This window comes from Streptomyces sp. NPDC031474, from assembly GCF_055581185.1.
In genome coordinates this window covers 1-115,343 of record NZ_JBVIJX010000018.1, presented here as the reverse complement: position 1 = coordinate 115,343, position 115,343 = coordinate 1, and the positions used below count along the sequence as shown (strand labels likewise).

At 70.4% G+C, this 115,343-nt stretch carries 70 protein-coding genes and 7 pseudogenes (1 of these 77 running past the window's edge); 24 read left to right on the top strand and 53 right to left on the bottom strand.

What is annotated here, in order from left to right; translation table 11 throughout:
- From ACZ5SK_RS34315 to ACZ5SK_RS34295, 5 genes are all read right to left on the bottom strand, one after another.
- Nucleotides 1-458, bottom strand: partial view of an NAD(P)H-dependent flavin oxidoreductase gene (locus ACZ5SK_RS34315; protein ID WP_334582369.1) — the 5' end (the start) only. The gene continues 652 nt to the left of window position 1, outside the view; only the first 458 of its 1,110 coding nucleotides appear in the window; it begins with the start codon at nucleotides 456-458; its stop codon lies off the left edge, out of view.
- A gap of 54 nt (nucleotides 459-512) precedes the next feature.
- Complete coding sequence (locus tag ACZ5SK_RS34310) at nucleotides 513-2,117, bottom strand: phytoene desaturase family protein (protein WP_334582370.1); 1,605 nt, start codon at nucleotides 2,115-2,117, stop codon at nucleotides 513-515.
- 72 nt (nucleotides 2,118-2,189) lie between these two features.
- Entirely contained in the window at nucleotides 2,190-2,891 is a 702-nt protein-coding gene (locus ACZ5SK_RS34305) for a class I SAM-dependent methyltransferase (RefSeq protein ID WP_334582371.1), read from the bottom strand.
- An 84-nt stretch (nucleotides 2,892-2,975) separates the two neighbouring features.
- Entirely contained in the window at nucleotides 2,976-5,207 is a 2,232-nt protein-coding gene (locus ACZ5SK_RS34300) for a serine/threonine-protein kinase (RefSeq protein ID WP_334582372.1), read from the bottom strand.
- A gap of 58 nt (nucleotides 5,208-5,265) precedes the next feature.
- A complete protein-coding gene (locus ACZ5SK_RS34295; RefSeq protein ID WP_334582373.1) occupies nucleotides 5,266-6,123 on the bottom strand; it encodes an oxygenase MpaB family protein in 858 nt (285 codons plus the stop codon).
- A 157-nt stretch (nucleotides 6,124-6,280) separates the two neighbouring features.
- Between ACZ5SK_RS34295 and ACZ5SK_RS34290 the strand changes: the two genes are divergently transcribed.
- The 4 genes from ACZ5SK_RS34290 (at nucleotide 6,281) to ACZ5SK_RS34275 (ending at nucleotide 9,622) form a co-directional block, all read left to right on the top strand.
- Entirely contained in the window at nucleotides 6,281-7,417 is a 1,137-nt protein-coding gene (locus ACZ5SK_RS34290; RefSeq protein ID WP_334582374.1) for a molybdopterin-dependent oxidoreductase, read from the top strand.
- A complete protein-coding gene (locus ACZ5SK_RS34285) occupies nucleotides 7,414-7,824 on the top strand; it encodes a hypothetical protein (RefSeq protein ID WP_334582375.1) in 411 nt (136 codons plus the stop codon). The genes ACZ5SK_RS34290 and ACZ5SK_RS34285 overlap by 4 nt, the downstream gene beginning before the upstream one ends.
- A 96-nt stretch (nucleotides 7,825-7,920) precedes the next feature.
- Entirely contained in the window at nucleotides 7,921-8,517 is a 597-nt protein-coding gene (locus ACZ5SK_RS34280) for a hypothetical protein (RefSeq protein ID WP_361706974.1), read from the top strand.
- 52 nt (nucleotides 8,518-8,569) lie between these two features.
- On the top strand, nucleotides 8,570-9,622 hold the full coding sequence (locus ACZ5SK_RS34275) for an NAD-dependent epimerase/dehydratase family protein (protein WP_334582377.1): 1,053 nt from the start codon (nucleotides 8,570-8,572) through the stop codon (nucleotides 9,620-9,622).
- Nucleotides 9,623-9,633: 11 nt separating this feature from the next.
- Here the strand turns inward: ACZ5SK_RS34275 and ACZ5SK_RS34270 are convergent, their stop codons facing one another.
- Both ACZ5SK_RS34270 and ACZ5SK_RS34265 read right to left on the bottom strand, forming a co-directional pair.
- Complete coding sequence (locus ACZ5SK_RS34270; protein ID WP_334582378.1) at nucleotides 9,634-10,746, bottom strand: sensor histidine kinase; 1,113 nt, start codon at nucleotides 10,744-10,746, stop codon at nucleotides 9,634-9,636.
- On the bottom strand, nucleotides 10,736-11,470 hold the full coding sequence (locus ACZ5SK_RS34265; RefSeq protein WP_334582379.1) for a response regulator transcription factor: 735 nt from the start codon (nucleotides 11,468-11,470) through the stop codon (nucleotides 10,736-10,738). Before ACZ5SK_RS34265 ends, ACZ5SK_RS34270 begins: the two co-directional genes overlap by 11 nt.
- A 117-nt stretch (nucleotides 11,471-11,587) precedes the next feature.
- Here ACZ5SK_RS34265 and ACZ5SK_RS34260 point away from each other — a divergent pair, with 117 nt between their 5' ends.
- Genes ACZ5SK_RS34260 through ACZ5SK_RS34245 form a run of 4 tightly spaced genes read left to right on the top strand, consistent with a single transcriptional unit; the run spans nucleotide 11,588 to nucleotide 15,262 of the window.
- Nucleotides 11,588-12,307, top strand: a complete 720-nt coding sequence (locus tag ACZ5SK_RS34260; protein ID WP_334583781.1) for a glycosyltransferase family 2 protein — start codon at nucleotides 11,588-11,590, stop codon at nucleotides 12,305-12,307.
- Nucleotides 12,304-12,951, top strand: a complete 648-nt coding sequence (locus tag ACZ5SK_RS34255; RefSeq protein WP_334582380.1) for a TIGR04282 family arsenosugar biosynthesis glycosyltransferase — start codon at nucleotides 12,304-12,306, stop codon at nucleotides 12,949-12,951. The genes ACZ5SK_RS34260 and ACZ5SK_RS34255 overlap by 4 nt, the downstream gene beginning before the upstream one ends.
- Nucleotides 12,948-13,805, top strand: coding sequence for a class I SAM-dependent methyltransferase (locus tag ACZ5SK_RS34250; protein WP_334582381.1), 858 nt, complete (start codon nucleotides 12,948-12,950; stop codon nucleotides 13,803-13,805). The genes ACZ5SK_RS34255 and ACZ5SK_RS34250 overlap by 4 nt, the downstream gene beginning before the upstream one ends.
- Nucleotides 13,802-15,262 (top strand): glycosyltransferase family 87 protein, encoded by a 1,461-nt coding sequence (locus ACZ5SK_RS34245; protein ID WP_334582382.1) that lies wholly within the window; start codon nucleotides 13,802-13,804, stop codon nucleotides 15,260-15,262. Before ACZ5SK_RS34250 ends, ACZ5SK_RS34245 begins: the two co-directional genes overlap by 4 nt.
- 90 nt (nucleotides 15,263-15,352) lie before the next feature.
- On the opposite strand, the gene ACZ5SK_RS34240 is transcribed toward ACZ5SK_RS34245, so the two are convergent.
- Nucleotides 15,353-16,366, bottom strand: a complete 1,014-nt coding sequence (locus ACZ5SK_RS34240; protein ID WP_334582383.1) for a LacI family DNA-binding transcriptional regulator — start codon at nucleotides 16,364-16,366, stop codon at nucleotides 15,353-15,355.
- Between the two features lie 327 nt (nucleotides 16,367-16,693).
- Between ACZ5SK_RS34240 and ACZ5SK_RS34235 the strand changes: the two genes are divergently transcribed.
- From ACZ5SK_RS34235 to ACZ5SK_RS34225, 3 genes are all read left to right on the top strand, one after another.
- On the top strand, nucleotides 16,694-17,659 hold the full coding sequence (locus tag ACZ5SK_RS34235) for a glycoside hydrolase family 6 protein (RefSeq protein WP_334582384.1): 966 nt from the start codon (nucleotides 16,694-16,696) through the stop codon (nucleotides 17,657-17,659).
- A gap of 480 nt (nucleotides 17,660-18,139) precedes the next feature.
- Entirely contained in the window at nucleotides 18,140-19,024 is an 885-nt protein-coding gene (locus ACZ5SK_RS34230; protein WP_361706985.1) for a leishmanolysin-related zinc metalloendopeptidase, read from the top strand.
- A 53-nt stretch (nucleotides 19,025-19,077) separates the two neighbouring features.
- Nucleotides 19,078-19,359 carry a hypothetical protein gene (locus ACZ5SK_RS34225; protein WP_334582386.1) on the top strand — a complete coding sequence of 94 codons (282 nt, stop codon included), beginning with the start codon at nucleotides 19,078-19,080 and terminating at the stop codon, nucleotides 19,357-19,359.
- A gap of 96 nt (nucleotides 19,360-19,455) precedes the next feature.
- Here the strand turns inward: ACZ5SK_RS34225 and ACZ5SK_RS34220 are convergent, their stop codons facing one another.
- The gene (locus ACZ5SK_RS34220; protein WP_468158267.1) at nucleotides 19,456-20,739 is read right to left on the bottom strand and encodes a CE1 family esterase; all 1,284 of its coding nucleotides are present in this window, start codon (nucleotides 20,737-20,739) and stop codon (nucleotides 19,456-19,458) included.
- Nucleotides 20,740-20,869: 130 nt separating this feature from the next.
- Complete coding sequence (locus ACZ5SK_RS34215; RefSeq protein ID WP_468576874.1) at nucleotides 20,870-22,555, bottom strand: glycoside hydrolase family 27 protein; 1,686 nt, start codon at nucleotides 22,553-22,555, stop codon at nucleotides 20,870-20,872.
- Nucleotides 22,556-22,928: 373 nt separating this feature from the next.
- Between ACZ5SK_RS34215 and ACZ5SK_RS34210 the strand changes: the two genes are divergently transcribed.
- Together ACZ5SK_RS34210 and ACZ5SK_RS34205 are read left to right on the top strand one after the other, a co-directional pair.
- Entirely contained in the window at nucleotides 22,929-24,539 is a 1,611-nt protein-coding gene (locus ACZ5SK_RS34210; protein ID WP_468576873.1) for a glycoside hydrolase family 43 protein, read from the top strand.
- A 59-nt stretch (nucleotides 24,540-24,598) separates the two neighbouring features.
- The gene (locus ACZ5SK_RS34205) at nucleotides 24,599-26,620 is read left to right on the top strand and encodes a glycoside hydrolase (protein WP_361706995.1); all 2,022 of its coding nucleotides are present in this window, start codon (nucleotides 24,599-24,601) and stop codon (nucleotides 26,618-26,620) included.
- A 52-nt stretch (nucleotides 26,621-26,672) separates the two neighbouring features.
- Here ACZ5SK_RS34205 and ACZ5SK_RS34200 read toward each other — a convergent pair.
- The 3 genes and pseudogenes from ACZ5SK_RS34200 to ACZ5SK_RS34190 form a co-directional block, all read right to left on the bottom strand.
- Nucleotides 26,673-27,175 (bottom strand): annotated as a pseudogene (locus tag ACZ5SK_RS34200) (MmyB family transcriptional regulator); the annotation flags it as partial.
- Between the two features lie 114 nt (nucleotides 27,176-27,289).
- On the bottom strand, nucleotides 27,290-27,724 hold the full coding sequence (locus ACZ5SK_RS34195; protein WP_468576871.1) for an SDR family NAD(P)-dependent oxidoreductase: 435 nt from the start codon (nucleotides 27,722-27,724) through the stop codon (nucleotides 27,290-27,292).
- 31 nt (nucleotides 27,725-27,755) lie between these two features.
- Nucleotides 27,756-28,340: a helix-turn-helix domain-containing protein gene (locus tag ACZ5SK_RS34190; RefSeq protein WP_334582392.1), complete on the bottom strand. Its 585-nt coding sequence runs from the start codon at nucleotides 28,338-28,340 to the stop codon at nucleotides 27,756-27,758.
- Nucleotides 28,341-28,456: 116 nt separating this feature from the next.
- Between ACZ5SK_RS34190 and ACZ5SK_RS34185 the strand changes: the two genes are divergently transcribed.
- From ACZ5SK_RS34185 to ACZ5SK_RS34175, 3 genes are read left to right on the top strand one after another with little or no spacing between them, the layout of a single operon-like run.
- Complete coding sequence (locus ACZ5SK_RS34185; RefSeq protein ID WP_334582393.1) at nucleotides 28,457-29,293, top strand: DMT family transporter; 837 nt, start codon at nucleotides 28,457-28,459, stop codon at nucleotides 29,291-29,293.
- Between the two features lie 40 nt (nucleotides 29,294-29,333).
- A complete protein-coding gene (locus ACZ5SK_RS34180; RefSeq protein ID WP_334582394.1) occupies nucleotides 29,334-29,981 on the top strand; it encodes an FMN-binding negative transcriptional regulator in 648 nt (215 codons plus the stop codon).
- 28 nt (nucleotides 29,982-30,009) lie between these two features.
- The gene (locus ACZ5SK_RS34175; RefSeq protein WP_334582395.1) at nucleotides 30,010-30,717 is read left to right on the top strand and encodes a B3/B4 domain-containing protein; all 708 of its coding nucleotides are present in this window, start codon (nucleotides 30,010-30,012) and stop codon (nucleotides 30,715-30,717) included.
- Between the two features lie 228 nt (nucleotides 30,718-30,945).
- On the opposite strand, the pseudogene ACZ5SK_RS34170 reads toward ACZ5SK_RS34175, so the two are convergent.
- From ACZ5SK_RS34170 to ACZ5SK_RS34125, 10 genes and pseudogenes are all read right to left on the bottom strand, one after another.
- A pseudogene (locus ACZ5SK_RS34170) lies at nucleotides 30,946-31,149 on the bottom strand (IS701 family transposase); the annotation flags it as partial.
- 130 nt (nucleotides 31,150-31,279) lie between these two features.
- Nucleotides 31,280-32,311, bottom strand: a complete 1,032-nt coding sequence (locus ACZ5SK_RS34165) for an FAD-dependent oxidoreductase (RefSeq protein ID WP_334582397.1) — start codon at nucleotides 32,309-32,311, stop codon at nucleotides 31,280-31,282.
- Between the two features lie 181 nt (nucleotides 32,312-32,492).
- A pseudogene (locus ACZ5SK_RS34160) lies at nucleotides 32,493-32,890 on the bottom strand (alpha/beta fold hydrolase); the annotation flags it as partial.
- A gap of 737 nt (nucleotides 32,891-33,627) precedes the next feature.
- Nucleotides 33,628-34,686, bottom strand: a complete 1,059-nt coding sequence (locus ACZ5SK_RS34155) for an LLM class flavin-dependent oxidoreductase (protein WP_334582398.1) — start codon at nucleotides 34,684-34,686, stop codon at nucleotides 33,628-33,630.
- Nucleotides 34,686-35,210, bottom strand: a complete 525-nt coding sequence (locus tag ACZ5SK_RS34150) for an SRPBCC family protein (protein WP_334582399.1) — start codon at nucleotides 35,208-35,210, stop codon at nucleotides 34,686-34,688. Before ACZ5SK_RS34150 ends, ACZ5SK_RS34155 begins: the two co-directional genes overlap by 1 nt.
- Before the next feature lie 115 nt (nucleotides 35,211-35,325).
- Nucleotides 35,326-35,775 carry a winged helix-turn-helix transcriptional regulator gene (locus tag ACZ5SK_RS34145; RefSeq protein WP_457495039.1) on the bottom strand — a complete coding sequence of 150 codons (450 nt, stop codon included), beginning with the start codon at nucleotides 35,773-35,775 and terminating at the stop codon, nucleotides 35,326-35,328.
- A gap of 833 nt (nucleotides 35,776-36,608) precedes the next feature.
- A pseudogene (locus ACZ5SK_RS34140) lies at nucleotides 36,609-37,076 on the bottom strand (SDR family oxidoreductase); the annotation flags it as partial.
- 477 nt (nucleotides 37,077-37,553) lie between these two features.
- A complete protein-coding gene (locus ACZ5SK_RS34135; protein WP_334582400.1) occupies nucleotides 37,554-38,123 on the bottom strand; it encodes a TetR/AcrR family transcriptional regulator in 570 nt (189 codons plus the stop codon).
- A gap of 44 nt (nucleotides 38,124-38,167) precedes the next feature.
- A pseudogene (locus tag ACZ5SK_RS34130) lies at nucleotides 38,168-38,419 on the bottom strand (hypothetical protein); the annotation flags it as partial.
- 18 nt (nucleotides 38,420-38,437) lie between these two features.
- Nucleotides 38,438-38,941: a TetR/AcrR family transcriptional regulator gene (locus ACZ5SK_RS34125; protein WP_468576867.1), complete on the bottom strand. Its 504-nt coding sequence runs from the start codon at nucleotides 38,939-38,941 to the stop codon at nucleotides 38,438-38,440.
- Between ACZ5SK_RS34125 and ACZ5SK_RS34120 the strand changes: the two genes are divergently transcribed.
- On the top strand, nucleotides 38,915-40,600 hold the full coding sequence (locus tag ACZ5SK_RS34120; protein ID WP_334582402.1) for an MMPL family transporter: 1,686 nt from the start codon (nucleotides 38,915-38,917) through the stop codon (nucleotides 40,598-40,600). The two genes, ACZ5SK_RS34125 and ACZ5SK_RS34120, sit on opposite strands and share 27 nt — an antisense overlap.
- 31 nt (nucleotides 40,601-40,631) lie before the next feature.
- Here ACZ5SK_RS34120 and ACZ5SK_RS34115 read toward each other — a convergent pair whose 3' ends face one another.
- The 3 genes from ACZ5SK_RS34115 to ACZ5SK_RS34105 all read right to left on the bottom strand — a co-directional run bounded on the left by ACZ5SK_RS34115 (nucleotide 40,632) and on the right by ACZ5SK_RS34105 (nucleotide 43,212).
- Nucleotides 40,632-41,021 carry a hypothetical protein gene (locus ACZ5SK_RS34115; protein WP_334582403.1) on the bottom strand — a complete coding sequence of 130 codons (390 nt, stop codon included), beginning with the start codon at nucleotides 41,019-41,021 and terminating at the stop codon, nucleotides 40,632-40,634.
- A gap of 173 nt (nucleotides 41,022-41,194) precedes the next feature.
- Complete coding sequence (locus tag ACZ5SK_RS34110; RefSeq protein ID WP_334582404.1) at nucleotides 41,195-42,493, bottom strand: DUF3533 domain-containing protein; 1,299 nt, start codon at nucleotides 42,491-42,493, stop codon at nucleotides 41,195-41,197.
- A gap of 347 nt (nucleotides 42,494-42,840) precedes the next feature.
- Nucleotides 42,841-43,212, bottom strand: a complete 372-nt coding sequence (locus ACZ5SK_RS34105; protein ID WP_468576865.1) for a hypothetical protein — start codon at nucleotides 43,210-43,212, stop codon at nucleotides 42,841-42,843.
- 485 nt (nucleotides 43,213-43,697) lie between these two features.
- Here ACZ5SK_RS34105 and ACZ5SK_RS34100 point away from each other — a divergent pair, with 485 nt between their 5' ends.
- The 4 genes from ACZ5SK_RS34100 to ACZ5SK_RS34085 all read left to right on the top strand — a co-directional run bounded on the left by ACZ5SK_RS34100 (nucleotide 43,698) and on the right by ACZ5SK_RS34085 (nucleotide 47,686).
- On the top strand, nucleotides 43,698-45,341 hold the full coding sequence (locus tag ACZ5SK_RS34100) for an AMP-binding protein (protein ID WP_334582405.1): 1,644 nt from the start codon (nucleotides 43,698-43,700) through the stop codon (nucleotides 45,339-45,341).
- Nucleotides 45,338-46,126, top strand: coding sequence for an enoyl-CoA hydratase/isomerase family protein (locus tag ACZ5SK_RS34095; protein WP_334582406.1), 789 nt, complete (start codon nucleotides 45,338-45,340; stop codon nucleotides 46,124-46,126). The genes ACZ5SK_RS34100 and ACZ5SK_RS34095 overlap by 4 nt, the downstream gene beginning before the upstream one ends.
- Nucleotides 46,123-46,881 carry an SDR family oxidoreductase gene (locus ACZ5SK_RS34090; protein WP_361707015.1) on the top strand — a complete coding sequence of 253 codons (759 nt, stop codon included), beginning with the start codon at nucleotides 46,123-46,125 and terminating at the stop codon, nucleotides 46,879-46,881. Before ACZ5SK_RS34095 ends, ACZ5SK_RS34090 begins: the two co-directional genes overlap by 4 nt.
- A 235-nt stretch (nucleotides 46,882-47,116) precedes the next feature.
- Nucleotides 47,117-47,686: a TetR/AcrR family transcriptional regulator gene (locus tag ACZ5SK_RS34085; protein WP_334582408.1), complete on the top strand. Its 570-nt coding sequence runs from the start codon at nucleotides 47,117-47,119 to the stop codon at nucleotides 47,684-47,686.
- A 270-nt stretch (nucleotides 47,687-47,956) separates the two neighbouring features.
- Here the strand turns inward: ACZ5SK_RS34085 and ACZ5SK_RS34080 are convergent, their stop codons facing one another.
- From ACZ5SK_RS34080 to ACZ5SK_RS34055, 6 genes and pseudogenes are all read right to left on the bottom strand, one after another.
- Nucleotides 47,957-48,280, bottom strand: coding sequence for a DUF6083 domain-containing protein (locus tag ACZ5SK_RS34080; RefSeq protein WP_361707018.1), 324 nt, complete (start codon nucleotides 48,278-48,280; stop codon nucleotides 47,957-47,959).
- A 179-nt stretch (nucleotides 48,281-48,459) separates the two neighbouring features.
- On the bottom strand, nucleotides 48,460-48,666 hold the full coding sequence (locus ACZ5SK_RS34075) for a hypothetical protein (protein ID WP_334582410.1): 207 nt from the start codon (nucleotides 48,664-48,666) through the stop codon (nucleotides 48,460-48,462).
- Nucleotides 48,667-48,851: 185 nt separating this feature from the next.
- Nucleotides 48,852-51,167, bottom strand: coding sequence for a LuxR C-terminal-related transcriptional regulator (locus tag ACZ5SK_RS34070; protein WP_468576862.1), 2,316 nt, complete (start codon nucleotides 51,165-51,167; stop codon nucleotides 48,852-48,854).
- Nucleotides 51,168-51,178: 11 nt separating this feature from the next.
- Nucleotides 51,179-53,035, bottom strand: a complete 1,857-nt coding sequence (locus tag ACZ5SK_RS34065; RefSeq protein ID WP_468576914.1) for an LLM class flavin-dependent oxidoreductase — start codon at nucleotides 53,033-53,035, stop codon at nucleotides 51,179-51,181.
- A gap of 26 nt (nucleotides 53,036-53,061) precedes the next feature.
- Entirely contained in the window at nucleotides 53,062-53,346 is a 285-nt protein-coding gene (locus ACZ5SK_RS34060; RefSeq protein ID WP_468576912.1) for an amino acid synthesis family protein, read from the bottom strand.
- Nucleotides 53,267-53,530, bottom strand: a pseudogene (locus ACZ5SK_RS34055) (amino acid synthesis family protein); the annotation flags it as partial. The gene ACZ5SK_RS34060 and the pseudogene ACZ5SK_RS34055, both read right to left, overlap by 80 nt.
- Nucleotides 53,531-53,793: 263 nt before the next feature.
- Between ACZ5SK_RS34055 and ACZ5SK_RS34050 the strand changes: the two are divergent.
- Nucleotides 53,794-54,699 (top strand): BCCT family transporter, encoded by a 906-nt coding sequence (locus ACZ5SK_RS34050; RefSeq protein WP_468576860.1) that lies wholly within the window; start codon nucleotides 53,794-53,796, stop codon nucleotides 54,697-54,699.
- Between the two features lie 64 nt (nucleotides 54,700-54,763).
- Here ACZ5SK_RS34050 and ACZ5SK_RS34045 read toward each other — a convergent pair whose 3' ends face one another.
- The 21 genes from ACZ5SK_RS34045 to ACZ5SK_RS33945 all read right to left on the bottom strand — a co-directional run bounded on the left by ACZ5SK_RS34045 (nucleotide 54,764) and on the right by ACZ5SK_RS33945 (nucleotide 113,047).
- Nucleotides 54,764-55,963, bottom strand: a complete 1,200-nt coding sequence (locus ACZ5SK_RS34045; RefSeq protein ID WP_468576858.1) for a hypothetical protein — start codon at nucleotides 55,961-55,963, stop codon at nucleotides 54,764-54,766.
- A 20-nt stretch (nucleotides 55,964-55,983) separates the two neighbouring features.
- Entirely contained in the window at nucleotides 55,984-83,784 is a 27,801-nt protein-coding gene (locus ACZ5SK_RS34040; RefSeq protein ID WP_468576857.1) for a scabin-related ADP-ribosyltransferase, read from the bottom strand.
- A 33-nt stretch (nucleotides 83,785-83,817) separates the two neighbouring features.
- Nucleotides 83,818-84,219 (bottom strand): WXG100 family type VII secretion target, encoded by a 402-nt coding sequence (locus ACZ5SK_RS34035; protein WP_334582416.1) that lies wholly within the window; start codon nucleotides 84,217-84,219, stop codon nucleotides 83,818-83,820.
- A gap of 51 nt (nucleotides 84,220-84,270) precedes the next feature.
- Nucleotides 84,271-84,735, bottom strand: coding sequence for a YbaB/EbfC family nucleoid-associated protein (locus ACZ5SK_RS34030; RefSeq protein ID WP_361707035.1), 465 nt, complete (start codon nucleotides 84,733-84,735; stop codon nucleotides 84,271-84,273).
- A gap of 202 nt (nucleotides 84,736-84,937) precedes the next feature.
- Nucleotides 84,938-89,320 (bottom strand): WXG100 family type VII secretion target, encoded by a 4,383-nt coding sequence (locus tag ACZ5SK_RS34025; protein WP_468576855.1) that lies wholly within the window; start codon nucleotides 89,318-89,320, stop codon nucleotides 84,938-84,940.
- Between the two features lie 101 nt (nucleotides 89,321-89,421).
- The gene (locus ACZ5SK_RS34020; RefSeq protein ID WP_334582420.1) at nucleotides 89,422-89,952 is read right to left on the bottom strand and encodes a hypothetical protein; all 531 of its coding nucleotides are present in this window, start codon (nucleotides 89,950-89,952) and stop codon (nucleotides 89,422-89,424) included.
- Nucleotides 89,952-90,242, bottom strand: a complete 291-nt coding sequence (locus ACZ5SK_RS34015; RefSeq protein ID WP_334582421.1) for a WXG100 family type VII secretion target — start codon at nucleotides 90,240-90,242, stop codon at nucleotides 89,952-89,954. The genes ACZ5SK_RS34020 and ACZ5SK_RS34015 overlap by 1 nt, the downstream gene beginning before the upstream one ends.
- Nucleotides 90,243-90,276: 34 nt before the next feature.
- Nucleotides 90,277-90,612: a WXG100 family type VII secretion target gene (locus tag ACZ5SK_RS34010; protein WP_457495796.1), complete on the bottom strand. Its 336-nt coding sequence runs from the start codon at nucleotides 90,610-90,612 to the stop codon at nucleotides 90,277-90,279.
- 134 nt (nucleotides 90,613-90,746) lie between these two features.
- Nucleotides 90,747-94,073 (bottom strand): right-handed parallel beta-helix repeat-containing protein, encoded by a 3,327-nt coding sequence (locus ACZ5SK_RS34005; RefSeq protein ID WP_468576852.1) that lies wholly within the window; start codon nucleotides 94,071-94,073, stop codon nucleotides 90,747-90,749.
- Nucleotides 94,070-97,018 carry a hypothetical protein gene (locus tag ACZ5SK_RS34000; protein WP_457495794.1) on the bottom strand — a complete coding sequence of 983 codons (2,949 nt, stop codon included), beginning with the start codon at nucleotides 97,016-97,018 and terminating at the stop codon, nucleotides 94,070-94,072. Before ACZ5SK_RS34000 ends, ACZ5SK_RS34005 begins: the two co-directional genes overlap by 4 nt.
- Entirely contained in the window at nucleotides 97,015-98,361 is a 1,347-nt protein-coding gene (gene eccB, locus ACZ5SK_RS33995) for a type VII secretion protein EccB (protein WP_334582425.1), read from the bottom strand. The genes ACZ5SK_RS34000 and eccB overlap by 4 nt, the downstream gene beginning before the upstream one ends.
- 11 nt (nucleotides 98,362-98,372) lie before the next feature.
- On the bottom strand, nucleotides 98,373-99,779 hold the full coding sequence (gene eccD, locus ACZ5SK_RS33990; protein WP_334582426.1) for a type VII secretion integral membrane protein EccD: 1,407 nt from the start codon (nucleotides 99,777-99,779) through the stop codon (nucleotides 98,373-98,375).
- A 137-nt stretch (nucleotides 99,780-99,916) separates the two neighbouring features.
- Nucleotides 99,917-103,894: a type VII secretion protein EccCa gene (gene eccCa / locus ACZ5SK_RS33985; RefSeq protein WP_457495792.1), complete on the bottom strand. Its 3,978-nt coding sequence runs from the start codon at nucleotides 103,892-103,894 to the stop codon at nucleotides 99,917-99,919.
- A 43-nt stretch (nucleotides 103,895-103,937) separates the two neighbouring features.
- Nucleotides 103,938-104,564 (bottom strand): helix-turn-helix transcriptional regulator, encoded by a 627-nt coding sequence (locus ACZ5SK_RS33980; RefSeq protein ID WP_468158849.1) that lies wholly within the window; start codon nucleotides 104,562-104,564, stop codon nucleotides 103,938-103,940.
- A 343-nt stretch (nucleotides 104,565-104,907) separates the two neighbouring features.
- On the bottom strand, nucleotides 104,908-106,629 hold the full coding sequence (locus ACZ5SK_RS33975; protein ID WP_468576850.1) for a condensation domain-containing protein: 1,722 nt from the start codon (nucleotides 106,627-106,629) through the stop codon (nucleotides 104,908-104,910).
- A gap of 194 nt (nucleotides 106,630-106,823) precedes the next feature.
- Entirely contained in the window at nucleotides 106,824-107,393 is a 570-nt protein-coding gene (locus ACZ5SK_RS33970) for a NodA family N-acyltransferase (RefSeq protein ID WP_334582430.1), read from the bottom strand.
- 67 nt (nucleotides 107,394-107,460) lie between these two features.
- Entirely contained in the window at nucleotides 107,461-108,351 is an 891-nt protein-coding gene (locus tag ACZ5SK_RS33965; protein WP_334582431.1) for an ABC transporter permease, read from the bottom strand.
- A gap of 26 nt (nucleotides 108,352-108,377) precedes the next feature.
- Nucleotides 108,378-109,349 carry an ATP-binding cassette domain-containing protein gene (locus ACZ5SK_RS33960; RefSeq protein WP_334582432.1) on the bottom strand — a complete coding sequence of 324 codons (972 nt, stop codon included), beginning with the start codon at nucleotides 109,347-109,349 and terminating at the stop codon, nucleotides 108,378-108,380.
- Nucleotides 109,319-110,704: a chitooligosaccharide synthase NodC gene (nodC, locus tag ACZ5SK_RS33955; protein WP_334582433.1), complete on the bottom strand. Its 1,386-nt coding sequence runs from the start codon at nucleotides 110,702-110,704 to the stop codon at nucleotides 109,319-109,321. The genes ACZ5SK_RS33960 and nodC overlap by 31 nt, the downstream gene beginning before the upstream one ends.
- On the bottom strand, nucleotides 110,701-111,786 hold the full coding sequence (gene nodB, locus ACZ5SK_RS33950) for a chitooligosaccharide deacetylase NodB (protein ID WP_334582434.1): 1,086 nt from the start codon (nucleotides 111,784-111,786) through the stop codon (nucleotides 110,701-110,703). The genes nodC and nodB overlap by 4 nt, the downstream gene beginning before the upstream one ends.
- A 43-nt stretch (nucleotides 111,787-111,829) precedes the next feature.
- A complete protein-coding gene (locus tag ACZ5SK_RS33945; RefSeq protein ID WP_334582435.1) occupies nucleotides 111,830-113,047 on the bottom strand; it encodes a beta-ketoacyl-[acyl-carrier-protein] synthase family protein in 1,218 nt (405 codons plus the stop codon).
- 539 nt (nucleotides 113,048-113,586) lie between these two features.
- On the opposite strand from ACZ5SK_RS33945, the pseudogene ACZ5SK_RS33940 reads away from it, so the two are divergent.
- Nucleotides 113,587-113,963: pseudogene (locus ACZ5SK_RS33940) on the top strand (ATP-binding protein); the annotation flags it as partial.
- 232 nt (nucleotides 113,964-114,195) lie between these two features.
- The gene (locus tag ACZ5SK_RS33935; RefSeq protein ID WP_334582436.1) at nucleotides 114,196-114,651 is read left to right on the top strand and encodes a signal peptide protein; all 456 of its coding nucleotides are present in this window, start codon (nucleotides 114,196-114,198) and stop codon (nucleotides 114,649-114,651) included.
- Nucleotides 114,652-115,343 lie beyond the last annotated feature (692 nt).

Below are 115,343 nucleotides of genomic sequence, written 5' to 3'. Positions count from 1 at the left end.
GCGACGACGTCGGGGGGCGGGGAGCCGAGGGCGTTGGCCAGCAGCCGGATCGGGTAGTCGAAGGCGACGTCGAGCTGGCTGCGGGCGACCTGCTCCATCCATCCGGTGATCCGCCACCCGGACGCCTCGCCCTCGGCCAGTTCGGGCACCCCGTACTTGGCGAGGGTGTCCCGCACGAACTGACGGTGACTGTCGGGGATCATCGCTTCGACATCGGCCTCGGTGACGCCTTCGACCTTCTTCGCGGGCATGACGACGTCGAGGCCGTACGGCCTGCCGTCGATGTGCGCCTCGATCCAGTCGAGGTCGCGTTTGAGGTCGTCGGGGGCGGTGTAGCGGACCGCGCCGAGCACGCCGAAGCCGCCCGCGCGGCTGATGGCCGCGGCGACGGCGGGGAACGGCGTGAAGCCGAAGACGGCGTGCTCGACTCCCAGTTGCTTGCTCAGCTCCGTCTGCATGGGCGCAGGATGCCGCAGACCTCCGGACGACGGAAGGCTTTTTCTGATACACCGTCAGATTCTTGTGTCCGAGGATGCCTCCAGGACGGCCATCGCCGCGTTGTGGCCCGGCACCCCGCTCACCCCTCCCCCGCGCACCGCGCCGGCCCCGCACAGCAGGACGTTCGCGTGCCGGGTCTCCACACCCCAGCGGCCGGTGCCCTCCTGGGCGTACGGCCAGGCGAGGTCGCGGTGGAAGATGTTGCCGCCGGGCAGTCCGAGGTCGCGCTCCAGGTCCAGCGGGGTCCGCGCCTCGATGCAGGGGCGGCCGTCGGCGTCGGTGGCGAGGCAGTCGGCGAGGGGTTCGGCGAGGTGGGCGTCGAGCTGGGCGAGGGTGGCCTCGAGGAGTTCCTCGCGGACGGCGTCGTTGTCGCGTGCGAAGAGCCGGGCGGGTGTGTGCAGGCCGAAGAGGGTCAGCGTCTGGTACCCCTGCTCCACGAGGTCCGGCCCGAGGATGCTCGGGTCGGTCAGGGAGTGGCAGTAGATCTCGGAGGGCGGGGCGGCGGGCAGTTCGCCGGCGGCGGCCTGGGCGTGGGCGGTGGCGAGCTGCTCGTATCCCTCGGCGATGTGGAAGGTGCCGGCGAACGCCTCACGCGGGTCGACGGCGCTGTCGCGCAGCCTGGGCAGCCGCTTGAGCAGCATGTTCACCTTGAGCTGGGCGCCCTCGGCGGGGGCGGGCGGCTCGTCCGCGGTGAGGGCCGCGAGCGCTTGCGGGGAGGCGTTCACCAGGACGTGCCGGGCGGCGGCGACGCCCTCGCCGTCGGCAGTGCGGTAGGTGACCTCCGCTGTACGGCCGTCCGTGGCGATGCGGACGGCCTCGTGGCCGGTGGCGAGGACGGCGCCCGCGTCCCGGGCGACGTCGGCGAGGGCGTCGGTCAGGGCGCCCATGCCGCCGACGGGGACGTCCCAGGCGCCCGTGCCGCCGCCGATCACGTGGTAGAGGAAGCAACGGTTCTGCTTGAGCGAGGGGTCGTGGGCGTGAGCGAAGGTGCCGATGAGGGCGTCGGTGAGGACGACGCCCCGGACCAGGTCGTCCGCGAAGCGCTCCTCGACGGTGACGCCGAGGGGCTCCTCGAAGAGGATCCGCCAGGCCTCCTCGTCGTCGACGAGCCGGCGCAGTTCGTCCCGGGTGGGCAGCGGTTCGGTGAGCGTGGGGAACACCCGCCGGGCGACGCGCCCGGTCATGTCGTAGAAACGCTCCCAGGCCGCGTACTCGCGTTCGCCGCCCGTCAGCCGCGCGAACGCCTCGCGGGTGCGTTCCTCGCCGCCGCCCACGAGCAGTCCGGTCGGCCGCCCGCCGCGCTCCACGGGGGTGTACGACGAGATCGTGCGGCTCTGGACGCCGAAGCGCAGCCCCAGATCCCGCACGATCTTCTGCGGAAGCAGGCTGACCAGGTACGAGTAGCGCGAGAGGCGGGCGTCGACGCCGGTGAACGGGCGGGTGGAGACGGCGGCGCCCCCGGTGTGGTCCAGCCGCTCCAGCACCAGCACGGAACGGCCGGCCCGGGCCAGGTAGGCGGCGGCGACCAGGCCGTTGTGGCCGCCTCCGACGATGACGGCGTCGTAGGCGCGGTGTCCCTGGACCCCGTCGTGTCCTTTGTGTCCCTCGTGTGCAGGCATGGTTCTTCGTAACACGAGCCGATCAAGGTCGGCCAGAGCTGGTCGGGCGGGGAGCCGGTCGGGCGGAGCCGGTCAGGGCCGGCGGAGGCGGACCGCGAGGAAGGTCGGCGTCCGGTGGGTCTTGTCGTACCTGCGGGAGTCGACCGCCCGCCCCTCCTCCGTGGCCCGCGGCTCCACCAGCTCCTCCAGCACGTACCCGGCGCCGAGCAGTTCCCCGAGGAACGTCTGCAGGGTCATCCGCCGGTAGCTGAGGGCGTGCCCGGTGCCGAAGGGCAGGGCGACGCGGTCCTCGGTGAAGTAGGAGCCTCCGAAGTACTGCCAGTCGCCCGTGGGATGAGTGGTGGACACGAGCAGTGTGCCGCCCGGCCGCAGGACCCGGCGGACCTCGGCGAGCAGCTGCTCCCGGGCCTCGACGTGGTGGTGGACGAGCGCCGGCACCGCGAGGTCGAAGGACTCCTCGGGCAGGAAGGCGAGCGGCTCCTCCAGGTCATGCCGGTGCAGGGGCGCCCGGTCGCCGTCGCCGAGCCGTTCCCGCGCCGCGCGCAGCAGGCTCTCGCTGCCGTCCACGCCGACGACCGTGGACGCGCCCCGCTCCAGCAGCTCGGCGGCGTAGTGGCCCGCCCCGCAGCCGAGGTCCAGCACCCGCAGCCCGCTGACGTCACCGGCGAGCCGCAGCATGGCCGGACGGTCGGTGTAGCTGTTGTAGACGTTCTTCGTGACCTGGGCGGCGAACTCCTCGCCCATGGCTCCGTGGTACGCGGTCTCGGCTCCCATACGATCATGATGGCCTCCCGTACGGTGAGCCGCGAGGGACCGCTGGCCACGGAGCCGGCCCGGGGCAAGGTCGAGCCGGCGGAGCTACGCGCCGCCGGCCGCCCGGTGGCGGCGCAGGACCGCGACTCTTCGGTAGAGCTCGACCGCCTCCTGTCCGCGGCCGAGCTGTTCCAGGCAGTGGGCCTCGTCGCTGCGGCCGGCGAGGGTGTCGGGGTGGTCGGGGCCGAGGACGCGCTCGCGGGCCGCGGCCACCCGCCGGTATTCGGCCAGGGCGTCGGCCCAGCGGCCCAGCCAGCCGAGGCCGACGGCGACCTCGCGGCGGCTGACCAGGGTGTCGGGATGGTCGGCGCCCAGGACCCGCTCGCGGATCGCGGACACGTCCCGGGACTCGGCGAGGGCCTCCTCCCAGCGGCCCAGACGGCCGAGGTTGACGCCGAGACCGTGGCGGGCCCGCAGGGTCTCGGGGTGCGCGGGGCCGTGCACGCGGGTGCGGTCGTCGACGAGGTCGCGGTAGAGCTGGAGGGCCTCCGCGCTGCGGCCGAGTCGGCCCAGGCTGATGCCGGTCTCGTAGCGGGCGGCGAGGGTGTCCGGGTGGTCGGGGCCGAGCGCCTGCGCGCGGGCCGCGGCGACCTCGCGGTAGGTCTGCAGCGCTTCCGGCCAGCGGCCCAACTGGCCCAGCGCGTAGGCCACTTCGTAGCGCGTGACGAGGGTGTCGGGGTGGGTGGGACCCAGGACACGGGCGCGGGCGGCGGCCACCTCGCCCGCCATCCGGTACGACTCCTCCAGGCGGCCGAGCCTGCTGAGGTTGAAGGCGAGGTTGTGGCGGCAGCGCAGGGTGTCGGGATGGTCGGCGCCCGCCGTGCGCACCCGGGCGGCCAGGACGGACGTGTACACCTGGTGGGCGTCGAAGTGACGGCCCAACTGGCCGAGCACGAAGGCCATTTCCTGGCGGGTGGCGAGCGTGTCGGCGTGGTCGGCGCCCAGCACCCGGATGCGGGCGGCGGCCACGTGCTGGTACTCGCGCAGTGCGTCGTCGGCGCGGCCGGTGCGGCTGAGGGTGAAGGCGACCTCGTAGCGGCTGGCGAGGGTCTCGGGGTGGTCCGGGCCGAGGAGGTGCGCGCGTTCGGCGGCGACGGCGCGGTGTGCCTCCCCGGCTTCGGCCCAGCGGCCGAGGCGGCCCAGGCTGAGGCCGGCGTTGTGCCGGCCGGCGAGCGCGGTGAGCGCCTGCGGGGACGGGGTGTCCGGCGCGGGCGGAGCGGGGACCGCGCCGAGGACCGGGCGGGGGATCCACTCGCCGGTCAGGGCCGCCCCGGCGTCCGGGGGTGTGACCCGCAGTCCGGCGCCGGTGGCCTTGTGGCCGGTGGTCATGCCCTGGGTCCAGGACGGCAGCCGGGGCTCACGGCTCGGCTCCTCGGGCGGCCGCAGTTCGGGCTGCGGGGTGACCAGGGTCGGCACATAGGCCGGTGTGGTGCGGGCCGCGGCGATGCGCCGGACGATGTCGTGGGCGTCCTGGGGGCGTTGTTCGGGCCGTTTCGCCAGCAGGTCGAGGATGATCCGGTCGAGGTGGTCGGGCAGCTCGGGTCGGTGTTCGCGCGGCGGCCGGGGCGGGGTGTCGCGGTGACCGAGCAGGATCGCCCAGGGGTCCTCCAGGTCGAAGGGCGGGGCTCCGGTGGCGATCTCGTACAGCACACAGCCCAGCGAGTAGAGGTCGCTGCGCTGGTCGACCTCCTCGCCGCCGATCTGCTCCGGTGACATGTAGTGCGGCGTGCCCATGGCGATGCCGGTGCCGGTGAGACGGGAGGTGAAGCCGATGTCGTGGCCGAGGCGGGCGATGCCGAAGTCGCAGATCTTCACGGTGCCGTCGGTGAGCCGCACGATGTTCGCGGGTTTCAGGTCGCGGTGCACGATGCCCTGGCGGTGCGTGTAGGCGAGGGCGGCGGCGACCTGGTCGGCTATCTCCACGACGTCGGGGACGGGCAGCGGCCGTCGCTCGTTGTCGTCCAGCAGCCGGCACAGGTCGCTGCCGTCCAGGAGCTCCATGACGAGGAAGAGGACGCCGTCGCAGTCGCCGAAGTCGTGGACGACCGTCACCCCGCGGTGCTGAAGCCCGGCGGCGACGCGGCCCTCGCGCCGGAACCGCTCGCGCAGGACGCGCCCGAAGGCCGGGTCGTGGTGCGGGCCGATCGGTTTGAGGCACTTCACGGCCACGTGCCGGCCGAGGGACTCGTCGCGGGCCCGCCACACCTCGCCCATGCCTCCGCGCCCGATCAGTTCGACCAGCCGGTACCGGCCCTGGATCAGCCTGCTCTCCGCCATAGTGCGCCGCCGCCCCCGTTACGTTCCGGCCCTCCCCTGGCTCGTCCAGTATGGCGGCCTATGGCTGGACTTTGAACGGTGCCGGGCGGGCCTGTGGGCCGAGCCTGGCCATGGCCCGCAGGATGTGCTTGGGCGGGAGTTGCCACCGCAGACGTGCGGGGACGCAGCGCAGCAGGGTGCCCATGGCGCGCAACTCCCGGGTGACGGTGGCGGGTTGCGGGGCCGGCCGGCCGTACAGCTGGTGGGCGTACGGCGGCAGCGAGGCGTACGCCAGGTGCGCCACGCGCCGCCACAGCAGGGCGCGCGCCGGGACGAGCAGGGGGTGCGTCGGCGGTCGCAGCAGGAAGTCGTCCACCTCGCGTGCCTCCGGTCCGGCGGCGAGTTCGGGGCGCATCTTCTCGAAGTAGGCGTCCATCTCGGCCCGGTCGGCGGGCACGGCGTCGGGGTCGAGGCCCACCAGCCGGGCGCTGACGCGGTGTTCGGCGAGGTAGCGGTCGGCGGCGGCGTCGGTGAGGGGGTAGCCGGAGCGGCGCAGGACGTGCAGGTAGGAGTCGATCTCGGCGCAGTGCACCCACAGCAGAAGTCCGCCTTCGTCGACGGCGTAGCGTTCGCCGGTGTCCGGGTCGGTCGCGGACAGCGTGCGGTGGATCCTGCGGACGCGGGCGCCGGCCCGCTCGGCGGCCTCGGTGGTGCCGTAGGTCGTGGTGCCGACGAAGGCGGCGGTGCGCATCAGCCGGCCCCAGGCGTCGCGCCGGAAGTCGGAGTTCTGCATGACTGCGCGCACGGCACGCGGGTGCAGGGCCTGGAGGTAGAGCGCGCGGATCCCGGCGACCCACATCATGGGGTCGCCGTGCAGCTGCCAGGTCACCGAGCGGGGGCCGAACAGCCCCGGGTCACCTCTCTGGACGCCCGTCATACCCCCAGTGTGACCGGTCCTGCCCGCCCGAGGGCACCCCCGAGCCGGGAGACGAACCGTTTCCCCGCCCATGGGGTGCTGGTGCCGGGCGGGACGTCCTTGTTCCGTAAGGGGTCCAGGCGTTCCGCGCGCGGCCTCCGGCAGGTGGGATGGAGCCATGAAACAGCGCTTCCTCCCGCCGGTGTTCCGGGGCAGACTGCATGACGCCCGCACGGCGACCTCCCTCGGGCGCTGGCTGGGTCTCGCGTTCGCGGTGTGCTTCGTCACCGGCCTGGTCAGTCACGTCATGCAGCATCCGCCGGGCTGGCTGGCCGACGACCTGCCGAGCCGCCCCTCGTGGGGTTACCGGTTCACGCAGGGCCTTCATGTCGCGTCGGGCATCGCCGCCGTTCCGCTGCTGGCGGCGAAGCTGTGGACGGTGTACCCCCGCCTGTTCGAGTGGCCGGTGCTGCGCTCGGTGCGGCACGCGCTGGAGCGTCTGTCGGTCGCGGTGCTGGTGGCCGGCGCCGTCTTCGAACTGTTCACCGGGCTGCTGAACACCGCGCAGTGGTATCCCTGGCCGTTCTCGTTCGTGCCGGTGCACTACGCGGTCGGCTGGCTGGTCGTCGGCGCGCTGCTGCTGCACATCGCGGTCAAGGCTCCCGAGATCCGCGCGCACTGGAGCCGGCGGTCGCCGGGGACGCTGACGCTGCCCGCCGAGGACGCCGCCGACCGCCGGTCGCTGCTGGCCGCGGTGGGCGCGGCGGTCGGAGCGGTCACCCTGACCACGGTGGGCCAGTCCTTCACCCCGCTGAAGGGCCTCGATCTGCTCGCGCCCCGCCACCCCGACCACGGCCCGCAGGGGCTCCCGGTCAACCGCACCGCCATGGCGGCCGGGGTCGCCCATCTCACCGCCGAGAGCTACCGCCTGGTGGTGTCCGGGCCTCGGCCGTACACCCTCACCCTGGACGAACTGCGCGCCCTGCCCCAGCGGGAGGTCGAGCTGCCCATCGCCTGTGTGGAGGGCTGGAGCAGGTCGGCGCGCTGGACCGGTGTGCGCGTGGCGGATCTGCTGGAGCGGGCCGGCGCCCCGCGGGACGCACGGGTGCGGGTGGTGTCCCTGCAACTGCGGGGCGGTTACCGGGTCTCGGAAATGGGTCACGAGCACGCCCGTGACCCGCTCACCCTGCTCGCCCTGCGTCTCAACGGCGAGGAGCTGACACCCGACCACGGCTACCCGGCGCGCCTGATCGCCCCGAACCGGCCCGGCGTGCTGCAGACCAAGTGGGTCGGCCGGCTGGAGGTGCCGGCATGAGGGTGAAGGCGTTGCGGGCGCTGATCGGCGCGGGCGGTCTCGTACTCATGGGGGTGGGCGGGTCGCTGCTGCTGGACGTGCGGGACCTGGCGGATGTGCTGATCTGGCTGGGCGGGGCCGTGGTCCTGCACGACGCGTTGATCGCCCCGCTGGTCCTGCTCGTCGGGCTGGTCGTGGTCCGCGGTGGTGTGCGGGGGCCGGTCCGTGGGGGGCTGCTGGTCGCGGGCGCCCTGACGGCGGTGGCCCTGCCGGTGCTGCTGCGGCCGGGGCCCCGGGCCAACTCCTCGGTGCTGCCGCTGGACTACTCGCGCAACTGGCTGCTGCTGCTCGCGGCCGTGGCGACGGTGACGGCGCTGGTCCTCGCCGTGCGGGCGCTCGGCCGCGGGCGGCGCAGGCCGCCCTCCTGACCTGAGGCGCCGGCCCGCTGACCGGGGCCGCTTACGGATGTCTTACGCCCCCGCGGCGGGGGCCCGTGGGCGCCGGGGCCTTCGTAGGGTCGCCGGATGCGAACCCTTCGTACGACGGCTCTGGTGACCGCGCCTCCGATGCTGCTCGCGGTGGCCGGTCTCGTCCACCCGCGTCGGCTGACGGCCATGACGGCCGGTCACTGGGCCGACCTGCACATCGCCCTGCTGCCGGTCTTTCCTCTCCTCGTCCTCGGTCTGCTGGTGCCGCTGTGGGGCAGACCGCGCCGCGACGCCGAAGGCGCGCTGACCGTGCTCGCCTGGGCCGGGTGCCTCTGCTACGCCGCCTACTACCTGGGGCTCGACGCCGTGGCCGGGATATCCGCCGGCACGGTGGCGGCCCACGGCACGCACGGAGTGGTCGGGCGGCTCTTCGCGGCCGGCGACGAACTGGGCCGCTTCGGGGTGTACGGGCTCGCCGTGGCCTCGCTCGCGACGTGCGCGGTGCTCGGGCGGCGGCACGGCGTGCGGGTGCTGCCGGGGGCCGTGGTCCTCCTGGGCGCGTGCTGGTCGTTCCTGGACAGCCACATCTTCTGGCCCCGGGGGGTGTTCACCATGCTCGGCTTCGCCGTGGCCTTCGCTCTGCTCACCGTGGCCACGTCACGGCCCGGGACGGAAAGGCTTACGAACCCCTGACGTCCCGCCGTGGCGCGGCCCACGGGCGCGTGTACGGCCGTACGGTCGGGGCATGTTGATCCTGGTCACCGGAGGTGCGGGCTTCATCGGCTCGCACGTCGTCACCGCCCTCACCGCCGCCGGGCACGCCGTCCGCGTCCTCGACGCCCTGCTGCCCGCCGCGCACCGCGCGGCCCCCCCGATCCCCGAAGCCGTCGACTGGCGTCATGCGGACGTCCGCGACGGGGCGGCGGTGGCCGACGCCCTCCACGGCGTCGACGCGGTCTGCCACCAGGCCGCGATGGTCGGCCTCGGCAAGGCCTTCGCCGACGCCCCCGACTACGTCGGCTGCAACGACCTCGGCAGCGCCGTGCTGCTGGCCGGCATGGCGCGGGCCGGGGTGCGCCGACTCGTGCTGGCGAGTTCGATGGTCGTCTACGGCGAGGGCCGTTACGAGTGCTCGCGGCACGCAGTGGTACGACCGGGCCCGCGCGAAGTGGCCGATCTGGAGGCGGGGCGCTTCGAGCCCCCGTGCCCGGCGTGCGGGGAGCCGCTGGCCGCCGGCCTGGTGGCCGAGGACGCGCCCGCCGATCCGCGCAATGTGTACGCGGCCACCAAAATCGCCCAGGAACACCTCGCCGCCGCATGGGCGCGGGCGACGGGCGGCCGGGTGGCGGCACTGCGCTACCACAACGTGTACGGGCCCGGGATGCCGCGCGACACCCCGTACGCGGGTGTCGCCTCGCTGTTCCGCTCCGCGCTCGCCCGCGGCGAGGCGCCGCGCGTCTTCGAGGACGGCGGCCAGCAGCGGGACTTCGTCCATGTACGGGACGTCGCCATGGCCAACCGCGCGGCACTGGACGGGGTCGACGACCTGCCGGAGGGCACCGCACGCGCGTACAACGTCGGCAGCGGCGAGCCCCACACCGTGGGCGAGATGGCCGCCGCGCTGGCCGCGGAGCACGGCGGTCCGCTGCCCGTCGTCACGGGCGAGTACCGGCTCGGCGACGTCCGGCACATCACCGCCTCCTCGCGTCGGCTGCGTGAGGAACTGGGCTGGAAGCCCGAGGTGTCCTTCGCGCAGGGCATGGCGGAGTTCGCGACCGCGGCGCTGCGCACCGGGTGACGTCCGCCCGCTCAGGCGACCAGAGGCAGACGGACCTCGAAGCGGCAGCCGCCGGGCACGTTGCGTACGGCAGCGTGCCCGCGGTGGGCCTCGACGATGCCGCGCACGATGGCCAGGCCCAGACCGGCCCCGGCCGGCGGGGTACGGGCGTCGGTGCCGCGCCAGCCGGTCTCGAAGACGCGTGGCAGGTCCTCCGGGGCGATGCCGCCGCAGCCGTCGGTCACGGCCAGCACGACGCTGTCGGCCTCCCGGCGGGCGGAGACCGCGACGGTGCCGTCGGCCGGTGTCCGGCGGATGGCGTTGACGAGCAGGTTGGCCAGGACGCGGGACATCTCCCGGCCGTCGACCTCGACCGGCACGGGCTCCACACCGTGCCCGACCAGCTGTACCCCGTGCTCCCTGGCCAGTGCGTCGACGCCCGCGATGGCGTCGCCGACGAGGTCGTAGACCGACATCCGGGTCGGCGTCAGCGCGAGGACACCGGCCTGGATGCGGGAGAGTTCGAACAGGTCGCCGACCATGCCGCTGAGCCGTCCCACCTCGGACCGTATGCGCGCGTGGTAGACGCCGGGGTCGTGCACCATGCCGTCCTCCAGTGCCTCGGCCATCGCCTGCAGTCCGGCCAGCGGGGTGCGCAGATCGTGGGAGATCCAGGCGACCAGTTCGCGGCGGGACTCCTCAAGGGCCCTCTCCCGTTCCCGGGAGGCGGCCAACTTGGCGCTGGTGGCCGCGAGTTCACGGCTGAGCTCGGCGAGTTCGGCGGTGGGCGCGAGGACCGGCGGAGTGAAACTGCCGTCGTCGCCGAGGGCGCGGGTGGCCTCGGCGAGGGCCCGGCTGCCCCTGACGACGCCCCGGCCCAGGACGAGCGCCACCACCAGCGAGACCACCGCCGCCATGGCGCACACCATGGTCACGACCCACAGGTCGTGGTCGGACAGGAACATCGCCCTGGCCACCAGCATGGTTCCGGCGAGCATCGCCGCGACGGTGACGGCGGCGACCACCGCCAGCGACAGCGCGACCGACCGGTTGCGCAGCAGGCGCAGGACGGCCATGCCGGCCAGTCCGGCGGCGACCGCGCCGACGGCCGCGTACAGCGCGATGAGCAGCAGGTCACCGGTCATGACTCGGTCCCTCCCCGGCGGCGGTGTCCGGACGCAGCGGGTCGAAACGGTAGCCGACCCCCCACACCGTGCTGATCAGGCGGGGGCGGGCCGGATCGTCCTCGACCTTCTCGCGCAGCCGCCGCACATGGACGGTCACGGTCGACAGATCGCCGAACTCCCAGCCCCACACACGCCGCATCAGATCCTCCCGGCTCACCGCCCGCCCGGGGTTGCGCAGAAAGAACTCCAGGAGGTCGAACTCGCGTAGCGTCAGGGCGAGTTCGCGATCGTCGCGGGTGGCGCGCCGGGCGGCGGGATCCATCGCGAGCGGTCCCGCCCGCAGCCAGGGCTCCACGGACGGGGTCCGGGCCGCGGTCGTCGCGCCGGCGCGGCGCAGCACCGACTCCACCCGCAGCACGAGTTCGCGGGGGCTGAAGGGCTTGGTGACGTAGTCGTCCGCGCCGACCTCCAGGCCGAGGACGCGGTCCTCCTCGTCACCCCGGGCGGTGAGCATGATCACCGGCAGTGGGCCGTCCCTTCGGATGCGCCGGCAGACCTCCAGGCCGTCCATGCCGGGCAGCATCAGGTCCAGTACGACCAGGTCGGGCGGTTGGTCGCCGGCCAGCCGGACGGCGCTGGGGCCGTCGGCGGCCACGTCGACCGCGAAGCCGGCCCGGTCCAGATATCCGGCGACGACCTCGGAGACGGTGGGGTCGTCGTCCACGACGAGTACGCGTTTCACACGACCGAGTCTCGCACCCGCTGTCAGCCGCTGACCTGCGACGCCGGTCGACGTCAGCGATCCGTAAGGTCTGGAATTCCGTTATGTCCGTTTCGAGTTCGTAGGGTGAGCAGCGTGATCGAGACTTCCCCCTCCCCTCTCGTGGACGTCGTGCTGCCTTGTCTCGACGAGGCCGACGCCCTCCCCTGGGTACTGGAGCGCATCCCTGCGGGCTGGCGTGCGATCGTCGTCGACAACGGCTCCACCGACGGCTCCCCGGACATCGCCCGCGCACTCGGCGCGACAGTCGTCCACGAGCCCCGGCGCGGCTTCGGCGCCGCCTGTCACGCCGGTCTGTCCGCCGCCACCGCCGACATCGTCTGCTTCTGCGACTGCGACGCCTCCCTCGACCCCGGGTTGCTGCCCGGGCTGGCCGGCCCCGTCCTCGACGGCGCCGCCGACCTGGTCCTGGGCCGCCGACGCGCCACGGCCTTCCGTGCCTGGCCCGCGCACGCCCGGCTCGCCAACCTGGAACTGGCCCGGCTGGTCCGCCGCCGCACCGGCCTGCGCCTGCACGACCTCGGCCCGATGCGCGCCGCCCGCCGCGAGGCACTGCTCGCCCTCGGCCTGACCGATCGGCGCTCCGGCTATCCGCTGCAGATGGTGGTCCGCGCAGCCGACGCCGGCTGGCGGGTGACCGAGACCGACGTCCCCTATCTGCCGCGCACCGGCCGCTCGAAGGTCACCGGCACCTGGCGCGGCACCTGGCACGCCGTCCGCGACATGCGCGCCGTCCTCGCCGAACAGAGCGCCACCCGTCCGGCCGCGGCCACGGCGGTCGAGGGGGTCGCGCGATGACGGCGCCCACGGGGCCGGCCACGCTGCTGGTCATCGCCAAGGAGCCGGTGCCCGGGCGGGTCAAGACCCGGCTCACCCCGCCGTACACGCCCCGCGAGGCCGCGGCGCTGGCCGAGGCGGCTCTCACCGACACTCTCCTGACCGTGCTGCGGGCTCCCGCCCGGCGCCGCGTCCTGGTCCTGGACGGATCCCCCGGCCCCTGGCTGCCGCCCGGCTTCGACCTCGTTCCCCAGGCGCCGGGCGGCCTGGCGGAGCGGATCGCCGCCGCCTTCGAGGGGTGCGACGACAGTCCGGCCTTCCTGGTGGGCATGGACACTCCGCAGCTGACCGTGGACCTCCTCGCCGAGGCCGGGCGCGGCGGCTGCGACGCCTGGTTCGGGCCGGCCTGCGACGGCGGATTCTGGGGTCTCGGGTTCGCCGATCCGGGACGGGCGGGGGCTCTGGTGCGGGGCGTGCCGATGTCCACGGACCGCACGGGCGCCGTCCAGCGCGGCCGGCTCGCCGAGGCGCGGCTCGTCATCCGTGATCTTCCGATGCTGCGGGACGTGGACACCGCCGCCGACGCCGCCGAGGTCGCCGCGTGCTGCCCGCCCGACTCCGGTTTCCGTACCGTGCTGAACTCGCTCGCGGAGACCGCCCGATGAGCCGCGCCGCGAGCGGTGGGCAGCCCGCCCTCGCCGAGCGGGCGGAGACGACCGCGCCCCCGCGGTCGCCGCACCCGGTGCTTCCGCCGGCCTGGCCACCGGCAGCGACGCGCCCCGTCGACGACCTGATCGCCGTGGAGCCCGGGACACCGTGGGCGGACGATCCCTACGCCCGCGCGCTGCGCGCCGGCCACGGCCCGCTGTTCCTGCGCCGCCTGTCGGATCCTGATCGTCCCGGGCAGGGGGAGCTCCTGTCGCTGGACGTGGAGCGCTGGTGTGCCGCCGCCGATGCCGTCGACCTGGCCGTACTGCGCCGCTGCACCGGCCCGGTCATGGACGTCGGCTGCGGCCCCGGACGGCTGGTGGCCGAGCTGGCCGCCCGGGGCATGCCGGCGCTGGGCGTGGACCTCAGCCCGGCCGCCGTGTCCCGTACCCGGCGCCGAGGCGGCACCGCTGTGCGGCGGTCCGTCTTCGCCCGCCTGCCCAGGGAGGGCCGGTGGACCACGCTGCTCCTCATGGACGGCAACATCGGCATCGGCGGTGATCCCGTCGCCCTGCTCACCCGGCTGCACCGGCTCGCCGCACCCGGCGGACGCCTGCTCGCCGAGGCCGCCCCCGACGACGTCGACGAACGCCTCACCGTCCGCGTGGAGGACGGCCACGGCCGGCACGGCCGTCCCTTTCCCTGGGCCCGCGTCGGCGTCACCGCGCTGCTGCGCGCCTCGGACGCAGCGGGCTGGATCCTCACCGGGCGGTGGACGGCCGACGGCCGCCCCTTCGTCGAACTGCACCGCCCGAAGCCGTCGTACGACGCCCCGGATCCCACTGCACCCGGAGGGCCCGCCCCCGCATGAGCGACACCACTCTCCCCCGCGGCCGGGGCCAGGAGAAACCCCAGGCTTCCTCCGTCCCGGATCCCGGCCGTCCCGTCACGCCGAAGAGCCGGCGCGCGCCCGTCGCCGTCGCCGTCACCACCGCCCTGCTCGCCGCGCTCACCGCCGTCGTGGTCGACACCCTCCGCACGGGCGACAACGAGACCGACCCCGGCCGGGTGCTGGCCGGTTACGCCGTCGCCTGGACGCTGTTCGCCGCCGCGGCGTGGACCGTGCGCAGAGTGCCGGCGCGCGCCGCGGTCGTCCTGGTCCTGGCGGGCTCGGCCGCCGTCGCCGTGGCCGCACTGGCCACCCCGCCCCGCACCAGCAACGACATGTTCCGCTACGCCTGGGACGGCCGTGTACAGGCCGCGGGCATCTCCCCGTACGCCCACCCACCGGCCGCGCCCGAGCTGAAGCACCTGCGCGACACCTGGCTGTTCCCCACCGAACGGCCCTGCGAGGGCTGGGGCCTGACGCACACCAAGGACGACCTGTGCGTCCGTATCAACCGGCCGGGCGTTCCCACCATCTACCCGCCCGTCGCCGAGGGCTGGTACCTCGCCGTTCACGTCCTCTCCCCGGCGGACAGCCGCCACAAGCCGCTCCAGGTCGCAGGCGCGGTGCTGGCGTTCGGCACCACCATCGCCCTGCTCGCCGTACTGCGCCGGCGCGGCGACCCGCAGCGGGCCCCCGCCCGGGCAGCCCTGTGGGCGTGGTGCCCCGCCGTCCCCTTCGAAGCGGTCAACGACGCGCACATCGACACCCTCGGCGTTCTGCTCACCGTCCTCGCGCTCGGCACGGCCACCGCCGGCGCCCGCCGGGGCGCGCTCCTCGGCGCCGCCGTCGCCGTGAAACTGCTGCCCGTCCTGGCGCTGCCCGGCGCCCTGGCCGGGCAGCGCGGCCCGAAGCGGATCGCGGGCGTGGTCACGGCCGTCCTCGGCGCGATCGCGCTCGCCTACCTGCCGTATGTCGCCGTATCAGGCGTCGGCGTACTCGGCTACCTGCCCGGCTACCTTCAGGAGGAAGGCTACGAATCCGGACATGTACGCCGCTTCGCCCTGCTGCGCCTGCTGCTGCCGGACACCGCCGCGGGCGTGGCCGTGACGATCCTGCTCGCGCTGACCGCCCTGTACGTGTGGTGGCGCGGTGACCCCGCCCGGCCCTGGTCCGGCGCCCTGCTGCTCACCGGCACGGCACTGCTCCTCGTCTCGCCCAGCTACCCCTGGTACTCCCTGCTCCTGGTCGCCCTGGTCGCCCTCGACGGCCGATGGGAGTGGCTGACCGTCACCATGGCCGGCACCGTGCTCTATCTCGCCGCCCGCATACTGCCCGGCTTCCCTCTCCAGGCCTGGGCCTACGGCTCCGCGGCCGTGGCGGTCGCACTCGGCGCCTGTGTGCGGGGCGCCAGGGGTGACCGGCACGTCGTCCTGAGCTGAGGCCGGTGCCCGCCTCGGCAATCCAACGGGTGGGTGGGCATCGCGCTCGGGCGCCGACAGGCTTCGCCGGCGCTCCGTGGGGCATGGCCCTCAAGCGCTCGAGCGGGTGACCAGGCGCGTGGGCAGGATCAGCGGGGTGGGGTCCTGTCCGTCGATGAGCGAGACGAGCATGCGCGCCATCTCCCGCCCAAGGGCCGCTATGGGCTGATGAACGGTGGTCAGCGGCGGATCTGCGACCTGGGCGACGGTCAGGTCGTCAAAGCCGATCACAGCGACGTCGGCTGGAACCGTCCGGCCGGCCGCACGCAGCGTGCGCAGCGCCCCCGCCCCCATGTTGTCGTTCGCGGCGAACACCCCGTCCAGGTCCGGGTGGTCGGCCAGCAGCGCGGCCATGGCAGCGGCTCCGCTGGGCTCAGTGAAGTCCCCCTCCTGCGGCGGGGACGGTTCAAGGCCGGCGGCCAGCATGGCGTCCCGATAGCCGCGGTACCGGGCGCGCCCGGCCTCGGTGTCCAAGCGCCCGCAGATCGCGGCTGTGCGAGTCCTGCCGCGCGAGATCAGGTACTCGGTCGCCTCGCGCGCTCCGCCGACGTTGTCGACGTCCACGTACCACCGGGGAGCCGGACCGACGGGGCGCCCTCCGAACACGACCGGCAGCTGCGTCTCCTCGGCCATGCCGGCCAGCGGATCGTCCTCGCGCAGCGCCATCAGCATGACGCCGTCGGCGCCCCTGGACCGGAAGAGCTCCTGCACCCGCTTGCGCCCCCGGTCGGAAGCGGCCAGGCACAGCATCAGATGCAGGTCGGCCTCCTCCAGAGCGGCCGACGCCCCCACGATCACCTGCGCGAAGAACGGATCCGCGAAGATCGAGGGATCCTCTCCCGAAATGACCAGGGCGGCCGCTCCCGTCTGACGGGTGGCCAGAGCGCGGGCAGTCGGGTTGGGCACATAGCCGAGTTGCCGCACGGCCCGTTCGACCGCCTCCCGTTTGGCACGGCTGACGTGCGGGGCGTTGTTGAGGGCGCGCGAGGCCACCGAGCGGGAGACGCCGGCGAGTTCGGCCACCTCGTCCAGTGTCGAGTGCCTACGCGGCGCATCGTCTGCCATGAGCCATGAGCCCTTCCGTGTCAGGCCGGACGCGAAGCGTCCTACCCTGGCAGCTCGGACTGGAAGCGCTTCCAGATCCAGCCCGACTGTAGAACATGTCGAGCCCGTTTCCCGCCGCGTGCAGCACGATTGACGCAATCTCACGTCGACCCTTGACACCTCTCCCAGCCCGCCACACGATACCGACCACACCCCAAAGGCCTCGGTGTCTTTGGGAGCGCTTCCAGTGGGAGCGCTCCCAAAGCTCGCCGGCCGCGCTTCCTCAGTGCATCGCATGCTCGGGACGAGGGCGTGCGACGCATCCCTGCCAGGAAAACGAGGTACCTCATGCGCCGCAGACTCCGCGCCCTCGCGACAGCGCTCTTGGCCCTGCCGCTGGCGCTCGCCGCCGCACCTTCCGCCCACGCGGCCGACCCCACCACCATGACCACCGGGTTCTACGTGGACCCCGACTCCAGCGCGAACCGGTGGGTCGCCGCCAACCCCGGCGACGGCCGGGCACCGGCGATCAACGCCAACATCGCCAAGACCCCGACGGCCCGCTGGTTCGGCTCGTGGAGCGGCGCCATCGGCACCGCCACCGGCGCGTACGCGGGGGCGGCGGACCGCTCGGACAAACTGCCCCTCCTGGTCGCCTACAACATCTACAACCGCGACTACTGCGGCGGCCACTCCGCCGGCGGGGCCGCTTCGCCGTCCGCCTACGCCAACTGGATCGCACAGTTCGCGGGCGGCATAGCCAACCGCCCGGCCGTCGTGCTCCTCGAACCGGACTCCCTCGGGGACTACGGCTGCATGACGCAGGCCCAGATCACCGAACGGCAGAGCATGCTCAGCGGGGCCCTCACCCAGTTCAACCGCCAGTCCCCCAACACCTGGGTCTACCTGGACGCCGGCAACCCCGGCTGGGCCGGCGCCGCGACCATGGCCCAGCGCCTCCACAACGCCGGCCTCCGACAGGCCCACGGTTTCTCGCTCAACATCTCCAACTACTTCACCACGGCCGAGAACACCGCCTACGGCAACGCCGTCAACAGCGAACTCAGCGCACGCTACGGCTACACCAAGCCGTTCGTCGTGGACACCAGCCGCAACGGCAACGGCTCCAACGGCCAGTGGTGCAACCCCTCCGGCCGCCGCATCGGCACCCCCAGCCGACTGGGCGGTGGCGCCGAGATGCTCTTGTGGATCAAGGTGCCAGGCGAGTCCGACGGCAACTGCGGCGTCGGAAACGGCTCTTCGGCCGGGCAGTTCCTCCCCGAGGTCGCCTACAAGATGATCTACGGCTACTGATCCGCAACAGGGTGCCGTCAACGAGCGTCGAACCAGGTGACAAGTAACCCGTCAGTGGCTTTCGGATCGAAGATCGGCCCCCTCCCCGGGACATGGAGAGGGGGCCGATGAGTGTGCGCTGATGTTCAGGCCGCTCGGACGCGGCGACACCGACCTGCTGGGGGACGTGCTCGACCGCATCGGACGGTAGCTCCAGGCGCATCTTGGGGAACCGGCCGCGCCAGGTCAGGAACTTGAACTGGACAGCGAATCCCAGCCTCGTGGCCCCGGTTTGTTCCGTAACCAGCCTGCCTCGTCCTCGAACAGGGTGAGGTGGTCCAGGACGGCCGTGGCCAGGCCGGTGGCGAGGCCGGCTGCCGCACAGCGGGGCTCCCCAGAGTTCACCCCCTGGCGCCGCAGGACGCGGTTTCGACGAGCGCCGCGACTTTCACCCGTTTAGGGTAAATACGACCCATATTCCCCTGAATCGGAGGGTTAGTTGTGGCCACAACCAACAATCACAGCCATGTGGCAGTGGCCGACAGCCGTCGAGCCGAAGCGCTCGCCGCCACGACATCGCCGTTCAAGATCGTGGTCCGCTTCCTCGGCGGGCTGAGCAGTAGCCAGGAGAAGGCATTCACCGCAGCCGCCGACCGCTGGGTGCACGTCATCGTGGGCGACCTGCCTTCTGTGGTGATCGACGGCGAGGTCATCGACGATCTCCTGATCCTTGCGCAGGGGCGCCCGATCGACGGCCCGGGCGGCATCCTGGGACAGGCGGGACCCACCCACGTCCGGCCCCCGTCGGCCGGCAGCGCCGCTTCTCTCCCCGCCAAGGGCATCATGTCCTTCGACACGGCCGACCTGGAGCAGATGGAGCAGGACGGCACGCTGAACGACGTCATCACCCACGAGATGGGCCATGTGCTGGGCATTGGCAGCGTCTGGAACGACAAAGGCCTGCTCGCGGACGCCGGCACCTCGAATCCGACCTTCCTCGGGCGCGCCGCCATGGACGAGTACCGTGCGCTGCGCGGCGAGGGCACACTGCAACCGGTACCGGTCCAGAACCTCGGCGGTCCCGGAACGGCGGATTCGCACTGGCGGGAGACCGTCTTCGGCAACGAGTTGATGTCCCCGTTCATTGCGGGCCCGGGCAACCCCATGAGCCGCATGACGGTGGCGAGCCTCGGCGACCTGGGCTACGAGGTGGACCTTGAGGCTGCCGAGCGGTACCAGTTGCCGGACCTGCACGCACTGGCCGCAGAGGGTGTGCTCGTGGCTCACGCCGCACCGATCGACGTCGGCATGATGCTGCCGGTCATTCCGGTCGCTCTGCCACCCGAGAGTCTGCAGGTCTCGGGCGCCGAGGCGCCGGTGCCGTGACGGACAGGGGCCATCGTCCCGCAGACGAGCGGAACACGCGGCCGGAGCCGGGAGTGGTCCTTCGTCCGGAGGTGTTCGTCCTCGGTGACGAGGCGTTGGTCCCTGAAAGCAACATGGTCCGGCCCGCCCCCACCCGCTTCACCCACGAGTTGGTGGTCGATGAGCCCTTCCACCTCGACGGTCCCGAGCGTGGTCGTGCCCCCGACGGTCAACTACCGGCGGGGACACGGGTGGTGGTGCTTGCGGCCGGTGACGACCACTGCCGTGTCGCCGACGCCGAGGGCCTGTGCGTCGACGTGCGGCGGACGAGCCTGCGCAAGCTGACCGACGCCTGACGTGGTCCCGCCACGGTGACTTGTCCGCGGGTGTGTCGGACGGGGTCCGGGGCCGGGCCGGTCGGGAACCGGTCCGGCCGCGGAGCCTCGTGCCGATCAGGTGACGGCGCAGGCGGTGCCGTTGAGGGCGAACGAGGTGGGCGGGGCGGTATCGCCGGTGTGGGCGGCCTGGAAGCCGATGTCGATGGAGGCGCCGGGGGCGATCGTGGCGTTGTGGGAGGCGTTCCTGGCCGTCACCCGGCCGGAGGCGGGCGAGTAGTCGGCGTTCCAGCCGGAGGTGACGGCCTGGCCGTCGGGCAGGGTGAAGGCCAGCGACCAGCCGTCGATCGAGGTGGCGCCGGTGTTGGTGATGGTGATGTTCGAGGTCAGGCCGGTGTTCCAGGCGCTGACGGTGGTGGTGACCCGGCAGGTCGACGTCCCCGGCGGCGGGTTGGAGGTCGTGAACTGTGTGAAGAACTTCCACACCTCTTGCGGCAGCCAGGTCCTGGAGCCGCTGTCACCGGGGGCCCCGTCCTGCGGAGCGGCGATGTGTCCTTCGTCGAACGCGGCCCAGGCGACCGGATGCCCGGCCGAGCAGCCCGAGTAGGTGGTGATTCGGTGCGTCAGGCTGCCCTGGGCCGGCTCCGGCGGGTTCTGGGGGGTGCAGCCGTTGTTCCTGACGAACCTGTCCCGCATCGCCCGTCCGCCGGAGATGGCGAGGACGCTGTCCCTGAGGCCGTGCACTCCGAGGTAGGCGATGGGCTGGGTGCCGCCGCTGCATCCGCTGAGCTGTCCGCCGCTCTGGACCGCGACCGCGCGGAACACCGTGGCCCGGGAACATGCGAGGGCGTACGACATGGCGGCGCCGTAGCTGAATCCCAGAGCGAAGCGCTGTGTGGTGTCGACGCACAGGTCCGCCTCGATCCGCCTGATCATGTCGTCGACGAGGGTGACGTCCTCCCCGCCGGCGTTGGCCCAGCCGTTGTTGAGGCCCTGGGGTGCGACGAAGATGGCGCTGTTGTCGGCCAGTCGCCGGAGGCCATAGTAGGCCCAGGTGCCCGTTTCCACGGTGCGGCCCGTGGCGACGTCGGTGGAGGTGCCGCCCAGCCAGTGGAGTCCGAGGACCAGCCGGTAGGGGCGGCTCCGGTCGTAGCCGTCCGGGATCCGCAGGATGAAGCTCCGGTTCTTGCCGCTGCTCTGGATCGTGTGCGTACCGCTCGTGAGGGTGGGTGTCTTGCCGCATCCGGGGCTCGCGGCCGCTGGACGGACGGATGCGGTTGCCGTGCGGGAGGCTGTGAGCGGGGTCTCGTGTCGGCCGTGGCCCAGTGCCGTGCCGCCCATGCTCAGGACGACCAGCACCGCGACCAGGGCGGGCCATAAGAGGGATCTTGTCCTTGTCATCGTGCAACTCCCCTTCTGTTGGAGCATCGCCATGTCGGGGTCGTCGGTGCGGGCGCCGAACTCCGCGGTGGTGAGCGTGATCCCGGTGCGGCTGCCCGGGTGAGCCGGCTCGTGCCGTTGGCGAGGTCCCTCACGCGCGGGGCCACTTCTGGTTGTTCTGGCCGGTGCAGGTCCACAGGATGACCGGGGTCCCGTTGGCGGTTCCTGCCTGGTCGGCGTCGAGGCACAGTCCGGCGTGGACGTTGCGGATCGAGCCGTCGGAGCCGACGGTCCACTTCTGGTTGTCCTGGCCGTTGCAGGGCCAGATGATGACCCGGGTGCCGTTGGCGGTGCCCTGGTCGGAGGCGTCCAGGCACTTGTCGCCGTAGACGCGGATCTCGCCTCCGGCCCATGTGGTCCACAGTTGGTTGGCGGCGGTGTGGCAGTCCCAGATCAGCGTCGCCGTCCCGGCCGTGGTGGAGGCGTTGTCCACGTCCAGGCAGCGGCCGGACGCGGTGCCGCGCAGGCGTGCGGTGGTGGCGGTCAGCGGGCTGCCGCCGCTCACCCGGAACACGGCGGCGCCGTGCGCGGGGACGCTCGCCGTGATCTGGCCCGAGGTGCTCGACGTGCCGCCGGTCCACAGGTCGGTGAGGGTGAACGGCCCTCCGGCGAGGCCGACCTGCGCGGCCGTGGCGGTGACGGTCGCGGTGCCCGCTCCCCGGTTGAACAGGCCCACCGCGACGGAGCCGTCGGACAGGGGCTTGGCGAACACCTCGGTGTCACCGTCGTCGCGGACCCTGCGCCCGCCCGCACCCAGCCGGTCCTGGTTCACCGCCAGCAGGCGGGGGTTGCGCAGGATCGCGCTCACGTCGGCGGACATGGTGCGGATGTCGTTGCCCGCGATGAGCGGAGCGCCCAGCAGCGCCCACAGGGCGAAGTGCGAGCGGGACTCGGTCAGTGACAGACCGGGACGGCCGACGACGAGCATGTCGGGGTCGTTCCAGTGTCCCGGGCCCGACTGAGCGGCCAGCGACGCGGTGACGTCGAGGACGTTGCCGACTCCCATCGGGTAGCTGTTGGCGTTGTTGTTCTGCCAGATGTCGAGCAGGTCCTCGCTCGTCCGCCACAGGTCGGCGACCTCGCCCCAGTCGTAGGCGGCGCCGGTGATGGCGTGGAAGCTGTTGGGGTTGATGCTGTAGACGATCGGCCGCCCGGTGGCGCGCAGGGCGTCTCGCATGAGCGTGAACCGCGCGACCTGCTCGTCACGTGTGCCGCTGGAGGAGCACCAGTCGTACTTGAGGTAGTCCACACCCCACGAGGCGAACGTGGCGGCGTCCTGGGTCTCGTGGCCCTTGCTGCCGGTGGAGCCGGGGTAGCCGCCCGTGCCCTGCGCGCACGTGCGCTCGCCCGGCGCCTGGTAGACGCCGAACTTCAGGCCCTTGCCGTGGATGTAGTCGCCGAGCGCCTTCATCCCACTGGGGAACTTGGCCGAATTCGCCCGCAGGTTGCCCGCCGCGTCACGCTGCGGGTCGAACCAGCAGTCGTCGACGACGACATACCGGTAGCCCGCGTCCTTCATGCCCGAGGACACCATCGCGTCGGCGGCCTGACGGACCTGCGCCTCGGTGATCCCACATCCGAAGCTGTTCCAGCTGTTCCAGCCCAGCGGCGGGGTGAGTGCCGGGCTGCCGGGCGCGGCCGCGGCGGTGGCGGTGGAGTGGACGGAGGCCGTGAACGACGCGGTGAGCGTCAGCGCGGCGGCCGCGAAGAGGTCGAGCAGTCGTCTGCCTGGTCGTCCGGGCACGGTGAGGTCCTTTCCGGGGTGAGGGCGCCGCATGGATGATCACCGACGGCGCCAGACAGCGGATGAAAGCCGCGCCGCGACGACCATGTCATGCCTATGACACCTCATCGATCGTTCGAAATTTCCACTCGATTTCGGATCGTCGATCTCACGGATATTAGAGAGAGTCCCGAGCGTGTCAACACATTCGTCGAGACCCCCGCGCCAGTGACCGGCAATCAACCACCATCAGCCACCCGCCAACTCCGAAACATTTCGCTCCTGCAAGCGAATCATGCGAGGCCTATTGACGGGAGCTGTCGGCCTCCTATCATCCAGAAAGCTCGATGAGTCGATTAGTGTTCGCGATTTCGAACACAGCGAGTCCGCCCCCCACCCAAGCGATCCTTCGCAGAGAGAACGACACATGGATCTGTCATGCTCTCAACAACCTCTGGGCCGTCGCCGAGCGCTGGCCGCCGCCGCCGGCCTGGTCACCGGCGCCCTCCTCCCCCAGACGCCGGCCCGCGCGGCCGGCACGACGTTCACCAACCCGGTGATCTGGCAGGACTTCGCGGACATCGACGTCATCCGGGTCGGTGGCACCTACTACGCCTCGGCCTCGACGATGCACTACTCACCGGGCGCGCCCGTCCTGCGTTCGTACGACCTGGTGAACTGGGAGATCGTCGGTCACTCGGTGCCCGTTCTCGACTTCGGCGCCAAGTACGACCTGAACGGTGCCCGTGGCTATGTCAGAGGGATCTGGGCGTCGTCGCTGGCCTACCGTCCGAGCAACAGGACGTTCTACTGGCTGGGTCAGATCGACTTCGCCCGGACGTACGTCCACACCGCCCCCGCCGTCGAGGGGCCGTGGAGCAGACTGACGACGATCAGCACGCCGTACTACGACGCGGGGCTCCTCGTCGACACCGACGACACCCTCTACGTGGCCTACGGGAACACCACCATCAATGTGGCCCAGCTCTCGCCCGACGGCCGCACCCAGGTCCGCACGCAGCAGGTGTTCACGACACCGTCGAGTGTCGGCACCCTCGAGGGCTCCCGCTTCTACAAGATCAACGGGCAGTACTACATCTTCCTGACCCGCCCCGCCAACGGGCAGTACATCCTGAAGTCGTCGGGCGGCCCCTTCGGCCCGTACACGATGCGGCAGGTGCTCCTCGACCTGCGCGGGCCGATACCCGGCGGTGGGGTCCCGCACCAGGGCGGGCTGGTGCAGACGCAGAACGGCGCCTGGTACTACCTGGCCTTCGTCGACGCGTACCCCGGCGGCCGGATGCCTGCCCTGACACCGGTCACCTGGACCTCGGACGGCTGGCCCGTCGTGCAACTGGTGAACGGCGCATGGGGCACCTCGTATCCCGTCCCCGCCGTACCCGCTCCACCGCGCCGGGTCACCCCCCTGATCGGCGTCGACACCTTCGACGGCACGACTCTCAAGCCGAGGTGGGAGTGGAACCACAACCCCGACAACACCAAGTGGTCGGTCGACAACGGACTGACCCTGCGGACCGCGACCGTCACCGACGACCTGTACTGGGCCCGCAACACCCTCACGCACCGCGTCCAGGGCCCCACCTCCACCGCCACCGTCCAGCTCGACCACTCCGCGATGCGGGACGGCGACCGGGCCGGCCTCGCGCTGCTGCGTGACTCCTCCGCCTGGATCGGCGTCAAACGGGACGGCGGCGCGACGCGGGTGGTGATGGTCAACGGGCTGACCATGGACAGCAACTGGAACACCACCGGCACCGGCACGGAGGCCGCGAGCGCGACCGTCCCCGGCGGCCGCGTCTGGCTGCGCGCGACCGCGGACATCCGCCCCGGCGCGGCACGCCCCGGCGCCTTCTCCTACAGCACCGACGGCACCGCCTTCACCCGCCTGGGACCCGCCTTCTCCATGGGCAACGACTGGCGGTTCTTCATGGGCTACCGATTCGCCCTCTTCAACCACGCCACCCAGGCACTCGGCGGCGCGGTCCGCGTCACGCGGTTCGAGCTGTCCGTGCCCTGAACCCTGAACCGATCCATCCCTCGCACCATCCACCCGCACCCGACCGCACAAGGAGAGACATGAACCCGCTGAAACGGCTCGGCCGTCGCCGAGCCTCGGTGTTATCCCTGCTGGCCGTGGCCACACTGGTCACACCCGTGGCCGCGACCGCCGCGCCCGACGCGCCCGACGCCGTCCGGGCCTCCACGCTGGGCGCGCAAGCGGCCCAGTCCGGACGGTACTTCGGAACGGCCGTGGCCGCCGGAAGGCTCAACGACGGCACCTACACCGGGATCCTGGACCGAGAGTTCAACTCGGTCACGCCCGAGAACGAGATGAAGTGGGACACGACCGAGCCGTCCCGCGGCTCGTTCAACTTCGGCCCCGGCGACCAGATCGTCAACCGCGCCACGGCCCACGGTCAGCGCATGCGCGGCCACACCCTGGTCTGGCACTCGCAACTGCCCGGCTGGGTCAACTCCATCAGGGACGCGAACACGCTGCGCAGCGTGATGAACAACCACATCACCACCGTGGCCAACCACTACAAGGGCCGCATCCACTCCTGGGACGTGGTCAACGAGGCCTTCGCCGACGGTGGCAGCGGCCAGCACCGCTCCTCGGTGTTCCAGAACCTCCTGGGCGACGGCTTCATCGAGCAGGCCTTCCGCACCGCCCGCTCGGCCGACCCTGCGGCCAAGCTCTGCTACAACGACTACAGCATCGAGGACTGGAACTCCGCGAAGACCCAGGGCGTCTACCGCATGGTCCGCGACTTCAAGGCGCGCGGCGTGCCCATCGACTGCGTCGGCTTCCAGTCCCACTTCGGCGCAGGCGGCCCTCCCGGCAGCTTCCAGACGACGCTGTCGAACTTCGCCGCCCTCGGCGTGGACGTGCAGATCACAGAGCTGGACATCGCGCAGGCGTCGGCCACCGCGTACGCGAGCACGGTGCGGGCCTGCCTGAACGTCGCGCGCTGCAACGGCATCACCGTCTGGGGCATCCGCGACAGCGACTCCTGGCGCTCCGGTGAGAACCCGCTGCTGTTCGACCGCAACGGCAACAAGAAGGCCGCCTACCGCTCGGCGCTGACCGCGATGGGCGGCACGCCCGCCGCACGCACCGCGGTCGCGCCCCGGTCCGCCGCCGCGCTGCCCTCCAGTTTCTCGTGGAGCTCCAGCGGCGCCCTGATCGCGCCGAAGCCCGACTCGACCCACAACATCGCGGGCATCAAGGACCCGACGGTCGTCTACTACAACGGCAAGTACCACGTGTTCGCGAGCACCGCGAGCGCCGCCGGGTACAACCTCGTGTACCTGAGCTTCTCCGACTGGTCGCAGGCGGGTTCGGCCACCCACCACTACCTGGACCGCACGGCCGTCGGCGCCGGGTACCGGGCCGCGCCGCAGGTCTTCTACAACACGCAGCAGCGCCTGTGGTATCTCGTCTACCAGACCGGCAACGCGTCCTACTCCACCAACCCCGACATCAACAACCCGAACGGGTGGAGCGCACCGCGCAACTTCTACTCGTCGATGCCGGACATCATCAGGCAGAACATCGGCAACGGCTTCTGGGTCGACATGTGGGTGATCTGCGACAGCGCCAACTGCTACCTGTTCTCCTCCGATGACAACGGGCACCTGTACCGCTCGCAGACGACTGTCGGCCAGTTCCCGAACGGGTTCACCAACACCGTCATCGCGGCGCAGGACAGCAAGTACAACCTGTTCGAGGCGAGCAACGTCTACAAGGTGCAGGGCGCCAACCAGTACCTGCTGATTGTCGAGGCGATCGGATCGGACGGCAGGCGGTACTTCCGCTCCTGGACGTCGGGCAGCCTCGCCGGCTCGTGGACGCCGCTCGCCGCGTCCGAGAACAACCCCTTCGCACGGGCCAACAAGGTGTCCTTCCCGTCCGGGGCATGGACCCGGGACATCAGTCACGGTGAGATGATCCGCGCCGGGTACGACCAGACGCTGACCATCCCCAACTGCCGTCTGCAGTACCTGTACCAGGGCCTGAACCCCAACGCGAGCGGCGACTACAACAGTCTGCCGTGGCGGCTCGGACTGCTCACCCAGACCAACTCGACCTGCTGACGACCTGGGCCCCGCCGCTCGTGCGGGGCCCAAGTCCTGTCATCGGCCGCTGTCAGCGAAGGGAGGAAGAGGGCGACAGGCTGTGGTCGGCGGCCCAGGAAGCGAGGAGGCGCAGCCGCTCGTGGGTGGGAGAACCGGGCGCAGCGGTCCAGACGGTGAGGTGCTGGTCGGGATCGGTGTTGGCGGAAAGGGTGTCCCGGTCCAGGACGAGTTCACCGACGACCGGATGGTTGAGGGTCTTGGTGCCCACGGTACGGGCGGCGACGCGGTGGTCGCCCCACCAGCGGGCGAACTGCTTGTCGCGCGTGGACAGTTCACCGACCAGCTCGATCAGCCGCAGGTTCTTGGGATACTTCGCCGCCTCCATGCGCAGTTGCTCCACGGCGATCAACGCCGAGCCCTTCCAGTCCGCGTACAGGCTGTGCATCGCCGCCCCTGCACGATGGCCGGGGTCGCGGTGAGATCGTCCAGCACGCGTTGCAGCTGTGGCCAATCCTTCTGCCTGCCTGGGCGCCGGGTGCGGACGGTGGTCTTGCCCGCGAGCTGGAACAGGTGACTCGTACGGGAGGTCGAAACAGGCGCCGAGTGTGATCGGGCGCGCCAGCTGTTGCGGGTCATGACGTTGATGGCGCCGGTGGGGTGTCGGGCAGTGCTGTTGGATCTTCGAGGTCATTCGGGGCGCTTCGTGAGTCTGGTGCTGAGGTCCCAGAGCTTCTGCTGGATGCTCGGATCGTAGGCATCCGCGTGTGCCTTTGCGGCACGGGTGCCGTCTTCGAGGGAGTCGATGCTGTAACCGACCGAATCCAAGACCATCTTGGTCGGCATGAAGGTGGCCGGGTGCAGGCTGTTGACCATGACCCGGTGCGGGTCGAGTTGTCGGGCGAGCACAAAACCCGTGGCGATCATCGCCAGTTTCGACTGGCCGTAGGCGCGCATGCCCGAGTAGCCGTGTTCGAGGGTGGGGGCGTCGAAGTTGATCGGGGCCTGGCCGATCGAAGCGACGTTGACGATACGGGCGGGGGCGCCGCGGTTGAGCAGCGGCAGCAGGCGCCGGGTCAGGGCGAACGGTGCGAGACGGTTGACCGCGAAGCGGAACTCGCGCATGCCAAACGCACACCTGCTGCGGGGACAGAGATCAGGGTGCGGCGACAGGGCCGGGCGGCAGATGAACCGTCATGATCAGGTGGCAGGTCTCGGTATCGGAACCGCGGTAGGTGTGCGCGGTGTCGCCGTCGAAGCTCGCGGTCTGCCCGGCTTCCAGGGTGTACTCGGTTCCGTCGACGACCAGGACCATTCGGCCGGCCGTGACGCTGACCGTCTCCACGACCCCGGCCTGGTGGGGATGGCTCGGGTACTCCTCGCCCGGCTCCAGCCGCCAGCGCCAGACCTCGACCGGGGCCGGGCCCGAGGTCGTCAGCATGAGCCGCGCCTCGCTGCCCAGCTCGCCCGTCCACAGCGGGGCCACGTCGGCGGCGGCCACGACCCGGACCCGCCCCTCGTGCGCCCCCTGCATCAGCGCGGACACCGAGATACCGAGGGTGTCGGCCAGCCGCACCAGGGTGGCCAGGTTGGGGTTGCCCTGCGCCTTCTCCAGCGCCACCAGGGCGCCCTTGCTCACCTGGGCCCGTCGGCCGAGTTCCTCCAGGGACAGGCCCGCGCGTACCCGCGCCGCCCGGACGTTGTGCGCGACCGTCCGAAGCGCCGTCACTGTCTCGGCCACCTGTTCACCGTCCTCATCAATGGACCAGCTCGATGCACCGCACGGTCGTTTGATTGACATCCGCCGGTCGTTCCGTTGTACCGTAGAGCCGTTCCATTGATAGTAAGGGATGTACCGTGATCGCTCTGCTGCTGGCTCTGGGCAGCTCGCTCGCCTACGGATGCGCCGACTTCCTCGGCGGCATGGGTGCCCGCAAGGCCCATGTGCTGCGCACCGTGATGGTTGCGGCGCCGGCCAGTCTCGCGGTCGAGCTGCTGCTGTGGCCACTGCTCGGCGCCTCGTTCAGCGCATCGGCCCTCGGCTGGGGCGCCGCGTCCGGAATTGCCTCGGCCGCCGCGTTCGCCCTGCTCTACCGCACGCTGGCGATCGGCCCGATGAACGTGCTCTCGCCCGTCACCGCGCTGGTCTCCGCCGTACTGCCCGTCGGCGTCGGCCTGCTGCAGGGCGAAGACCTGACTGCCGTCCGGCTGGTGGGTCTCCCGCTCGCGCTGGTCGCGGTGATGCTGGTCAGCGCCGGACACGGCGCGGGCTCGGCGCGCCCGTCCCGTATGGCGCTGCTGCTGGCCTTCGGCGCGGGTGCCGCCATCGCACTTCAGCTGATCTTCCTGCACCAGGCGCCCACCGACAGCGGACTGGCCCCGCTGATCGTCGGCCGCGCGGTTTCCTCCGGCCTCACCCTGGCCGCGGCCGGGCTGCTGCACCGCAGGCTCGGCACCGAGCGGCCCGCGTACACGATGTCGGCCGCCGCGGGCGTGCTGGACTCCCTGGCGAACATGCTGTTCCTGTTCGCGGCACGCAGCGGGGACCTCACCGTCGTCGCCGTGATCACCGCCCTCTACCCGGCGGGCACCGTCCTGCTCGCCCGGAGCGTCCTCGCCGAACGCATCCACCGCGGCCAGCTCGTCGGCCTGGGCACCGCAGCCGTCGCCGTCAGCCTGCTCGCCCTGACCTGACCCCACTCCGGCACACCGCCGACCACGCAAGGAGCCCAGCATGTTCGTGCATCCCTGGGATGCCAGTCTCGACGATGCCGAATGGCAGACCTGGATCGCCGAAGGGCATGACTTCGGCATCCTGAGCGTCAACGGTCGGCTCGGTCACTCCCCGATGACGGTCCCCACCCACTTCGCCGACGACGGCAACCAGCTCCTCATCCATCTCGCCCGCCCCAACCCGGTCTGGAACACCATCGAGCACGACCCGAACGTGACGTTCACCGTCATCGGCGACTACGCCTTCATCCCCGGCCCCTGGCGCGCGGGACCCGACATGCCCGCCACGGACGGCGTACCCACCAGCTATTACGCCGCCGTCCAGTTCACCTGCCAGGCTCACATCGTCGACGACCCCGAAGCCAAGGCCGAACTGCTACGCCGCCAGCTCGCCCACTTCCAGCCGGACGGCGACCACGCCCCCGTCGCCGTCGGCCAGGCCCCCTACGGCCGGATGCTGTCCGGCATCCGCGGCCTGCGCCTGGAAGTCACCGACGTGAAGGCCAAGTTCAAGTACGACGACGATGAGCCCGTCAAGCACCGCACCGCCGTCGCCGACCGCCTCACCGCACGCGGCCAGGGCCTCGACGCGCCCACCGCACACCAGCAACTCCGCCGCCTGGACCGCATCGGCCCCTGGAAGCCCTGACCCGCCCGCACGAACGGACCCCTGATCCATGACCTCCTTCCGCATCGCCCCCGCCGTCGCAGCGGCCTTCCCCGACACCCTCATCGCCCTCATCACCGCCTCCGGCCTGCGCGGCCACGAACCCTGGCCGCACACCACCACCGCCCTGGAGGAACTGGAGCAGCAACTCGCCGACGGCACCTGGCAGCCCGCCGACGAGACCGACCCCCGCATCGAGGCCTGGCACGTCGCCTACCGCTCCTTCGGCACCAACCCGCGCCGCATTCGGCCCAGCGTCGACGCACTCGGCCGCCGGCTCGCCAAGAAAGGCAGCCTGCCGCGCATCAACCCGGCCGTCGACTCCTACAACTCCGTCTCCGTCCGCCACGGCCTGCCCGCCGGCGCCTTCGACCTCGGCCACGTCACCGGCGACGTCGACATCCGCCACGCGGACGGCACCGAGTCCTTCACCCCGCTCGGCGAACCCGACACCGTCGAGCACCCCAAGCCCGGCGAAATCATCTACGCCGACGCCACCGACGTCCTGACCCGGCACTGGAACCACCGCGACGCCCACCGCACCCGGGTCACCGAGGACTCCACCCATGTCGCCTTCGTCCTGGAGACCCTCCACGCCGACCGGGACGGCGACCTCCTCAAGATCGCGGCGGAGGAACTGCAGGGCCTGCTCGCCCCGCACGCCGACCAGACCGCCGTGCACTACCTCAGCCGAACCCAACCCCAGACCACCGTCTGAGACCTCAGGCGTGGGGCACCCCCAGAGCCGAACCCAGACCCGCCGGCTCGAACATCGATGCCTTCCGTCACGTCGGCGGCCTGGTCTCACAGATCGTCGCCATGCTGTTCCTGCTGCTCGTCGCCGTGCTCAACCTCCTGGTGCTGACCGGCATCGTCGGCCTGTGGCGGCGTATAGAGGATGCCGACCGGATACATGTGCCAGGCGAACGGATCAGCCCGCGGCGGCATCCGCGTCCCAGCGGGCGTAGCGCAGCAGGCGCCGCATCGGCCCGGGCCGGGCATGGCCGGCCTGTTCGGCCAGTTGCCCGCAGTTCTTCCGCCCGACACTCGACAGCATCCCGAGCAGGTAGGCGCGGGCAGTCGCTCGGGGCTCCACTCGCCCGTACCGGCCGCGATGCGGGTCATGACCTGATCGAACATCGCCTGCCAACGGACAGGGTCTACGTGGCCTGCGGCCACCGCACGATCTTCAGGAGTCCACACAACCCCCGATGATCACGCGATGGCCGTACCCGTTCTCCGCCGGGTCCGCGGCAAGATCGCGAACCCTGGCTGAGGCATCAGGAGTGATCGAACAGGGTGACTACGCTCTGCGGTGCTTCCCGGCCGAAAAAGACTTCCAGGTTCTGCGCCGAGCGGCCGGCGGCGTCGCTACTACGCAGGAACAGCCGCTCTTCGTAGGCGCTGAGCGCGACCTCTATGTCGGGTTGCTCAACCAGCTTGCTCGCCAGGTCCGCGCCGTCGTACATGGCGAGGTTCGCGCCCTCGCCGGCAAAGGGCGACATCAGATGCGCGGCGTCGCCGACGAGCGTCACTGCGGGCACCCTGTCCCATTTAAGCCCGACGGGAAGGGCGTAGATGGGTCGGAGCCACGGTTCCGCGTCGCTCTCTGTCACGAAGGCGGTGAGCAGCGGCGACCAGCCGTCGAACTCGTCGGCAAGTTGGCGGAGGCCCGCGGACGGGTCGCCGAAGTCGATCGACCTCATCCACTCCTCGGGCTTGTTCAGCGCCACGCATCCGCGCGCACAGTTCTGGCCGCCCGAGGTGAGGGCGATCTCGATGAAGCAGGTTCCGCTGAAGAGAGGCTCGGCGGGGGTGAGCAGCGGACGCACCTTCGACCAGGCGCCGTCCGCGCCGATGACGATGTCGGCGCGGGTGGCGGAACCGTCCGCGAAGGCGAGACCGTAGCCGCCCTCCGGACGGTGCCGGACCGAGGCGAGCTTGTGACCCCACCTGATCGTCCCGGGCGCCAGCGAGTCGATGAGCAGGCGCCTGAGTTCGCCACGATCCACCTCAGGACGGGCCGAACCGGGGTCCGCAGGCATGTCGAACAGGATCATGCCGTGTCGGTCGACCACACGCTTGGCGTCCTCGCCCGGGCGGACCAGAGTGAGGAACTCGTCGTACAGACCAGCTGCGCGAAGCGCGACCTGTCCGGTCTCTTCGTGGATGTCAAGCAGGCCACCCTGTGCACGGGTCGACGCCGAAGCCTCACCCTCGTAGATCGTCGCGGCGACGCCGTGAGCCTGAAGCACCCGGGCGAGCGTCAGCCCGCCCAGTCCCGCTCCGACGATGGCGATGGTCTTCTGCATGCTGCGCTCCTCTGTAGCGCCGACACGCGTCGGCGATAGTCAGCGCCGTGAGCGGACGGGATGTCCGGTCTCGGCAGGAGACGCTCACCGATCAGAACCATCTGCATCGATGTATGTGCGATACCCGGCGGGTGGACCCGCGAGCCATCGTTTTTCGCGACCCTGTGACTATAGCCCGGCATCCACCTCGCACCGGCGGAACGCTCAGCCCGGCCACGGCGCGCACCACGTCCGGGCGCAACATGGTCGTGACCCAGGCGCCCGGCGCCCCCCAGTCGTGTCCGACCAGGATCGCCTGCTCTTCGCCGAGTTCCCGGATCAGGCCGATGACGTCGCCGGCCAGGTGCAGCAGGGTGTACGCGGAGACGTCCTCTGGCTGGTCGCTGCGGCCGTAGCACGCTGGTCGAGAGCGACGACACGGTATCCGGCCGCCGCGAGCGGGGCGAACTGGTGCCGCCACGAGTACCAGCTCTCCGGCCAGCCGTGCAGGAGCACCACGAGCGGGCCCTGGCCTTGCTCGGCGATGTGGAACCGCAGGCCGTTCACCTTGACGTGACGGTGGTTTACGGCTCTTACCATGGGCATTCTCCATGAACGTGGATGGTGCGGTGGTTGTTCGGCCGAATCCGGGTGGAGCGCGGACGGATCTTGCGACACGCCTGCCTTCACGCGCCGGGTGCGGTAGCTCGCGAGCATCCCGGCACGTGTCGGTTTCGATGCCGTCGGAAGCAACGGCTGCGACATACTGCGGGCTGGACTCAGGGCGTCGACAGTGTCGGCCGGACCGGTGTCCACCCAGCCGACGATTCCGGTCAAAGCGATCCAACAGGCTTGTGTCCGGCCGCCGTTGTTCTCGACGGCGGACACCGACGGCGCGGGCCCTGCCGAGGACCGTCGGAGAGAGCGGACGGTCAGACATGGGCCAGCTCGGCGGCTTCCGCGAGCGTCCGCACGACGGTGAGCCGCTCGTCCAAGGGGTGTCCCCGGGCCGCCGGGTGCGGCGCCTCCCGGGGCGACGATGAGCGTGGTCACACCTGCGTCGGCGTACGCCTTCAGGAGGTCCGCGATGCGCTCTCGGGTCCCACTCACACCGCATCTCGCAGGCAAGACCGTGATCAGCTGCGTCGATCTCATGCGTGAGCGGCGGATTCCCGGCGCCCTATGCACCCGCAGCGGGTGCGGCACGGTGGCCTGGCGACTGTCGCGGAGGCACTGTTGCGATTCTCCACACCGACGCTCGCCGCTCTGCCGCAGCTTCCCGCACAGGTCGACAACGATGGGCGCCCGCCTCGCTCCCGACGCATTTCCGCGGCCGGCTACCGCCCAGTCTCGTCCTCGATGTCGCGGACCAGGTCGATGGCCCGGCCGAGGTTGGTGAGCCGTGCGTCCAGGGTCTCGCCGGCGGGGTAGAGGCGGACGGTGTCGACACCGGCGTCGCGCCACACCCGCAGCCGCGCCCGCACCCTGTCCTCGGTGCCGATCAGCGTGGTGGCCAGCACCATCTCGTCGGTCACGAGACCGGCCGCGCCGTCGCGGTCTCCGGACTGCCAGCGCTCCCGGACCTCGGCCGCGACCTCGGCCCAACCCTGGCGGCTGTAGGCGCTGTTGTAGAAGTTCGTCGTCGCGGAGCCCATGCCGCCGAGGCTGAACGCCAGCTCCTTCTTGCGGCCGGCCACCATCGCGTGCAGCGCGTCCTCGTCCTCGGCGAACGCCACCTCGGCGCCCTGACAGATGTCCAAGTCGGTGCGGGAACGACCCGATGCGGCGAGCCCCGCGTCCAAGTGGTCGAAGTACGCCTCCTTGGCGCCCTCGGGCACGAAACTGGTGCCCAGCCAGCCGTCCGCGATCTCCCCGGTCAGGTACAGCATCTTCGGCGAGAGGGTCGCCAGGTAGATCGGGATGTCGTGCTCGGCGCGCATGGACAGCCGCATGGGCTTCGCTTCCCCGCCCGGCAGCGGGAGTTGGAACTCCCGCCCCGTGTAGGAGACTTTCTCCCCCGAGGCGGCCTGCCGCACGATCTCGACCGTCTCGCGCATCCGGGACAGCGGCCGGGCGAACGGCACCCCGTGCAGACCTTCGATCACCTGTGGCCCGGACGGGCCCAGCCCCAGCAGAAAGCGACCCTCGGAGAGGTTCGACAGGGTGATCGCGGCCCGGGCGATGGCCATTGGTGTGCGGGTGGCGAGCTGAATGATGGCCGAGCCGAGCAGCATGCGCTCGGTCTTCGCGGCGAGGTAGCCCAGCGGCGACGGCGCCTCGGCACCCCAGGCCTCCGCGACCCAGCAGATGTCCATGCCGAGTTTCTCCGCCTCCACGACGAAGTCGACCGTCTCCGGCCAGTTCGCGGAAGCCTCGATCGTGGTCGACGTACGCATCACACACGCGCCTTTCCAGGCTCTTCGGCCAGCTTCCTGATCGCCTCAAGCGTGGTGGCGATGTTGCTCTCGAACTCACGCATGCGCACGAAGACGATCTTCTGCTCCTTCTCCGGCATCCGGTCGATGGCGACGGACAGGCCCGAGCGGCCCGGCCCCATCTGCATCCACTGCCTCAGCAACGTGCCGTCGTCCCGCGGCTCCAGCGTGAACCGCCAGATCGCTGACGGGAACTGCGGATCCGCCACCGCCCAGGCGAACACCCTCAGGGGCTCGTACTCGACGATGTGGGACGTGGTGGCCCACTCCCCGAACGCCTCGTGCTTGCTCCGGCCCACGAAACGGGCCCCCAACGCAGGTCCTGTCCGTCCGTCCAGCCACTCCACCGACTGCAGTTCCGAACTCAGGCTCGGCATCAGTTCGATGTCGGAGATCAGTTCCCACACCCGCTCCGGCGGAGCCGCGATCCAGATCGGCACCTCGACATGGGGCTTGTCCGCATAGCGCGCGCCCGTCCACTCCACGATCCGGCCCTCCTCATCAGTACGACCGCCTTCAGGAAGATAAAGCCCTGACCACCAAAGTTGTTTAAAAAGACTCACTTGTCAAGGGAGGTGGCGTTCTTCGGGCAGGGCTGATTCAGCGGGCGAACCGCTCCCGCACATCCGGCCGCTCGGCCAGGCGCGGCGGATAGCCCGGCCCCAGCCGGGCGTGCGTGTTGTCGGCGGTCATCGGCTCACCGCAGGCGGCGCACACCACTTCGGCGTGGCTCTCCTGGCCGCAGACGTCGTGATACATCACCACCGGTGGGCCTTCCTCACCGGACAGCCAGCGATCCCCCCAGCGGTTCATGGCCAGCAACACCTTGTGGAAGTCACGCCCCTTCTCAGTGAGTACGTAGTCGTACCGGACCGGCTCGGTCTGGTAGGGCCGCTTCTCCATCAAGCCCTCGTCCACGAGCCGCCGCAGCCGGTCGGTCAGCGTGTTGCGAGCGATCCCCAGCGACTCCTGGAACTCGTCAAAGCGCTTGATCCCATATCCGGCCTCCCGCAGCACCAGGGGCGTCCACCAGTCACCCAGCAGATCCATGGTCCGAGCGATCGAGCAGGGCCAATGCGCGAAGGATGTACGCCTCATGATGCCAGCATACGGTTCGTCTCGGAAAGAAACCCAGCAGGTCGCACCGCTTGGCATGGCCGCAATGGACGCGTCAATACGTTGCTGTCGGCCCGGGACACGATAGGGCTGTAAGGCTGAGTCTCGGCGTCGGAAGGCACGCCACGCCCCCCTCGGTCGGCACGCGGCGCCGGGACCCTCTGACAGTCGCGGCGGTTTCGCTGCGACGGCCGCACCACCGCTCAAGCTTGGGAGGTACGTCGAGGTAGACCGGGCTACCGGGCCGCTGCGGGGATGCCGGTCCAAGAGGCCTGTGATGCCGGCTCGGGCCACGACCATGCAGGCGAAAGGATCTTCGGCGGCGACAGCCTTGATCCGTATCCGTGGATCCCCGGGATGGCGAGCTTTCCGGCTCTCTGTCCTGCCTGGTCGATTCCGTGTCGTCCAGGCCGAGTTGGAGCTTGAGGCCGAGAGGTTCTGCTCCAGTTGAACGGCGCCGGCCAAGACGGCGGGTCCGTCCCCAGCGTCAGCCCCAGCCCCGGCCCCTCCACCACCGCGTCACCCAGCGAGCCCTCCGTCATCACCGGCCTTGCGGACCTCCTCGGCTCCCTGCTCCACGACGACGCCGAGCAGCAAAGTCCGACACCCGACGCTGACTCCTCGCCTAGCTCGGCCGCTACGACGCCGGAGGCCACGGCGCCCTCCGACCCACTGCCGTCCACGACACACGCATCACCTGGCCCCAGCGACCGGACTGCCGAAGGATTCTGCGTAGATCTCCCTGAGGCCAGCGAGTGCGCGTTACAGCGCAGGGAGTTGGTCTGGGACCACAGGGCGGCCTTGGAGGCGCTGTAGGGCGTGCCGTCGGCCAGCCAGGACAGGGCCGAGTGGACATTGAGGATGTGGCCACCGCCGTTGCGCTCGATGATCGGCGCGAAAGCCCGGGTGACCAGCAGCGGCCCGTAGAAGTTGGTGTCCAGGTCCCGGCGCACGTCCTCCATCGGCGAGTCGAGGTACGAAGCGCGGACCGAGGCGCCGGCGTTGTTGATCAGGATGGTGACGTCCTGGGCCTGCTCGGCCGCGGCCGTCACGGATGCCGGGTCGGTGACCTCGAGCGCGAGCGGCACGGCACCGGGGTGCGTCACCGTGCGCGGGTCGCGGGCCGTGGCGTAGACCTTGCCGGCGCCGCGCGCGTAGAGCTCCTCGACCAGCATCCTGCCGATGCCCCGGCCGCCTCCGGTGACGAGGACGATGGCTCCCCTGATCGCTGTCACAACTGCCTCCACAATGAGAAACCGATCGGTTTCACTCGCTGTAAACCGATCGATTTCCGCCGGGGCTCCCTGTCGGAGTGCAGGGCGGCGAGCAGCCCCTCCACGCCAGGGCTAACGCTTACGCGCAACTGATCTCGGCGCACCCCGAGACGCTCCATATACAGATGCATGGACATGCCCTCGCGGCAGCCGCCGAGGCACAGGGTGATGAGTAGATCGGCCAGCTCGTCCGGGCCGGCTGGATGAAGGTCTGGTACACCGCGCACGTGCCACTGGGCACCGATGTCAACGAGACCACGAACTTCCTCGCACACCGCATGCTCATCAACACTCTTACGGCCATCGAACCTCCCTCCGACCGCCGGGAGGCAAGGGCATGAAGCCATGGGGAGCCGCTCCGAGCCGCTCCGGCTGCTGGAGACCGGCAGCCATTCGAAGAGCACTTTGGTTAGCGAGCCTGCCCGGAAGGGTGCTGCGTCAGCGCAGGTGTGCCGCATCGAGCATGGTGGTCACCGTGGGCGCGATGAGCCCTGTCAGTTTGTCTGCGCCGATCCCCGCACGGGCACTGGCACCGTCGAAGACCAGGCTCAGCTGACGGGCCAGCAGATCCGGGTCGCTCGCCCCACCCTGTTCGGCCTCGGCACGGAAGAAGGCTGTCAGGTTCCCCTTGATGCGATGCGCCACCTGGCTCGCGGGGTGGCTCTGATCCTTCAGCTCGATCTGCGCGGCCAGATACCGGCAGCCCCGGAATTCGGGTGCGCCCGCCTGCAGTTCCACCTGCTCGAAGACGTGCAGGATCCGCTCGCGGGATGAACGGCCGTCGTCCGCCGCGGGCAGGAGCCCGGCCACGAAGGCGGCGGCGCGTTCCTCCAGGCTCGCCGCCAGCAGTTCGTCCTTGCTCTCGAACAGCTGGTACATGGAACGCTTCGACACGCCCGCCGCCTTGCACAGCGCGTCGATGCCGATGTGGACACCGTCTCGGTAGGTGAGCGTGGCCGCCGCCTCCAGCAGCCGCTCTCTGGAACTTGGCTTCACTTCGGTGGTCATACTGCGAGATTAACTCGCTTCCGACGAAAAGAAAACCGATCGGTTTACGAGGAGATCGTCAGGACGACATCCCGCGCTGCACGGAGCCGAGGGGATGTTAGAAGCGCGCACAGAAGCTCGCCGACGCCCTCGAGGGGAAGACCGTCGCCGAGCCCTGCTCGCGCGGCCGCCGCGAGGCCGACGGCCATCACCACCCACCCCGGGGCCAGGCCCGCGTCGCCCTGGGCGTCGTAGTAGAGGATCGAGCGGACACCGCCTGTGATCTGCCGCAGCGGCTCGAACTCCGCGAGAAAGCGCAGGTCAGGTGACCTGAATCAATTGCGTGCGACATTACCGAGCGAGGCGCGCAGGTCGTCCTCTCCGGTGAGCAACGGAGGCAGGGGGGTCGCGTCGGCCGGGTTGAGTGAGTCGAAGAGCAGGGCGATGAAGCGGGCGCGCAGTGAGGGTGTGGTGCCGGGCAGTGCGAGGCCGGCGACGGCCATGACGAGGAAGTGAGGGATGTCCTCAGCGGTGAGGTCGGGACGGACCTCGCCGGCCTGCTGCGCGCGCACCAGGAGTGGGTGGAGTGAGGCGCTGAAGCGCTGGAGGACTTCCACTGCGACGTCGGCGAAGTTGCCGGCGAAGGTGACCAGACCCCGCTCCTCGGTGATCAGGTCGAGCAGATGCGTGGCGATGTCCTGAAGGGCCTGGCGGGTATGCGGGGAGTCGGCGGCTCGCTCGATGAGAGGGAGCAGGTCGGTTTCGAGGATGTCCTCCAGGACAGCCCGGACGATGGCCTCACGGTTGGGGAAGTGGCGGTAGAGCGTGGCGATGCCCACGCCGGCTTCTGCCGGCTGATCACTCTGGGATCGGTCGTCGCGGCGGGTCTGCCACTCGTCATCGCCCTGGCCGGCGTCACGGTGGGAGTCGGCGGCGCCTTCACCCTCTCCACCATTTTCGAGATCCACTCGCTCGCCGCGGTGCTGGCGCTGATGCTGGGGCTGGCCGTCGGCATCGACTACGCACTGTTCATCGTCAACCGAGAACGCCGACTGATCCTCGACCAGGGCATGGACCCCCATGAAGCGACCGGCCGTGCGCTCGGCACCGCCGGGAGCGCGGTCTTCTTCGCCGGCAGCACCGTCATCATCGCTCTGGCCGGGCTTCTGGTCATCGGCATCACGCTGCTCAGCACCATGGCCATCGTCGCGGCCGGCACGATCGCGATCGCCGTCCTGCTCGCCCTGACCCTGCTGCCCGCTTTGCTGGGCCTGGTCAAAGAACGCATCTGCCCCGCCCGTACCCGGCGAAGGGAACAGGAGCGGACAGGAGGTGGCGAGCGCACCCGGGCTGTCCGCTGGGGAGCACTGCTGGTCCGCCACAGGTACGCCGCCCTCGCCGCCTCGATCCTGATCCCGGCGATCCTGGCGGTGCCCGCCGCCGGCATGAAACTGGGCCTGCCCTCCGGCGCCAGCTACAACGACACCGGGCAGCGACGCAGCTACGACCTGGTCAGCGACGCGTACGGGCCCGGCTACAACGGCCCCCTGCTGATCGCCGTCGGTTCCACCACGAACGGCCAGCCCCTCACCCCCGCGACCCTTGCCGCGGTGACCTCGGACCTGCGAGGCGTCAAGGGCGCCACATCGGTCTCACTGGCCGGGATGAACCAGACCGGCACCACCGCCATCCTCAGCCTGATCCCTGGCAGCGGCCCGAACGACGAAGCCACCAAGGATCTCGTCACCGCCGTACGGGACAAGAGCGCGCAAATCCGTGTGACCCGCGGCGCTGTCATCGGTATCGCCGGTTTCACCGCCCTCGCGATCGACGTCTCCGACCGGCTCGCCGACGTCCTGCCGCTCTACGTGGCCACCGTCCTCGGACTGTCCCTCATCGTCCTGCTCCTGGTCTTTCGCTCCCTCATGGTCCCCGTGACGGCCACCCTCGGCTTCCTGCTGAGCATCGCCGCCACCTTCGGCCTCACCACGGCCGTCTTCCAGTGGGGCTGGCTGCAGAGCGTGATCGGACTCGACGCCACAGCACCCGTCGTGAGCCTGCTGCCCATCATCATCACCGGCGTCCTGTACGGGCTCGCCATGGACTACCAGATGTTCCTGGTGACCTCCATACGCGAAGCACATGTCCACGGCGCCACCGCCATCAACGCCACCGTCACCGGCTTCGCGCGTGCCAGCTCCGTCGTCCTGGCGGCGGCCACCATCATGGTGTCCGTCTTCGCCGGCTTCGTCTTCAACGCCCAGCCCATGATCAAACAGGCCGGCTTCGCACTGGCCGCAGGCATCCTCATCGACGCCTTCGTCATCCGCATGACCTTCATCCCGGCCACCATGGCACTCGCCCAGGAGAAAGCCTGGTGGATCCCCGCCCGGCTGAACCGCCTGCTGCCCGACCTCGACGTCGAAGGCGACAAGCTAGCGCAGAGGATCCCGCTGCCCCACCCCACCGCAGCCCACCAGGCAGAGCCCATCAGCTGACCGGCGGCACCGTCCCCCTCTCACACTGTCATCAGGTCACCCGAAAGGGACGAGGCGGTCCCAGACAGACCGCCTTGCCAGCATCCCGGGCGACCCAGGCAGAGGAGAGCACCACAGGCTTGAGGCAGGCCATCGCCGACGCCACGAGTGCGTGGGCGCGAAGGTCGTCGGAGGGTTCCGATCCGTCGCCGAGGCGGCGGGAGATCTCCGGGACCGGCATGCTCTGCCGGCCCTGCGTCTTCTCCCACTGATGGGTCATCAATGCGCATGCGTCGTTGAGCAGCCGCATCAGGTTCAGCGACTGCCCGGGCTGGCCGGAATCGACCTGGGTGATCACGTCGAAGGCCCGGCGCAGGGAATCCCAGGGCCGCTCGCCTTCGGGGCGGGCGGCGAGCGCGGCGGCGACCTGCTCGATCTGCACGGCCAGATACCGGCAGCCTCGGAGTTCGGGTGGGCCCGCCCGATCGGTTTCTAGGGGTGTCGGGTGATGTCGGGTGCCGGGCGGCATCCGAGGTTCATGCAGAGGCTCGGCGACGGTCTTGAGGGAGAGACCGTCGCCGAGCCCTGGCCCCGTCCTGGGTGAGGTGCGTTCCGCTACGCGGCGGCGGCGGCCTTCTCGGGCGTCGCCTCGGCGGGGATACGGTGCAGCCCCCTGCGGTCGTACCAGCCGGTCACGCCGAAGCCGAACAGCGCGGCCGCCGCGAGGCCGACGGCCATCATCACCCAGGCGCGGGTCAGGCCGGCGTCGCCCTGGGCGTCGTAGTAGAGGATCGAGCGGACACCGCCGGTGATCTGCCGCAGCGGCTCGAACTCGGCGAGGAAGCGGTAGAAGGCGGGCAGTGCCTCGATGGGGGTGGTGGCGCCGGCCGTCGGCACCGCCATCCCGATGAAGACCAGCGTGACCACCAGCATGCCGGGTGTGCCGAAGACGGCGAGGAGAGTGAGCGCGCCGATCCCGGAGACCGCGATGGCGCACACCGAGTACAGCCACAGCAGGGGCAGGTGGGAGGCGTCCATGCCCATGAGGGTGACCGCGCCCACCATGACCAGAGTGCCCATCAGTAGCGACAGGCCGAGCATGACGGTGCTGCTGATGGCGAGGGTCTGTACCCGGGTCGCCCGGATCAGCGGGCGGTTGAGGCGCAGCGGGCCCATGTCGTTGTGGGTGTAACCGAGGGCGTGGTCGACCTGACCACTGATGACATTGGCCGAGAGCATGCCGCAGACCACCAGGGCGAGCGCGTAGTAGAACGCGGTGAGGCCCAGGCCGCTGTGCGAGTCGAGAGGATGGCCGTCCTCGACAGTAATGGCGGCCGGGTCCGCCAGCAGGACGCGCGCCGCGACGGGCAGCTTGGCCTGCCCTGCCCCGCTCTGCGCGGTCAGCTCCTTGCCCACCTGGAGCGAGGCGTTCTCGGCCGCCGTCGTCGTCGCCGTCCGGGCCAGGCCGGAGCCCAGACTGCCGGCGGACTGGTTGGTCAGCACCGTCAGCGTCGGACGGACCGGAGTCCCGGTGGCCGCGGCGTTGGTCAGCGCGAGGGTGGAAGAGGTGAAGCCGTCGGGCACGACAAGTGCGCCGAAGAGCTTGCCCTCACCGAGTTCCTCCTTCACCTCCCTTTCGTCCATCACCCTCCAGTCGATCCTGTCCCCGGCCGCGGTGGACTTCTTGATCGACCCGGTGATCTGTGATCCCAGATTGACCTGCTTGCCGGCGACAGCGGCCCCCTTGTCGGCGTTGACCAGAGCGACGGGCAGGTTCTTCATGTGGCCGGCCGGATCGATGTTGGCGCCGACGTAGAACACGGTGAACAACAGAGCCAGGGTGCCCGTGATGACGCCATTGGCGATCCACAGGGGTTTGGCGCGCAGTATGCGGAAGGGGTGAGGCCCACTCATGACTTACTCCGGTCTCGACAACACACAGAACGGCGGGCCTCCTGACTCGGCGGGCACGATCTGGCGACCACCCGCCGTTCCATCGAAGCCCCGGCTGCCGAGGCGACGGCACCCGGATCACGCTCAAACCGTCTCCCGCGGGAAACCGTTCAGTTTCAGCCACCGTAAACCGATCGGTTTCTTCATGCAAGCCCAAGCGGCGTGTCATTCCCCCGGCCTACACCCGCCACCACGACGGAAGTTGAGTACTGACCAGAGCGGCCGTCCCTGCCACCAGAAGCACCACCGGCGCTTGATGGGCAACTTTGTTCTGATGGGTTGATCAACTGATTGAGCCGACAGAGCCGTCACTGCGACGGTGCGGCGGTCACAGCCGGGCGGTGGCAGATGGAACCGTCAGCCCTCGGACACCATGAGGACGCCACGACCGATGAGCTTGCCGTCGTTGAGCGCGTGGAGTGCTTCGTTGACACCCTTGAGGGGGAACCGCGTGGTGCTGTTCTGATGACTCCCCGATGCGCAAGTGCCACGAGCTCCACCAGCTCGTTGTAGGTACCACCGCTGTTGCCCACGAAGCTCCTCTCCGGGATCAACTTCTGGCTGAGAATGTCGATCTCGAGCTTGGCTCCGGAGCCCACGAGGAAGTCGACGCCGTTGGTGGCGAGGACTTCGACACCGTCCTTCTGGGCACCCTCTTCGCCGACGTAGTCCAAGACCACCTCGGCACCCGCACGTGGGTCAGCTCCATGATCTCTGCGACGTGCGAACGATCCTTCTTCGACAGGACCGTGTGGTCAGCGCCCCACCCGTGGGCGCGATCGAGGGCTGCGGCGTTGCGATCCACGACGATGCTCTCCGTCTGGGACAAACCGCGAAGGGCCTGGATCGCGATGTGCCCCAGCCCGCCGGCGCCCAGCATGACGGCGCGGGTCCCAGGGACCGCGTGCGGAAGCGCCTTGCGCACAGCCCCAGGGCGCCGGCGAGCTTGCGCCATGCCTCGCGATAGCCGCAGCCCTCGAAACAGGGCCGCATCCCGAGAATGAGGGTAATTGACGAGGTACTTTCGTACCCTCTATCGTACCCATCATGTGTAGGAGCCGCCTGTAGCTCGATGAGGAGCGACGATGCAACACATGTATGCCATGAATGCCCAGACCCCGACGTGCGAGGGCGTGGCCCTGGCCGCGGACCGGAAGGGCCGGCGATGAGGGCTTCCGACCGGGTCGCCGAGTTGACTGCCAGGATCGCCTCCCCCGAGACGAATGTGGCGTGGCTGCTGTGCGATCGGCATCCTGCCGACAGGGTGGCGTTCACCGTCGTCGATGCCGCCGGCGAGGCGTCCGTCCTGACCTTCGGGCAGCTCGCGGCGGACTCGCACCGGTGTGCGCGGGCGTTGCAGGAACTCGGCGTCGGGTCGGGCGACCGGGTGGCGACCTTGATGGGCAAGAGCACCGACCTCGTCACCGTGATCCTTGCGCTCTGGCGCCTGGGGGCGGTCTACGTGCCGTTGTTCACCGCGTTCGCGCCCCAGGCCATCGCCATGCGTCTGGAGGGCTCGGGTGCGCGAGTCGTGATCGTCGACCCGGATCAGCGGCACAAGCTCGACCCGGGGCCGGACATGCCGGAGGACCACCAGCGCCGCATCGTCGTCGCGGGGACCACCGGTTCCGGAGATGACGTGCTGCTCGCCGACCTCGTCGCGGCCGCGTCGCCGGAGCCGTTGCCCGCCGTCGCCGTCGGCGGCCAGGGGCCGCTGGTGCACATGTTCACCTCGGGTACCACCGGCAAGCCGAAGGGCGTCATCCACCCCGTGTCGTACATCGCCGGATGGCAGGTGTACCTGGAGTACGCCCTGGGGGTCCCCCAGGACGGCAGCTACTGGTGTGCGGCTGACCCCGGGTGGGCCTACGGGCTGTACGCGGCCATCGTCGCCCCGATGGCCGCCGGTATCCCCAGTCTGCTGCTGGCGGGCCAATTTTCCGTCGAGTCGACCTGGCGCACACTCGTCGACCACGCGGTCACCGACTTCACCGCCGCCCCGACCGTGTACCGGCAACTCCGTTCCTCGTCGGTGGAAGTACCCCAGGCGCTGTCCCTGAAGAGACTGTCCAGCGCCGGGGAACCCCTGACCCCCGAGGTCAACGAGTGGACGCGTCGCGTGCTCGGCCTGGAGGTGCACGACCACTTCGGTCAGACCGAGGTCGGCATGCCCCTGGCCAATCACCATCACCCCGAGCTCGCCCGGCCCCTCAAGACCGGATCGATGGGCAGGCCTGTGCCCGGCTGGAGCCTCACCGTCCTGGCCGAGGAACAGGACGAGGCCGCCGCAACCGGCGCGCTGGGCCGCGTCGCGATCGATGTCGCCGCGAGCCCGCTGATGACCTTCCGTGACTACCAGACGCCGGGCCAGAGCGCGGCCAAGTTCACCACGGACCGCCGGTGGTATCTCACCGGGGACGCCGGGTCGGTCGACGCCGACGGCGACTTCTTCTTCTCCTCCCGCGACGACGACGTCATCATCATGGCCGGCTACCGGATCGGCCCGTTCGAGATCGAGAGCGTCCTCGCCCAGCACCCCGCCGTCACCGAATGCAGCGTCATCGCCGCCCCGGACGAGGCCCGCGGCGAGGTCATCGAGGCGTACGTCGTCGTGGCACACGGAAGTGTCGCGTCACCGGAACTCGCCGCTGAGCTCCAGCAGTTGGTCAAGACCCGCTATGCCGCGCACGCCTATCCGCGCACGATCCACTTCATCGACAGCCTGCCCAAGACACCCAGCGGCAAGACGCAGCGCTACCTGCTGCGCAGCCGCCGACGGGCCGAACTCTCCAGCCGAGAGGCACAGTGACCGACACAGATCCCCTCATCGTCGAGCAGCGCGGACCCATCAGGTGGCTGCGGCTCAACCGGCCCGAGCGGCGCAACGCCCTCAACGCCGCCCTCATAGACGCCCTCGACAAGCAGATCACCGGCGCCGAGGCCGACCCCGCCACCGCGGTGGTCGCCGTGGCCGGCAACGGACCGAGCTTCTGCGCCGGCGGCGACTTCCACCAGTTCCTGGAACTGGACGAGCGCGGCCAGAACCCGGTCGACTTCCTGGCGGACGTATCCGCCTGCTTCAGCCGGATCGACGCCAGCCCCGTCCCGTGGGTCGCCGTCCTGCACGGCCACGCCGTCGCCGGCGGCCTCGAACTCGCCCTTGCCTGCGACGTGGTGGTCGCCGCCGACTCCACGCTCATCGGCGACGGACACCTCAACAACCGGCTCGTGCCGGCCGGCGGATCCAGTGTCCGACTGCCTGGTGCGGTCGGGCGCGGACTGTCACGCTGGCTCCTGCTGACCGGAGAACTCCTGCCCGCGACCGAGTTCTCCGGCACCGGCTGGATCCGGGCCATCGTGCCGGAGCCCGAACTCGAGGCCACGGCCTCCCGTATCTGCCGTCAACTGGCCGAACGGAGCAGTCCCGCGCAGCGGCACCTCAAGACGCTGCTGCACAGGATCGACGGCGTTGCCCCGGAGCCCGCCCTGCGTGAGGAACTGGAGACCTTCGCCGACAACTGGTCGGCGAGCTCCGTGGCCGACACCCTGAAGGCGTTTCTCGCCTCCCGGACGACGAAAGCAGCCCACACATGAACCGCTATCACGGGCGCGTCGTCGCCCTCACCGGTGGCGCACAGGGCCTCGGGCTCGCCATGGCCACGCGCTTCGCCGCGGAAGGTGCCACGGTCGCGCTGGCCGACGTCAACGAACGGGCCCTGGCGGATGCCGCGGGCGGAATCGCCGCGGCACACGACGCCAAACTCCGCACCGACATCGTGGACGTGACCGACTCCGCGCGGGTCGACAACTGGATCGGCGAGATCACCAGCGACTTCGGCCGCGTCGACGTGCTGGTCAACAACGCAGGCATCATCCGCGACAACCGCGTGGAGGACATCACCGACGACGACTGGCACGCCGTCATCGACGTCAGCCTCACCGGCGCCTTCCACTGCGCCCGCGCCGCGTTCGGTCCCATGAAACGCCAGGGCTACGGCCGTATCGTCAGCTTCTCCTCCATGTCATGGCGTGGCAACTTCGGCCAGACCAACTACGTGGCCGCCAAGGCCGGCGTCGTCGGCATGACCCGCACCCTCGCCCTCGAAGGCGCCCGCCATGGCATCACCGCCAATGCCATCGCCCCCGGGCTGATCGACACACCCATGCTCGCCTCCATGAACGGCCCGGCACGCGACAAACTCACCGCCAAGGTCCCCATGCGCCACACCGGCCGCCCCGAGGACATCGCCGAAGCCGCCGCGTTCCTCGCCAGCGAAGCGGCCGGCTACATCACCGGCATCGTCCTCGACGTGGACGGTGGCATCTCCATCGGATCATCGATCCGGTAACCGACAGCCCGCCTGATCACCCGCGTCCCCCACGGACCGGAGTCCCTGTGCCTCGCGCGCCCCGGCCGGGACCGGTAGCTGACCACCGGGTGTCGGTCCGGCGCCGCCGGCCCACGCCGACGGGGACGGGCGCCGAGCCGCCGGCAGTTGCCTACACGCGATGGCACCAAGTCATACTTGGCTTGTGATGGCTGGGGCTCGGGATACGAATCATGGATCGGTACGTCGTCGGCGGGTGGACCAGGAGCGTCGTGCCGCATTGCTCTCGGACCTGGAGGAGCTTGTGCTCGCCGAGGGCTTCACGGCCCTCAGCATGGACGATCTGACGCATCGCCTGCACTGCTCGAAGGCAACGCTCTACAGCGTGGCCGGAAGCAAGGAACAACTGGTGACAGCGGTGACGAAGCGGTTCTTCCAGCAGGCGACCGAACAGATCGAGGTCACCGTGGCCGCCGTGGCCGATCCGAGACAGCGCATCCCGGCCTACCTGTCAGGGGTGGGCCAGGCGATGAGCCGGTGTTCCCAGGAGTTCTACACCGACATGATCGGCTTCGGGCCTACCGCGGAGATCTATCGGGTCAACTCCAAGGCTGCGGCTCGACGTGTGCAAGAGCTGATCGCGGCTGGTGTCGAGGCCCGGGCGTTGCGTCCGATCGACGGTAACTTCGCCGGGCACCTCGTGGCGCTGGCCATTGAAGGGGTGCAGTCCGGGGCGCTCTTGGCCAGCACCGGGCTGAGTGCAGGCGACGCGTACACCGAGATGGCGGATCTTCTGCTGCACGGCCTCAGCATGCCCCGGACGTAAGGCGAGGGCACGCGGCCAGTGCGACAGTGCTCGTCACCGTGCAGGACAAGAAGGAAATTGCAGTCTCCGAGGGTTCCCGGCGACTTGGCCCGGCGAACGGCCATCAGGCGGGTGCGGGCGTTCGCCGCGAGGGGCACGGCTCGGCAGGCGCTGTCAGTATCTCCGCCGGTGGCCGGCCTGGTCAGGATGATCTCCACGGCGTGCTGCCGTCTCATCGGCAGGCTGCTTCCCGCGCTTCGCCACCAGGACGGTCTGGACAGGGCTGGGACGTTAGTGGAAGCCGGGATCGCGAGCTGGGCAGAGGACCGCGTGAGCCAGTCGGCACCAAGCGCTGCCATCCCCGGCCGGATGTGCGAGGCCGGAGCTGACGTGCCAGCAGCACTCGGCGGGCACGTCAGCCGTTGGCAGTTCCTGCGGATGCAGACGGACGGGACGATCACGTACCCGCTGGTACCACTCGACGAGGTTGCCGCATTCCCGGCAGCGGGCGCGCTGGGCACAGCGGAGGTGTCTGGATGAGCTGTCGGCAACGACACGTAGCGAACGCGGGCGATGGCTGATGACGGGACTGCCGTCCGCATGGCGACCGACCACGCGAACATCGCCGCTGCGCCGTGGCGGCAGCCCTCTTCGCCGCTCTGGCGCCGGCCCAGGTGTTCACCGCCTGACCGCAGCCGTCCGCCTCGGGCCGTAGTCGTGGTTGTCGCCTTCATGACCCAGGGCGATGTCGTTCAGGTGATGTGTTCGGGTTGATCACGCGATGCCGAGGGTGATCAGCGGGCGGTTTGTGTCACGAGCGTGGTGGCGGCCGGATCCTTGCTCGCGTCCCACATCATCGGGGCCGGCGCCTCGGCCACCAGGGCACCGCCGCTGTTCTTCAGCAGCAGGTGGCCGGAGTCGGCCTGGGACAGCTTCAGCCCGTCCAGGTTCAGCGGAATCCGGTACGACACCGTGTCGCCGTCGGGCGAGTGCTTGTCCAATCCTGTGGATCATTGTCTACGCCAGCGAAGTTCGGGTGGGTGCCTCCGAGCGTCGACGAGCGCGGCTCGTTTGTGACACTCGTCTCCATGACCAGCAGCAACGCCCTTGGCTTCACCCAGATCGTTGACCCGCCCGCCACGGGTCGCTGTGTTGCGCAAGCCGAGTGCGGCGCCGTTTACGCAGGTCACGTCCGTGCTACAGGTTGTCCCGCCTCGCGGGCGCCGAACAGCGCGGCGACCTGAGTTCGGGAGGCGAAGCCGAGCTTGCTCAGGATGTTCTCCACATGCGTGTCGACGGTACGTCGTGTGATGAAGAGCTCGGCCGCGATCTCCTTGTTGGTCTTCCCGCTGGTCAGCAGGTGTGCCACTTCCCGTTCGCGAGGGCTGAGCGGCAGGGCCCCGTTCCCTTCATGGCCGGGAACGGGCTCCTTGCGGAGCGCGTAGGCGACGGCCTCATCCTTGCTGAAGCGGCGCCCTTCCTTCAACGCCTTGTTGAAGACACGCGGGCCGAGGCTCTCGAGGGCCTGCTCAAGGCCGCGGTTGCGCCGGGCGAGCCACGGCTCGAAGAGAGCCGGTATGTTGCACCTCTCACCGAGGGCCTCCCCCGCGCCCATCAGCCGCGTGGCGCGTTCCGCGTCGCCGCGATCCGCCTCGGCCAAGCCGAGGAATTCCAGGGCGACGCAGATCCCGAACAGGTCATTCAGTTCGGATTTGCGCCTGAGTGCCTCGCTCAGCAAGGCCATCGCATCTCCGTGCCGGTGCTGGAGATGCGCGGCGTGGCCCAGATGCAAGACGCCCCAGGACAGCAGCCACTTCTCACCGTGGGCACGGCAGTGATCGCAGGCCTCCTCGAGCGCCGGCACCGCACGGCCGGGCTGGCCCATATAGCACCACGCCATCCCCAGGAAGACCAGAAGGTGGGCGAGGCGGGGGGTGGAGCCGGTGGCCTGGCGTTCCAGTCGTACCGCCTCCTCGAAGCAGGCGACGGCGGCCTCGACGCTCCCCTGGAAGAGGTGGGCGATGCCACGGCTGAACGTCACGTGAGCGATGGCGGTATCGTCGTCGAGCCGTTTGGCCAGGTCATAGCACTCGTCCAGCATCAGCAGGCCGGCGGGGACAGCGCCGCCGAATACGTTGAAGTGGCCGTTGACCCACAGAGCGCGCACTCGTTCCCGGCTGGGCTCGGGGTCGGCGGCCAGTAGCCGGTCGATCCAGTGCCGCGCCTCGTGGTGAAGCCCGCCGACGAACCAGGCACTCCACAGGTCGGCGGCCATGCCGAGTCCGGCGCGGGCCTCGCCGGGCTCGGTGAGACAGAACTCGAGGGCGACCCGGATGTTGGGCAGATCGGTCAGTACGGCACGCAGCAATGCGGCTTGGTCGGCACCGAACCAACCGGCTTCCAGCCGGGCCGCGAGGCCGGCGAAGTAGTCACGGTGCGCCCTTTGTGATGCGTGTTCCTCACCGCTTGCCCTCAGCCGGTGGAGCCCGTACAGGTGGAGCGTTTCCAGCATCTGATAGCGCGTGCCGTCGAAGCTCACAATCGATTTTTCGACGAGTTCGTTCAGCGCCACATGCAACTCGCCGGGCAACGGTTCCTCCCCCGCGCCCACCCGCTCGACGGCGGCCAGTCCGGCGCCGCCCGCGAACACCGACATCCGGGCCCACAGCATGCGCGCGGCCTCAGAACACTGCTCATGGCTGTGGTCCACCATCCCGAGCAGGGTGCGATGCCGTGGCGGGGCGGTACGGCTGCCGCAGGTGAGGACCCCGAACCGGTCCTCCAACCGCGTGAGGATCTCAAGGACGGACATGCTGCGTGTCCGGGCTGCGGCAAGCTCAAGAGCCAGCGGGAGCCCGTCCAGCCGTCGGCACAGGGCGAAAACCGTTTCCTGGTTGTCGGGGGTGAGAGAGAACTGGGGGTCGGCCGCCGAGGCCCGGCTGAGGAAGAGAGAAACGGCGTCGTACCGGTCGGTGGCCGTTTGCGACCGGTGCTGCCCCTCTTCCGGAACGGACAGCGGGGGGGCCGGAAACACGCTCTCCCCGTCGATGCGCAGAGGTTCGCGACTGGTGGCGAGTATGCGCAGATTCGGGCAGGCGCGCAGCAGGTCGGGCGCCAGCTTCGCGCAGGCATCAATCATGTGTTCGCAATTGTCGAGCAGAAGCAGCAAAGACCGGTCCCCGATACTGTCCACCAGACCGGCGGCACCCGTTCCGGCGCGCATGGCCATGGGCAATGTGGACAAAACCTTCAGCGCGAGGAGGTCCTCGTCGATCAGGTCGGCGAGTTCCACCAGCCAGGCACCGTCGGGAAGCGCCGCCTGTACATGTCGAGCAGCGTGCAGAGCGAGCCGGCTCTTACCGACCCCGCCGGTCCCGACCACCGTCACCAGCCGTGATTCCGACAGCAGCCGCAGGACTTCGGCCGTCTCCCTCCGCCGTCCGACGGTGCTGGTCAGGTCCGCGGGCAAATTACCCGGATACGCCCGAGTGTCACCGGCCATTGCACTGTTCCTCAAATCGCTCTTATGCGGTGCGTCTTGATGCTAGAAATGGAAAAATCTACTGTGTTTCGGGCAGTTCCTGCCCGGCGAGCAGAGTCAGCCATTCGCGCTGCAGCAGGGCGGGCGCGGCAGCGTCGAGAGCCACGTGGGAAACGGCGAAGACAAGGTAGGCGGGCCTTTCGGCGGCGGTGACCACGGCCGCACGCAGCGGCCCGGTCGCCGACCGGGGTGCCTCTGGCACTGGGTTCATCCTTGGCAACGGCTTCGCCGGACAGCTCCGGCTCGATGGAAGGCCGGCATGACTTCCTTGATGAACAGCTCCAGGGACTTGCGCTTCTCCTCGTGCGACATGCTGTTGTCGATCCAGAAGCTGTACTCGTCGACGCCGAGTTCCGCATAGGAGCGAGCCGCTCGATGACCTGGGCCGGGGTGCCGATCATCGCGGTCTTGTGCAGTGCGTCCGGCTGGAACTCCGGCCGGCCTTCGAATTCGGATTCCGGGCTGGGTGCCAGGAATCCGTTCTGCGGGGTGGTCTTGTTGCCGAACCAGGCGTCGAAGGTCCGGTAGAAGCGGTTGATCGCCTCCGCGGCCGGGCGCCAGCCCTCGGGTTCGTCAGGGGAGTGGACGTGCGTGTGTCGCAGCACCATCAGGTCGGGACGCGGCACCTCAGGATGGTTCGCCACGGCGGTGTCGAACTTCCGCTTGAGATCGGCGACTTCCTCGTCGCCCTTCATCAACGGGGTGACCATGACGTTGCAGCCCTGGGCCACCGCGAAGTCGTGAGAGGCGGGGTCGCGGGCGGCGATCCACATGGGCGGGGTGGGCCGCTGAACCGGCTTGGGCACGCTGGTCGAGGTCGGGAACCGCCAGATCTCGCCGTCGTGGGCGTAGTCGCCCTGCCAGAGGGCGCGGACGGCGGGCACGAGTTCGCGCAGGTGCTTTCCGCCGTCCGCCGCAGGCAGTCCGTCCGCCAGCCGGTCGAACTCGAACTGGTAGGCGCCCCGGGCGAGCCCGACCTCCATCCGGCCGTTGCTGATGACGTCGAGCAGCGCACACTCACCGGCCCGGATCGGGTGCCAGAACGGGGCGATGACGGTCCCGGCACCCAGGCGGATGGTCGAGGTCTTCGCGGCGAGGTGGGCGAGCAGCGGCATCGGGCTCGGGCTCGGGCTCGGGCTCGGGCTCGGGGAGATCGTGTACTCCATCTCAAGTGATGCTCGCCTATCCACACGGTGCCGAATCCCCCGACCTCGGCCATCAGGGCCAGCTCGGAGAGGTTCTCGAAGAGCTGGCGGTGACTGACCTCCTCGTCCCAGCGCTCCATGTGCACGAACAGCGAAAACCTCATGACTGCTCCTCCGCGCCTGTTCTGGCGGCTTCTGTCGGTGCGGCGTCCATCTCGGTGAGGGTGACGTCACCGGTGGCCCAGCGCGTCCGGGCGTGGCCTCAGTGCTGGGCACCCGGTCGGTGGCGACGTCCGTGCCGTCGTACCACCGCTTGAGCGACGCCGCACTCGCCATGAAGTCGGCCTCGGCGGTGCGCAGCCGGTCGGGAACGGACGCCCGCTCCTCAGCCGTACGTTCGCGCGTCGAACTGACCGAGCTCGGTGTGGCCACCAGGTCCGGACGGTGCGGCGCCACATGGTGGGCGACCAGGGCGCCCACCGAGAATGCGACCGGGTGCGAGCCCGCCGGGATCTCGTCGACCACCCCGGCGGCCAGCTCGGCGAGGAGCACCCCGTGTCTCACCGGCGGACGGATGCCGTGCCCAGGCAGGTCGGGGGTGAGCACGGTGAAACGGTCGGCCAAGAGCGCGGCAGCGGGCTCCCACATGGTGTGGTCGAGCCCGGCGCCGTGCAGCAGAACCATGGTCGGCTTGCTCATGGACGCGCTGCCTACTGCTCGGTCGAGAGCGCTGCCATGCGCTGCTGGGGGCGCCCCTGGGCGGCCGCGGCGAGCGCGATGACGATCTCGCCCGGATGGGGGGCGCCGCTCAGCCTGACCTCGACGGTTCGGCGGTGCGAGCGGAGCGTGGCGTGCCAGGGTCTCGCCCGCCTCGGCACGGGCGACGGCGAAGCAGATGACCGACTCGCGCTGGAGGAACTGCCGCAGCAGATTGCCGAGGTACGGGGTGTGAATGAGGGCCCCCGCGTGCTCGAAATCGCCGGCCGCGCCGACATTGGCGGCCTTGCCGAACGCCTCCGTCTCGTCCACGCATCCCAGGGAAACGACGAGCCGGTCCGTGAGCAACCTGGCGAGCACCGGGGCGACGCGGCTCTGCTCCACGCACAGCTCGGCCGAAGGGCCTGTGGCGAGCTTGCGGAGGCCGATGCTCTCGTCTGGGTGATCCAGGCACTCTTGCATGGCACAGGACGATAAATGCCGCCTCTCGAGTCGGTCAAGAGGCTGAGAGGGAGGGCTCCCCGGCGGGTCGGGGGCCACCGCACCAGGATCTAAAATGAGCACTTGAGCTGCGAGTATCGATGATCTTGAAAGCCTTGACCTGATTACACATCTCGAACTCTTGACGCTCCACCGACGTCGTGACCTACTGCTGCTTGTATGGTAGATCAGGGGGCCATCCGCCTCCGGGCCCAGGAGTTCCATGTCTAGTCATCTCGGAAACGATGCCCGCGACACCGTCGGGGAGCAGCGGGGGAAGCGCGACGGCAGGCCCGGACACCGACACAGGTGCCGAGGGCTACGGCGGCGGCAGACTCGGGTCCGTTCTCTGGACCTCGATAGGCATCTCCGCCGTCTTCGCGGCCAGGGGGGTGCTTGTGGACGCAGCGCGTTCTTCGCGACCCTCGACCACTACCCCACTGGCCGACGTCACCTCGGTGGTCGCGATCATCCTGGTCGTGATGTTCTTCGTCTCCGGCGCAGATGCCAACACCTACGTGCTGTCCATGATGACCTCGAACGGATCGTTCACTCCGCGTCGTCCGGTGCTCATCCTCCGGGGCGTCCTCACCGGTGTCACCGCCGTCGTCCTCATGCTCGCCGGCGGACTGAACGCCCTCCAGAACACTGTCATCGTGACGTCCCTGCCGTTCCTCTTGATCATCGCTGGTCTGGCGGTCTCCTTCTGGAAAGAGCTGATGGAGCAGCTCATCTCACTCCGCGAAATCTTGGACCGGCTCCCCGATCCGAGGCGGGTCAGGGGCCGCCGCTACCGGCTGGGCTCCCTGCTCGCCCTGTGCCTGCTCGCAGTCCTCGGCGGTGCCACCACACTGGCCGGCATCGCCCGGTTCGCCGTCGACGCCGCCCCTGAAACACGGTCACGTATCGGCCTTACGCGTCTCCCACGTGCCACCGCCCTGGGACGCCTACTGTCCCGCATCGACGGCGACGCCTTCGATGATGCCGTGGGTGCCTGGCTCGCCCGATACTCCCGCGACCCGGTCGAGGACGAGGCACCCGCGCTGGTGGGCCTTGCCGTCGACGGCAAGGCCGTACGCGGCAGCCGTCGTGACGGCCGTGGACGGCCGTCCACGGCCAGGTGCACCTTGCTGCTCAGCCCACCACGTTGATCGGCTGCACCACGAAGCGGGACGCCATCCGGACTTCGTCAAAGTTCACCCTGACGAGCCCGAGTCAGTGAAAACGTCCGCTCCGATCCTCATCGTCGTTGTCGCCGACGGCCGTCGCCACCACGCTCCAGAGGTCATGGACCGTGTCGCGGGCGCCCTTGTCGTGGTTGTATCCGAATTGGAAGACGTAGGTTCCGGAGTCCACGGTGTGACCCTTGATGAGCGTCACCACGTAGTTCGCTCCCCCGTCCGGCGCCTTCGCGGCGTGCACTGCGACCTCGTCACCGAGCGACGTCCAGACGCCGGTGTTCGCCACCCCACCGGTCTGGGCCACGTGCAGGACGATTTTCAGTGCGGTGAGCTTCTTGGCGGTCGTGACGGTGACGGAACTCTGACTCCAGTAACCGTCCGGGGACTGAACGGAGGTCTGGACGGAGAGGTAACTGCTCTGCCCCGCAGCCGGGGGCTTCACAGCCGCCCGCTGAGACGAGACCTCGGGGGTGTGCGCCGGGGCGGGTGAGGAAGGGCCCTGAACCTGAGCCTGGACGTTGGCCTCGGCGTGGGGGGCCACCAGACCCGCAGCGGGAAGCCCGGCCACGGCCGCCTTACCGGCCCCTGCCGCAAGGCGCACTCTCGCAGGCGTCGTCGGGGCCATGGTCGGCGTCGAGGGGCCCTCCTCGCTGAGGCCCGTGTCGGGACCCGGGATCGGCTCCGGTTGGTCCTCGACCGTCGCGGCGGAGCGATGCGGGCTCAGTCCCTCGGCCACCCCTACGGCCGCGAGCAGACCACCGGCGGCGACGGCAGCGCCGAGAAGCCACCTCGAGACGGCGTTGCTGCCGGCGGCCGCAGCGCTCGAGCGAGCAGGCGCCGCGTGCCCGCCGCGCTGCTGCTCGGCAGCAACCGCCTGCCACAGTTCGACCGAAGAGTCCGTGCCGGCTGCCTCCGCATCCTCCGGCGCATCCTCTCCGCTCTCGTCACGGACGGCGGCCGCCCGCAGGGCCGGGCTTGCCGGGGCAGCGGTCGACTCGGCCCGCGCAGACCTGTTCTGTCCGGTGCTCTGTTCCTCACCGCCGTCCCTTGGCGTTGCCCACGGCAGGGGCTGATCCCACACAGCGGCCGTCGGCTGACCGGCCTGGCTGCCCGCATCGTCGTCCGGCGCGGTGCGCGCCGGCATGAGCGGCGCGGCCGCAACCAGTGTCGGGGACTGGCCGGCAGAACCGTCCGTCCCGCTGGGGTCCTCAAAGGCGTTATCTGTTGGCCTCATCTGAGCCTCGCTTCCCTTCGTCATTCCACGGGGGCACCGCTGCCGGTACCGGCAGCGCGTTGATCGTCGTTGATCCGCGTGAGAAACCGTTGCGCGCTGGCCTCGGTGGTCTCAGCTCCGTCCGACAGGCGCTCCGGCTTGTCGGATTCGCTCCCGGACGCCGACACCGGGGGCAGTCCGGGAGAGGGGGGCGGCTCGGGTGGATGGCCGTCCGACGCGCCATCGCGGTTGATCCCGTTCGGCGACCCTTCGCCGCGGGGACCAGCCGTCCGCTCCAAGCCGGACATCGGACCGACGTTCGGCGTTGAGTCGTCACCGCCGCTGCCAGGACTCCCCCCACCGTCCTCGCCGTCGTCGGCTTCGTCGACGCCATCGGCGCGCGCGGTGTGCGCGGTGTGCGACTCCTGCGCCGGAGGGGCCTCTTCCCGAGCGCGCGGATCCCTCCGGGCCGCCTCGCTCACTCGCTCGCCTTGCGGCGCGCCGGGCGCCGTGTCCGGCGGCTGCGCATCCAGCCGCTCCGAAGGCGGGTCGTACTGCGGTGCCTGCGCCGGGCCGTGCGGCCCGGCCTGCGGCTGTTGCAGCAGCGGGGCGTCCTGACCGAGCACGCGGCGCTCGAAGTCGGCGATCGGCGGGACCGGGTCGATCGCGTTGACAACGGTCCGTGTCGACGCGTCCACGGGCGCCCGGAAGGTCTCGGTTCGCGTGCCGTCGGCGCTGAAGAAGAACGTCTCACCAGTGCGCTGGTTCCGGACGAGGAACTGACGGAGGGGGTCTGTGCTCGCCCCGGTCTCGTCGCCTGTCCAGCCGACGGTGAGGTGCTCTGCGAGCGCCGTGTCCGCCCACGCGAACAGGAGTTCTCCGTTCGCGTTGTCAGTGACGTGGATCGGCCGTCCCACCAGCTCCGGCGGCACCTCGTGCAGGTAGACCTGGTGCGAGACCAGTTCGTCCTGGCGTCCGAACACGGTCTCCAGGCCAGTGGCCTCGTGCACCACCGGACGCAGGCCGTCCGGCCGGGCGGGCAGCACCGTGAACCCGTTCACGGAACGCCCGGCCATGTCCGCGACGGGCCCGGCCTCCCGCAGAGCCCGCCGCGCGTCCGCCCACACCGCCTCGTGGATCGCGGCCCGCAGCTCGGCGAGCTCCTCGGGGCCCGCCGACGGGTCCAGTCCGGAACGCAGCAGGAAGTCAGTGGCGTCGCTCGAGATCAACGACACCAGTCCCGGTGCCGTCTCATCGCGCGTGCCGGTCCGATACGCCTTGGGCAGCGACTCGTCGAAGATCCGGGCCAGCTCGGGTTCGAACCTCGCCCCGACGGTGCCCAGTTGGTTCTGTGGCCTCACCCGCGGAGCCCGCTCGGCGAACAACCCCTCGTTCAGTCGGCGCAGCCAGGTCCGCCACGGCGCCTTACGGTGCCGGCGCTCCGGCACCAGGACCCCGTCCGTATCGAACCGGAGCACGTCGCCGGTGACCCGGTCGGTCAGGACGTACCCGTCCGAGGTCGCCTCCATGCCGTGGGTCGCCACGACCCACGGGTCGTCGGCGACCAGCTCCGCGCTCCACCCCCCGGGCGCGGTCTCGGAGACCGCAACCCGGCGCTTACGGATCAGGGCACCCGCCAGATGATCGGGCAGAACCTCGCCCGACAGCGACAGTTCGACATCCCGAGGCACGCCACCCCCGTCGAAGCGCCACCCCAGGTCGTCCCCGGGCGTGCTGACCAGGATCTCGGCCAGCGCGCCCGACGCGTCGCGGATCTCTCCCAGCTCGTACCGGTCCGCCCCGACGACGGACAGTTCGGGACCGTCCTCGCCGTCGGCGAATCGCAGGAAGTCCTCCGTGCCCGCCAACCGTACGTCCAGCGCTTGCGGCGACCGGTCGGCGCCGAACTGCCAGCGCACGTCGGCAGCGGCGTCGGACACGGTGTACCCGCCGTCCGCTCGGGAACCCACCGTCCAGCCTCGCGCCGGCCGCAGGTCCGCGTCCACGACCTCCGGCAGCGCCGCCAGCCCCAGCGTCTCGTACCGGGCGACCACCTGTGGAGGCGGCGCCACCAACCGGAACTCCAGCACCGCGGGTATCCCCTCGGGAACCGACATCAGCCTCGGCCGCCAGCGCGCCCGCCGCCCACCGCCGGACTCCGTCGCCGGTTCCTCGTCCGCGGCGTTGCCGGACGCCACTGGCTGTGCGGACTGCTCCTGCGGCGGCTCCTGGGTGGGGTGTTCGAAATCCTCCCGCCCGGTGTGCTCTTCGACCGGGGCTTCGACGCGCTCCTGACGCCGCTCCCGCGGGGATTCCACCGCAGACGCGCCGGTCGACTCCATCGGCGCCTTCCCACGGCCCGGCACCGCGCCACCGGACGACTGACCGACCTGCGGCAGCACCTGACGGACCAGCACACCCCTGGGGTCGAAGCCCCACTCCGCCACGGCACCCTCGAACCGGCCCGCCAACGGAACGGTCACCCTCAGACCGTCCGGGAACCGCGCCAACCGCCCACCCTCGACAGGAACACCCTCACGGTCCACCAGCTCCAGCGGACCCCCGATACCCGCCGCCTCCCGCAACCGCACCACATGCTCGACACCCGGCAACTCCAGCTCCCGGTACTCGAACCGGCCACCGGAATCCAGGTGAAGATCACCCCCGACTCCCCGGACAACGAACCCACCCCCCTCACGCGGCAGCACCACACGGTCCACCACCACCTCACCCACGCCATCCACCAACTCCAGCCGCGACGAAGCCGGCAAAACCTCCGTCGCCACCGTGTCGGTCCGCCGCAGCCGATGACCCGCAAGCCCCCGAACACCATGCAACGCCTCCTCCACCACCCGCACCCCCCGCCCCACAACACCTCGCGTGGTGGCTTCCACGTCAAGGGAGCCGTTCTCGTGCTCCTCGGGCACGGTCGGCAGCGCGGTGCGGGTGCCGTCGCCGGGCGCCTCCAGGCCCAGTCGGGCGAGTCCCTTCTGGTCGACCAGTACCAGGATGGGCTCGTCCGGCCCGGTGGTGATCGGCTCCTGCCACTGTGCGGGGACAAGTCGGCGCCGCGCGGGGAAGAGCTTCTTCTCGCGGTAGGCGGGAGCGACCGACCAACTCGGCGTCAGCCGCACCAGGTAGCCGGGACCGGGATCGCCTTCCCTCCCGGGCTGCGGAACCTCGCGAGTCGTGTCTCCTGCCAGTGACGTCGGTTCCCCGTACGTCAGCCAGGTGCTGTACACGTCCGCGAGCCGGACGAAGGGCCGGTTCGCCGCCGTGTGGTTCCCGGCGTGGATCAACGGCTGGCGGAAGTCGGCGAACCACGTCAGACCCGCGTCACCCGCGTTCGTCCAGGTCGTCTCGGACGTCGAGGTGTCGGAGGCGGTCCCGGTCACGGAGCCGCCCTGGATCACCCGGACCAGTTCTCGCGCCACCACGTCGGCCCTGACCGTCACCTGCGCCAGCGCGTCCCCGGCGACTTCGATCACGTGACCCCGGGATGACAGCGCCTCAGGCAGCATGGAACGCAGCAGCTCGGAACCCGTGTGCACCTGCAGTTCGAAGCCCGCTCGCGGACGCAGCACCGGCCGCCCTCCCCGGCCCCCGAAGGCGATGTCGTGCAGCACCCCGTGGAGCCCCGGTGCGTCGAACGAACGTACGAGCGCGTTCGCGGGCAGGTCCACCTGCAGCCCAGCGCCCGGCTGCCACTCCACCGGCGAACCCTGGAGGGCTGCCTCGGACAACGGCCGCGCCTCGTCCGCCGGGGGCAGCACCTCCTCCACCGGGACCGTGGAACGTGTCGCACCAGGCAGTGTGAACTGCGCGGTCCACGAACCGCCGAACGAGCGGCCGCCCAACCTGGGCATCCACTCCGGCAGACGCTTGCTGTAGGTCCCCGGGCTCGCGTGCGGGTACACGTCCATCGTCACCAGCAGGTCGTGCAGGAACTGCACGCTCTCCCCGGCTCCGGACCCGGCGCTGGTGAGCGACTCGCCATGCCCGGTCGACGTCTCCCATTTCGTGGTCCAGGCGTGGGCGCCGCCGACTCCGGCCATGAGCATCGCGCTGGGGCGGCCCGTCCTGCCCGGATTGACGATGACGTTGAGGCCCCACTGAGCGGACCAGCCGGACTGGGTCGTGTCGGCGGCGCGTCCGGTCGTCTCCCCACCGCCCCGCGACGTGTGGCGGGCGCGCGTGGCGTGGTAGCGACCCTCGCCCAGAGCTGCCCGCAGCACCACCAGCTGTTCCACCTTGCCGAAGGGCGTGTCGCCCTCCAGGAACAGGGGTCGCCCGCCGTTCAGCATCTCCTCGATCACCGTGCCGAAGCCGGCCGCCGGCAGCGTCGGCCCCAGCACGTCGTGCACCAGCCGGTCGTTGATCCGGTCGAACTTCGCCACGCGCGCCGGCCCGTCCTGCGCCCGCTCCGGCCACCCCAGCACCCGGTGGGCGAGGTCCAGCCAGCTTCGGGATGTCCGCCCGTTCTCCACCGACCACTCGTCCAGTCGACGCCCGATCTGCTGGACCAGTTCTCCCCCGGCCTCCAGTCGGTACAGCTCGACATGCCCACTGCCCCGGCCCGTGTTCACGGGCGCCCGCACGTCCGGCACGTCCGGTGCCCCGTCCCGCGCCGGCCGCTCCTCCACCGACGTGTCCTGGACCGGCTGCGGCTCGACGTCCACGTCGGCCCCGGCCGCCGCAGTGAGGTAACGCCCGGCGTCGTCCGCCACCAGCTTGGCGATGTCCTCATCGGTCAGCTCACCGATCCGGTGGATCTCACCCGCGGGCACCCACACGGTGACCGCGTCGGGCAGCAGCACCCAGGAGGACCGTTCCTCGGGCGACGTCCGGTGGAGCAACGTCGAAAGGTCCTGCCAGGCCCGGCCCGTGCTGGTGCGCACCTCGTAGGTCGCGTCGAAGCTCACCAGGTAGCCGCGCTCGACCCACTCGTCGACGGCCACGTCCTTCGCGGCATGCGCGGCGGACGTGCCCCGCGTCGCGGCATAGGCCAGTGATCCGCCGGCTTCGGCGCCGACGTAGGTATGGATGTCGTCGTGCGGGGTGAGGATGCCGCCACCGAGCTTGAGCTTGACGCCCCACCCCCGCTGGGCGTCCGATGTCCGCTCGGCCTCACCGAAGCGCGCGCCGCCGAACGTGTGCTCCTCGGCGACCGCCACGATCCGCGGGTCACCGAGCCGAGCCGACAGGTCCACGCGGGCGAACAGCTCGCGGCTGCCCGCCGGCCCCGCCCGGTTGTGACTCTTCAGGCGGACGGTGTCCTTGAATCCCACCGTGCGCTCGAACCCGGCCATCCGGGCGACCGGACCGGTGAAGTTCTCCAGGACGTCCAGCGAGGCGTTGCGTTCGTTGATCCCGTCCCGTGTCCGCTCCAGCCCGTTCTTGCCCTGGTGCTCGTCGAACGCGACGGGGACGCTGCCCAGCAGCGGTCGGCGGTACAGCTCCCGCCACCTCGTCCCGCGCGGTGCTGCCAGCATTCTGGCCACCGTGCTCTGCAGCGCGGGCACCGGCTTCAGCGCGTCCAGTCGGAAGCCGGCGGGCAGTTGCCCCTCGCGCCGGGCCGGCCGCGGCGCGGCCCCCTCCTGCCACACCGGGGCGGGCGATTCGGCCGCCCGCTCCAGCGGCTGGTCCAGCGGTATCGAGGCACGTCGGGGCACCGAAACCTCGACCCGGCCGGGGACCGTCGCGGCGGTGTAGCCCGTGACCCGGTCCGCCTCACGCCACCGCGCCGCCTCGCTCGGCGCGGACCAGCGGCCACCGACCCGGACCTCGAAGTCGACCGGGAAGTCGAAGCGGTGGATTCCGGTGCCGCCGCCCAGCGACCGCTCGGCGCCCAACCGCTGTGTCACCTTGTGGGTGACGACCTGGTGGGACCGGTACGCCAGTTCGGTTCCGCCGTACTCGAGGTTATCGTCCTTTCGGACCACGAACCCGGCGCCCGCCACGCCGAGGGAGCTGTCCTTTCGCTTGGTGACCTCGGTGTTCTGGGCATGGATCGCGGCGAGGGAACCCGTGAGCGTCACCTCGGCGTCGCCCAGGTACCGGCCGTCGGCGGGACGCAACGTACCGCGGACGAACACGTCCGGCGCGCCGCGGCGCCACGCGCTGAGCGGGAACCGCACACCGTCCCCACCGTTCGTCAGTTCCCGCGCACGCTCCTTGAGGAAGACGCGGAATCGTGCAGCCTCGTCAGGCAGCTGAGCGGCGTCCAACAGCTCTTCCGCGTCGAGACGGTGCAGGACCCGGCCGACGATCTCCTCCACCGTCTCGTCCGGGAGCCGGTACGCGGCGTCCAGCCGGTCCGGCACGGTGAACCGGCTCACCCCGGCCGGCTCGTGGACGGAAGGCTGCGGCGTGCGGGTCCCCTCGGTCTCGATGACGGCGTCCGTTTCGGTGGTGGCGTCCGTTTCGGTCGTGGCGTCGGTGGACACCACACTCCGCGTGCCGTCCGCCGACGCCGCCGTGTCGCGCTCCCGCGTCCACAGCGTCGCCATACCCCCGTCCACCCGCTTCGCCACCCCGTCCGGGCCTCCCACCCGGACGGCGACCGTGAACTCGGCACGGTGCTTGCGGATCGTTCCCTTGTACGTCCGGGCTTCGGAGTGCTCACGCTTGTCGGAGATCTCGGTGACGTTCTCGGTCAGTCCGTAGCCTTCGACGACGGGGCCGAGAACGCCCATCGTGTCCGTGGTGTTGCCCACGCCCAGCGTGAGGCCGCCACCCCAGCGCCTGGTCACGCCCTGCCCCGAGATGTGCTCCTCGCTGATCGCGTGGGTACGGGTGGCAGTGCCTTCCGCGTTGGGAAGATCCCGTACGACGACGTTCTCGGCGATGGCCACGGCGACCTGGGTCCTTCCCCACCGGCCCTTGAACGGGAAGGATCTGCGGAGCACCTGACCGCCGAACAGCTCCGGCGCGTGCCCGGGAAGCCGGTCCAGCCAGCTGCGCAGTTCCCGCGCCACAGGGTCGTTCACCTGGAACTCGCTGCCCAGCACACCTTCGACAGCTTGCAGGACGCCGGAGCCGACGCCGGTGAACTCGGCGTGCAGCATCTCCTCGGTACGCCATTGCCCGGCGCCCTGCGCGTCGTCGCGCTGCGCGACGGTGTCACGGGTGCTCCGCGCGGGCGAGGGCCAGGCGAGCGTCACCGGTACATGGACGATGTCCTCCTGTGCCCTGGCCCTGCTCCAGGGCCAGCGGCCGGGCTTTCGCACCGTGACCCGGTATGTCACCGTATGCCCGGCCCGCGTGACCGGAACTCCGGTCTCCGTGACCTCCGTCCTGGCCCCGCGTTCGGTCTTCGCGGCCAGGTTCGTGTTCCGGGCGTTGACCAGGCCGGCGATCTGCCCGGCGATCTGCAGAAACGGTATGGGTATGCGGGCCCCCCACGGTTCGAGGGCCGGTGGCTGGCGCTTGACCGACGCACCGCGGTCCTCCACCGTGTGGGTCCGGTTGAACTCGAAGTCGTCGGCGCCCGACGTCACCCCGTGCGGCGTGCCGAGGCCCACGGCCTCCACCACCACCTGCCGCCCTCCGTTCGCACGGGCGCTGAGGTCGACGCTGTACCCGCCGTCCAGGGTGCGGTGGAAGTTCTCCCTGAGCCGCTCGTCCGAGAAGGCGTTCTCGATCAGGCCGTACGCACCGCGGTGGGCGGCGGCCGGCCCGATCATCCGGACGATCGCGGTGCGCAGGTCGAAACCGTCGATCCCACCCGTCACCTTGGGCCGGTCAGCCCGCGCCCGCCGTACCAAGTCGACGGGGTCGAGCGGGTGGTGGCCACGGCCGAGCACATCCTCCAGGTCGGCCTCGGCGAACAGCGTTCTCAGCGTCTGCTGGTCGGCTTCGGCGGAGGCGGATTGCGCGGGTGCGGATGCCGGCTGCGGGAACTCCGCGTGCGCCGGTTCCTGCGGCGGCTCGTGTGTGGCACGGCCGGAAATCCCCTGTCCGGTGTGCTGTTCGTCCGGGGCTTCGGCTGCGGCCGGCGCCTCACCCGCGGCGTCCACCAGCTCCACCCGCGAAGACGCCGGGGAGGCCTCCGTCGCCGCGGTGTCGGTCCGCCGCAACCGGTGACCGGCGAGCCGCGGAACCCCGTGCAACGACTCCTCCACCACCCGCACGCCCCGCCCGACCACACGTCGCGCGGTGGCTTCCACGTCCAGAGAGCCGTCCTCGTGCCCCTCTGGCACGCCCGGCAGCACGGCCCGGGTGGTGTCGTCGCCGGGCGCTTCGCCGACCGTGCCGGGCCGGGCCGGGCGGCTGACGTACGCGTCGGCGTCGGCTTCCCACTTCTTCCCGGTCGGAAGGTGGGTGAGGAGGAAGCCGGCCAGCAGGCCGTGCGCCGCCTCGCCGGTGAGCTCGTCGATCCGGAACTGTCCGACCAGTTCCTCGGGGCCCTCCAGTTGTACGGTCCGGGTAGGCGGTGCGGAACCGGCGCCGGGGTCGATGCCGATCCTCACTCCCAGACCGTGCGGCAGATGCCCGGTGCTGTCACCGCTCGCGTACACGTCCGTGGCCGTGTCGGCCTCGTCGTCGCTGCTCCAGATCTCCGTCGCGTGGATCTCCTCACCCGTCGGTGGTTGACCGGCACGTTCGTTGAGTCTCCTGATCGCAACCTGCAGCAGGAGCGGATTCTCGAGTACGGGAAGGCCGGGCCCCGGAGCCCGGTGCCCTACGGCGGCCCGGTAGACACCGCGCGCGAAGGTGGCGCAGTTGAACGTGACCACGTTGTAGGGGTGCTCCCGGTGCGCGGCGATGTAGGCATTCGCGCTGTTGAGCTGTTCCGCGGTGAGGTCGACGGTGAACTTACTGGTCGCCTTCTCCGGCCCGTACTGGGTGGTGCCGATCCCTCCGGCCACCGTCTTGAAGGGCGCCTTCACCATGTTCATCAGGCCGCCGTTGGCCAACGGGTTCTCCACAGCCCCGAAGGAGTACGCCTTCCACTGCTCGCTTCGCGCCCCCGACTTGTACAGGGCGACCCACGCGTGACCGATCGACCGCAGGGACCGGCTCCGCACCTGGATCTGCATCCGGTACGTGACGCCGCGGAGCGGCAGCACCGCCTCGCGCAGCGTGCCGGTGGCGCCGAACCGCCACTCGGCCGGTACGCCCTGTCCCGACCGGGCGGTCTCTCTCACGCGCACCAGGTGCCCGGTCAGGACGCCGGAGCTGTCGCGCAGCGACTCGACGGCCACCGAACCGGGACCGATCTCCTCCCCGTCTCCGCGCACCACCCGGGGAAGAGTCCCGCCGTCCTCCTCGTAGCGCAGGAACCAGCCTGTTCCAGGCAGCCGGACGTCCGTGGCCTCCACGTTGAAGGCTGCGTGGAGGTGCCAGCGCACGTCCCCCGCCTGATCGGTGATGGTGACGCCACCGCCAGGCCGCGGGGTCGGCTCCAGGTGCGTCACCGCTTCGGACGTCGCGGCGTCGTACAGCTTCACCTGCTGCACCTCGCCCCGCTGGGTCACGGCCATGATCTCGACTCCGGGAAAACCTGCCGAGTCCAGGGACACCCGGATCTCCTGCGGAAGGGCGAAGGCCTGCGACCGTACGGTTTCGGTCAGCGTGCCTTCGTCACCGACGACGAACTCCTTGCCAGTGCGCGTGTCCCGGATGACGAACGCACGACGGGGATCGGCGCTCGCCCCCGGCTCCAACACCACCGAATGGACGGCAAGATGCCCCGTCTCCTCGTCCCCCGCCGCGCGGAAGGCTGTGAACTCCCCCTGGGAGTCATGGGTGACGTGGATCTTCAGCCCCCGCAGCTCCGGTGGCGCCTCGTGCAGGAAGACCTCGTGCGAGACCACTTCCCCCGCGCCCCCGAACACCGTCCGCAGCCCGGTCGCCCGGTGCACCACCGCGCGACCGCCCGGCCGTTCGGGATGCACCAGGAACCCGTCCACGGTACGGCCCGCCGGGTCCTCGACCGGCCCGGCCGCCTCCAGCGCCCGCCGCGCTTCCATCCAGAGATGCTGCTGCGCCTCGGTTCGCAGATCCGTCAGTGTCGCCCGCGGCTCCAGCCTCCAGCCGGAAGGGTTCTCCGAAACGACTGCCGGGTGCGTCGGCACGCCGGCCAGTTCCCGGGGGGAGATCTCCGGAGCGAGCAGCGGCCACAGGGTGACCTCTGCGGGCAGGCCCTCGGCGACCCCCCTCGGTCTCGGCTGCCACAGCGACCGCGACCCCCACGCATCCCCGGACGAGCGTTCGGGCTGCGCGTACGGCTCCGGCTCCTCGATCGGCGAACCCATGCTGTCCGGTTGCTGCGGCTCGGGCAGCACGACCTCGCCGAAGTCCTCTTCGGACTCCCCGCTCCGAGGCGTCCCCTCACCCCGCCCCGACGCATTCTCCCGGTGTCCGGCCCCGTCGACGGCCTCCTGACGGACGCCGCGCCGCGTGCTCTGGTCAGCACCGCGCACGTCCGGGGAAGCGTTCGAGTCGTTCCGCACCTCCAGCAGGTCCTGGAGAGTGGTCACACGACTACCGCGGGCATCAACCCGCACTTGCCGGCCCGTAACCCGGTCGGTGATAAGGAACCCGCCGCCGTTCGGCCGCGGCTCCACCTCACGGTCGGTGACAGGGACGCCCCGTCCGTCCAGCAGTTGGACGTCGACCGAGTGCGACCGCCCCTGGTGGCGCGCGCCCTCCACCACCCGGGACGTCTCCGAGGGGTTATCGTCCAGGAGATCCGTCTGGTCCTGCTCACCGTGCCCGGACGCCTCGTCCTGCCCGGAGTGCTCATCGTCATCCCCGCTGTCGCCCGGAGCCGCGCTGGTCTCCCCGAACTGCCGGCCGCCGGCGGCGTCCACCCGGCGGTCCTCCCTCAGCGGGCCGTCTTCGGACGGGGGTGCGTCGGTCGGGTGCATCGGCGCCTTCCCACGGCCCGGCACCGCGCCACCGGACGACTGACCGACCTGCGGCAGCACCTGACGGACCAGCACACCCCGGCTGTCGAAACCCCACTCCGCCACGGCACCCTCGAACCGGCCCGCCAACGGAACGGTCACCCTCAGACCGTCCGGGAACCGCGCCAGCCGCCCACCCTCGACAGGAACACCCTCACGGTCCACCACCTCCAGCGGACCCCCGATACCCGCCGCCTCCCGCAACCGCACCACATGCTCGACACCCGGCAACTCCAGCTCCCGGTACTCGAACCGACCACCGGAATCCAGGTGAAGATCACCCCCGACTCCCCGCACAACGAACCCACCCCCCTCACGCGGCAGCACCACACGGTCCACCACCACCTCACCCACGCCATCCACCAACTCCAGCCGCGACGAAGCCGGCAAAACCTCCGTCGCCACCGTGTCGGTCCGCCGCAGCCGATGACCCGCAAGCCCCCGAACACCATGCAACGCCTCCTCCACCACCCGCACCCCCCGCCCCACAACACCTCGCGGCGACTGCTCCGCTTCCCACTCCAGGCGGGTGATCTCGTCCCCGGTGCTGTCGATCCGCGCCACGTTGCCATTGGTGCGGTCGTAGCGCCAATACTCACCGTTCGGTGTCCCGTCGTCGGTTCGGACGGCGAAGGTCTCCTCCAGTACGTCGCCCGTCCTGGAGTCGACCACGATCCGCTCCGCCGACTCGGTGGGGAGCGTGGTGGGCACCAGGGCCACAGCGTCGCCGCCGAGCGGCTCGGCGCGCAGCGGCAGCCGGGACGGCTCGCCGTCCATGCCGAGCAGTTGTGGCCGCCCGCCCGGACGGAACAGGTCCACGCGCAGAAGACCGAGGCCCTCGGCCAGTGGCTGGTCCATGGCGACCGGTCGGCCGTCGGCGTAGTAGTGCAGCCGGCGGGCGCGGTCGTTCTCCTGGACGCTGAACTCGGCCATGCGGCCGACCCGGAGATCGTCCGGCGCCTCCTGGATGGTGAACCTCTCGGCCGACAAGGGGTCGCCGAGCAGTTCGAACCTCCTGATGATCTGCCCGTCGCCGTGCCGTTCGTGGTGAACAGCGACCTTCAGCCTGCGCAGTTCCGCAGGCCCGAAGCCTGGCATCGCCTCGTGGTAGGCGACCTCGTGGGCCGGTCCGCGGAACCGGGTGACCAGGCCGGTGAGCCGGTGGCCGACCGCATGGCCGTCCACCGTCGGCGTGATGGTGAAGTCCTGCGCTGTTTCGAGCGCCTCCTGCGCCTGACGCTGCCTCGCCGCTCGCGACAACCGCCGGCCGGTCCGCTCACCCACGTGCGCGACGAGCGCCCGTCGCGCGTCGTCCAGCGGGTCGTAGGCCGCCACGCCCGGGCCCCGCACCAGTTCGTCCGGGAAGAGGCCGTCGTCCGCGACGTGGTCGCGCAACTCCCGCTCGGTCAGCGGAGCCAGGTGACGGTAGCGTTCCCAGTCGTCGTGGTACTCGAAGGCCAGCTCCGAGCCGTTGCGAAGATGCTCAGCCGTACCGGCCCAACGCTCGGCCGCCTGCAGCACCTCGTGCAGCGTGTGGTGGCCGGCCGCCAGCATATTGCCGGCGACGGCGAGACGGAACCAGTTCAGGTCGAGCCCGGCATCCCAGGCGATGTTGGCGCGTGCGGCCAGGTCCAGCAGCGACCAGGTGGAGCCGGAGACGCCGGACATGATCAGTCCGCCGCTCTGCTGCCCCGTCGCGTGCGGGCCAGAGAGGAAAGTCTTCTCGTCGTAAGGGGTCGGCCGGCCCTGCTCGTCGATCGGCAGGTGCCGGGCGGCGTGAAGCTGCTCACCGCCGAGCCACGCCTCACCGTCCTCTGTCCATGAGCGCTCCCTGTCGCTGAGCGGGACAACTTTCGGGTAATCGACGTGGCGCGGCTCGGGCACCTCCGGATACGCCTCCTGCCACAACTCCCTCCTCTCGCCCAACTGCTTCGCCGTGGGCTCGACCCAACCGTCCAGCCCCGCCATCACGTCGGCCTTCATGCCTATGTACAGCAGGACCATCTGCTCGCGGATGTTGCCGCGGTACGCGACCTCTTCCAGGGCCTGGAGATCCCGGCCAACGCCTCCGACCACGTACCCCTGCTCCGCGTCGACACCGAACTTGTGGCGCTGATCGGGGTTCGCCTTCTCCCAGGCGATGCGGGCGAGAGTGGCAACCTGCCGCCGCGCCTCGGGGTGCTGCACCAGGTAGGCCCCGAGCCTGTGCTCGAAGCGCTGGGCCGCGTGCTGGTAGGCGAGCCGCTCCATGTCGGCCCCGCTCGCGGGGGCGAACTCGGCCGGTCGCGGTTCCTCCCGCCGCCCCGTCCCAGGCGTCACAGGATGTTCCCTGAGACGGTCGAGGAATCCGGCGCGGTCATTCTCGAGAGCGGCCGCCACCTGCGTGAACTCCGGGTCCTCGCTGGTCAGGACCTGCGTGAGCGGCCTTGCCGCGCCGTCCGGCCCGGCCGCGGACAGCTGCCCGTCCTGCTCCGGCGCTGTGTTCTCCTCGGGAGGAGGCGCGGGCTGCGCACGCACCTGGAACGCCCGCAGCGCGGCGGCGACGTCGGGGTCCTCATCGTCGTCGTGCGAGATCTCCTCGGCGACGGGCTGTTCGTCGAGGTTCGGTTCCTCGATCGCCTCCGGCGTCGGTTCGAGCCCCATCCGATCGCGGAACGCCCGGAAGACGGCGGCGACGTCCGGGTCCTCCTCCTGATCGGCCTGCGACAACTCCTGCTCGGGCGGGGTCGGCTGCGAAGCGTTCGTCTGCGGCGCCGCCACCTCCTGGTGGTCCGCCGGAGTGGCCATCGCGTTGTCAGGCGCGCCGTACCCGGGCTGCCGCGTGCCGGGCCGCTCGAAGAGTGTGCTGGGCGACACGCCGTCCTGCTCCGGGAGTACGACCCGCACGCCGCCGTCGTCCGTGGTCTCCAGCAAGGCGTGGTCGAACCGGCCGCCGAGGAAGACGACCGTCCTGCCGTCGTCGCCGACACGGAGGGCGATACCGGCCCGGTAGTCGAGTTTCCAGTGCGTGCCGGGGATCTCGGCGTCACTGTCCGGCGCGGCGACGATCTCCTCCAGGAGGTGCCCGGTCTCGGCGTCGACCACGGTCCGCTCCGGCGGCGCGGCGTCGGGACGCGTGGGCAGCAGGGCCACTCGCTCGCCGCCCAGGCTCTCCACCCGGTACAGCGACGAGGGCCTGCCCGCCGGGTCCAGCAGTTCCGGCAGGCCGCCCGGCCGGAGCATGTCGAACCGCAGATACCCGGACCCGTCCGCGAGCGGCTGATCCTTGGCGATCGCCCTGCCGTCGGCGAGGTAATGCAGCCGGCGGCCGCTGCCCGTTTCCAGATCCAGGACGCTGAACGCCGCCTGCCGGCCCTCCCGCAGGCCACGCGGGGCCTCACGGATCTCGAACCGCTCCATCGCAGCCTGGTCGCCGCGGAGTCGGAATCGCGGGGCGATCCTGCCGTCCTCCTGCCGGAGGTGATCGACGGCCACCTTGAGCCTGCGCAGTTCAGGGGGCCCGAAGCCCGGAACGGCCTCGTGGTACACGACCTCGTGCCGCTCGCCCCGGAACCGGGTGACCTGGCCCGTGAGCCGGTGGACGACCTCATGGCCGCCGTCCGCCGCGGTGATCGTGAGGTCCGGGTTCGCGCGGCTTCGCCGCCGCCCGCCCAGATGGTCGGCCAGGGCATGGCGCGCGTCGTCCACCGGGTCGTAGGCCGCGACCCCCGGGCCGCGCACCAACTCGTCGGGGAAGAGGCCCTCCGGCGTGACGTGGTCGCGCAGCTCCTGCTCGGTCAGCGGGGCCAGGTGCCGATAACGCTCCCAGTTGTCGTGGGTGTACGCGAAGCCCAGGTCCTCGCCCAGCGCGCGGTACACCTTGTCACGGGACAGCACGTCGGAGCCCTGCAAGATTTCATGCAGCGTGTGGGCACCGGCCTGGAGCATGGTGCCCGCCAGCCCGAGCCGGACGTACTGCAGGTCCAGGCCCGCGCTCCAGGCACGGTTGGCCGCCTCGGCGTACCGCAGCAGGAGCCAGATGGTGCGGGAGGCTCCGCCCATGACGAGTCCGCCCGCGTCCTGGGCCGTCACGTGCGGGCTCCGCTCGAAGGCCTTCGCGTCGAACGGTGTCCGATGCCCGTCCTCACCGGTCGGTAGGAAGGCCGTGCCGTACTCCTCCTCACCGCCTGTCCACCGGCGCCCGTCGTCCGTGAAGGCCCGTTCCCGCTCACTCAGCGCAATGATGTCCGGGTAGGTGACACGGCGGGGCTCCGGAACGACGGGGCCCTGATGCTGCCATCGCCGCTTGAAGTCCAGCTCCGCCGGAAGCTGGTCCAGGTCGATGTCGGCGCCCAGGTGGGCCACCTCGCCCAGATGGTCCTGGAAGAGGAGGCTCTGCAGGGCACGCCTGAGCAACGCGGCCTGCTCGCGGATGTTGCCGTCGTACGCCACGGCCTGCAGGTCGCTGTAACGCTCACCGACGCCGCCCACGAGTGACGGCTTGTCGGAGCCGAACGCGACCCGTTCCCCGCGGGGAATCCGCTCCCAGGCGACGCGGGCGAACTTGGCGATCTCGTCCTGCACCCTGGGATGCTGCACCAGGTAGGCACCGAGCCTGCGCTCGAAGCGGTCGGCTTCCCGCTGGTAGGCCAGCCGCTCCAGGTCCTCTCGGCTCGCGGGGGCGTGCGCGGCCGCCGCCTCGGGGGCGTGTGTGCCGGTGTACTCGGGATGCAGCCAGGCGACGCTGCCGTTTCTCGTGCCGGACCGCTCGAACAGGACCCGCGGTCCCTGGCCGTCCTCGCCGGGTCGGAGTACCCGCAGCCCGCCGTCGTCGGCGACCTCGATCAGTCCGTGGTCGAGCTGACCATCCACAGGCATGCCGTCCTCGCCCTGCCGAACAGCCGTTCCGGACTGGAAGTCGAGCTTCCACTGGTGGTAGCCGAGGAGCCGGGCACGCTCGCGCGGCACGGCGACGGTCTCTTCCAGCACCCGCTGGATTGCGGTGTCGACCAGGAGACGGCCCTCCTCCCGCCCCGCCGCATCCGTGCGGCTCACCGCGATCCGGCCGTCGTCCAGGACCTTCGTCCGCAGGTCCGGGCTTTCGTCCGACATCACCTGGGTTCCCACAAGTTGCGGCTCCCGGTTCTCACCGCGCCGCAGGAACAGCGGTTCCCGCGCGACCAGTGCGGGCTCGCCCGCCGCCGCGAGACGCAGCGGCACGTCGTGAACCACCAACCGGGCACCCCGGCCGTAGTGGTACCGCACGCCCGTTCGGGAGTCAGTGACGGTGAACTCGACGCCCAGGTCGGGTGCCACGTCCTCGGGCGCGGGACCGATGCCGAACCGCTCCAGCGCGGCTTCGGGGCCGTCCAGTTGGAGATTCGTCGCTCCTGAGACGTGCCGTACGACGAGCCGCAGATCACCGAGCTCCGCCGCGTCCCCACCACCCAGCAGCGGCAGTTTCTCGATGCGCGGCTGGCCGTCCAGGTCGAAGGTGTACAGCGCCTTCGCGCCGTTCCTCGCCTCGGGCACCGCGACTTCGACGGTCAGGGCGAGCGCGCGCGAGAACTCCGCCGGTACGTCGATCCGCTCGCCGCTGCGCTGGTCGACGAGGCGCAGCGCCTCCGGCGCCCCCAGGGGCGCGTCGATCCGCACCGATCGGTCGCCGCCCGGCAACGCGATGTGGAAGCCGAACGATCCGGTCCCGACCGGCAGCAGCGTGCGCTCGGCCGCGATGTCTCCCAGCGATGGGCGTTGGAAAAGACGTGTGGAGTGGAGCCCACCCAGCAGATCGAGGGCGCCATCCTCATCGGTGACCACCGAAGCGTTCGAGGAACCGTCCTCGGCGACGGGGCGCCCCGTCTCGTCCAGGCGCACCGCCGAGGAGCGCTGGTGATCGATCTCCCAGAAGCCGGTGGTCTCCCCTCGCCTGTCACGGATCGCGACGGTCTCCTTCAGCAGCTCGCCGGTGACACCGTCGACTTCCAGGTGCTCGAGCGAGCCGGCCGGTGCGCCGAGACGCACCAGCTCCACCCGGCCGCCGTCCAGCGCACTCGCGCTCCAGTCCTGCGACGGCATACGGCCCGCATCCAGCACCTTGGGGGCCTCGCCCGGACGGGTCACGTCGTACAGTAGGCGTCCCGGACCACCCCGCATCCGGACCTGACGCTCCATCACGACCGCGGTTCTGTCGACCGTGTAGCTGTGACCGTGCACGTCGTCGACGATCTCGAGCCATTCCCTCGGGTGCCCGCTCAGCTCATCCGGGGACCGGGCGTAGAACCGCGCGTTCGCCCCTTCTCCAGGCTCACCCGCCAAGTCGGACCACGGCGACTCCTCCCCGTCCTCCTCCACCTCCCGGTGGACGACGACCTTCAGGGTCGCCGTCTCCGGCGGCGCGTCCGCCAACCGGTACTCGCGCGACGCCCATTCGAGCCTGCCGTCGACCAGGTTGAAGGTGGTGCGCAGGCCGGTCGCGTCATGCACCGCGGCGATGCCACCGTCCTCCGACGAGGTGAGGGTGAAGCCGTCCACCTGTGCCCCCTGCGACGGCTCGGAGGCGTCGAGCCACTTCCGCGTCCCACCGGCCGCGTCCTGGAGCAGCTTGTCGTAGGCGGCGTTCCGCTGCTCGACCGCCCTGGCGTAGTCATCCGACGGCACACCGGTCGCGGCCGACTGCGCCCTGGAGTCCACGATCAGTTGCTCGACATGCGCCAGGTCCGGGGTCTCCCCGTCCTCGTCGAGCCCGTGCGCATCGGGCTGCTCGGCGGCAAGGCCGGCCGGAGTGTGCGCACCGGCCTGTGTGCCTGCCCTGAACGGCTGCTCCTGGCCGTCGGCAGATCCCTCCGCCGGCGCCTGCGCGACTCCCTGCGAGGACGAGCCGTCCAGGGCGGCCGTCGGGGCCACCGCCTCGCGCGCCGTCCCCGAGGACTCCGCCACGACCTCGTCAGGGCGGGCCTGCGGGACGTGGTGGCGAACGCCGGACGGGTCATCGGTGAGGACGTCCGCTTCGTGTGTCCCGGCATCGCTGACGGTGCGGCCGTCGACGGCCGCCTCGAGTCCGTCGGCGGCCGGCAACTCCTCCGGCCCACGCGTGTCCTGCGCAACCGTCGCCTCCCCGGCCGGGTGTCCCGCCGCCCGCTGGGGCGAACTCGCGAAGAGGTCTGCCAGCGTCGGCGTCGGGTTGCTGATCGTGATGACCGCGCGGCGCCGGGCGGCCGGGCCGTCGGCGACGCTCGTGCCGGGCGGATACTCGCGGCCGCGGGAGATGACGACGACCGGGAAGTCGGAGGCATGCAGCTCGGAGGGTGCTCCTGCCGCCGCCAGGTGCCTGCGCAGGCTTTCGGTGAACGCCTGGGACACCGCCTCCGCGCGCTCCTGGCCCCGTCGGACGGCCCGGCCGTAGTGGGGCCGTCCGAGCAAGGTGCCGTTGCCGTGACCGTTGATCGACACGACGGGCAGCGGCCGTCCCCGCTCGAAGGCCACGACACCCGTCTGGGCCGTGCTCGCGGCGAGTGCGTCGATGGCCCGCAGGGCGTCCGCGGAGAGCTCGTCCGAAGCCCGGTCGAAGAGAAGGTGCCGGGTGACCGGCTCGGCGGACCGCGCCTGCCGTGCCGCGCGCTCGAACTGGTGCTCCTCCGAGGTGCGCGCATCGCTGCCCCGCGACACCTCGGCGGGTACCTGCGTGACACGGCCCTCGGTGCCCGCTTCGTTCTCGTCGTACACCACGGACAGCGGCTGTCCCGTCTCGGTGCCGATCCGAAGGGCATGGCCGGTCTCCGGCGGCACCAGGTCCGGGCGCTCGGGGACCGGCTCCGGCGGTACGCCGAGACCGGTCACCGGTGCCGGCCCGGCTGCGACGGCGCGGTCGGGAGCGGTGGTCTGCGCGCCGAGTGGCGCCCCGGCCGCTGCTGCTTGACGTGCGTCGGTCTCGGCGGTCCGGGACCGGGAGCTCTGCGCGGCCGGTGCGGACGCGACGGAGCGTTCTGCCAGGTCCGAGCGGTTGGAGACCGGATCGAGGGCGCGCGGTGCGGGATCGGCGAGTGCGGTGTGGCCGGGCGCGTCCTCCCGCCCGACCGACCGGATCCGGTCGAGCATGTCGAGGACCCGCGACACCTCCGGACTCGGCTGCCCTGCACCCAGTGCCTCAGTGATCCGGACGTGCATGTCGGCGGCGAAGCCGCGGTATTCGTCGCTCCTGTCCGGGAGGGCGGTGCTGCTGCCGATCTTGAACTGGTAGTCGTTGAGTATCTCCGCACGCCTGTTGAGCAGTTGGCCCAGCGATCGTCGGACCACGGGTGACGCCCCTTGCACCGCGGGGATGAGGTGCTCTCCGAGGCCGACGAAACCGGAGCGGACAGCGAACCGCTCCTGCATGTGCTCACGGTGGATCCGGCCCAGTTGCCGGTCCGCGGTCCTGCGCTGCCCCCGCAGAGTGGGCTGCGCCTCGGTGAGGCGGTAATCCACCGGCCTGGGAGACGGGTCGCTGTTGACGAACCCCTGGTATTCGTCGTACAGCGACTGCATGATGCGCGCCTGCGTGGCCCAGGGACTCACATGGTCGCGCACGAACACGTCGATGGCCGACCGCTTACCGGCCCGGTCGTCGATGCCGTTCTTGAGGTGCTCGGGGGCGTGCTGGTCGAAGTAGGCCTCCACCTGCTTCTTCGACAGGTACTTGTCCCCGGGGTCGCGCAGCCTGGGGTTGTCGTATTGGGCCGCGACGATTTCCCGGAGAGTCCTCGCCATGCCCTCGTATCTGACGGGAGTGACGAAGCCGGTGCCTTCGGTGAAAACGGGATACCCGGGCATGCCCTTGTTCGGGACACCGAGCTTGACGCGGAGTTCGCTGGTGGGCCGGACATCGCCCCAGGCAGGGGGACGGTCCTGTGTCTCTCCGTCCGTGTAGGTGCGCAGCGAACGGGGCAGCGCCGTCTGTCGGAGCAGTTCCAGAGAGCGTGGATTTCTGATGCCGAACTGGTTGGACGCGTACGGCTTGTCGACGTTGAGGTCGTCCGGGACCTCGCCGGGCGCGTACTCGGAGGGCCCGGCCTGTTCCTCGGTGACGGCGCCGCGCGAGATCTCGTTGGCGGTGCGCAGCGGCACGAGAAAGGACCGGATCATCGGCTCCGCAGCGCCGTCGGCCTGGTACTTGTCGATCCACTTGATCTGGCGCAGGGGCTGTCCGAAGCTGACCCAGAAGACCTTCTCGGTGTGGTCGTCGGCCCCGGTGTGGATCTGCACGAGGCCGTCTTCCTCCTGACCGACGTCCTTGAACCGCGGTGGGTCGCCGGCCTCCAGTGCGTCGCCGAACACGGCCGAGTACACGGGCACATACGGTTCGCCGTCGATGACGACGGCCTCGGGGATGTCGCGGTGGATGAATCCCGCTCCCCTGGTGGCCGTGACACGGCTCGCGCTCAGGTAGTCCGCGCCGGGGATGGCCATGGCGGGTCGATCGGTGTCGAAGGTGTTCAGAGCGCGGTGTGCGGCGTTGACCGGCTCGTCGGCGTACTGCGTCTCCGGCAGATTGTCGATCAGCTGCCTCGTCTCGCGGATCCAGGCCGCCCGGTGCTGTCCGGCGACACCGTCCAGGAACGTGCCGATGCTTTGCCGCAGCAGCTCGGGATCGGGGTGGGGCCTGATCACCATGTTCTTCAGTTGGTCGCGGAACTGCCCGAACCGCCGGCGTTCCGCGGGATCCACGGGGGTCCGGCGGGCGCTCCTGGTCTTTTCCCTGGCCCTGGTCGACGAGGACTCCGCCCGGGTGTCGGCTGGGGCCAGGTCCGTCAGCGGGTGGTCGCGGACGACCGGGCCGGAGTCCACGGCGTTCTCGATGGCGGCCAGGTACTTCTCCGGAACGCCCGGGGCGGGCGCCTGGACGACATCGGCCATGATCCCGGCGCTGTCGGACTTCGTGGTGGTGTCGCGGAAGACCGACTCGACCGCGTGATAAGTGTCCGGCAGACCGGTGAAGTGGCCGAACTCGTGCAGGCCCAGCAGGTCGTTGAGCTGCCGTGTCCCTGCCGGCCCCGCGGGGGCGAGCTCGGGGTCCTCGCTGTGCATGCGGAAGTGCAGCTGGTCGGAACGGCCGGGCTCGGGCGACATGCTGAGCTCGATCGCCTCGGGGTGGTCCGGGACGTGGCTGAGATGGAGATCGATGTGGAGCTGGTCGCCGGAGCGGGGAAGCCGCAGGCCGGTGTTGAAGTGGCCGTCCAGCGCCTGCCGCCAGCGTGACTCGAACTCCGCGAGCCGGTCCGGAGGGAAGCCGTCGCCGAACCGCACCGGCAGATGCAGGCTCAGGTTACGCACCCAGCGGCCGTCCTCGGCCTGGATCCGGCGTACCCACGTGCGGATGAGGGTGCTGCTCCCGGGCAGTGTGCCGTCGCCGGCAGGCCGGCCCCGTTCGGGATCGAAGCGCTCGGTCCGCAGCTCGCTGCCGACCGCGTCGGCCCGGCGGTGCCGCCACTGCTCGGGCCGCACCGGATCCGACGCCGGAAGCACCAGTTCCCGCGGCGGGCCACCCACGCCGTCCCGTTCGGCCGCTGCCCCGGCCGGCGCCTGCGAGGGCCGTTGGCCCCCTGTACCCCCTGTACCCAGGAGACTCCTGACCGTAAGGCCCTCACGCCGGCCCCTGGCCAGCCGCTCGGCCAGCTTCATGCCCTCGTATGTCCCCTGGCCGGGACCGCCGTGTTGGTGGATCTCCTGCGCCACTCGCATGGTGTGCCAGTACTGCTCGGGATCGCGCTTGAACAGCGTCGGACTGATCAGGCGGTTCCCGGCCCAGCGACTCAGGTGTTCGTCGACCACCACGTCGAACGGGTTGTGGGCGCGGGTGACGAAGACGGCGTCGTCCCAGAGGGAGTGGGACTTCCGGATCGTCATCCGCGCCAGCTGCTCTGCGAAGCCCCGCAGTTCCTCAGGTACCTCCACGGGCCCCGACACCGGTGTCTCGGCGGCCTGTGCCCGCTCCAAGATCCGCTCGACCTCCTGGGCGGTCACGGGCCTGTTCACCTCGGTGTTGACGGAGGCCGGGTCGAAACCGCGGTTGGAGATCCACTTCCCTCTGATGTGCTCGTGCTGCGCGTCCTTTATGTACTGGACCCGCTTGATGAACTGCGGGCGGACACCACCGGGGAAGGCGATCTCGTGTTCATCGGTGTGCGGGTTCCCGGTCGTCGAGACGTCCGGCTCGTGACCGGACTCGTCGGACTCCAGCTCATCGAACCGGTGGTCCTTCAGCGTCTCGTTGACGTCGATACCACCCGGAGCGTGGATCTCGTACCTGAACTTCGCGCGGTGTGCGTAGTGGTCGTCCTTCGACGTGCTGACGAACATCGAAGGGCTCCACGCGACGACGTATCGCACCAGGTCGCCGTCCGCGATGCCTCTGGGCGCGAAGCCCTCCTTGAAGACGACCTTCGGCGGCCTCAGGTCGTACCGCCACAGCGGTTCGTAGGAATCACGCCAGACGACGCTCGCGGGACGCAGGGCCGTGAGGTCCAGGGTGCGGTCGACGGCCGCCGCGAGCCGGTCCGGCACGATCAGCGACTGGCCGCGCAAGGCTCCGTCCACGTCGAAGTACCAGCGCAGCCGCGTCTCCTCCGCCCCCGGCACCCGGACGGTCACCGCCGTACCTCCGTCACCGGTGCGCCGGATGTCCGCTCCCTGCACCGGAGAACCGTTCCTGTCGATCAGCCGCGGTGCGGTGTCGACACCGGACGGGGTGTCGAACCGCGCGATGTGGCCGGTGCCCGGTATCGGCACGTCCCGGTGCGTGAAACCGCCGTCCGCCGCGAAATGCAGTTCCTGCCCGGCGCCGGTCACGACGAAGGTCGCGTCAGTGCCTGCCCGCACAGAGCGGTCGGGCAGCGGAAGACCGTCACGGTCGACGAGCTCCAGCCGGTCCGGGGTCGCGGAGGCCGCGTCGCCCGGCACCCGCGTGATCCGCGCCCCGTGCTCCGACAACGCCAAGACGCCCCGCAGGGGCCGCCCCGGTGATGTCCTGGCGTCGGACGTCGAAGGCGAACCCTCCCCGGAAGACAGAGCCTCGCGGACGTCGGCCCGCTGTCCGGAGGGCGTCTCGGCCTCCTTTAGCCGGGGCGGGCCGGCCGCGGGGGTCAGGTCCACGATCGGGGGTGCGGTGGCACCACCCTGCAGGCTCTCCCGCACCGCACCGACGCCGCGCTTCGCCGCCAGGGCCTCGGCGACCTCGACGGCCCGTGCGATCCGGTCCGGGGCGCCCGCGTTCTCGTGGAGGGTCTGTGCCACGCTCATGGTGGACCAGAACTGCTGCGGATCACGCTGCCGCATGCCCTCCCCGGGGCGGCCGAGGACCGGCGGGAAGGGGTTGTGCTGGGCGGTGACGCGCGAGGCCTCCGTCCAGAGTCGGCGCGCCACCGGCTCGTCCAGTTTGCCGAACTGCTGCTCCGCGAACCGGCGCAGTGATGCGTCGGGCGCGATGTCGCGGACCTTCTCGTGCGTCGACGCGGACTCTTGCGCTCCGGTGGTGGAGCTCCGGTCGCCCTGTTGTGAGGAGGGGCCGTCCAGTTCCGTCCGGGGCCGGTCGGCGATCCCGGAGACCGGCTGCGGTACCGGGTGCGGGGCGGGTACGGGGCGCTGCCCGTCATGGAGCGCGGTCTGCTGCTCGGGAGGGCGGTGCGGGGACCGGGTCTCGTCCGGGGTGGAGGGGACCGCCGGTCGTGCGGTTTCGGCGGCTGTGGCCGCGGTGTCGGGCGTCGTGTCTTCGAAGGCCGGGTGGGGGGCGTTCTGCCCTTCGTCCGGTGTGCTGCCCGAGGTGTTCTCGTGGTCGGCGCCGCCGCCAGGGCCCTCGTCCCGGAACCGGGCCACAGCCGTGTCGACATCGCCGTCCGGACCGCTGGTGTGCCCCTCACGCTGCTCCGCCACGGTGACCGGCTGTGTCGGCGTGGTCGGGTGCTCGGGCTGGGTCGCCGAGAAGTCGTGGGCGGGCTTCGAGGCTGCCTCCTGGTGGTCGAGCTCCACGAGCGTCCGCTCGAGGTCCGCGACGTCGGGGGCGCGCGAGGGCAGGGTGGCCCGGTCGACGCGCGGACCGGCAGTCGGCACCGACGGCAACTCCGTGTCGGGTGCCGGACGGGATCGCTGTGCCTGTGTGACGTCGGACCCGGGCCGGGACGTGGACGCCTCGACACGCTGGAGCCGCGCCTGCGGGGACGGCTCGGTGTTCCTCTGGCCGGCCGGCGCGTCGCCCGGACGGACCAAGGGGCTCACCGGTGCGCTGGGCGTGCCCTCGATCTCGGAGGCGATCCGGTCGACTGCCTCGTCGGGCAGCGGCACGCGCGGCTCGGGCGGGACCGTGGCATCGGGCCTGCTGCCGCCGCCCGGCACGTCCAGCCGCGGATCGGGCCGGCCGTCGGTCGACGGCTGCGGCCGGGTGGTCGGCCGACTGGGCAGGCCGTCCGGCTCGACGGTGTGGGCGCGCGGGAAATCCGCCTTGACGGGGGGCACCTCAGTGGAACCGCCCAGCCCATGGGTGGGGGCATTCGGCCCGACCTCGGGCCCGGCGGTGGGAGCGCTGGGCAGTCCATCGAGCTCGTCCAGAGTGAACGAAACACGCTCTTCGGGCTCCTGACGCAGAACCTGCTCTTCCTCCCGCAGCGGACGGCCCACCCAATCAGAGGAGGCACTCGGCCCGACCTCGGGCCCGGCGGTGGGAGCGCTGGGCAGTCCATCGAGCTCGTCCAGAGTGAACGAAACACGCTCGTCGGGCTCCCGGCGCAGAACCTGCTCTTCCTCCTGCCTCCGCGCGAGTTCCTGCTCGTCCCGCCGGGAGACGCCTTCCTGGACCAGTCGGTCCAGCCTGCTCTCGGAGCCCGTACCCCCCGACCCAGTGCCGCCGTGACGGCCGGTGCCGGATCCGGGCCGGTCCGGGCCCGGCGCCGGCCGTTCGATCTCCTGCTGGAGTTCGCGGCGCAGGGCCGCGGTGTTCTCGTCGTGGGTCCGCGCCGTCGTCAGGTGTTGCTGCGCCTGATCCAGTTGCCGTCGGGTCTGCTGTACGACCTCCTCCGGCGCACCGGTCCGGCGCTGCTGGGTGAGCCGGTCGCGCAGCTGGGTGACGTCCTGCTCGTGGGCACGGACCTGCGACAACCGCTGCTGCTCGGCGCCCCGGCGCTGCTGCTCCCGGTCGGCGATGTGGTCCCTGAGCTGCTGTTCCGCGGTCCCTGCCGCCTGCGGGCTGCCGGCCTCCTCCATCCGCCGCATCAGCTCGACCTCGCGCGGATCCTGATACGCCCCGTTGCCGCGCAGCTCCTCGAACCGCCGCATGAGGTCCGCGTGAGCCGCAACGGCACTGCCGCCGTCCTGCTGACGCAGCCGTTCCTCCAGCTGCCGCGTCTGCTGCTCGATCTGGCGGTCGGTGTGCCGCTTGAGCTCGAGCTGGACCCGGCGGGCCTCATCGGGCGTCCGGGCGTTCTCCACCTGCCGCACCAGATCCACCCGGTGGGCGTCCGCCTCCGGTGCGCCGCCCGGGTGCAGGATCGTGCGCAGCTCGGCCAGCCGCCGTTCCACCGGTGTCCAGTTGTTGAACCTGGCCTGCTCGTCAAGCGCCTGCCTGCGCTCCTGCGGTGTCGTCGCGTCATCGACCCGCCGCTGGAGGACGCTCTGCTGGTGCACCCCCAGCTCGTGGATGACGCGGTCCCGCTCCCCCGGGCTCGCCGCGTCGTCGAGCTGCTGCCGCAGCTCCGCTGCGCGCGGATCCTGCGGCGTCCCGCCGTTCAGGCCGTCGAGCCGCAGCAGCAGATCCTCGCTCGCCGCCTGCGCCCGGGAGTCCTCCTGGCTGTGCAGCCGCTCGGTGAACGCCTGCTGCTGCGCCTGTATCTGACGGTCCGTGTACTCCTTCAGGCGTTGCAGCGCCTCGCTCGCCTCCTCCGGGGTCCGAGCGTTCTCCACCTGCTGCACGAGTTGCTGACGCTGTGCGTCGTCGGTGGGCGGCAATCCCTCTCGCAGGGTGGCCAGCTGCCGCTCCTGGGGCGTCAGTTGGTTGTGCGCGCCCAGGTCACGTAGCGCCTGCTCGTGCTGCTCCGGCGTGCTCGCGTCCAGCACCCTCTGCAGTAGCTCCTGCCCGCGGTCGTCCGGCAGCGCCCGTTCGCGCAGCGCGTCCAGCCGTCGCTCCAGCTCGGTCCGGGCTGTGCCCTCGCGTACGTCGTCGAGCTGCCGCCGCAGTTCTCGCTGTTCCTGGAACTCCTCGAACGTCTGACGGGCCTGAGAGGCCTCCTGGGGCGACTGCGCCGACTCCTCCTGCGCGATCGTCCGGCGTCGCATGATGTCGGACTCGGGATCGGACTGGGCCAGCTGGTCCAGGCGCTGCCTGACCTGCTGGTGCCACTCCAGGTCACTCTGCAGCGCCTCACGCACGGTCGAGTCGCTGACCGCTGTCAATTCTCGGCGCAGCTGCTCCACGGCCGGGTCGAAGGTAGGCGAGCCGTTCCTGGTGACCGCCTCCACCGGAAGGTGACGTTCAACGAAGTCGGTGTACTCCTTCAGTCGGCTGTCCAGCAGGACGGGGTTTCCGGTCCGCTGCGCCTGCTCCACGGCGTCCACCTGGGAACGCCAGGCGTCCTGGTTCACGCCCAGGTCGCGCAGCCGGGAGAATCCGCTCTCCACATGGGTACGGAAATCCGTCAGCCGTTGGTCGAGGATCTGGTGCTCGACCGTCGTTCGCATGTCGTGGAGGCGCCGGGCCGCCTCGCCCCAATCGCCTGCGCGGGACGCCTCGTGAACCGAGTCGACGTGCTGTCGCCACTGGCTGTCGGGCAGCCCAGCCGACTGCGCGATCTTGGTCAGCTCGTTCACACGGCGTTGGACCTGCTGCCGCAGCAGAGGCGGCGCCCCGCTCGGAGCTGGAGGAAGGTCCGTGACCAGCGAGCTGGGCGACGGGTCGGGCAACTCGGACGCGTCGAACGGCTTCGGAGCGTCCGGCAGGTCGAGGTGTTCCTCCTCCGGACGCCGGCCGGCCGAGTGCTCCTCGGGTACCTGCCCCAGATGGTCCTGCGGCGCCTGCCCCGGGTGCTCGGGCGTGCCCGGCCCCCCTGTCCCCGACAGCACGTGCTGCAACATGTCCGGTGTGAACGGCTTGTCGACCTCGGGCACCTCGATGTGCTCCGAGGGCCGCCCGTCGCGCAGGGTGTGGCCATGGTTGAGAACTCCGCTCAACCCTCCGGAGCCGGTGCCCAGCAAGAGATCCTGGTCGGTGCCGAACACGAGGTTGCTCAGCTCGGTCGTGCCCAGACCGGTCAGACTGCCGTGTGTCACATTGCCGAGGAAGGTCTTGGAGAACGCCGGACCCAGGTGGCGCATGAGCTGCCCCAGCCCGCTGCTCACACCCCCGCCGAGCGCGGACATCTCGAACGCACTGATGGTGGCGTTCAGATCCCAGTGTGTGCGGTCGCCCTTCAGGAACTGGATGAGCTGTACGGCGACATCCATGCCGACCTGCATCACGATCGACGTGACGACCCCGATGAACAGCTCCCGCAGGACCGTCTGGATCGCGAACCGGCCCGCCGCTATCACGGCGGGAATCGCCGCCGAACCGAACAACGTGGCCGTCAGGTAGGCGATTTCCGCAGCCATCCACGCCAGCTGCAGGATGATCATGTACTTCGCGTACTCGATCTCGAGCGCGATCTCTTCCGCCATCTGACCGAGCTGGGCGGCCGACGTCACCATCACGGGCAGGGTCGAACTCAGCTGGTAGACGAACTGCCCGAACTGCTCCGCCGGCGCGCCGGCCAGACTCTCGAACGTCGCGGCGGTCGCCGGATTGAGCTCACCGAGGAGCTGGTTGATCTCCTGGGCCGTCGCGTTCCACACCGCACCCAGTTCGGCGAGCTTGTCCTCGTCCCCCGTCGGAAACTCCTGCCCGACGGTGATCTTGGCGATGGGCTGGAATTCCGGTGGAATGTTGATGCTCATGACTTACAGGGCCTTTCCACCGGAGATCACTCGTCAGGCGCGCGGGCGGGCGTCGCCGTGCGAACGACCCGACGTCGTCGGGTCCGTGAGAGAACCCGAGCGGTGCTCGTCGATGCCACGCTCGACGCTGCGGGCGGTCGCCGTGTTCTGGTCCTCGGTCTGCTGGAATCCCTTCGCCATGGTTTCCAGCCCGTCAGCCGTGCTGTCCAGTACGTCGGCGATCCCGTGAAGCCCGCTGATCATCTGGTCTCGGGGGGTGCGGTACTGCTCCTCGAAGGCCTTTCCCATCGAGTCGTCGCCCCAGCAGTCGCCGAGCTCGGCGAGGCGCGACTCCAGCCGGGTGACGACCTGCCTCATCAGGTCGGAGTACGCCCGCACATAGGGTGCGGTCTTCGCCAGGCTGTCGGGGTCCGCCGCGAAGTAGCTGGAAGACACTGCGACCTCCTTCTCATGTCAGCTCAGGAGAGCTCGGGGTTGCGGGGTTTCTCAGGCGACCGGAGGCCGTGCAATCCGTGGACCGCCGGCGCCTCGGCCGGGACGGCCGTTGGCGATGTACTCCTCGACCGCGCCCGCCATGGGCGGCGTCTCGGGCAGAAGTCCGCCGAGATCGGCCTTGCCCCGCAGCAGATCGGCGGCGGACATGCCCGAGGGAAGGTGACCGGACAGCACCTCGGCCACTGCGGCCATGGCACTCGTCCGGGCCTTCTGGATGGTCGTGACGAGCATCTGGGAGAGCTCCACGGGAGCCATGCGCTTGTACGCGCCGGTCGGGAACTCAATCTCGGCCACCTCGCCCTGCGAGTTCACGGTGACCTTGAGAGCCTGCCGGGGAGCCGTCGCGCTCGCCTTGACCTCACGCATCCTGCGCTGCAACTCGCCGACCTCTGAGCGCTCCCTGCGATACGAGCCCAGCAGCTCTTCTATGTGCTGGTCGTACGGACTGCTCGACACGTTGCTCCTCTCGACTACGGTGAAACGTCCCCTCTCAGGAGGGCGAGCTTTCCAAGACAGGAAACCTGTCATTCGGGCCTGCACGAACCGATGGGGGCGATCGATGACCCGACGGACACCGACCTCTGCCCCAACGACCAGATGCAGACGAGGAGGCGGGCGATACCGGTCCGCCACGACGCACGGTCACGGCGACGGACGGTCAGCCGGGCGCATCGGCCCCGTCGGGCACAGCACCCCAGGAACCGGCACCCTGCCTCAACAGGTCGGCGATGCCACGGCTGCTCTTCCCCTCGTCACCGCCGTCCTCCGAGCCCTCGGCCTCCTCGTTCCACTCCTCGTCCTCATCGGTCTCGTCCGCAGTGCTGAGCAGCATCCGTGTGTACCCGAGGGCCGGAATCGGTGACTCCTCGGCGGCAGACTGTGAACGGTCTGGCCGCCAGGTGGGCAGTCCCGGTCCTACGACAGGTTCGGCGCAAGCGTTCCCAGGAGCGGGGGATCGCGGGAAGCCGAGCCCGGCGGCGAGGGCCGCGCCGTCCTCGTCGCTCCAGCCGGGTTCCTCCGCCGCGGTCACCGCGCTCTCCGCCTCCGGGCGCTCGTCCTCCCCACCGATTCCGGCCCCGGACACCGCGGCGTCTTCATCGCTCCACCCGTCGTCGTCACTGAGGACGTACTCGGGCCGGAGATCTTCCTCCTCCTCGTTCTCGGTTCGGCGCCCGCCGATTGCCCACAGCAGCCGGGGGTCGGAGGCTCCCCAGGCGCTGATGTTCTCGGATTCCGCCGCACCGGCGACCACCGCGACCCGGTCCTCGGCAGACCCGTCCAGCGCCGCCGAGTCCATGCCGAGGAGAGAAGCCCCGCCTGCCGGGGTACCGTGCGCCTCACTCGGTGCGTTCCCGGTCTCGGGATCGGACCAGCCCTTCTCCGTCGCCAACAGCAAACCCGAAGCGTCTGAACGCTCCTCGCCGCTCCTGGGGGCGCCGCCGGGCATCCCGTACGGTGGCGGCATCATCGTGCCCTCCCGCGCGGCCACGCCCTCGGCCGCTGCGGTCTCGCCGAGACCGGCCTTTGCGGCACCCTGCGCCGCGCCGGCGATCGTCTCGCCCTCACCGGGCGCCGACACCCCGCCGACACCCATCCGCGCCCCCATCGGCAGCGCATCCGGACGTACCGGCGTCACCCCCTCGCCCGCGCCACTTGCCCGGGTCGCCGTCGGCAGCGTCGACGCCACCGACGGCGACGCCGGGTGGCCCGTCCCCGGGAGTGTGAAGGGAAGAGGCATCGAAGTGAGAACGTGTCCCGCGTCCTGGCCGTGCTCCCTGGTCGTCTCCAGCCGCTCGGGGAGGTTGACACCCGTCATGCCCGGAGGCGTCACATCGCCGGCGCCGGGGTGTGACGGCACCGGCGCACCGTCGCCCACGTGCAGGAGGCCGGGACCACCCACGGCCGTTCCTCCGGCCGGGGCGCCCTCGCCGGCCCCGGGCACATCGACATGCGCACCCGACCAGGGCTGCGCATGACGCCCCACCAGCCCCGACGCATCCGAACGCTGCTCCTCCCTCGACGCACCCCCAGCACCCGGCCCCATCGGCATGAACGGCATCCCCGAACCACCACCAGCACCAGCACCAGCACCAGCACGTTGCGGAACAGACGGCGAAGAACCAGCCTCCCCCAAAGACACACCACGACCGCCGACACCAGAACCCGCCACCCCCGCACCACCGCCACCAAGACCCACCAGAGCAGACGGCAAACGCGAGACAGAACCATCCGGCACAGACCCATCCGGCACAGAACCCTGCGGCACAGACCCACTCGGCACAGGCCCACGCCCCACCGACCCATCCGGGACAGAACCATCCGGCACCAAACCTTGCGGCACAGAACCATCCGGCACCAAACCGTTCACCGGAGAACCGCCCGGCACCGACCTCACCAACCCATCAACTGCCGCACCCCGCACCGAGCCGACACCCACATCAGGCACCACCAACCCAGGCCCACCCGCCACCAACCCAGGCCCACCCGCCACCGTGCCAGCCCCGGCCGACACCCCCTCAACCGGCGCCACAACACCATCACCCGACCACGGCTGCGCATGACGCCCCACCAGCCCCGACGCATCCGAACGCTGCTCCTCCCTCGACGCACCCCCAGCACCCGGCCCCATCGGCATGAACGGCATCCCCGAACCACCACCAGCACCAGCACCAGCACCAGCACCAGCACCAGCACGTTGCGGAACAGACGGCGAAGAACCAGCCTCCCCCAAAGACACACCACGATCGCCGACACCAGAACCCGCCACCCCCGCACCACCGCCACCAAGACCCACCAGAGCAGACGGCATACGCGAGACAGAACCATGCGGCACAGACCCACTCGGCACAGGCCCACGCCCCACCGACCCATCCGGGACAGAACCATCCGGCACCAAACGGTTCACCGGAGAACCGCCCGGCACCGACCTCACCAACCCATCAACTGCCACACCCTGCACCGAGCCGACACCCACATCAGGCACCACCAACCCAGGCCCACCCGCCACCGTGCCAGCCCCGGCCGACACCCCCTCAACCGGCGCCACAACACCATCACCCGACCACGGCTGCGCATGACGCCCCACCAGCCCCGACGCATCCGAACGCTGCTCCTCCCTCGACGCACCCCCAGCACCCGGCCCCATCGGCATGAACGGCATCCCCGAACCACCAGCAGCGTTACCCGATGACGGCGCCCTCCCCACACCGCCCTGGCCCGACAGGCTCGACGGCGCAGCCGACACCGGGCGAGTCGGCACCGACCCGGTCGGCGCTCCCCCAGTCGCCAGCGGGCCGTCAGACAGCGCGGCCTCCCTACTACTCGTGGGCGGTTGCGACGTAAGCGACACGGGCTTGATCCCAACGCTGCCCTTGCGGGCCGACACGGTCACGCCGTGCAGGTCAATGCCTTTCGTGTCGGGCAGCGTGCCCCCGCTCTTGCCGTTGCTCAACAGACCCGATGGCACCGGTGATGGAGATTTGAGGGTGGGTGATGTGCCCCCGCCTGCGGCGTTCTTGCGCTGGTTCGTCGGATTGGCCGGCAACGGAAGGACGGGAGTGACCGGGTCGGCCGTCCCCGACGGGCTGCCGCCAGGAGTAGGCATGGACGCGAGGGGCGCGGGATTGACCCGTGTGTTGGACGGAACGCTCCCCTCCTTGCCGTTGTTCAGCGCGCTCGACGGCATCGGCGAGGGAGAGGTGCCGGACGGCGACAGCGTTCTGTTCGGGGTCTGTGTGCCGGTCGCAGTCGGCAACGTCGTGTGGGGACCGGAACCCGGATTGAGGGCCGCGTGCATCGCGGGGTCCACGTTCTTGGGGGACGGCGGCGTGGGTGGCGACAGTGGCGAGTTCACCGGCGCCGTGGTCAACTTCGTCGAGTCCGCCGGCGAGTTGCTCCGAAGGGTCAACCGTGGAGGAGTCGACGCCTGCGGATTCACCGGTGTCTGGGAAAACGGAGGAGACGGCACCGGCGAGGTGTCCGGCACGATCCCCGGCGAGGGCCTCGTCACCGGCACGTTCACGGGCATACTCCGCGACGTCGGCAGCGACACCGGCGCGGGGGTGACAGACGGCGTCAGAGGCGACAGCACCGGCGCGGGGGTGACAGACGGCGTCAGAGGCGACAGCACCGGCGCGGGGGTGACAGACGGCGTCAGAGGCGACAGCACCGAGGGAGTCGTCACCCGACGATCGGTCGGCGGCGTCGGCAGCAGTGGGTTCGGCACGATCGGTGACGTGAACGTCTGCCCCTTGCCCGTCGATGCGAGACCAGTCGGCACCTCGGGCGTTTTGGGGCTCTTATCAGTGAGATCCGGAAGTTTCAGCTGGTCGATGGGGCGTGCACTGCTGAGCGGGGGCGTGATGTGCGACGGGGAGACCTGGTTGAGGGTGCGCGTCTCGACGGAGTACTGGCCGGCCAGCGAGTGCAACACCGTGCGCATGTCGTCCGTCATCATCTTGACGATCTCCGGGCTCTGGCTGACCGGAATGAGCCCGTTCTTCATCGGCTTGATGCCGATGTTCAGCGCCTGCTGCGCATACCAGTGGTTGATGGTCTGGATGTTCGCCTTGGCCACCGCCAGATCGTTCCCGGCGTCCACGAGGGTCTGCGCGACCGAGGAGCCCATGTTCCCCCCGGCCAGCGCGTCGGTGCCGGAGGCCACCTGCTTGGAGAAGGTCTGCATCATGGTCATGAAGGCATCCGCCGCAGCGCCGTGCCACGGCGAGTCCTTGGTGCCGGCCAAGGCGTTGGCCTGAGCGACCAGGTTCGTCGAGACCATCTGCAGAACGTCATGCACGAACTGGAACGTGTCACCGGCCTCGTAGAGACTCTGCGGGTCGGCCACGGTGTTCGCCCGGTCCACCTCGTCCTGGGACGCCATGTTGGAACCACCGACGATGACCGCCATGATCTGCTTCCAGTCCCAGGTGTCGTAGTCGTTCGGCGACCCCATGACGGAGTTGTTGCCGAAGATCCCGGAAGTGTTCGACTCCTGCGTCGTGTTGCCGGTGTTGTAGTCCTTGTCGTGGTGCTTTCCCATGACGTCCGCGCTCTCGTTCGTGCCTGTCTGGGACAAACGCCTGTGACGACGTCAGGTCTGAAGAAACCTGACGCCGCCGCGGGCAGCTGTCCAGCTTGTCGTCATCCGCCAGTGCCGAGTTTGCTGAAATCGCTCTGTGCGTTCTGCATCGCGTTGTTCAGATCCTCGGCCGTCATCGTGGACTCGTCTTCGACGGTCGTGTACTTCCCACTGAGCTGGCGCATACCGGAGCTGATGTCCGACAGCCCCTGACCCAGATCGTGGAGAATCTTCAGGTACGTTTTCTGAAGCCCCGAATCACCATTGGCGCCTGAGGTGACCTGCCGGAGTGAGTAGGCGTCGTAGAAGGCTCCTGGATTGACCCTTTGAAGTCGCAGGAGCTTCTCGTACGCCTGCTTCACCGGCTCCGCGAGTCTGTCCATGTTGTCGGCGAAGAGCTCCATGGACGGCGTGGAGACCGACGTCGTCCGCCCCTTGGCCGAGCCGGCAGGAACCGGCGGCGGCACGGCATCGTGCTTCTGCGGTCCCGACTTGGTGTGCGGCGGATGAAAGGTCGTCGGGTCGTAGTGCTTGGGGGGGTCGTGCTTCGGCGGCGCCTTCCTGTGGACAGGCGGCATGTACGCGCCCGGCATCAGCGATTCCAGATGGTGGCGCCCGCCCGCTCGCCATCGGAGTAGTGCCCGATGATCGCACTCAGCGCGATCTGCGCGTTCTGGGCCTGGGTCGTCATGTCGGTGGCGGCCCGAGCCCACTCGGTGCGCGAGGCGTCGAACAGATCGCGCGCGCCGCTCTCCCATTCCATGATGGCCTGCATCGTGCCGGTCTGCAGCTCTGTCAGAAAGTTGGAGATCTCACCCGCGATCTTGTTCATCTGCGTAACCGTTTCCTCCAGGCCGTCAAACTGGAGACTGTAATCCGCCATGTTCTTCTCCTATCTGTGAAATGCCGACTGCCGCTTAGAAACCGGGCAGTCTCGGGGGGGTGATGTTGGCAGCGGCCTGCTGAGCCTTCTGGATGGTCTCTTCGTTCGTCTGCGACAGCACGCTGGTGTTCTGCGACAGGGCGTTCTCCATGCCGTTGAGAACATTGACGACCTTGAAGAAGTCGGCGAGCCAGTTCTGCATCGCCCGGTCGAACGCCTGGTACGCCTGCCCGGTCCACACGCTCGTGACGCCGGCGACTGTTGTGTTCATCGCCTTGTACTGGCCGTCGAAGTTGGCGACGCCTTCCGAGAAGACATTGACGGCCTTCTGAAGTCCCGCAAGGTCGACCTGCGTCATATTCCCCGCCATCGAGCCCTCCTTTTATTTTCTCTCGGTTCCTTGTGGAACCTTCTGCTATTACCTTCTCGGACGCGCGGGGCGAAGGGAACCGAATTCGCCTTGCCTTGCCCCGTCCACCAGTGATCGTTGCCCCGACGACCCCGTCAGGCCCCCGCGCCCGCCGCCGCGAGGGCCGGGCTGTCCTCTTCCGGCGGAGTCCGGCCCGCGCTGTCCGAGTCGGGGCCCGCGGCGTTGGAGCGGACGGCGGGCCGGATCGCCGGGGAGTCGGCCGCAGCCAGACGTTCGGCGAACCGGTGCGCACCGTATGCGCCCTCCGGGGGCGGGAAGTCGGTGAAGTGCTCGGAGAGCGAGTCGCGAACATGGTCGTCGACGGTGAATCCACGCGCCGTCAGATAACGCAGCGCGAGCTCGGCCAACTCGGTGCCGGAGTAGTCGGCGAACGGCAGGTACTCGGCGAAACAGGCGGCCAGTTCGGTGCCCGGGGGCGCGTTCAGGGCCTCCGCCAGGTGCGGCTCGTCGCCGCAGAGCACCAGCGCCAGCTCCCCGCCGGCCTCGACGGCGGTACGCAGGGCGCTCATCACGGCCCCGCGCTCGGACTCCGGGCGGCCCTGGAACGCCTCGTCCAGTTCGAGCAACAGCAGCCCGCCCGCGGCCTCGTCGAAGAGAGCGGCCGCGAACGTCTCAGCCTGCTCCCGCCAGCGCGCCGGGAACGCGGACAGAACCTGCCGGTGGACCGCGCCGGACTCCAAGAGCCCGTGCTCGGCGAGGCACCGCGCGTACAGCCCAGCCACGGCGCTCCGGCCGCTGCCCTGCCTGCCCGCGAACACCAGGTTCATCAGCCCGGCGGCCGGTTGGCCCTGCCGGCGCAACTCCGCGAGTCCGGCGAGGCATTCGAGCAGCGAGGTGCGGACCGCCTCCAGCCCCACCATGTTCGCGATGCGCCGACTGCTGCGCGCCTCCGGTTGACGGCTGCCCCCGGGGCCGGGCGTGGCGGGCTGTGCCCCCGACGGCTTCTCCACGTCGTCGCCCGTCAGCCGCGTGAACTCCGAGTCCGCGCCGGGCGGGTGAGCGGCCAACCGGGACGCCTGACGGTTGATCATCGACTCGAACAGCTGGCGGGCCACCCGGCCGTTGCCGAACGTCGGCCCCTTGGGGATCTGCTCGAAGTAGGCGGTGAGGGCCTCCAGCGCGGAATCGTTGAGTTCGTAGTAGTGCTTGCCGCACAGGCCCCGGACTATCGTCACCAGCTCGTCCACCGAGTAGTTGGGGAACTCGACGGTACGGGAGAAGCGTGACGCCATACCGGGGTTGGAGGACAGGAACTGGTCCATCTGCTCGGAGTAGCCCGCCACGATGACCACGATCTCGTCGCGGTGGTCCTCCATGAGCTTCATGAGGGTCTCGACGGCCTCCTGCCCGAAGTCAGGGCCGCTTCCCTTGGACTGGCTGGTCAGGGTGTAGGCCTCGTCGACGAAGAGCACCCCACCGATCGCCTTGGTGACGACCTCCGTCGTCTTGATCGCCGTGGCGCCGATGTACTGCGCGACGAGGTCCGCGCGCGCGACCTCCACGATGTGGCCCTTGCTGAGGATGCCCAGTTCGGCGAGGACCGCGCCGTAGAGCCGGGCCACGGTGGTCTTGCCGGTGCCCGGAGGGCCGGCGAACACCAGGTGCCGGCTCATCGGAGGCATGGGCAGTCCCATCTCCTGGCGGCGCTGGGTCATCTTGTTGAGGTTGATGAGGCTGGTGACCTCGTGCTTGACGCTCTCCAGCCCGACGAGCGCGTCGAGTTCGGCGAGTGGCCCGGTGCCGGTGTGCTGCGTGGCCTCCGGCGCGTCGGACTGCTCGGCGCCGCCCTTCGCCCGTTGCTCACGCTTCGACGCGGGACGCCCGGACGTGTCCTGCCGCTCGCCGCCGGTCAGGTTGCCGGCCGTGAACTGCGGGTTGTCCCGGAGCTGGTGCACCTGCAGGCCGCCGTTGTCCCGCACTTCGCAGTCGCGGAGGAGTACGGGCTCCTCCGTGTTGGCGCGTACTCCGTCCCCGGCGTTGTCGAAGATCACGCAGTTGTTGACCTCGGCCCGCGCGTTCGCCTGGATGTTGACGCCGTGTCCGCGGGCACTGTGGATCCGGCAGCCGGTGGCCGTGACCGATCCGCCGCCGGTCACCCGGATCGCGTCGGCCCCGGAGCCGCTGAGTTCGCTGTCCCTCAGGGTGAGCGCCGCGTCCCTCCCGACGAGGACCTCACACCCCTGGAGCCGGGCGGACACCACCTCCGCTCGGGATCCGTCGGCCAGGGAGAGCCCGGAGCCGCCCGAGGTGCGCAGGAGCAGCCCATGGAAAGTACCGGTGGCCTTCTCGGCCAGCTCCACCGCGTTCGCCCGGTCGGTGGCGATCTCGCACTCCCGCAGGACGACCTTCGCGGCGCCCGCCACCCGCAGCCCGGTACCGGCGCCCTCGGCCACGGTCAGCTGCTCCGCCACTGCGGTGGCGCCCTCCGTGACGACGACGGCCGCCTGGGCCGCCTCGCGTACGGTCAGTCGTGTGAGGCCGGCCGTGCTGCCGCCGTCCACGAAGACGCCCACCGAGGCCTGCGTGATCTCGCAGTTCTCCAGACTCGGCCGCGACTTCCCGGTGACGCGGACCGCGGTTCCGCCCGGGGCTGAGATGCCGCAGTCCTTGAGCAGCGGGCCGGAACCGCCGCCAATGTGCACCGACTCCGCTCCGGCACCGGAGAACCGGCAGCCGGTGAGGGTGATCCCGCCCTTGCTGGTGAGATACGCGTCCACGCTCGCGCTGTCGGTCACGATGAGGCCCGACACGGCCGCCGCGCCGTGCTGCTCGACGACCAACGCCGGCTTGCCGCTCCCGGTGATCGCCGTGTCCTCGATCCGCGCGCGGCCGCGGCCGTTGACGCAGATGCCGTTGCCCCCGGCCTGGTCGATGACGCTCTCCCGGATCGCCAGCCGCCCTCCCTCGGCGACCACGATCGCGGACGAGTCGGTCTCCTTCACGACTGTCTTCTCGACCGTGTTGCCACCGGTCGAGGTCACCACGATGCCGGCGCCCTTCGCTCCTTCGATCCGGCAGTCCCGTGCCACCAGCGTTCCCTCATGCCAGGCCAGGATCGCCGTCCATCCCGCACCGCTGATCCGGCAGGTGTCGAGGGCGGCCTCGCCGCGGCGGATCTCCACGGCGGCCGTGTCGTCGTCCCCGCCCGAGATCGTCAGACCGGACAGCTGCACCGCCTCGGCGTCGATGACGACGGCGCTGCCCGAGTCCACGCGGAGGAGCACGTCTCCGGCGCCGCTCGCGGCGGTGATGGTCACCATGCGGGTGATGACCAGTGCTTCCTCGTACGTCCCCCCGGTCACGGTGATCACCGCGCCGTCGGACGCGGCGCGCAGAGCCTCGCCTATGGACCGGTAGGCGCCGGGACGCTCCCGGGCGACCAGCAGGACCTGCCTCGTCATGGCGTCGTTCCCTTTCTGTGTGGTGCGGTGCGGGTGCTGCGGCCAGTCGTGATCAAGCCCGGTGGATTGCCCAGGGTGCTGAGGGCTGTCACCGGTAGACGGGCGGCAGGCTTGGCGGCCCGCCACTCCGTGCCGGCCTGTTCCAGTCCGGCCATCGCGAGGTCGTCCAGCGGGAGGCGCCGGATGTCGACGCTTCCGTCCGTCCCGATCTCCGGGCCCGTGAGCTCCCGGAGCAACAGCACGCGCCGTTCCTCCTCGCGCACCCCGAGGACCTTGAAACTGGTGCCGGGCAGGTAGAGCACCCTGTCGGGGACAGTCGTGTCCAGCAGGGCGGTGCGGCGCGCGGTCATCGACCAGATGAGCACGTCGACGTCGCCGGCCATGTCCGGATGCGCGGTGGTCAGTGCGGAGCAGAACGCCCACTCGGTGACGAGTCGGCGCTTGCCGTACCACTGCCACTCCGCCTCGCTCAGCGTGGTGCGCAACACCGTGGCACCGCGATACGAGGGCAACCGGCGCAGCCCCGACGCCACACAGCGGGCCAGCGGCACATGGGGGCCGACGGCCGCGCTCCGCACGGCGCTGTCGATCCGGTCGGTTCCTCCGGACAGATACAACCGGACCGCGACCAGGTCGGTGACCACGTCATCGGCCGACTGCCGAGAACCGCCCCGCAGCCCCGGGGACTCGGACAGAACCCGCGCCACGTGGTTCGCGGCGGAGTCGTACTGCTCCTTCAGCGTCCGTCGCAACCAGGTGCGCTCCTGTTCGAGGCCGCGCGCCGGGGGTGCGGCGCACGCTTCTGGCTTCGGTACGCGTTGCACGCGTACCGCCGGTTGCGCGGGAAGTCCAGGAGAAGCAGGCGTCCTTGCGGGGGCTCGGGCGGGGGCCGGCGTGGGGGCATTCGCCGACGGGGGCGCCGGTTGCGGAGTCCGCCGCGGCGGGGCCGGCTCCGCGACCGGCTCCGGTTCCACCGGGTCGTGGCCTGCGGCGGAGGCTTCGGCCGGGGCGGCGGCCTCGGCCCCCGGCGGCGGGGCCGACTCCAGCCGAAGGGATCGCGGACGCATGGGCACGAGTGGGGACGACTGCCCCTGCGGCGTGCCGGGGGCGGCCGGACCGGCGGGCGCAGGTTCGGACCCGGCAGGCGCGGACCCGGGCTGGGCCTCGACAGGCCCCGACGCGGGGGCCGACGACTCAGCGGCGGATCCGGGCCGGCCCACCGCGGGCTCCGGCACCGAGCCCGCCGACCGGGACTCGCCGGTTACGGGTCCCGGTACGGGATCCGGCATGCCGCATCCCGGTACGGGATCCGGCATGCCGCCTTCCGCTCGGGTCACCCCGCCCGCAGACCCGTACATCTCCCCTACGACGCCAGGGGCACCAGGAGCACCGGGCGCCGACCCGGACATCCCGGCCCCGGCTCCCGGCATACCGGATTCCGCCCCACCGGATGCCGTCCCCCCAGGCCGACCACCTGCGAGTCCGTGAACAGCACCCGGTGCCGACTCCGGTGCTCCGGTGGCAGGCCCGGGCTTCTGCACCGCAGGCCCCCTCGTGTGCTCCGGCGCGGGCTTTGGCGCCCCGGCTGCGGACCCGGCCGCCCCCTCCCTCCTCGCCGGGGAGGAAGCCGTGCCGGAGTTCTTCCCGGCGGCGTGCTTCGGGGCGGGCAGCACCCTGCACCCTTCGGCGAGCATCGGATCGAGCTTCTGGCGCACTTCTTCGGCCAGCGACCGCATCCGCTGCGCGGACGCCGACGTGCGCGCGTCGAAGTGGATCACCATCGCGCCCGGGTCGGCCGGAACACGGTGCACGGCCCGTGCGTCGGCCGGAGCCTCGGGGGGCCGGATCCACAGTCCGCTCTGGGTCACCTCCAGCACGGCGTCGTGCGTGTACTGGTGCACTCCCGTGGCAACCTCCGGCAAGCCCTCCATCGGCGGACGACGGCCGCGCAGTACGGGTGCGGGCGCGGTGGAGCCGGCGGCGCGCGCGGGGCGGTAGACCAGCTCGCGCACGAAGGCGGGCGGGCCGGGTGTGCCGTCCTCGCCCAGTGCGCGCACCAGCGGACCGTCCTCGCCGGGCTCACCAACCGTCGGCAGTCCGGCGTACACGGTGATCTCCTCGCCAAGCCGGTCGGCCAGCGTCTGCCCGAACGCGCTGCTTTCCGGCGCCCCCACCGGCCCGTACGGTGAGAAGCGCACCAGTGGCCGGGCCTCCGGCGCCACGAGTCCCCAGAACCGTTCGATGTCCGTCAACGACAGTTCCTGGCCGCCGGGGCAACCCAGTGCCACGGTGAGCCGGTCGGACTGGCAGAGGACGAAGGCCGCCAGCCGCCCGCGGTGAGCTTCCCGTTCGTTCTCGGACGTGTCCGACCGGAAGATCCAGACGCCGGCGGGAACGGGTTCGGCCGTTGCGCCGGCACTCGTCGCGAAGGAGGCCCTCGGCACGGCGTGGTCCCAGTCCGGCACCGGAAAGCGGCGCGACACCTGCGGGATGGGCCTGTGCGGGGCGAGACGCGTCCAGGCGGAGGAGCGGCGCGGGTGGAAGCTCAGCCAGCCGGAGCCGGATTCCTCCGGGACGAACAGCCCACCCCCGGGAGCGGGAAGCACCCAGCCGTCGGGGGTGAGCACGGTACGGTCGAGCCGGTCGGCCAGGAGCCGGCCGACCGTCATGGCGCTCTCGCGGCTGGGCCGGCCGGTGATCACCCGGAAGGACCGTCCTCGGCGCTTGAGCAGCCTGGCCACCGACTCCCAGTCCTCGGCCGGCGGATTCTGAGGGAGGTCGACGACCACGAGAGTGTGCTCGGGGTCGTGGGCCAGTCCGTCGGCGAAAGCGCGCACCCGCGGGTCGCTCCGTCCCTCACGGTGGACCAGCAGCGCGCCGCCGACACTCTGGCACTGCAGTCCCGCACGGCTTGGACTGCGCGGACCGCGCTCGGTGTGCCTCACGTCCCGCCCCCCTGGCCGGCGCGTGCGGTGACGGCGGTCTTGGCGGCGGTGGTGCCGAGCGTCGGACCGGTGGGTGCCAGATCCAGCAGCTGCCGGGGCAGCGTGCGCACCGGGGCCCCGCCGTATCCGAGCGCCGCGACGGCGTCCGAGTCGGCCAGCGGGTATTTCGTGCCGCTGTCGGTGATCAGGTAGAGCCGTGGTGTGGCGGGCTGCTGCGCGGACCGCGCCTTGACGAGCAGACCCTTGGTCGGTGGCACGAACAGACCGGAGGGCCGCGGACCGGCACCGATGGGCTCGGTCACGACCGAGCCACCCTCGGAACTTCCGGCCTTCTGCAGCACACACAGCGCCGTGTCGCCGGGTTCGAAGGGGGACCCCGTGAGCAGGTCCGGCACGGCGGTCAGCAGGGAGCGGTCCGACTCGACCTGGGCCGCGATGTCGGCCGGGCTCACGTGCTTCGGGGCAGTGGCGCCGGGTACGGCGCCGAGCAGGGCGAATCCGGTGCGGTTGACCGGGACGAGGCCTTCGGACCGCAGCACGTACAGTTCCTGCGCGCCGGCGGCAGTCGTCTCGAACAGCTGCCCCACCTTCGCGGGGCCACCTGCCACCGGGGGGCCCGCGGATCCCGCTCCCGGGATGTGCGGGGCAGCCAGCGTCCCGCCGGACGGCACCTGGGCAAGCCATGCAGAGGACACCGGGACGGTCTTGCGGGCCACCAGGCCGAGGGCGACCAGTTCGGAGTGGGACCGCACCTTGAACGCCCGGCCGCCCCACAGGATGTACGTGGTGCGATCCGGCCCGGAGAGCAGGACCCGCCGGTTGCGCGGGACCGGGGTGGCACGGCCGGCCGGGGCGAGGTCCACCAGCGTCCCCGTACTGCCCGGCGGCAGGCACACCGAGCTGTCTCCGGAGAGCAGGTCGGCGGCGAGAGGCACGTCGTCGGGTGCGCCCAGGATGCCGAGCTGCGGGCCGCGCCGGACGTCCGCCAGGGAGTCACGGGAAACCGAGACGGCCTTGGCGCGTGCCCCGACGACCAGTAGCGCGGAGGCGTAATTGGCCATGGGGTACAGCTGCCGGTCGCGGTAGACGTACCGGTTGCCGGTCTCCTTCTCCACGATGATCGAGCCCGGATCGCGCCAGGCCGTGCTCGGTCCGGGGCTGATCAGGCCGTAGACCGCGAAGCCCGCGGCGAGCAGGACCGCGACCAGGGCGCCGAACTGCATGCCGAGGTTCCCCCGTCGCATCGGAGCCTCGACAGGGCCCGGATCGCCGGCCAGCAGGGCCGACACGAGCCGGCCGACGGAGAACCGGTGGGCCTGGACGTGATCGCGTCGATTCTGCATCTGCCGGCCCCTCAGCCGGCCAGCGAGCGGACGTACGCGTACGCGTTCAGGACCTGCAGCAGCAGCGGGATCAGGGCGAGCGCCGTGACAGCCTCGAGGATCTCGCCGAGGCGTCCCCATATGGGACGCAGCCGGGCTCCCGGCAGCCGCCAGGCACCCGTCAGCAGCAGGGCGACAGCAGCGGACAGCCCAAGCATGGCGGCGGCTCGGGCCGCCGGGGTCGCGTCGAGCGCCAGATGCAACAGGACCAGGATCAGTCCGAGCCCGCCGGCCACCACCAGTGCCATGCGCTGCCACATGTTGCCCACCCCGCGGCTGCGCAGCAGCACCGCCACGCTGAACACCGCGGTGAAGACCCACCCCCACCAGTGGGGAACTCGCACCAGGCACGCGAAGGCCACCGTGCAGACCGCGGCGGCGGAGAGGAAGAAGACGCTGAGGTAGCCGTCCGCCGCCGCGACCCGGCGGGTGACCAGCGATTCCGGCAGCGGGTCGATGCCCTGCTGGAGTTCCTCCGCATTGTGCGGGAGTTCCACGACGCGCAGCCTTGCCGCGAACAGCGCCACGCGAGGAAGCAGCGGGGACACGGCGAACATGGCCGCCGCGAGCACCGCGGCGATCCGTGTGGCGTCCCATCCGATGACGATCGACAGGAACGACCCGAACTCCACCGTGCCCGTCAGCATGAGCAGGGTGCCGAACACCGCGACCGGCACCCTGCCGGTGGCCAGGACCGCGGCGGCCGCCACCCCGGTGAACGCTGCGGTGAGCAGCCCGTCCAGTCGGCCGGGCACGAGCAGTCCGGCAGGGCCGGCCGCCGCGGACAGTCCGGCCAGCGCGGCGAACAGGCACGCGCCCAGTCCGGTGATGGTCCCCACGGCTCGGTCTCCTGGTGTCTTGGTGACCACACCGCAGCCGACGGCCATGCCCAGTGCGATCACGCCGCAGGCGAGCGCGGTCAGCGGGTCGGGGCGGGTGGCGACGACCAGGGCGACGAGGGAGGCCAGCGCCAGGCAGGCGAGCAGGAGGCAGAGCCACCGGGTCAGTTCCGGTCGCCAGCGGTCGCGTTGGGCGTTGATCGAGGTGGCCACGGCGTCGGCTGCGTCGTCGAACTGCAACTCCGACAGGAGGTCGTCCTTCTGCCGCAGATACAGGACGTCACCGTCCCGCAGGCCGAGGGTCTCCGGGGTGCCGTCCAGGTCCAGTGGAGCCTCGCCGAGCCGCTGAAGCGCCCACCTGTTGCCGAGTTCGTCCTCGGCGACGGCAGGCGTCAGCACGACGGGCAGCAGTGTGGCCATGACGGTTGTCGCGGGCACCGCGAGGTCGATGCGGCCCTTGGCCGCGCTGACGGTCAACCGGCAGACGTCGGCGCTCCCCCCATGCCTGGTGCGGGATGGGGACGACGCGGCGGTGCTCATGGTTCTCCTGCGGTGCGCGGACGGGGAAAACGGGCAGAGGCGAGACGACAGGCGAGGTGAACGCCGTATGGTGCGTAAGGGCGATGCGGTGCGCGGGCGTCGGGCGCAAGGTCCACGGCGCCCGGCGGTGGACCTGGTCATGGCGAATCCGCCAGTCCGGTCTGGAGCAGCCCGACACCGCGCCGGGTGACGAACTGTGCACGTCCCGCGGGCAGCGTGCGAGGCTTCGCCTCGCCGATGAACTTGCCCTCCTCCTTGGGATAGGAGAACAGCAGCGCCGGGCTTCCCAGTTCCCACATCCGGCGCAGCAGCGGGTCCATCATTGCGCGCATGGCTCCCGAGGTGCTCCGCGCGACCACGATGTGCAGTCCGATGTTGGCCGCCTGGGACAGCAGCGGCACCATGGACGACATGGGGTTGTCCATGGCGCTGCCGGAGGCGAACAGGTCGTAGTCGTCGATGAGCATGAACAGCCGCGGTCCCTGCCACCAGTCGCGCTGCGGCAGCCGCTCGGGGGCGATTTCGGGGCCGGGCACCCGGCCGCTCACCGACGTCGCGGCGCTGGTCGCCAGTTCCGCCAGGGCCTCGGTGCCCACGGCGTAGCCGACGCGGTACTCCTCCGGGACGTCCCGGAGGAGCTGCCGACCGGGGTCGGCGAGCAGGATGCGCGCCTCGTCGGGCGTGTAGCGGGCGGTTATCGCCTTGGCGATCAGGCGGAGCGCGTTGGTCTTCCCGGTGGCGTCGTCGCCGAAGGCCATCAGGTGCGGCACCTTCCCGAAGTCGTGCCAGACGGGCTGCAGGCGCTTCTCGTCCCAGCCCAGGCAGGCACGCATGTCGCCCTCCGGCGGCGGCAGCTGGTCCATCGTCAGGCTGCTGGGCAGCAGCCTGACTCCCGGTGCCGACCGGCCGGGCCAGAACGTCTCGATCTCCGCTGCCGCGGCCTTGGTCGCGCTGGTCAGGTCCTCGATGTCAGTGGAGCCGTCGAGCCGTGGCAGCGCGGACAGGAAGTGGTGGCTTGAGCTGGTGAGACCACGCCCGGGGCGCGAGGGCACTCCGGCGGCCTGACGGGTTCCGACTTCCGACTCCATGCTGTCCCCGAGCCGCAGTTCGAGCTTGGTGCCCATCAGGTCGCGCTGTTTGGGGCGGATCTCCGACCAGCGGACCGCCGAGGCCACCACATGCACGCCGAAGGAGAGGCCGCGGGCGGCCAGGTCGGCGACGCGGTCCTCCAGTTCCTCGAAGTCCTGCCGGAGCGTGGCCCACCCGTCCACCACGAAGAAGACGTCGCCGTACGGGTCGTCGAGCTGACCGCTCCTGCGCAGCGCGCGGTAGGCGGCCATCGACTCCAGGCCCATGCTGGTGAAACGTTCCTCCCGCATTTCCAGCACCTGCGTCATCTCCTCCACGGTGCGCAGCACCCGATCGCGCTCGAGGCGGGTGGCCACCGAACCGACGTGCGGCAGGCCGGCGACGGAGACGATGCCGCCGCCGCCGAAGTCCAGGCAGTAGAACTGCACCTCCTCCGGGGTGTGCGTCAGGGCGAGCGAGAGGATCAGGCTGCGCAGCAGGGTGGACTTGCCGGTCTGCGGCGCTCCCGCGACGCCGACATGCCCGTCGGCGCCGGAGAGGTCGGCGACCAGCAGTTCTCGCAGCTGCTCGTAGGGCCGGTCCACCACGCCGAGCGGTACTTTCAGAGCGCCGAGCGCCGGGTAGTCACCCACGCTCATCCCGCGCACGGGGTCGGGGACGATGCCCGGCAGCAGCTGGTCCAGGCTCGGCGACTCGTCCAGCGGTGGCAGCCACACCTGGCGGGCGGGCGGGCCGGCGTCGGTGAGCCGGTCGATCAGCACGTCGAGCAGACTTGCGGAGTTCTCGGACTGCTCCTCGTCGCGTGACGGCTCGTCCGGCTCCCGTGCGGTGGCCGGGTCGGCTGCGTTGGGGGCGGCCGGAAGCGGCGGCCGCTGCTCCAGACCGAAGGGGACGATCTCGGCGGCCGGTCCGATCGGGCCGTCGCCCGCCGAGGCGCGGGACTGCGGCTGCGAACACGGCCCGGAGACGTACGCGGCCTTGAACCGGACCAGGTTGGTGGTGTCGATCTTCAGGTAGCCGTGCCCCGGCGCCGAGGGCAGCTCGTAGGCTCCCGTGACGCCGATCACGCTGCGCGACTCCATGGAGGAGAAGGTGCGCAGGGCCACCCGATAGGAGAGGTGGCCGGCAACCTTGTGAATACTGCCTTCGTCAAGGCGCTGGGAGGCGAGCAGCAGATGCACGCCGAGGCTTCGTCCGACGCGTCCGATCATCACGAACAGCTCGATGAACTCCGGCTTGCTGGAGAGCAGCTCGGAGAACTCGTCGACGATGAGAAGCAACGAGGGCATCGGGGCGAGCCGGGCGCCGCCCAGCCTGGCCTTCTCGTACTCGAAGAGGGAGGCGTAGCCGGCGTCCCGGAGCAGTTCCTGACGACGGATCACCTCTCCCTGGAGCGAGTCGCGCATGCGGTCGACCAGCGGCAACTCGTCGGCCAGGTTGGTGATCACCGCGGAGGTGTGCGGCAGCTTCTCCATGTTGAGGAAGGTGGCGCCGCCCTTGAAGTCGACCAGGACCAGGTTGAGGATCTCGGAGGAGTGGGTCGCGCAGAGGCCGACGACCAGGGTGCGCAGGAGTTCGCTCTTGCCGGACCCCGTGGCGCCGATCAGCAGGCCGTGCGGTCCCATGCCGCTCTGGGCGGACTCCTTGAAGTCCAGCTCGACGACCTCGCCGTCCTCGGTCACCCCGATGGGCACCCGCAGGCGGGCGTGCTGCGGGTTGCGCGGCCGCCACTGCGAGGCCACGTCGAACGCCCGCGGATCACGGATGCCGAGCAGGGCGGTCAGGTCGAAGTCGTTCTCGAAGGGTTCGTCGACCAGGTCCACGATCCCGCTGGTGCGCTTCGGCGCAAGATACCGGGCCAGACTCTCGGCCGCGGCCGGACTCAGCCCGTCGACCCGGGCGGATGCCGTGGAGTCGCCGGACACGAAGGTCACCTCGCCCTGCCCGGTGGTCAGGCGCAGCACCTTCGGACCGCCGGTCATGGCGCCGGTCAGGTCGAACAGGACGACGTTGCGCAGCCCGGCGCCGAGCAGCCGGGAGCTGGGCGGGATGTGTGGACCGGCGGCGAGGATCACGACGAACGGCTCGGACGTGCTGGGCGCCTCGGACTTGTCGTGATCGGGGCGGTCACTGACGTCCTGGCCCAGGAGTTCCATCAGGTCGTCGTGGTCTTCGGCGACGAGCCGCAGTGCACCGGCCGCGTCGTGCTCGCCCGGATGGGCATTGTGCGGCAGCCATTTCACCCAGTCCCAGTCCGCCCGGCCCCGCTCGTCGGTGAGCACGGCGATCCGCAGTTCGTCCGGTGAGTGGAAGACGGCCAGCTGGCAGAGCATCGCCCGGGCCATGCCGTAGGCGACAGGGCCGTCCCCGGCGAACTCGACGCTGCTGAAACTGCGCAGCGACACCGGGACGGCCATGCCCTCGACCGTCTGGTGGGCCTTGATGAACCTGCGCAGTGAGATCGCCGAGAGGGGTTCGAGGTCCTCGACCGGCTTGGTCTCCGGGGGGAGGAAGCGCAGCGCGGCCCTCCGTGGGCCGAGCCCGACGCGGATCCGGGCGAAGTCGTCGTGGCTGGCGCGGCGCTCCCACAGCCGGGGGCCCATCGCCAGAGACCACAAATCCTCGGGTTCAGGATGGTCCCAGGAGACGGCGGCCCGCTGTTCGGCCGCCGCCTCTCGGGCCTGCTTGCGCAGCTGCGCGAGGTAGCGCAAGTAGTCGCGGCGCTCGGCCCGCATCCGGCGTTTGCGTTCCTTGCCCGACTGCCCGAGCTGGGTCAGGCTCATCGCGATCATGGAGACGCCCATCATCCCGGACATCATGTAGGTGGTGGGCGAGCCGTTGCCCAGCGAGACCCCCACTGCCATGGCCGCCGAGCCCAGGCCCATCGGGAGGAAGGCGAGCGCGGACCCGAATTCGACGCCCGCCGGCTCGCCGAGCACCGGCGGCTCGGCCAGCTCGATCTCGCCCTCGGGCATCTCGGGAGCGGACACGCGGGAACCTCGCTTGACCGGCACTGTGTTCGTCATCGCCGTCCTCCCGTCGACCTGACCTGAGCGCGCTCCGGAGTGTTCACAGCGCCCCGCACCGCATCGCGTAGGCGACCGCGTGGGGGCGGTTGCGCAGATTCAGCCGTGTCAACATGCCACTGACGATGTTCTTGATGGTCCGCTCCGAGTAGTTCAGCTGCTGTGCGATCTCCACGGTGTCCAGGCCGTCGGCGAGCAGCCTGAGCACTTCGACCTCCCTCTCCTGCAGACCGCCGGCTGTCAGGCCGTGGGGCACCAGAACGGTGCGCTGGATCGTCCTGACCTGTTGGAGCAGCCACCCGACCATCTGCTCGGGGACGACCGCGCGCTCTCGGGTGCTCGCCCGGATGATCTTCACCACGCGGCCCCGATCGGCCTCCTCGCGCGGCAGGAAGCTCACCAGCCCGCTGGTGACCGCACGCATCAGGTGATGCTCGCTGATGGTCTCGGCGAGGAGCACGATGCGCATCTCCGGATTGGTCGACTCGTTGGCAGCGCGTTCCATCCAGCGGACAACCTCCTCCGTGGTCTCGTGGACCGTGACCAGCAGCACATCGGCCTCGGATCGCCGGTCGGGCGGGAGCAGCGTGATCTGGGAAGTGGAGCGCAGGCAGGCGACCGCGCCCTCGCCGCTGACCGGGTCGCCGGCGTGTACGGCCACATTGATCACGGCGCCCTGTGCACCTGTCGCGGGCGTCTCTACCGTGCGGGAGGCCATACCGACCAACCTGTGTCGACGGGGTGCCGCGCAACAACGACGGCGTGCGCCCCGAGAGAACGGCCACTGCTCATAAACGCTCCAATACTGAGATGCGGTCGTGTGCCTGACACCGACCGGCACGACGGGGGAAGACCGGGCAGATCCTGCTGACCGCGTGCATCGCCCAGGAGATCCTGCGCGCCCTCCTCGTCCCGGCACCGCGTACGCCTGCCTACTCCGCGGCATGGCACGACGGGGGCTTATTCGCCCCGCTCGACTACGGCGAGCGGGTCACGGTTGATCGAGAGTGCGGTCATGGCCTGCGTCCGGTGGTGTCGAGCAGTACCGGCAGTTCGCGCCATGCGGCAGCGTCGGCCGGTGCACCGTCGCACACCACATAGCGGTGCGGCGCCATCGCAGAGCGGCGACCGTGCAGACCACTCACGCAGGCGGTGTGGAGCCGTGCCAGTTGGGTTGTCGACCACGCAGGGCTCACGCCGGTCAGGTAGCACACGAGGCGGTGTTCCAACCGGTCGTCGGGCTCGGGGATCACCTGGAAGGCCGGCCGGCTCGGTTCCGCCAGTGAGGCCAACGCTGCCGCGACCAGCTCATGCATGTCATCCAGGTTGATCCAGCATCCGTCGGACATCAGCCATCGCGGGCCTCGGACCACGGCTGTGAGCCCGGTGACGGCCGGGATCTCGTCCAGAGGGAGATCCCGCCGCGCTGCCTCGATCAGCAGTGCGGCGATTCCCCTGCCGAACAGCTCCGCATCCTCGGCCCGGAGCTGAGACGGATCTGCCGACAGGGTGAGGTCGAGTTCCCCCTTCAGGCGAAACGCCCAGAGTTCCAGCCCTCGGGCAAAGGGCTCGGCGGGCAGCCAGTCCAGTTGGATCTCCTGCGCCGGATCGCGCGGGTCTTCTTGGCCGGCCCGCTTCCAATCGTCCAGCCCCAGCGAGCTGATGTCATTGAAGACGCAGTCGCGCGCGAAACTCGTACCGCGTTCACAAGCTACCCGCCATATCGTCTTCCGCAGCTCGGTCGCGTCAAACCAACTGTTCACATAGGCGAGTTCGGCGCTTTTCCGCACACGGTGCACAAGCCCGTCAAAGGTGGTCTCGCTGGTGTCCACGGACAGCAAAGCGTCCTGGGCCACAGTGCCCACGTAGTCTGTGAGTCCGGGCAGGCGACGGTTCCCGGAGATCGTCACGGCCACTGCCCTGCGCTGCCCCGCGAGGTGGGCGGTGAGAGCACACAGTGCCGTGAGCACGATCCTGGACCGACTGGTGCGGGTGCGCTCAGCAAGTACACCAAGAGCTTCGGCCGCGCTGTGCGACCGTATCCGCAGTCGGCGTATCGAGGTCGGTACGGACGGCGCGGCGGCGGACGACGGTGCGGCAGGCAGGGTCAGCATCGCCTGCGGAGTGCTGCGCAGTTGACTCTCCCAGTAGCGCAGTGAGTCAGCGGAGCGGCGGCGTCCTTCAGGTGAGGCCTCGATGACCGCGAGGTCGACTGGACGGACCTCGGCCGCTTCGGGCAGTTCCTGCCCGGCCTGCAAAGTCAGCCATTCGCGCAGCAGCAGGGCCAGCGCGGCGGCGTCGAGAGCCACGTGACAAACGGCAAGGACGAGATAGGCGGGCGCCCCGTCGGCGGTGACCACGGCCACCCGCAGCGGCCAGTCGACCGCTGGATCGAACGGCACAGCACGTAGCCGCGCGCCCAACGCATGGGCGAAGGTCGCCGGATCGCCCTCGGCGGCATGAACCGTCACCGGCACCTCCCCGGCGCCGCAGATCTTCTGGTAAGGCTCCGGCGCAGCGGAGTAGACAGTGCGCAGTGACTCATGACGCTCCAGCAGCGCACCGAGCATCACCGTGATCCTCTCGACGTTCAGCGCGGGCAGCAGCTTCGACACGGCGTGCAGGTTGACCTCGGCGGGCTCTTCCTCAGCCGTGCAGAGCAGGACTTGGGCCTGCGCCAGAGTGAGCGCTCCGTGCCGTTCCTGACAGCCGGAGAATTTCGCACTACAGTTCATCGCTCTCTCAGTTCCCCGGACAACTTCCGGAAAATCTAGGACGTCTTGATATCGGAGCCTGACCGGAAACCGAAATAGGCGATCACTAGCGAACGAGTGACGATCTCGTTTTCCCAGGAGTATCGACTGTGAGTTGCCACCAGCCTCGCCCGGAAACTTCGAACTTCGGGGAGGGGACCTCAGCCGAAGGCACGTCAGAGGGGAGGACCGTTACGGTCGATGATTTCCCCGGGCGGCCATTCTTCCACAGGCTGCGTGATGGGATCGATGTAGAGGAAATGGTCCTCGATCACCATCTCGGCAGGGTCCCACTGGCTGGTGGATCGTACCTGGACGTCAGGCAGGATGGTCGCGTTGGACCTCAGAACCAATTTACGCAACTGCTCTCGCATGGCTCCGAACGCGAACGGAACCTTGAGCTCCGTCACCGCCGAGCGAACCGCGACCAACAAATCATAACTGACTCTCGATCGCTGCAGATCCGGCCGCACCCCGAGCAAGCCGCAGTCGGCGACGAGTTGGTCCACCGTTCCTATTCTGAGGAAACGGCGCAGTACGCCGGTGTGCGCCGCCACCCCTTTGTCGTCGTACCCGATGACTCTCAACTCGGGTCTCGCTCCGCCCAGAGCGAAGCTGCGGTTACCCTCGAAGGCCCACGCATTGGCCTCTCCGTAAAGGGTTCGGAAGAACTCGGCGAGTTCTGCGTGGTCACTCGGCTTGAGCTCATGCTCCCAGTACGTCTGCCACTGAATGTGTGACTTCATGATTCGTTCTCCGCTCGTTGCTTCAGCGCCTGAGCCGGCATGGGGGTGTCCCGTCGCAGATGCGGTGTCATGGGCTGGTATGGCGCAGGAATTTCTTGACGGCCACAGGGGCGGTGACCAAGATGATCACCAGCGACCAGACGAGCGACATCATGACGGGATGCTCGGTAGGCCAGATGTCCTCGGTGCCGGGCACCGCGGGATTGCCGAACAGTTGACGGCTGGCAGTGGTGACGGCGGACATGGGGTTCCATTCGGCGGCCGGTTGCAGCCAGCCCGGCATGCTGCGCACGGGGACGAGCGCGTTCGACACATACATGATCGGAAGGAGCCAGACCGTTCCCGCACCCGCGGCGGCTTGAGGGCCGCTGACCGACACACCGATCAGGGCTCCGAGCCAGCTCATCGCCAGCCCGAACGACAGCAGCACGAGAAAGGCGGCGAGCAGGCCGCCTGCCCCGCTGTGCGTCCGCCAGCCCGCGGCGAAGCCGCAGGCCGCCGTGACGACCACCGTGATGGACGACCTCACCAGACTGGCATTGGTGCAACTCGCCAGGATGCTCAGCCGGGACACCGGGAGCGTACGGAGCCGGTCGATCATCTTTTCCGACAGTTCGTACGCGACCGCGGTGGCGGTGACAATGGCGGTGGTCACGACCGTCTGGGCCAGCAGGCCGGAGATGGCGTAGTCGGCGTAACGGGTACCGGGGGGAAGCTTGACCGCGTTGCCCAGGACGTAGGTCAGCATGAGGGTGAAGACGGCTGGTTGGACGACGCCGTAGACGAGCTGGTCCGTCTGACGGCGCATGCGCATCAGCAGGCGCATGGTCAGCATGTGTACGTCGAAGAGGAATTCGACCGATGGGGCTTTCGGGTGTTTCCCATCTCGGCTCGGCATGACGGGTAGGACTCGTTCGTGACGGGCTGTGACGTCCCGACCGCCGCTCGGCGTTTCCATGGGGTTCTCGGTGAGCGGGTACTGAGTCACCGAACCGCGCCCTCTCCATGCCGCGGGTCCTCGGCCGGACGGCCCGTGAGTTGGAGGAAGACATCGTCCAGGGTCGGCCGGCGCAGCTCGATGTCCTCCAGTTCGATCTGGGCGGCGTCCATGTCGCGCATGAGGCGAGTGAGCAGGCCCCGTTCATGTGGCGCCATGGCCCATATCCGTCGTTGCGACCACACGACGACAGGGATGGACGTTGAATAGCGGGAGAGAATGGCCGTGGCCTCAGTCACCAGTTCAGGGCTGCTCGGGACGATCTCGATGCGGTCGTCGCTGGTTCGGCTCTTGAGCTCCTCCACGGTGCCCTCGGCGACGAGGCGGCCCCGGTCGACCACGGCCACGCGGTCGGCCAGCCGGTCCGCTTCCTCCAGGTACTGGGTGGTGAGCAGCAGGGTCGTCCCCCCGTCGACCAGTTCCTTCACGATGTCCCAGGTGGCGGTACGGCTGCGCGGATCGAGTCCGGTCGTGGGTTCGTCCAGGAAGAGGATCTCGGGCCTGCTGACCAGACTGACGGCGAGGTCGAGCCGGCGTCTGGTCCCGCCCGAGTAGGTCCGGGCTGGTCGCCCGGCAACCTCCGTCAGATCGAAGATCTCCAGGAGTTGCTGGGCCCGGCCACGCGCCTGCCGCCGGCTCAGACGGCTCGTCCGGCCGAACCACTCGAGGTTCTGCGTGCCGGTCAGCAGGGGATCCACCGCCGCTTCCTGGCCGGAGACGCCGATGCGGCGACGCACCTGCCAGGGCTCACGTGCGACATCGAATCCCCCCACCCAAGCTATGCCGTCGTCGGGCTTCACCAACGTGGTCAGGATCTTGACGGCAGTGGTCTTGCCGGCCCCGTTCGGGCCCAGCAGTCCCAGCACGGTCCCGGCCGGCACACGCAGGTTCACACCGTCCAGGGCGCGGACCGAGCCGTAGCTCTTGGTCAGCTCCTCCATGCGGATCCCACTGTCCATCCTGGCTCGCCCTCCTTGCTCGCTTCGCGACCGGGCCGCTCGGTTGCCTGACGTGGGATGCCGGAGTGCACTCCGGAAAGCGCATCGGTGACCGCCCGCGCCGGTGGCGGGTTGCCCGGCAGGTCGTCGCCGCGCCCGCCGGGAGCGGCGGTCGGAAGGTTGCGTGAGCCCCAACTGGAGTCGCTCAGGGTGCACAGTGCATAGACCTTGAGCGGGAGCAGCAGAAAGATGTTGAGGGCGGTGTGGAGCGCCATGCCGAAGAACCTCGCCTCGCGGCTGGTCCAGAGCGCGAACGCGCATTGGCTCGCGCTCGCCGCGGTGACCGCGAGTATCGGTGCCCATGGAACCGTCCCCGTGGCGATCTGCGCGCATCCGGTCAGCACGGTCAGGGCGAGCAGCAGCGGTGCGAGGTTCTGTGCGGCCGCGTCCAGCACCAGATAGCGGCCGAGACGCGGCAGCAGGCGCATGACCAGCGCCGTGTCGCGGAAGGTGCTGCGCGCCCAACGGAGTTGCTGACGCGCGTAGGGCCGAAGACGCTCGGGCACCAGAGTCGCCGCCCTCGCGTCGGGCACGTACTCCGTGCGCATGCCCTCCTTGAGCATGAGGACCGTCAGATGGCGGTCCTCACCGAAGTCACTCGGCCGCCCCCGGAAGTACTGGGTCTCGTACTGGTCGAGCACCCTCAGGAGAATCGAGCGCCGATAGACCGCGCACGGCCCGCAACAGCACATGACGGCGCCGAACTCGGCCTGGGCCGCCCGTTCGCCGTTGCAGGCCATCCAGTACTCCATGTCGACGAGCCGGGTCAGCCAGGTGGCGTGCCGGTTGCCGGCCACCATCCGGCCCATGGCTCCGCCGACGGCCGGATCGGCCATCTTCGCCGCCAGCTTTCGGACCACACCGGGTTCGATCGTGGTGTCCGAGTCGACGTTGAGCACCAGCTCACCGCCTGACCGGCGGATCGCCTCGACCTGTGCCTTGCGTTTGCCCACGTTGTGCGGAAGCGGCAGAAACGTGAACCGCGGGTCGTCGGCATAAGCGGCGTACACAGGCTCCAGAGAGGAGCGGTTACTCGAGCCGTCGTCGACAAGGTAGACCCGCAGCTGCCCTTCGTAGTCCTGCGCCAGCACCGAGCCCAGGCACTGCGCCAGCAGCAGCGGATCCTCGTTGTAACAGGGGATGATCACGTCCACGCTGGGCAGCGCGCCCATGGGATCCACGTAGGCGGGACTGTGGTGATCGGCGCGCCAGGCATAGCACGCCTGCACGGCCTGATAGCCGACCGCGAGGAGGACATAAGAGACGGAAACGGTCAAAACGATGTCGGAGAGGATGCTGTTCACTGTCGCAGTCACCCCACGCCGAGCATGTCGGCGGACAGGTCGGCTGCCGGCTGAACGGACGGCAGCGGAAGCGTCCCGAAGACGAATCCGCGGTCGCGCAGCGCCGGGATCAGGCGGCGGAGCGCCACGACCGTCTGCTCCCGCAGCCGGGTGCGGTCACCTCTCGGCAGTTCGTCCGGCGGGCACCCGTCATGCAGGAGGACGACTCCGTCCGGCCGGATGTGGGTCAGAACCGTCTCGACGATGGCGTCCACTCCAGGGCGCGACCAGTCGCGCGGGTCCACCGTCCAGTCGAGGGGCGCCAGTCCGAGTGCTGCGGCCTCGGCGTTGGCCTCGCCGGTCCAGACCCCGTACGGCGCTCGCAGATGACGCAGTGGCGTCTGCGGGGAGATCGCGGTGATGACATCGCTCGCCCTCGATATCTCCCGCCGGATCTCCTCGGGGGCGCAGTGGGACAGATCCCTGTGTGTCATGGTGTGGCTGGCCAGACCGTGGCCTTCCGCCACGATCCTGCGGATCAACTCCGGATGCTCGGCCGCGTACTCTCCGATGACGCAGAAGGTGGCGACCGCGCGGTACTCGGCCAGCACATCGAGAATCTGCGGCGTGCAGAACAGATTGGGGCCGTCGTCGAACGTCAGGTAGATCCACGGGCCGCCGTCCTGCGCGCCGTGCACCTCGCATGCGGTGGATGACGGGCTGTCGGTCGGGCCGTCCTGAGGCCCGGCGGCACGCGCCGCTGTCGTGACGGTGTCCACCACCACGGTCCTTTCCTGGGGTTGGATGGCGGCCGGGGATCCGGCCGCACTCACGGAGCGGGTCGCACACGAGATCGACCACAGACTGGAGTGGTCCCGGTCATCCCGCGCGATCCACCGGCTCTCCCACTCGCCCCCGGGGCCGTCCTGCCCGACGTGGGCATCGACGCCGGAGCGGTGGGCGGGCAGGCTGTCCTCGACGGCAGGCACCATGCGGAGTGCGGCGCGCATCTCGGTACTGACGGACGACTGGTGCGGCTTCCACGGCCTGTCCATGAAAGCGATGCCCTCATCGGCGCCTACGGGCTCGACCTCTCGGGCGGCATCCGGATTCACGGGACAACTCCTCAGGGATGGAAGCGCGGACAGCGGGGCGGGGTCAGGGACGGGTCAGCACGACCAGCGCGTTGTGGCCGCCGAAGCCGAAACTCGTCGAGAGCACCGCGTCCGGCTGCTGCTTCCGCGGCCGGCCGTGGACGAGATCGAGGTCGATGCCGTCGCCGGGCTCGGTGAAGTTGCGGATGGCCGGGACAGTGCCGGTCGTCAGCGTCAGAACGGAGAACGCGGCCTCGAGCGCGCCTGACGCGCCCAGCAGATGTCCGGTGGAGGCTTTCGTCGCGGTGACGCTCGGCCGGTGCGGCAGCACCTCGGCCAGCACTCCGGCCTCGACGGCATCGCCGACCGCGGTGCCGGTGGCATGCGCGTTGACGTGTGCGATGTCGGATGGGGTGAGTTGGGCGTCGGCGAGTACCTGGTGCACCGCGCGCACCTGCCCCTCCCGTGCGGGGGTGGTGATGTGATGGGCGTCCGAGGTGACCGCGGTCCCGGCCAGCACGGCGTAGCGGTGGGCCCGGCGGGCCAGGGCGTCCTCCTCGCGCTCCAGGACCAGCACGGCGGCCCCTTCGCCCATCACGAACCCGTTGCGGTGCCGGTCGAAGGGGCGGCATGCCTCTTCGGGGACCTCACTTTGGGCCAGGGCGCCGATGCGGGCGAAGCCGGCGATGCTGACAGGCGCGATGCAGGCGTCGGTCCCACCGGCGATGACGACGTCGGCCCGGCGGGTCTGGAGCAACAGTGCGGCCAGCCACAGTGCCTCGGCTCCCGAGGCACAGGCACTGGTCGGGGCGTGTGCCCCGGCCCGCGCCCGCAGGTCGAGGCTGACCGCGGCGGCCGCCCCGTTGGGCATCATCCGCGGCACGGTGTAGGGAGACACCCTGCTCGCCCCCTTGTGTGCCTGCACGTCATGCTGGTCCACAAGGGTCTGGGCGCCGCCGAAGCCGGAGCCGACCGCGACCGCGACCCGCTCGGGATCCACACCGCCGACGCCGAGCCCGGCATCCGCCCACGCCTCGCGCGCGGCCAGCACCGCCAGTTGCTGGGAACGGTCGAGCCTGCGCGCGTCAACCCGGCCGATGGCCGCCTCGACATCATGCTGGACCACTCCGGCGATCCCGACAGCGGCCTGCGGTGCCCACGGCGTATCGAGCTTGGTGATCCCTGACTCGCCGCCCATCAGGGCGTCCCAGGTGGAGGACATGTCGCCGCCGAGGGGCGTCACCGCCCCCAGCCCCGTGACCACGATCCGCGACGGTGTCACAGCGCCCTCCTCGTCAGCGGTGCGGTGAGGCTCGCGACGCTCATGGTGTGCCTCCTGAAGCGCGATACAGATGACTGGTCGGACTGGTCGGGCGATCGGACAGCGTTGGCTCGATCGGATGGCATCGACGCCTCGTGAGGGGGAAGACCGGGCCGGATCGCTGGGTGGGCGCACCCGGGCGTGTGCGGGGCGTGTCTGCCGCCGACCGGTCCAGGCGCGGCCGACGCCATGGGAACCCTGATGCCGGTGAGCGTGGCTCGGACGGTGACCTCAGGGCCCCGGGGCTGAGGGGCGGTCGCTTCAGATGGGGCTGACGTTGACACGCGGCCGCGGCGGTGCGGATTCTTCCTCGGGTCCAAGGCGGCCACCTCATGGCTGTAGTACGCCCAGCTCAGGCATTCATGCGGGCTCTTGCTGGGCAACACAGTCGCCACAGGGGTCCCCGCGGCGCCATCGGTGGTCTTACGGACCCCATACGGATCCCCCCCCCCGGTGGCCCGGCGCCTCAGCCGGGCGCTGACACCCCCGGTCCCCACCCGTTGTCGCCAGAGGACCGTGCTGACGACATCGCCCTGCTCATCGCCCGCACCCACGCGCTCGACGCCCGGCACGTCGCCGCCTGGGACCTGCCCGCCGATCCGGCAAACGCGGCCCAGGCCCGCCGGCTCGTCGCCGCCCAGCTCGCTGCCTGCGCCCTGACAGAGGCATCGTTCGTCACCGAAGTCGTGGTCAGCGAACTGGTCACAACGCCACCCGTCACGCGGCCCCGCCCATCAAGCTACGGATGATTCACGACCGCCACCTCATCTGCGAGGTCTCCGACGCCAGGATCACCGCCCCCCACCTGCGCCGGGCCCACACCTACGACGAGGGCGGCCGCGGCCTGCCGCTGGTGGCCCGGATGACCCGCAGGTGGCCGGGATCCGTAAGCCGATCCGTAAAACCACCGATGGCGTCGCATCGGCCCCCGCGGCGACTCTGTTGCCCAGCAGGAGCCCGCACGCCTCCGCAAAGGGGTGCAAAAAGGTCGGGCTGTTCGGCCGATCCGCCGACCACCCGTCGACTCCTGGGCTGCGCGGCATTACCCCAGCGAACCCGAAGGATCAACGATCGTGCCGTCGAAGAACACATGTCGCAAGGTCGCTTCCGTGACCCTCTTCGTAGGGATCTCCGGCCTGGCCCCGGCGGGGGCGGCGTCCGGCTCTTCGCAGACGCAGGTGCAGGTGCAGGAGCCCGTCCCGCCCACCGACTTTGTCGACCTGCCCACGAGCCCCCTCCCGGCCGACAGCGGGCAGCGGAGATTCAGGGTCACCTTCCGCAACATCGCGGCGACGGACCGGACGGTAGCCCCCCAGCTCCTGGTGGTCTCGCCGGACGCCGGCCCGTTCCTGTCCCCGTCGGACATCACTCTGGAGCGTCGCAAGACGGACGGCGGCTGGGAAGCCGTCCAGGTTGGCACCCAGACCGGCACCCTGTTCACCGACCTCTCGACCGCCCGACGCACCCTGCACCCGGGCCAGACCCTGATCGAGATCTACCGCCTCACCGTCGTCACCCCACAGGCCAAGGGCACGGTCGAGCCCAGGGTGGCCGTCTACGACTGAACCCCAATCCCCGAAGCCCGTTCCTGGCCGACCGCCGACAGGCCTACCTCTGCCCCGTCAGCATGGATGCCGAGCCCTGCCTGGCTGTTGAGGCGCAACCCCACAAGGACACCGAAACGCCGACCCCGTGCGGCCCAACACCCGGCCAGTGCATCGCGAAGTGGTGCGGCCCGGGGAGACGGGTTCGACGATACCCCCGATCATCAGGGTGACGACCAAGCGTCTGTCACCCCGCGCGGCAGTGCCGATCCGACACAGAAGATGTGCGTCAGCGGCCAGTTGGTTCTCCCCGCTCGCGGCCACTTCAGCTCCCCACCGTGGCCACTTCGACTCCCCACTGGCGGCCACCGCGTATACGCAGTGAGGTCATCCTCGGCGGCGCTCGCCTCACCACGGCAGGATCGGAGGCAGGTCGCTGAGCCCGCGGGCTGCCGCTGGTCAGCCCCCGCCTCTGGCAGCCGACCACCGCCGCTCAGTGCCTCTCCAGCCGGCGTCAACCACCCTCTGTATATGACAACTACCGTATGTGGTCACACGACGTGTGACCAGGATTGGTAGTTGGCACCAGGGAATCTTCGTGACCTGCGCTGATGCCAACTAAGGGTTGTCCCGTAACTGCCGGTCACAGATGAGATGATCTTGCTGTGGCTGGTGTGATCACGGCGTCGGAGCCGTCCTGGATAGTCCCGTTC

Coding starts and splice junctions, on each gene's coding strand:
- ACZ5SK_RS34065 (WP_468576914.1), bottom strand. CDS start 53,035: ATGGTTCTGCTGCACGGCGCCGGGCTCGACCACACCATGTGGGAGCCC.
- ACZ5SK_RS34020 (WP_334582420.1), bottom strand. CDS start 89,952: ATGCCGGGCGCGTACATGCCGCCTGTCCACAGGAAGGCGCCGCCGAAG.
- ACZ5SK_RS34235 (WP_334582384.1), top strand. CDS start 16,694: ATGCGCCGCAGACTCCGCGCCCTCGCGACAGCGCTCTTGGCCCTGCCG.
- ACZ5SK_RS34220 (WP_468158267.1), bottom strand. CDS start 20,739: ATGACAAGGACAAGATCCCTCTTATGGCCCGCCCTGGTCGCGGTGCTG.
- ACZ5SK_RS34205 (WP_361706995.1), top strand. CDS start 24,599: ATGAACCCGCTGAAACGGCTCGGCCGTCGCCGAGCCTCGGTGTTATCC.
- ACZ5SK_RS34295 (WP_334582373.1), bottom strand. CDS start 6,123: ATGACGGGCGTCCAGAGAGGTGACCCGGGGCTGTTCGGCCCCCGCTCG.
- ACZ5SK_RS34180 (WP_334582394.1), top strand. CDS start 29,334: ATGTTCGTGCATCCCTGGGATGCCAGTCTCGACGATGCCGAATGGCAG.
- ACZ5SK_RS34280 (WP_361706974.1), top strand. CDS start 7,921: ATGCGAACCCTTCGTACGACGGCTCTGGTGACCGCGCCTCCGATGCTG.
- ACZ5SK_RS33965 (WP_334582431.1), bottom strand. CDS start 108,351: ATGGAAACGCCGAGCGGCGGTCGGGACGTCACAGCCCGTCACGAACGA.
- ACZ5SK_RS34245 (WP_334582382.1), top strand. CDS start 13,802: ATGAGCGACACCACTCTCCCCCGCGGCCGGGGCCAGGAGAAACCCCAG.
- ACZ5SK_RS34090 (WP_361707015.1), top strand. CDS start 46,123: ATGAACCGCTATCACGGGCGCGTCGTCGCCCTCACCGGTGGCGCACAG.
- ACZ5SK_RS34285 (WP_334582375.1), top strand. CDS start 7,414: ATGAGGGTGAAGGCGTTGCGGGCGCTGATCGGCGCGGGCGGTCTCGTA.
- ACZ5SK_RS34155 (WP_334582398.1), bottom strand. CDS start 34,686: ATGCGTACGTCGACCACGATCGAGGCTTCCGCGAACTGGCCGGAGACG.
- ACZ5SK_RS34045 (WP_468576858.1), bottom strand. CDS start 55,963: ATGAGGCCAACAGATAACGCCTTTGAGGACCCCAGCGGGACGGACGGT.
- ACZ5SK_RS34005 (WP_468576852.1), bottom strand. CDS start 94,073: ATGACGAGGCAGGTCCTGCTGGTCGCCCGGGAGCGTCCCGGCGCCTAC.
- ACZ5SK_RS34040 (WP_468576857.1), bottom strand. CDS start 83,784: ATGAGCATCAACATTCCACCGGAATTCCAGCCCATCGCCAAGATCACC.
- ACZ5SK_RS34300 (WP_334582372.1), bottom strand. CDS start 5,207: ATGGCGGAGAGCAGGCTGATCCAGGGCCGGTACCGGCTGGTCGAACTG.
- ACZ5SK_RS34025 (WP_468576855.1), bottom strand. CDS start 89,320: ATGGGAAAGCACCACGACAAGGACTACAACACCGGCAACACGACGCAG.
- ACZ5SK_RS34255 (WP_334582380.1), top strand. CDS start 12,304: ATGACGGCGCCCACGGGGCCGGCCACGCTGCTGGTCATCGCCAAGGAG.
- ACZ5SK_RS34165 (WP_334582397.1), bottom strand. CDS start 32,311: ATGCAGAAGACCATCGCCATCGTCGGAGCGGGACTGGGCGGGCTGACG.
- ACZ5SK_RS34310 (WP_334582370.1), bottom strand. CDS start 2,117: ATGCCTGCACACGAGGGACACAAAGGACACGACGGGGTCCAGGGACAC.
- ACZ5SK_RS34060 (WP_468576912.1), bottom strand. CDS start 53,346: ATGTCGGCGCGGCCGGCGATTTCGAGCACGCGGGGGCCCTCATTCACA.
- ACZ5SK_RS34305 (WP_334582371.1), bottom strand. CDS start 2,891: ATGGGAGCCGAGACCGCGTACCACGGAGCCATGGGCGAGGAGTTCGCC.
- ACZ5SK_RS33970 (WP_334582430.1), bottom strand. CDS start 107,393: ATGAAGTCACACATTCAGTGGCAGACGTACTGGGAGCATGAGCTCAAG.
- eccCa (WP_457495792.1), bottom strand. CDS start 103,894: ATGACGAACACAGTGCCGGTCAAGCGAGGTTCCCGCGTGTCCGCTCCC.
- ACZ5SK_RS34215 (WP_468576874.1), bottom strand. CDS start 22,555: ATGCGGCGCCCTCACCCCGGAAAGGACCTCACCGTGCCCGGACGACCA.
- ACZ5SK_RS34135 (WP_334582400.1), bottom strand. CDS start 38,123: ATGACCACCGAAGTGAAGCCAAGTTCCAGAGAGCGGCTGCTGGAGGCG.
- ACZ5SK_RS34145 (WP_457495039.1), bottom strand. CDS start 35,775: ATGGATCTGCTGGGTGACTGGTGGACGCCCCTGGTGCTGCGGGAGGCC.
- ACZ5SK_RS34175 (WP_334582395.1), top strand. CDS start 30,010: ATGACCTCCTTCCGCATCGCCCCCGCCGTCGCAGCGGCCTTCCCCGAC.
- eccB (WP_334582425.1), bottom strand. CDS start 98,361: ATGCAGAATCGACGCGATCACGTCCAGGCCCACCGGTTCTCCGTCGGC.
- ACZ5SK_RS34015 (WP_334582421.1), bottom strand. CDS start 90,242: ATGGCGGATTACAGTCTCCAGTTTGACGGCCTGGAGGAAACGGTTACG.
- ACZ5SK_RS34240 (WP_334582383.1), bottom strand. CDS start 16,366: ATGGCAGACGATGCGCCGCGTAGGCACTCGACACTGGACGAGGTGGCC.
- ACZ5SK_RS34250 (WP_334582381.1), top strand. CDS start 12,948: ATGAGCCGCGCCGCGAGCGGTGGGCAGCCCGCCCTCGCCGAGCGGGCG.
- ACZ5SK_RS34210 (WP_468576873.1), top strand. CDS start 22,929: ATGGATCTGTCATGCTCTCAACAACCTCTGGGCCGTCGCCGAGCGCTG.
- eccD (WP_334582426.1), bottom strand. CDS start 99,779: ATGAGCACCGCCGCGTCGTCCCCATCCCGCACCAGGCATGGGGGGAGC.
- ACZ5SK_RS34110 (WP_334582404.1), bottom strand. CDS start 42,493: ATGAGTGGGCCTCACCCCTTCCGCATACTGCGCGCCAAACCCCTGTGG.
- ACZ5SK_RS34290 (WP_334582374.1), top strand. CDS start 6,281: ATGAAACAGCGCTTCCTCCCGCCGGTGTTCCGGGGCAGACTGCATGAC.
- ACZ5SK_RS34275 (WP_334582377.1), top strand. CDS start 8,570: ATGTTGATCCTGGTCACCGGAGGTGCGGGCTTCATCGGCTCGCACGTC.
- ACZ5SK_RS34270 (WP_334582378.1), bottom strand. CDS start 10,746: ATGACCGGTGACCTGCTGCTCATCGCGCTGTACGCGGCCGTCGGCGCG.
- ACZ5SK_RS34100 (WP_334582405.1), top strand. CDS start 43,698: ATGAGGGCTTCCGACCGGGTCGCCGAGTTGACTGCCAGGATCGCCTCC.
- ACZ5SK_RS34050 (WP_468576860.1), top strand. CDS start 53,794: ATGCCCGCGACACCGTCGGGGAGCAGCGGGGGAAGCGCGACGGCAGGC.
- ACZ5SK_RS33960 (WP_334582432.1), bottom strand. CDS start 109,349: ATGGACAGTGGGATCCGCATGGAGGAGCTGACCAAGAGCTACGGCTCG.
- ACZ5SK_RS34070 (WP_468576862.1), bottom strand. CDS start 51,167: ATGGCCGGTGACACTCGGGCGTATCCGGGTAATTTGCCCGCGGACCTG.
- ACZ5SK_RS34195 (WP_468576871.1), bottom strand. CDS start 27,724: ATGCGCGAGTTCCGCTTCGCGGTCAACCGTCTCGCACCGTTCGCCCTG.
- ACZ5SK_RS34010 (WP_457495796.1), bottom strand. CDS start 90,612: ATGGCGGGGAATATGACGCAGGTCGACCTTGCGGGACTTCAGAAGGCC.
- ACZ5SK_RS33975 (WP_468576850.1), bottom strand. CDS start 106,629: ATGAACTGTAGTGCGAAATTCTCCGGCTGTCAGGAACGGCACGGAGCG.